Origin of the sequence: Micrococcus sp. IITD107 (assembly GCF_041927415.1) — a bacterium.
Lineage (GTDB): Bacteria > Actinomycetota > Actinomycetes > Actinomycetales > Micrococcaceae > Citricoccus > Citricoccus terreus.
The window spans coordinates 281,517-396,348 of record NZ_JBHFFN010000002.1 but is presented as its reverse complement, the minus strand read 5'-3'; the positions used below and the strand labels follow the sequence as shown (position 1 = coordinate 396,348).

At 68.3% G+C, this 114,832-nt stretch carries 97 protein-coding genes and 5 pseudogenes (2 of these 102 only partly in view); 38 read left to right on the top strand and 64 right to left on the bottom strand.

The window, feature by feature from the left end:
* Both ACEXHE_RS06190 and ACEXHE_RS06185 read right to left on the bottom strand, forming a co-directional pair.
* Positions 1–259: the 5' portion of a 4-hydroxy-3-methylbut-2-enyl diphosphate reductase gene (locus ACEXHE_RS06190; protein WP_374785256.1), read on the bottom strand. 800 nt of this gene lie to the left of the window's left edge; the window shows 259 of its 1,059 coding nt (coding positions 1–259); it begins with the start codon at positions 257–259; its stop codon lies beyond the left edge, outside the window.
* Positions 260–391: 132 nt separating this feature from the next.
* Positions 392–1,342 carry a hypothetical protein gene (locus ACEXHE_RS06185; RefSeq protein WP_374785100.1) on the bottom strand — a complete coding sequence of 317 codons (951 nt, stop codon included), beginning with the start codon at positions 1,340–1,342 and terminating at the stop codon, positions 392–394.
* Between the two features lie 94 nt (positions 1,343–1,436).
* On the opposite strand from ACEXHE_RS06185, the gene xseA reads away from it, so the two are divergent.
* From xseA to ACEXHE_RS06170, 3 genes are read left to right on the top strand one after another with little or no spacing between them, the layout of a single operon-like run.
* A complete protein-coding gene (gene xseA / locus ACEXHE_RS06180) occupies positions 1,437–2,717 on the top strand; it encodes an exodeoxyribonuclease VII large subunit (protein WP_374785099.1) in 1,281 nt (426 codons plus the stop codon).
* On the top strand, positions 2,714–3,004 hold the full coding sequence (locus tag ACEXHE_RS06175) for an exodeoxyribonuclease VII small subunit (protein WP_091693148.1): 291 nt from the start codon (positions 2,714–2,716) through the stop codon (positions 3,002–3,004). Before xseA ends, ACEXHE_RS06175 begins: the two co-directional genes overlap by 4 nt.
* Positions 3,005–3,019: 15 nt before the next feature.
* Positions 3,020–3,733: a VOC family protein gene (locus ACEXHE_RS06170; protein WP_374785098.1), complete on the top strand. Its 714-nt coding sequence runs from the start codon at positions 3,020–3,022 to the stop codon at positions 3,731–3,733.
* Positions 3,734–3,820: 87 nt separating this feature from the next.
* Here ACEXHE_RS06170 and ACEXHE_RS06165 read toward each other — a convergent pair whose 3' ends face one another.
* From ACEXHE_RS06165 to ACEXHE_RS06145, 5 genes are all read right to left on the bottom strand, one after another.
* A complete protein-coding gene (locus tag ACEXHE_RS06165) occupies positions 3,821–4,423 on the bottom strand; it encodes a type 1 glutamine amidotransferase domain-containing protein (protein ID WP_374785097.1) in 603 nt (200 codons plus the stop codon).
* Positions 4,424–4,513: 90 nt separating this feature from the next.
* Positions 4,514–5,374: a PPK2 family polyphosphate kinase gene (locus tag ACEXHE_RS06160; protein ID WP_091693139.1), complete on the bottom strand. Its 861-nt coding sequence runs from the start codon at positions 5,372–5,374 to the stop codon at positions 4,514–4,516.
* Between the two features lie 10 nt (positions 5,375–5,384).
* Positions 5,385–6,617 (bottom strand): pyridoxal phosphate-dependent aminotransferase, encoded by a 1,233-nt coding sequence (locus ACEXHE_RS06155; RefSeq protein WP_091693889.1) that lies wholly within the window; start codon positions 6,615–6,617, stop codon positions 5,385–5,387.
* A gap of 90 nt (positions 6,618–6,707) precedes the next feature.
* Positions 6,708–7,805 carry a glycine betaine ABC transporter substrate-binding protein gene (locus ACEXHE_RS06150; RefSeq protein WP_374785096.1) on the bottom strand — a complete coding sequence of 366 codons (1,098 nt, stop codon included), beginning with the start codon at positions 7,803–7,805 and terminating at the stop codon, positions 6,708–6,710.
* Positions 7,802–8,263 (bottom strand): NUDIX hydrolase, encoded by a 462-nt coding sequence (locus ACEXHE_RS06145; RefSeq protein ID WP_374785095.1) that lies wholly within the window; start codon positions 8,261–8,263, stop codon positions 7,802–7,804. The genes ACEXHE_RS06150 and ACEXHE_RS06145 overlap by 4 nt, the downstream gene beginning before the upstream one ends.
* Before the next feature lie 77 nt (positions 8,264–8,340).
* On the opposite strand from ACEXHE_RS06145, the gene ACEXHE_RS06140 reads away from it, so the two are divergent.
* The 4 genes from ACEXHE_RS06140 (at position 8,341) to ACEXHE_RS06125 (ending at position 13,247) form a co-directional block, all read left to right on the top strand.
* Positions 8,341–10,185: a tetratricopeptide repeat protein gene (locus tag ACEXHE_RS06140; RefSeq protein WP_374785094.1), complete on the top strand. Its 1,845-nt coding sequence runs from the start codon at positions 8,341–8,343 to the stop codon at positions 10,183–10,185.
* 73 nt (positions 10,186–10,258) lie between these two features.
* Positions 10,259–10,933 (top strand): hypothetical protein, encoded by a 675-nt coding sequence (locus ACEXHE_RS06135; RefSeq protein WP_374785093.1) that lies wholly within the window; start codon positions 10,259–10,261, stop codon positions 10,931–10,933.
* Positions 10,934–10,974: 41 nt separating this feature from the next.
* Positions 10,975–12,555: a cell wall metabolism sensor histidine kinase WalK gene (locus tag ACEXHE_RS06130; RefSeq protein WP_091693127.1), complete on the top strand. Its 1,581-nt coding sequence runs from the start codon at positions 10,975–10,977 to the stop codon at positions 12,553–12,555.
* The gene (locus tag ACEXHE_RS06125; RefSeq protein WP_091693122.1) at positions 12,552–13,247 is read left to right on the top strand and encodes a response regulator transcription factor; all 696 of its coding nucleotides are present in this window, start codon (positions 12,552–12,554) and stop codon (positions 13,245–13,247) included. Before ACEXHE_RS06130 ends, ACEXHE_RS06125 begins: the two co-directional genes overlap by 4 nt.
* 18 nt (positions 13,248–13,265) lie before the next feature.
* Here the strand turns inward: ACEXHE_RS06125 and ACEXHE_RS06120 are convergent, their stop codons facing one another.
* The 3 genes from ACEXHE_RS06120 to ACEXHE_RS06110 form a co-directional block, all read right to left on the bottom strand.
* Complete coding sequence (locus ACEXHE_RS06120; protein ID WP_374785092.1) at positions 13,266–14,486, bottom strand: phosphotransferase family protein; 1,221 nt, start codon at positions 14,484–14,486, stop codon at positions 13,266–13,268.
* A 45-nt stretch (positions 14,487–14,531) separates the two neighbouring features.
* Positions 14,532–15,320 carry a hypothetical protein gene (locus ACEXHE_RS06115; protein ID WP_374785091.1) on the bottom strand — a complete coding sequence of 263 codons (789 nt, stop codon included), beginning with the start codon at positions 15,318–15,320 and terminating at the stop codon, positions 14,532–14,534.
* Positions 15,321–15,554: 234 nt separating this feature from the next.
* Positions 15,555–16,184 carry a GNAT family N-acetyltransferase gene (locus tag ACEXHE_RS06110; protein ID WP_091693109.1) on the bottom strand — a complete coding sequence of 210 codons (630 nt, stop codon included), beginning with the start codon at positions 16,182–16,184 and terminating at the stop codon, positions 15,555–15,557.
* A 70-nt stretch (positions 16,185–16,254) separates the two neighbouring features.
* On the opposite strand from ACEXHE_RS06110, the gene ACEXHE_RS06105 reads away from it, so the two are divergent.
* From ACEXHE_RS06105 to ACEXHE_RS06095, 3 genes are all read left to right on the top strand, one after another.
* Positions 16,255–16,875, top strand: coding sequence for a 5-formyltetrahydrofolate cyclo-ligase (locus tag ACEXHE_RS06105; RefSeq protein ID WP_374785090.1), 621 nt, complete (start codon positions 16,255–16,257; stop codon positions 16,873–16,875).
* Between the two features lie 60 nt (positions 16,876–16,935).
* A complete protein-coding gene (locus ACEXHE_RS06100; RefSeq protein WP_277246138.1) occupies positions 16,936–17,271 on the top strand; it encodes an FmdB family zinc ribbon protein in 336 nt (111 codons plus the stop codon).
* Positions 17,272–17,531: 260 nt separating this feature from the next.
* On the top strand, positions 17,532–18,089 hold the full coding sequence (locus ACEXHE_RS06095) for a hypothetical protein (RefSeq protein WP_374785089.1): 558 nt from the start codon (positions 17,532–17,534) through the stop codon (positions 18,087–18,089).
* Positions 18,090–18,253: 164 nt separating this feature from the next.
* Here ACEXHE_RS06095 and ACEXHE_RS06090 read toward each other — a convergent pair whose 3' ends face one another.
* On the bottom strand, positions 18,254–22,261 hold the full coding sequence (locus tag ACEXHE_RS06090; RefSeq protein ID WP_374785088.1) for a DEAD/DEAH box helicase: 4,008 nt from the start codon (positions 22,259–22,261) through the stop codon (positions 18,254–18,256).
* Between the two features lie 88 nt (positions 22,262–22,349).
* The gene (guaA, locus tag ACEXHE_RS06085) at positions 22,350–23,930 is read right to left on the bottom strand and encodes a glutamine-hydrolyzing GMP synthase (protein WP_374785255.1); all 1,581 of its coding nucleotides are present in this window, start codon (positions 23,928–23,930) and stop codon (positions 22,350–22,352) included.
* A 105-nt stretch (positions 23,931–24,035) separates the two neighbouring features.
* Here guaA and ACEXHE_RS06080 point away from each other — a divergent pair, with 105 nt between their 5' ends.
* Entirely contained in the window at positions 24,036–25,394 is a 1,359-nt protein-coding gene (locus tag ACEXHE_RS06080) for an MFS transporter (RefSeq protein ID WP_374785087.1), read from the top strand.
* Here the strand turns inward: ACEXHE_RS06080 and ACEXHE_RS06075 are convergent.
* The 5 genes from ACEXHE_RS06075 to guaB form a co-directional block, all read right to left on the bottom strand.
* Positions 25,381–25,884, bottom strand: coding sequence for a DUF3817 domain-containing protein (locus ACEXHE_RS06075; RefSeq protein ID WP_374785254.1), 504 nt, complete (start codon positions 25,882–25,884; stop codon positions 25,381–25,383). The two genes, ACEXHE_RS06080 and ACEXHE_RS06075, sit on opposite strands and share 14 nt — an antisense overlap.
* Before the next feature lie 116 nt (positions 25,885–26,000).
* A complete protein-coding gene (locus tag ACEXHE_RS06070; RefSeq protein ID WP_374785086.1) occupies positions 26,001–27,071 on the bottom strand; it encodes an SURF1 family cytochrome oxidase biogenesis protein in 1,071 nt (356 codons plus the stop codon).
* 9 nt (positions 27,072–27,080) lie between these two features.
* Positions 27,081–29,093: a glycerol-3-phosphate dehydrogenase/oxidase gene (locus tag ACEXHE_RS06065; RefSeq protein ID WP_374785085.1), complete on the bottom strand. Its 2,013-nt coding sequence runs from the start codon at positions 29,091–29,093 to the stop codon at positions 27,081–27,083.
* Positions 29,094–29,118: 25 nt separating this feature from the next.
* A complete protein-coding gene (locus ACEXHE_RS06060) occupies positions 29,119–30,264 on the bottom strand; it encodes a GuaB3 family IMP dehydrogenase-related protein (RefSeq protein WP_374785084.1) in 1,146 nt (381 codons plus the stop codon).
* A 15-nt stretch (positions 30,265–30,279) separates the two neighbouring features.
* Positions 30,280–31,824, bottom strand: a complete 1,545-nt coding sequence (guaB, locus tag ACEXHE_RS06055; RefSeq protein WP_091693070.1) for an IMP dehydrogenase — start codon at positions 31,822–31,824, stop codon at positions 30,280–30,282.
* 280 nt (positions 31,825–32,104) lie between these two features.
* Between guaB and ACEXHE_RS06050 the strand changes: the two genes are divergently transcribed.
* The 3 genes from ACEXHE_RS06050 (at position 32,105) to ACEXHE_RS06040 (ending at position 36,118) form a co-directional block, all read left to right on the top strand.
* On the top strand, positions 32,105–33,553 hold the full coding sequence (locus tag ACEXHE_RS06050; RefSeq protein ID WP_374785253.1) for a dicarboxylate/amino acid:cation symporter: 1,449 nt from the start codon (positions 32,105–32,107) through the stop codon (positions 33,551–33,553).
* A 304-nt stretch (positions 33,554–33,857) separates the two neighbouring features.
* A complete protein-coding gene (locus ACEXHE_RS06045; RefSeq protein ID WP_374785083.1) occupies positions 33,858–35,855 on the top strand; it encodes a BCCT family transporter in 1,998 nt (665 codons plus the stop codon).
* A 47-nt stretch (positions 35,856–35,902) separates the two neighbouring features.
* Positions 35,903–36,118, top strand: coding sequence for a DUF1990 domain-containing protein (locus ACEXHE_RS06040; protein ID WP_260060811.1), 216 nt, complete (start codon positions 35,903–35,905; stop codon positions 36,116–36,118).
* 308 nt (positions 36,119–36,426) lie between these two features.
* Here ACEXHE_RS06040 and groL read toward each other — a convergent pair whose 3' ends face one another.
* On the bottom strand, positions 36,427–38,022 hold the full coding sequence (gene groL / locus ACEXHE_RS06035) for a chaperonin GroEL (RefSeq protein ID WP_374785082.1): 1,596 nt from the start codon (positions 38,020–38,022) through the stop codon (positions 36,427–36,429).
* 164 nt (positions 38,023–38,186) lie between these two features.
* Positions 38,187–38,483, bottom strand: coding sequence for a co-chaperone GroES (gene groES, locus ACEXHE_RS06030; protein WP_091693059.1), 297 nt, complete (start codon positions 38,481–38,483; stop codon positions 38,187–38,189).
* Positions 38,484–39,040: 557 nt separating this feature from the next.
* Between groES and ACEXHE_RS06025 the strand changes: the two genes are divergently transcribed.
* Genes ACEXHE_RS06025 through ACEXHE_RS06010 form a run of 4 tightly spaced genes read left to right on the top strand, consistent with a single transcriptional unit; the run spans position 39,041 to position 43,411 of the window.
* On the top strand, positions 39,041–40,159 hold the full coding sequence (locus ACEXHE_RS06025; RefSeq protein WP_374785081.1) for a siderophore ABC transporter substrate-binding protein: 1,119 nt from the start codon (positions 39,041–39,043) through the stop codon (positions 40,157–40,159).
* Positions 40,160–40,203: 44 nt separating this feature from the next.
* Positions 40,204–41,370 carry an ABC transporter permease gene (locus ACEXHE_RS06020; RefSeq protein ID WP_374785080.1) on the top strand — a complete coding sequence of 389 codons (1,167 nt, stop codon included), beginning with the start codon at positions 40,204–40,206 and terminating at the stop codon, positions 41,368–41,370.
* Positions 41,367–42,509, top strand: a complete 1,143-nt coding sequence (locus ACEXHE_RS06015; protein ID WP_374785079.1) for an iron chelate uptake ABC transporter family permease subunit — start codon at positions 41,367–41,369, stop codon at positions 42,507–42,509. Before ACEXHE_RS06020 ends, ACEXHE_RS06015 begins: the two co-directional genes overlap by 4 nt.
* Entirely contained in the window at positions 42,509–43,411 is a 903-nt protein-coding gene (locus ACEXHE_RS06010) for an ABC transporter ATP-binding protein (RefSeq protein ID WP_374785078.1), read from the top strand. The genes ACEXHE_RS06015 and ACEXHE_RS06010 overlap by 1 nt, the downstream gene beginning before the upstream one ends.
* Before the next feature lie 132 nt (positions 43,412–43,543).
* On the opposite strand, the gene ACEXHE_RS06005 is transcribed toward ACEXHE_RS06010, so the two are convergent.
* From ACEXHE_RS06005 to ACEXHE_RS05995, 3 genes are all read right to left on the bottom strand, one after another.
* Positions 43,544–44,632 (bottom strand): hypothetical protein, encoded by a 1,089-nt coding sequence (locus ACEXHE_RS06005; RefSeq protein ID WP_374785077.1) that lies wholly within the window; start codon positions 44,630–44,632, stop codon positions 43,544–43,546.
* A gap of 152 nt (positions 44,633–44,784) precedes the next feature.
* Entirely contained in the window at positions 44,785–46,191 is a 1,407-nt protein-coding gene (locus ACEXHE_RS06000) for a M28 family peptidase (protein ID WP_374785076.1), read from the bottom strand.
* A gap of 103 nt (positions 46,192–46,294) precedes the next feature.
* Positions 46,295–46,786: a hypothetical protein gene (locus ACEXHE_RS05995; protein WP_374785075.1), complete on the bottom strand. Its 492-nt coding sequence runs from the start codon at positions 46,784–46,786 to the stop codon at positions 46,295–46,297.
* Between the two features lie 42 nt (positions 46,787–46,828).
* Here ACEXHE_RS05995 and ACEXHE_RS05990 point away from each other — a divergent pair, with 42 nt between their 5' ends.
* The 4 genes from ACEXHE_RS05990 (at position 46,829) to ACEXHE_RS05975 (ending at position 51,462) form a co-directional block, all read left to right on the top strand.
* Positions 46,829–48,145, top strand: coding sequence for an SAM-dependent methyltransferase (locus ACEXHE_RS05990; RefSeq protein WP_374785074.1), 1,317 nt, complete (start codon positions 46,829–46,831; stop codon positions 48,143–48,145).
* 252 nt (positions 48,146–48,397) lie between these two features.
* Positions 48,398–48,628, top strand: a complete 231-nt coding sequence (locus ACEXHE_RS05985) for a heavy-metal-associated domain-containing protein (protein ID WP_091693048.1) — start codon at positions 48,398–48,400, stop codon at positions 48,626–48,628.
* An 85-nt stretch (positions 48,629–48,713) separates the two neighbouring features.
* The gene (locus ACEXHE_RS05980; RefSeq protein ID WP_374785073.1) at positions 48,714–50,714 is read left to right on the top strand and encodes a heavy metal translocating P-type ATPase; all 2,001 of its coding nucleotides are present in this window, start codon (positions 48,714–48,716) and stop codon (positions 50,712–50,714) included.
* A 46-nt stretch (positions 50,715–50,760) separates the two neighbouring features.
* Positions 50,761–51,462, top strand: a complete 702-nt coding sequence (locus tag ACEXHE_RS05975; RefSeq protein ID WP_374785072.1) for a Crp/Fnr family transcriptional regulator — start codon at positions 50,761–50,763, stop codon at positions 51,460–51,462.
* A 170-nt stretch (positions 51,463–51,632) separates the two neighbouring features.
* On the opposite strand, the gene ACEXHE_RS05970 is transcribed toward ACEXHE_RS05975, so the two are convergent.
* Positions 51,633–53,402 carry a glycoside hydrolase family 3 N-terminal domain-containing protein gene (locus tag ACEXHE_RS05970; RefSeq protein WP_374785071.1) on the bottom strand — a complete coding sequence of 590 codons (1,770 nt, stop codon included), beginning with the start codon at positions 53,400–53,402 and terminating at the stop codon, positions 51,633–51,635.
* A gap of 34 nt (positions 53,403–53,436) precedes the next feature.
* A complete protein-coding gene (locus ACEXHE_RS05965) occupies positions 53,437–55,095 on the bottom strand; it encodes an ABC1 kinase family protein (RefSeq protein ID WP_374785070.1) in 1,659 nt (552 codons plus the stop codon).
* Between the two features lie 196 nt (positions 55,096–55,291).
* Between ACEXHE_RS05965 and ACEXHE_RS05960 the strand changes: the two genes are divergently transcribed.
* Complete coding sequence (locus ACEXHE_RS05960; RefSeq protein WP_374785252.1) at positions 55,292–56,500, top strand: glutamate--cysteine ligase; 1,209 nt, start codon at positions 55,292–55,294, stop codon at positions 56,498–56,500.
* 107 nt (positions 56,501–56,607) lie between these two features.
* Here the strand turns inward: ACEXHE_RS05960 and ACEXHE_RS05955 are convergent, their stop codons facing one another.
* The 3 genes from ACEXHE_RS05955 to ACEXHE_RS05945 all read right to left on the bottom strand — a co-directional run bounded on the left by ACEXHE_RS05955 (position 56,608) and on the right by ACEXHE_RS05945 (position 59,751).
* Complete coding sequence (locus tag ACEXHE_RS05955) at positions 56,608–57,120, bottom strand: hypothetical protein (RefSeq protein WP_374785069.1); 513 nt, start codon at positions 57,118–57,120, stop codon at positions 56,608–56,610.
* 701 nt (positions 57,121–57,821) lie between these two features.
* Positions 57,822–59,243 (bottom strand): hypothetical protein, encoded by a 1,422-nt coding sequence (locus ACEXHE_RS05950; RefSeq protein WP_374785068.1) that lies wholly within the window; start codon positions 59,241–59,243, stop codon positions 57,822–57,824.
* Entirely contained in the window at positions 59,227–59,751 is a 525-nt protein-coding gene (locus ACEXHE_RS05945) for a hypothetical protein (RefSeq protein WP_374785067.1), read from the bottom strand. Before ACEXHE_RS05945 ends, ACEXHE_RS05950 begins: the two co-directional genes overlap by 17 nt.
* Positions 59,752–59,924: 173 nt before the next feature.
* On the opposite strand from ACEXHE_RS05945, the gene ACEXHE_RS05940 reads away from it, so the two are divergent.
* Positions 59,925–60,443 carry an AAA family ATPase gene (locus tag ACEXHE_RS05940; RefSeq protein ID WP_374785066.1) on the top strand — a complete coding sequence of 173 codons (519 nt, stop codon included), beginning with the start codon at positions 59,925–59,927 and terminating at the stop codon, positions 60,441–60,443.
* Positions 60,444–60,492: 49 nt separating this feature from the next.
* On the opposite strand, the pseudogene ACEXHE_RS05935 reads toward ACEXHE_RS05940, so the two are convergent.
* Together ACEXHE_RS05935 and ACEXHE_RS05930 are read right to left on the bottom strand one after the other, a co-directional pair.
* Positions 60,493–60,951, bottom strand: a pseudogene (locus ACEXHE_RS05935) (tRNA (adenosine(37)-N6)-threonylcarbamoyltransferase complex transferase subunit TsaD); the annotation flags it as partial.
* A gap of 15 nt (positions 60,952–60,966) precedes the next feature.
* A pseudogene (locus ACEXHE_RS05930) lies at positions 60,967–61,230 on the bottom strand (fatty acid desaturase family protein); the annotation flags it as partial.
* Here ACEXHE_RS05930 and ACEXHE_RS05925 point away from each other — a divergent pair.
* A pseudogene (locus ACEXHE_RS05925) lies at positions 61,217–61,873 on the top strand (glutamate-cysteine ligase family protein); the annotation flags it as partial. The pseudogenes ACEXHE_RS05930 and ACEXHE_RS05925 overlap by 14 nt on opposite strands.
* 59 nt (positions 61,874–61,932) lie before the next feature.
* Here the strand turns inward: ACEXHE_RS05925 and ACEXHE_RS05920 are convergent.
* The 7 genes from ACEXHE_RS05920 to ACEXHE_RS05890 all read right to left on the bottom strand — a co-directional run bounded on the left by ACEXHE_RS05920 (position 61,933) and on the right by ACEXHE_RS05890 (position 73,033).
* Positions 61,933–63,447, bottom strand: a complete 1,515-nt coding sequence (locus ACEXHE_RS05920) for a hypothetical protein (protein ID WP_374785065.1) — start codon at positions 63,445–63,447, stop codon at positions 61,933–61,935.
* Positions 63,448–63,456: 9 nt separating this feature from the next.
* Positions 63,457–64,833 carry a hypothetical protein gene (locus ACEXHE_RS05915; RefSeq protein WP_374785064.1) on the bottom strand — a complete coding sequence of 459 codons (1,377 nt, stop codon included), beginning with the start codon at positions 64,831–64,833 and terminating at the stop codon, positions 63,457–63,459.
* A gap of 3 nt (positions 64,834–64,836) precedes the next feature.
* Entirely contained in the window at positions 64,837–65,379 is a 543-nt protein-coding gene (locus tag ACEXHE_RS05910) for a hypothetical protein (protein WP_374785063.1), read from the bottom strand.
* A 124-nt stretch (positions 65,380–65,503) separates the two neighbouring features.
* Entirely contained in the window at positions 65,504–66,649 is a 1,146-nt protein-coding gene (tsaD, locus tag ACEXHE_RS05905) for a tRNA (adenosine(37)-N6)-threonylcarbamoyltransferase complex transferase subunit TsaD (RefSeq protein WP_374785062.1), read from the bottom strand.
* A gap of 381 nt (positions 66,650–67,030) precedes the next feature.
* Positions 67,031–69,712 (bottom strand): excinuclease ABC subunit A, encoded by a 2,682-nt coding sequence (locus tag ACEXHE_RS05900; RefSeq protein WP_374785061.1) that lies wholly within the window; start codon positions 69,710–69,712, stop codon positions 67,031–67,033.
* Positions 69,713–70,519: 807 nt separating this feature from the next.
* Entirely contained in the window at positions 70,520–71,872 is a 1,353-nt protein-coding gene (locus ACEXHE_RS05895; RefSeq protein ID WP_374785060.1) for a fatty acid desaturase, read from the bottom strand.
* A 99-nt stretch (positions 71,873–71,971) separates the two neighbouring features.
* Positions 71,972–73,033, bottom strand: a complete 1,062-nt coding sequence (locus ACEXHE_RS05890; protein ID WP_374785059.1) for a ferredoxin reductase — start codon at positions 73,031–73,033, stop codon at positions 71,972–71,974.
* A gap of 84 nt (positions 73,034–73,117) precedes the next feature.
* On the opposite strand from ACEXHE_RS05890, the gene ACEXHE_RS05885 reads away from it, so the two are divergent.
* Positions 73,118–74,329, top strand: a complete 1,212-nt coding sequence (locus ACEXHE_RS05885; protein WP_374785058.1) for a PucR family transcriptional regulator — start codon at positions 73,118–73,120, stop codon at positions 74,327–74,329.
* Between the two features lie 75 nt (positions 74,330–74,404).
* Here ACEXHE_RS05885 and ACEXHE_RS05880 read toward each other — a convergent pair whose 3' ends face one another.
* The 3 genes from ACEXHE_RS05880 to ACEXHE_RS05870 all read right to left on the bottom strand — a co-directional run bounded on the left by ACEXHE_RS05880 (position 74,405) and on the right by ACEXHE_RS05870 (position 77,541).
* Complete coding sequence (locus ACEXHE_RS05880) at positions 74,405–75,205, bottom strand: hypothetical protein (RefSeq protein WP_374785057.1); 801 nt, start codon at positions 75,203–75,205, stop codon at positions 74,405–74,407.
* A 300-nt stretch (positions 75,206–75,505) separates the two neighbouring features.
* On the bottom strand, positions 75,506–76,039 hold the full coding sequence (locus tag ACEXHE_RS05875) for a GNAT family N-acetyltransferase (protein WP_374785056.1): 534 nt from the start codon (positions 76,037–76,039) through the stop codon (positions 75,506–75,508).
* Positions 76,040–76,104: 65 nt separating this feature from the next.
* Positions 76,105–77,541 carry an AI-2E family transporter gene (locus ACEXHE_RS05870; protein ID WP_374785055.1) on the bottom strand — a complete coding sequence of 479 codons (1,437 nt, stop codon included), beginning with the start codon at positions 77,539–77,541 and terminating at the stop codon, positions 76,105–76,107.
* A 274-nt stretch (positions 77,542–77,815) separates the two neighbouring features.
* Between ACEXHE_RS05870 and ACEXHE_RS05865 the strand changes: the two genes are divergently transcribed.
* Genes ACEXHE_RS05865 through ACEXHE_RS05855 form a run of 3 tightly spaced genes read left to right on the top strand, consistent with a single transcriptional unit; the run spans position 77,816 to position 79,858 of the window.
* Positions 77,816–78,172 carry a GntR family transcriptional regulator gene (locus ACEXHE_RS05865; RefSeq protein WP_374785054.1) on the top strand — a complete coding sequence of 119 codons (357 nt, stop codon included), beginning with the start codon at positions 77,816–77,818 and terminating at the stop codon, positions 78,170–78,172.
* Positions 78,173–78,191: 19 nt separating this feature from the next.
* A complete protein-coding gene (locus ACEXHE_RS05860; RefSeq protein ID WP_374785053.1) occupies positions 78,192–79,097 on the top strand; it encodes an ABC transporter ATP-binding protein in 906 nt (301 codons plus the stop codon).
* Positions 79,094–79,858, top strand: a complete 765-nt coding sequence (locus tag ACEXHE_RS05855) for a hypothetical protein (RefSeq protein ID WP_374785052.1) — start codon at positions 79,094–79,096, stop codon at positions 79,856–79,858. Before ACEXHE_RS05860 ends, ACEXHE_RS05855 begins: the two co-directional genes overlap by 4 nt.
* A 13-nt stretch (positions 79,859–79,871) precedes the next feature.
* Here the strand turns inward: ACEXHE_RS05855 and tsaB are convergent, their stop codons facing one another.
* The 5 genes from tsaB to alr all read right to left on the bottom strand — a co-directional run bounded on the left by tsaB (position 79,872) and on the right by alr (position 84,122).
* Complete coding sequence (gene tsaB / locus ACEXHE_RS05850; RefSeq protein WP_374785251.1) at positions 79,872–80,543, bottom strand: tRNA (adenosine(37)-N6)-threonylcarbamoyltransferase complex dimerization subunit type 1 TsaB; 672 nt, start codon at positions 80,541–80,543, stop codon at positions 79,872–79,874.
* Between the two features lie 103 nt (positions 80,544–80,646).
* Positions 80,647–81,603, bottom strand: coding sequence for a hypothetical protein (locus ACEXHE_RS05845; protein ID WP_374785051.1), 957 nt, complete (start codon positions 81,601–81,603; stop codon positions 80,647–80,649).
* 98 nt (positions 81,604–81,701) lie between these two features.
* Positions 81,702–82,139, bottom strand: coding sequence for a hypothetical protein (locus ACEXHE_RS05840; protein ID WP_374785050.1), 438 nt, complete (start codon positions 82,137–82,139; stop codon positions 81,702–81,704).
* A gap of 100 nt (positions 82,140–82,239) precedes the next feature.
* Positions 82,240–82,857, bottom strand: a complete 618-nt coding sequence (gene tsaE, locus ACEXHE_RS05835) for a tRNA (adenosine(37)-N6)-threonylcarbamoyltransferase complex ATPase subunit type 1 TsaE (RefSeq protein WP_374785049.1) — start codon at positions 82,855–82,857, stop codon at positions 82,240–82,242.
* A complete protein-coding gene (alr, locus tag ACEXHE_RS05830) occupies positions 82,854–84,122 on the bottom strand; it encodes an alanine racemase (RefSeq protein WP_374785048.1) in 1,269 nt (422 codons plus the stop codon). The genes tsaE and alr overlap by 4 nt, the downstream gene beginning before the upstream one ends.
* Positions 84,123–84,232: 110 nt before the next feature.
* On the opposite strand from alr, the gene ACEXHE_RS05825 reads away from it, so the two are divergent.
* Positions 84,233–84,535, top strand: a complete 303-nt coding sequence (locus ACEXHE_RS05825; RefSeq protein WP_374785047.1) for a hypothetical protein — start codon at positions 84,233–84,235, stop codon at positions 84,533–84,535.
* Here ACEXHE_RS05825 and ACEXHE_RS05820 read toward each other — a convergent pair.
* The 10 genes from ACEXHE_RS05820 to ACEXHE_RS05775 form a co-directional block, all read right to left on the bottom strand.
* On the bottom strand, positions 84,489–85,994 hold the full coding sequence (locus ACEXHE_RS05820) for a bifunctional ADP-dependent NAD(P)H-hydrate dehydratase/NAD(P)H-hydrate epimerase (protein ID WP_374785046.1): 1,506 nt from the start codon (positions 85,992–85,994) through the stop codon (positions 84,489–84,491). The genes ACEXHE_RS05825 and ACEXHE_RS05820 overlap by 47 nt on opposite strands.
* Entirely contained in the window at positions 85,994–86,344 is a 351-nt protein-coding gene (locus ACEXHE_RS05815; RefSeq protein WP_374785045.1) for a holo-ACP synthase, read from the bottom strand. The genes ACEXHE_RS05820 and ACEXHE_RS05815 overlap by 1 nt, the downstream gene beginning before the upstream one ends.
* A 22-nt stretch (positions 86,345–86,366) precedes the next feature.
* On the bottom strand, positions 86,367–86,987 hold the full coding sequence (locus tag ACEXHE_RS05810) for a YdcF family protein (RefSeq protein ID WP_374785044.1): 621 nt from the start codon (positions 86,985–86,987) through the stop codon (positions 86,367–86,369).
* Positions 86,974–87,951, bottom strand: a complete 978-nt coding sequence (gene galE / locus ACEXHE_RS05805) for a UDP-glucose 4-epimerase GalE (protein ID WP_374785043.1) — start codon at positions 87,949–87,951, stop codon at positions 86,974–86,976. The genes ACEXHE_RS05810 and galE overlap by 14 nt, the downstream gene beginning before the upstream one ends.
* Positions 87,952–87,975: 24 nt before the next feature.
* On the bottom strand, positions 87,976–90,099 hold the full coding sequence (glgX, locus tag ACEXHE_RS05800) for a glycogen debranching protein GlgX (protein WP_374785042.1): 2,124 nt from the start codon (positions 90,097–90,099) through the stop codon (positions 87,976–87,978).
* A gap of 152 nt (positions 90,100–90,251) precedes the next feature.
* Positions 90,252–91,208, bottom strand: a complete 957-nt coding sequence (locus tag ACEXHE_RS05795; RefSeq protein WP_356968052.1) for a Gfo/Idh/MocA family oxidoreductase — start codon at positions 91,206–91,208, stop codon at positions 90,252–90,254.
* Positions 91,205–92,323 (bottom strand): DegT/DnrJ/EryC1/StrS family aminotransferase, encoded by a 1,119-nt coding sequence (locus ACEXHE_RS05790; RefSeq protein ID WP_374785041.1) that lies wholly within the window; start codon positions 92,321–92,323, stop codon positions 91,205–91,207. The genes ACEXHE_RS05795 and ACEXHE_RS05790 overlap by 4 nt, the downstream gene beginning before the upstream one ends.
* Positions 92,313–92,939, bottom strand: a complete 627-nt coding sequence (locus ACEXHE_RS05785) for an acyltransferase (protein ID WP_374785040.1) — start codon at positions 92,937–92,939, stop codon at positions 92,313–92,315. Before ACEXHE_RS05785 ends, ACEXHE_RS05790 begins: the two co-directional genes overlap by 11 nt.
* Positions 92,940–92,945: 6 nt before the next feature.
* Positions 92,946–94,247, bottom strand: coding sequence for a nucleotide sugar dehydrogenase (locus ACEXHE_RS05780; protein ID WP_374785039.1), 1,302 nt, complete (start codon positions 94,245–94,247; stop codon positions 92,946–92,948).
* Between the two features lie 151 nt (positions 94,248–94,398).
* Positions 94,399–95,592 (bottom strand): O-antigen ligase family protein, encoded by a 1,194-nt coding sequence (locus tag ACEXHE_RS05775; RefSeq protein ID WP_374785038.1) that lies wholly within the window; start codon positions 95,590–95,592, stop codon positions 94,399–94,401.
* A 435-nt stretch (positions 95,593–96,027) separates the two neighbouring features.
* Between ACEXHE_RS05775 and ACEXHE_RS05770 the strand changes: the two genes are divergently transcribed.
* From ACEXHE_RS05770 to ACEXHE_RS05760, 3 genes and pseudogenes are all read left to right on the top strand, one after another.
* Positions 96,028–97,275, top strand: a complete 1,248-nt coding sequence (locus ACEXHE_RS05770; RefSeq protein ID WP_374785037.1) for a lipopolysaccharide biosynthesis protein — start codon at positions 96,028–96,030, stop codon at positions 97,273–97,275.
* Between the two features lie 201 nt (positions 97,276–97,476).
* Positions 97,477–98,784 (top strand): annotated as a pseudogene (locus ACEXHE_RS05765) (ISL3 family transposase).
* Positions 98,785–98,791: 7 nt separating this feature from the next.
* Positions 98,792–99,418 (top strand): annotated as a pseudogene (locus ACEXHE_RS05760) (integrase core domain-containing protein); the annotation flags it as partial.
* Between the two features lie 70 nt (positions 99,419–99,488).
* On the opposite strand, the gene ACEXHE_RS05755 reads toward ACEXHE_RS05760, so the two are convergent.
* The 6 genes from ACEXHE_RS05755 to glmS all read right to left on the bottom strand — a co-directional run bounded on the left by ACEXHE_RS05755 (position 99,489) and on the right by glmS (position 107,013).
* Positions 99,489–100,697 (bottom strand): glycosyltransferase family 4 protein, encoded by a 1,209-nt coding sequence (locus tag ACEXHE_RS05755; protein WP_374785036.1) that lies wholly within the window; start codon positions 100,695–100,697, stop codon positions 99,489–99,491.
* 68 nt (positions 100,698–100,765) lie between these two features.
* Positions 100,766–101,431 carry an acetyltransferase gene (locus ACEXHE_RS05750; protein ID WP_374785035.1) on the bottom strand — a complete coding sequence of 222 codons (666 nt, stop codon included), beginning with the start codon at positions 101,429–101,431 and terminating at the stop codon, positions 100,766–100,768.
* Entirely contained in the window at positions 101,428–102,057 is a 630-nt protein-coding gene (locus tag ACEXHE_RS05745; RefSeq protein ID WP_374785034.1) for a sugar transferase, read from the bottom strand. The genes ACEXHE_RS05750 and ACEXHE_RS05745 overlap by 4 nt, the downstream gene beginning before the upstream one ends.
* The gene (locus ACEXHE_RS05740; protein ID WP_374785033.1) at positions 102,057–103,190 is read right to left on the bottom strand and encodes a DegT/DnrJ/EryC1/StrS family aminotransferase; all 1,134 of its coding nucleotides are present in this window, start codon (positions 103,188–103,190) and stop codon (positions 102,057–102,059) included. The genes ACEXHE_RS05745 and ACEXHE_RS05740 overlap by 1 nt, the downstream gene beginning before the upstream one ends.
* Positions 103,180–104,970 carry a polysaccharide biosynthesis protein gene (locus ACEXHE_RS05735; RefSeq protein ID WP_374785032.1) on the bottom strand — a complete coding sequence of 597 codons (1,791 nt, stop codon included), beginning with the start codon at positions 104,968–104,970 and terminating at the stop codon, positions 103,180–103,182. Before ACEXHE_RS05735 ends, ACEXHE_RS05740 begins: the two co-directional genes overlap by 11 nt.
* A 171-nt stretch (positions 104,971–105,141) precedes the next feature.
* Positions 105,142–107,013 carry a glutamine--fructose-6-phosphate transaminase (isomerizing) gene (glmS, locus tag ACEXHE_RS05730; RefSeq protein WP_374785031.1) on the bottom strand — a complete coding sequence of 624 codons (1,872 nt, stop codon included), beginning with the start codon at positions 107,011–107,013 and terminating at the stop codon, positions 105,142–105,144.
* A gap of 270 nt (positions 107,014–107,283) precedes the next feature.
* Between glmS and ACEXHE_RS05725 the strand changes: the two genes are divergently transcribed.
* The 3 genes from ACEXHE_RS05725 (at position 107,284) to ACEXHE_RS05715 (ending at position 110,188) form a co-directional block, all read left to right on the top strand.
* Positions 107,284–107,817, top strand: a complete 534-nt coding sequence (locus ACEXHE_RS05725) for a hypothetical protein (protein ID WP_374785030.1) — start codon at positions 107,284–107,286, stop codon at positions 107,815–107,817.
* A gap of 128 nt (positions 107,818–107,945) precedes the next feature.
* Positions 107,946–109,133, top strand: a complete 1,188-nt coding sequence (locus ACEXHE_RS05720; RefSeq protein ID WP_374785029.1) for a zinc-dependent alcohol dehydrogenase — start codon at positions 107,946–107,948, stop codon at positions 109,131–109,133.
* Between the two features lie 23 nt (positions 109,134–109,156).
* Positions 109,157–110,188, top strand: coding sequence for an NAD-dependent epimerase/dehydratase family protein (locus ACEXHE_RS05715; protein ID WP_374785250.1), 1,032 nt, complete (start codon positions 109,157–109,159; stop codon positions 110,186–110,188).
* A 36-nt stretch (positions 110,189–110,224) separates the two neighbouring features.
* Here the strand turns inward: ACEXHE_RS05715 and ACEXHE_RS05710 are convergent, their stop codons facing one another.
* The 3 genes from ACEXHE_RS05710 to ACEXHE_RS05700 form a co-directional block, all read right to left on the bottom strand.
* Positions 110,225–110,551: a hypothetical protein gene (locus tag ACEXHE_RS05710; protein ID WP_374785028.1), complete on the bottom strand. Its 327-nt coding sequence runs from the start codon at positions 110,549–110,551 to the stop codon at positions 110,225–110,227.
* A gap of 107 nt (positions 110,552–110,658) precedes the next feature.
* Positions 110,659–111,279, bottom strand: a complete 621-nt coding sequence (locus tag ACEXHE_RS05705) for a hypothetical protein (RefSeq protein WP_374785027.1) — start codon at positions 111,277–111,279, stop codon at positions 110,659–110,661.
* A gap of 58 nt (positions 111,280–111,337) precedes the next feature.
* Positions 111,338–111,757 carry a nuclear transport factor 2 family protein gene (locus ACEXHE_RS05700; protein WP_374785026.1) on the bottom strand — a complete coding sequence of 140 codons (420 nt, stop codon included), beginning with the start codon at positions 111,755–111,757 and terminating at the stop codon, positions 111,338–111,340.
* Between the two features lie 100 nt (positions 111,758–111,857).
* On the opposite strand from ACEXHE_RS05700, the gene ACEXHE_RS05695 reads away from it, so the two are divergent.
* Both ACEXHE_RS05695 and ACEXHE_RS05690 read left to right on the top strand, forming a co-directional pair.
* On the top strand, positions 111,858–112,268 hold the full coding sequence (locus ACEXHE_RS05695; protein ID WP_374785025.1) for a winged helix-turn-helix transcriptional regulator: 411 nt from the start codon (positions 111,858–111,860) through the stop codon (positions 112,266–112,268).
* An 86-nt stretch (positions 112,269–112,354) separates the two neighbouring features.
* Complete coding sequence (locus tag ACEXHE_RS05690) at positions 112,355–114,490, top strand: acyltransferase family protein (RefSeq protein ID WP_374785024.1); 2,136 nt, start codon at positions 112,355–112,357, stop codon at positions 114,488–114,490.
* On the opposite strand, the gene ACEXHE_RS05685 is transcribed toward ACEXHE_RS05690, so the two are convergent.
* On the bottom strand, positions 114,474–114,832 hold the 3' end of the coding sequence (locus ACEXHE_RS05685; RefSeq protein ID WP_374785023.1) for an O-methyltransferase. It continues 748 nt past the right edge of the window; only the last 359 of its 1,107 coding nucleotides appear in the window; its start codon lies beyond the right edge, outside the window — the gene reads right to left on this strand; the stop codon is at positions 114,474–114,476. The genes ACEXHE_RS05690 and ACEXHE_RS05685 overlap by 17 nt on opposite strands.

The following is a 114,832-nucleotide window of genomic DNA, read 5'->3' as shown; positions in this document are numbered from 1 at the left end:
GCACCTCGTCCAGCTCCTGCACGAAGATCACGCCGCGCTCCTCCAGCGTCTGCACCACGTGCCGGTTGTGCACGATCTCCTTGCGCACGTACACCGGGGCTCCGTGCACCTCAAGGGCCTTCTCCACGGCCACCACGGCGCGGTCCACACCGGCGCAGTAGCCGCGCGGTGCGGCCAGCAGCACGGACTTCTCCTTCGCCACGGGGGCGGCGGCCTCCACCTCCTCGCGGCTGCGGCGGGTGCGCGGCACCTGGGGCATCCCGACGGCGACCGGCCGGCCCGATCCTTGAGGTGCGGCTCCCACGGAGGGTCCCGCCGGCGCGGCGGCAGGTGCGGTGGTCACGGAGGCAAAGGGGGCGGCAGACATGTCCCCCATGCTACCGGCGGGACCTCAACGCGAGTTGGCCGCCCGGGCGGTTCCGCTCCGGGCCGAGCCGATCAGCATCCCGAGCACCGCGAGGGCCACGGCCACCCCTCCGCCCACGATGATCAGCGTGGTGTCCGGCAGGGCATACTCACGCACTCCGGCGATCAGACCCTCCGCCACGGCGTGGGCCACACCGGTGGTGCCCACCGCCTCCATGGACTCCAGTCCGTGCCGGCCGGCGATCCCGGCCGCAGCAGCCGAGATGCCGGCTGCGGCCAAGGCGGTGAACCGCTGACGTCCGGGCGCCAGCAGCAGGCTGAGCACCAGGGTCAGGACGGCTCCCCCGGCCAGCCAGGGCCAATGCCGGACGTTGTCCTCCAGCCACACCACCTGCTCTGGAGTGATGACCTCCGGGTCGGGCACGTTCAGGTCCAGGGCGATCCGGTAGTCCTGCTGGGTGTTCTCCTCTACCGCGTCTGCGGCCATCTCCCCGAACGGGATCTGCCGCAGCCCCTCCACGATCCGGTCCTGCCCCAGGTCGGCGATCGGTCCGATCTGCAACTCCACGGTGGCGGCGTCCGCGGGCAGAGCGGATCCGGTCTGGGTGCGGTCCGACCGGGCGGCGTCCAGCTTGACCAGCCAGTCCGTGCGGGTCTGTTCGAGCGTGTCTGACCAGGCTTCGGTGAAGCGGTCGTCGTTCAACAGGCCGGCCGCGGCACCCTCCACGAGCTGGACGATCCCCTCCTCGAACTGGGCCGGGAGCAGGTCCGGGATCTGGTCCCGCACCGCGCCGCTGACCGCCGGGGGCAGTCCCTGCTGCACCGAGTCCAGCTCCACCACCGGCCCGGCGATCTCCTGCAGCGGCTCCGGGGTGTGGACCAGGGCATCCAGTCGTGCTCCGGCCACGGACAGCGCGGCCAGCAGCCCCGCCGCGACGGCCAGCAGCAGGGACAGAAGCAGTCTCAGGGTGCGCACCGGGACCTCCAGGGGGAACGGGGTGTGCTGTGCAGGACAGAGCCGGGGTGTGGACCGACCCGTCCAGCGTAGTGGCCGCGAGTGGTAGGAATGAGTGGTGGACTCCTCCCCTGCCCCCAGTTCGCTGCCGGCCACCGCTGCCGGGACCAGCGCCGAGCAGCCCTGGCCGCTGCGTCTGCTCTCGGAGAACCTGAAGAAGTACATCGAGCGTGCCCCGCAGGCCTGGATCGAGGGGCAGCTGATCGAGTACAAGGTGATCCGCGGGAACGCCTGGATGACCCTGCGGGACCTGGATGAGGACTACTCCCTGCCGGTCACCGCCTGGAGGAACGTGGCCGCCACCCTGGAGGGCACCGTCCAGCAGGGTTCGCGCGTGGTGGCCTGCGTCAAGCCCAGCTTCTACACCAAGACCGGGCGACTGAGCATGATCGTCTCGGCCATGCGTCCGGTGGGGATCGGGGACCTGCTGGCCCGGGTGGAGAACCTGCGCCGGGCCTTGGACGCCGAAGGGCTGCTGGACCCCTCCCTGAAGCAGCCCCTGCCGCTGCTGCCGCAACGGATCGGGCTCATCACGGGCAAGGACTCCGACGCGCAGAAGGACGTCATCCGCAACACCCTGCTGCGCTGGCCCGCCGCCCAGTTCGAGATGCGCGAGGTCGCCGTCCAGGGTGCCCACGCACCGAGGGAGGTGATGGCGGCACTGGCCGATCTGGATGCCCACCCGGAGGTGGACGTGATCGTCATCGCCCGCGGCGGTGGTGCCCTGGAGGAGGTCATCCTGCCCTTCAGCGACGAGGCCCTGGTCCGCGCGGTGGCCGCCGCCCAGACCCCTGTGGTCTCGGCGATCGGCCACGAGGCCGACCGGCCCGTGCTGGACGATGTGGCCGACCTGCGCGCCTCCACGCCGACCGACGCGGCCAAGAGGATCGTCCCGGATGCCGCCCAGGAGCTGGCTGGCACCACCGACGCCCGACTGCGTTTGGCCGCCGGAGTGGAGCGGCTCGTCCGGCATGAGGCCCAGCGCCTGGAGGCACTGCGCACCCGTCCGGTGATGGCCCAGCCGGAGCGCCTGGTGAGCGATCGCGCCGAGGATGTCCAGCGCCTCGTGGACCGCTCTCGCACCGCCCTGGCGAGCGCACTGACCAGGGAGGCGGACGTCGTCGGGCATCTGCGGGCGCGCGTGCGCTCCCTGTCCCCCCAGCACACCCTGGACCGAGGCTATGCCGTGGTCCAGCACGCCGGTGAGGTGATCCGGCGTGCAGACCAGGTCAACGCCGGGGACGCCCTGGACATCCTGGTGGCCGCCGGACGGATCGGCGCCACCACCACCGACACCCACACCCCCGAGAGCACGAGCGCAGAGGACCACACATGAGCACCGCAGACCAGACCTCATCCGAACCGGCCGTGGAGGGCTTCTCCGGGGCGGACACCTCGGACATCGCCGCCATGAGCTACGAACAGGCCCGGAGCGAACTCGTGGAGACCGTGGGGCGGTTGGAGGCCGGCGGGGCGGGGCTGGAGGAGTCCCTGGCGCTGTGGGAGCGCGGGGAGGCACTGGCAGACCGCTGCGAGCAGTGGCTGGCCGGGGCCCGGCAGAAGCTCGATGAGGTCCGCGCCCGGGCCGGCGCTGGGGACGGTCCCTCCGCGCAGGGCGACTGAGACCGCGGATCGGCCATGCGCCTGGAGAACATCAATCTCGACTGCGTGGACTCCGCCGCGGCCGGGACGTTCTGGGCCGAGGTGCTGGGTGCCGAGATCATCACCCGGGAACCGACCCTGTGGGAGGCCCGCCTGCGCGTGGGCGAGTTCTGGATGGACCTGTGCTTCGAGACGGTCCCCGAGCCGGGGCCCGACCCGCGTGAGCACCGCCTGCACCTGGACCTGGCCGGAGGGCCGGATCACGCGGCGACCGTGGAGCGGCTGATCGCGCAGGGGGCGCGTCCCCTGGACACCGGTCAGGGTGAGGTGGCGTGGACGGTGCTGGCCGACCCGGAGGGCCGCCCGTTCTGCGTGCTGGAGGACCGGCCCGAGTATCAGGGCACCGGACCGATCGCCGCGCTGCCGTTGGACAGTGCCGAGCCGGCCCGGGACGTTAAGTTCTGGCAGGCGATGACCGGTTGGGACCGGGCCGACCACCGGGTGCCCGCGTTGAGGCACCCCTCCGGTCAGGGCCCGTTGCTGGAGCTGTGTCCGGAGCAGGGACCGAAGGGCGCACTCAAGAACCGCATGCACCTGGATGTGCGCCCCACGGACGGCCAGACCCAGGAGGAGCTCGTGGAGGTGGCCGTGCGGGGTGGGGCTGAGGTGATCACGCCTCCGGGCCGATTCCCGTGGATGATCCTGATGGACCCCAGCGGCAACGAGTTCTGCATCCTCGCCGCTGCATGACCCCCATCACGTGCGCGCCAACTCGGTCGACACGCCGGTCGGGACCCTAGTTGGCGTGCACGTGATCGGGTGGGGAGGTGTGCGGGGTCAGGCGGTCTGGCCCTCGTGCTTGCCCTCGGCGATCTCCTCGACCATCTTGGCGTTGAACGCATCCAGGTCGTCCGGGTTGCGGCTGGTGGTCAGGCCCTCGTCCACCACGACCTGCTCGTCCACCCAGTTGGCGCCGGCGTTCTTCAGGTCGGTGGAGAGCGAGGAATAGGAGGTCATCGTTCGGCCCTCCACCACCCCGGCGTTGATCAGGGTCCACGGGGCGTGGCAGATCGCGGCCACCGGCTTGTGCTGCTCGAAGAAGCCACGGACGAACCGCAGCACGTCCTCGTCCTCGCGCAGGGAGTCGGCGTTCAGGGTGCCGCCGGGCATGACCAGGGCGTCGAAGGCCGAGGGCTCCACCGAGCCCACGTGGTGATCCACCGGGAAGGACTCGCCGTGCTCCCAGTCGCCCTGCATGGCGGTGATGTCGCCCTGCTCGGTGGAGACCAGGGCTGGGGTCCCGCCAGCGGCGATGACCGCCTCCCACGGGCTGGTCAGCTCGACCTGCTCCACGCCGTTGGTGGCCAGGAAGGCCACCGACTTGCCGGAGAGGGGCTGCTGGGTCTGTGCGTTCTCGTTCGGGGTGTTGTTCTCGCTCATGTCACCACCCTAGCCAGGCACCCCGGGGCCTGAGAAGCACCCGGCGACCGGCCGTCGTCGGGACAGCCGGGTGACCGGTCAGCGGACCCGTCAGCTGGCGGCCAGGCGCCTCTTCTCGGCCTCGACGTCGAAGTCGGCCACCGGCCAGGACAGATCCATGGCGCTCAGCGCCTCGATCAGCAGCTCCTGCACCGCCATCCGCGAATACCACTTGCGGTTGGCCGGGACGATGTACCACGGGGCGTGGTCGGCGTCCGTCTCGGCGACGGCGATCCGGTAGGCCTCCATGTACTCATCCCACAGGGCACGCTCGTCCACGTCCCCGGGGTTGTACTTCCAGTGCTTGTCCGGCCGTTCCAGCCGCTCGGTCAGGCGCTCCTTCTGCTCGTCCTGGGAGATGTGGAGCATGACCTTGATGATCCGGGTGCCGGCATCGGCCAGCTCCTGCTCGAAGTCGCGGATGGCCTGGTAGCGCTGCTCGATCTCCGGCAGCGGGGTCAGCTCACGCACCCGGTGGACCAGCACGTCCTCATAGTGCGAGCGGTCGAACACCCCGACCATGCCCGGCTCGGGGACATGCTTGCGGATGCGCCAGAGGAAATCGTGCTCCAGCTCCTCCGCCGTGGGCTTCTTGAAGGCGACATCCCGCACGCCCTGCGGGTCCATGGCCCCGGCCACGTGGCGCAGGATCCCGCCCTTGCCGGCGGTGTCCATGGCCTGCACCACCAGCAGCAGCGAGTGGTCCTGGCCGGTCTCGGCACGGCCGTTGGCGTAGAGCAGCTCCTGCAGATCGGCCAGCTGAGTGGCCCGGGCCGCCAGGGTGGCCTGGCCTTCGGCCTTGCCGCCGCCGTATCCGGGCTTGGTGTCCGGGTCCACGTCCTGGGGGCCCAGCAGGGCACCGTCTGCGGTCCGGGCCCGCAGCAGGGCGGCCGCGTTCTGCGGCGGATCCATCACCAGTCTCTTAGCGCTCACGGTAGTCCTCCAGGAAGTCGGCGATCCGTCCGATGGCGATCTCCAGGTCGTGGACCGAAGGCAGGGTCACCAGGCGGAAATGGTCAGTGTCCGGCCAGTTGAAGGCCCGGCCGTGGGAGACCAGGATCTTCTGCTGGCGCAGCAGGTCGATGACGAAGCGCTCGTCATCCTCGATGGGGTAGACCTCGGGGTCCAGCCGCGGGAACAGGTACAGGGCGCCGTCGGCCGGCTGCACGCTGACCCCGGGGATCTCGGAGAGCAGCCGCTGGGCGGTGTTGCGCTGCTCCAGCAGCCGCCCGCCCGGCAGGATCAGGTCGTTGATCGACTGGTAACCGCCCAGGGCGGTCTGGATGGCGTGCTGGGCCGGGACATTGGCGCACATGCGCATGTTGGAGAGCAGGGTCAGGCCCTCGAGGAAGTCCTGCGCGCGGTGCTTGGGTCCGGAGACGGCCACCCAGCCGGAACGGTAGCCGGCCACCCGGTAGGCCTTGGACAGACCGGAGAAGGTCAGGGTCAGCACATCGTCCGAGAGGGAGGCGGCGTTGATGTGACGGGCGCCGTCGTAGAGGATCTTCTCGTAGATCTCATCGGCCATCAGCACCAGGTTGTTCTTCCGGGCGATCTCCACCACCCCCATCAGCACCTCGCGGGTGTAGACCGCGCCCGTGGGGTTGTTGGGGTTGATGATCACGATCCCCTTGGTCCGTTCGGTGACTTTGGAGGCGATGTCCTCCAGGTCCGGGGCCCACCCCTCCTCCTCCACGCAGCGGTAGTGCACGGCGTTGCCGCCGGAGAGGGTGGTCGCCCCGGTCCACAGCGGGTAGTCCGGGGAGGGGATCAGGATCTCGTCGCCGTCGTCGACCAGGGCCTGCAGCACCATGGAGATCAGCTCGGAGACGCCGTTGCCGATGAACACGTCATCCACGTCGATGTCCATGATCCCGCGGGACTGGTAGTACTGGCTGACCGCGGTGCGCGCCGAGTAGATGCCCTTGGAGTCCGAGTAACCCTGCGCGTTCGGCAGGTTGGAGACCATGTCCTTGAGGATCGCGGTGGGCGCCTCGAAGCCGAACGGTGCCGGATTGCCGATGTTCAGCTTCATGATCCGGTGGCCCGCCGCCTCCATGCGCTGGGCCTCCTCCAGGATGGGGCCGCGCACGTCATAGCGCACATTGAGCAGCTTCGTGGACTGCCTGATCTGTCCGGTCCGAGGTGATGACATGGCCTCCATCATTCCACCCGACGACGGCCACGCCCCCTCATGACACCGGTGACAGGTCAGATGGTGGTCCAGGAGCGGATCAGCGGTGGATCAGAACCAGCCCTCGGGCCGGGTCTCCAGGCCGTTCTGCACCAGCCAGTACTGAGCCGCCTCCTCCGGGGTCAGCGGGTCAGGTCCTTCCAGCAGGCTCTGCAGCTCCGCCAGCTGCGCACCGTCCAGCCGCTGCATCACCTCAGAGACCGCGCCCCGTGCTTCAGGGGGAAGCCCGTCCGGATCCGCTACCACCGCCAGTCGCCCCTCCGGGAGGATCCGATCTGGGTCCTCCAACGGGACCAGCGCGTGATGACTGATCGCCGGGTCGGTGCCGTACAGCAGCGCCACCTGCGCCTCGTCGGCCACCAGGGCCAGGGCTGGCTGACGGTCCCCCGTGTCCACCCACTCCTGGGGGGCACATCCGGCCAGGACGCTGAGGCGCTCGGCCTCGACCTCACCCCAGGCCAGCGGTGCCAGGGCAAGATCCTCACACTGTCCGTTCAGGTCCACCAGGCTGTCCAGCTCATGGAGCCGGGCGAGGGTCGCGGTGGTGACCGCCTGCAGACGCAGTGTGGCCGAGGACTCGGCCAGCAGCTCGACACCCTCGGGCAGCTGCTCGCGGGCCCACCGCGCCACTGCCCCGGCGTCCGGCGCGGCCTCCCCGCCGGGCACGGGCTTCGGTGCCACCGACGCCGTGGCCTCTGCATCTGCGGTGGGACCGGCCGCATCCGGTGATGCGGTCGGCTCGTCCGCCGAGGGCGAGGCGTCCGGCTCGGGCGAGGGGTCCGCCGTCGGGCTCGGGGCCGGTCCTGCCGCCTCGTCCGGTGCCAGGCGGGCCATCATCCCCAGGGTGTCCACGACGGCGGCGCCCTCACCGGTGACCCGCTGCCACGGCTCGGCCGTAGCCTCGCCGACCTCGGCGGGCGCACCCCGGTGGGTGAGATGCCGGGCCAGCACGTGGGCGACGATCGTCTCCTGTGCGGAGCTGCCCGGATGCAGGGTCAGCGCCGTCTCCACGGGCTGGGTGGATGCCGTGCCGGTGGGATTGGGCGGCGGAGTGGCCGGCCCCTGGGTGCAGCCGGTCACCAGCGTCAGACCGGCGAGCAGACCGAGACAGCCCAGGGTGATCGGTCGGTGGCGGCGGGGATCGCTCATGCCGCGGCCTCCGGAAGGTCGATCCCGGCCAGCTCGAGGGCGGCGAGCACCACGGGCGAGACCCTGTGGGGCTCGGCCGTGCGCAGCCGGGCCAGCTCCGAGAGCGGCAGCCATGCCGCGTCGATCGAGGAGCCGCCCACCTCTGCCCGCAGTGTCCCGGAGACGGTCTGGGTGCGGAAGATCACCTGCACGGCCAGGAGCGGGCGTGGCTGACCGTGCAGTCTCCTCTCGGCGGGGATGGTCCGGCTGGTCACGCCCAGCAGCCCCTGCAGGACGGAGTGGTACCCGGTCTCCTCCTCGATCTCGCGGATGCAGGACTGCTCAGGGGTCTCGCCGACCTCCATGCCGCCGCCGGGCAGGGTCCACACCGGATGGTTCGGACCGTCCCACAGGCTCAGCAGCAGCTGGTCCTCCTGCAGCACCACGCCATATGCCCCCACGCGGGTGTCGAAGTCCATGGTCGTCAGTCTAGGAGCAGGGAGCAGGTCTGGAATAATGGGCGGGCCTGCCACCGCCGACCTGAAGGGAGGAGCCGATGAGCGAGGACACCTCACCGGAGGACTCCCCGGGACCAGGGCAGGACCAGAGCCCGGCGCTGCCGGAGGATCTGGCACCGCGGCTGCAGGCCGTGCTCACTCGAGCGGCTGCGCTGGAGACGGTCGATCAGCCGCACACGGCTCGCGGCTGGCTGGACCAGGCCTACGAGGCCGCCTATGCCGAAGACCCTGTCCGGGCCGCTGAGGCCGCCAGAGCCGGACTCGACGCCCCGGGTGGTCAGGAGCCGACCACGCGGCTGAGTCTGCTGCGCGCCCTGGCCTCCATCGCCGAGATGTCCGGACGGACGGCCGAGGTCAGCGAGCACATCGAGTCCAGGGCCGCCCTGCTGGAGGATCGGGGCCAGCCCCACCGGGCCAGGATGGAACGTGAGCTCGGCGCCATGCTCCTGCGCGAGCCGGAACCCTTCGAGGCCACGGTGCTGGAGGGCGTGCTGGACCAGGAACGACGCCGGTCCCAGACCACGGCGGACTCCATCCTCGGAGACGCCCTGGTGGCCCTGGCCGTGCGCCGCGTCGAGGACGGTCGGTTCGAGGAGGCCCACGAGCTGCTCACCGAGTGCCTGTCCTGGTACGAACGGCGTGAGTCCCTGGACAGTCCGGTCCCCGAGGAGACCTGGGCCGCCACCCGCATGTTCCTGGCCCACGTCCACCTGATGTCCCACGAGTCCCTGCAGGCCGACGCGATCGCCAACCTGGTGCTCTCCGCTCCGGCCAACCGGGCCGTGCGCGCGGCCATGTGGATGCTCAAGGCCGTGGTGGAACAGGAGGCCGAGCATGGCTTCCTCGCCGCGGACCATGCCCTGCGTGCCGTGGAGCTGCACGCCGCCGCCGGCGTCCGCAAGGGCTCGGCCTCGGCGGCGGCCCTGCTGGCCGGGATCGCGGCGGACGCCGATGACCAGCAGACCTCCGTCCTGGCCTGGAAGGTCGCTGTGGCCCAGGCCGAACAGGGCGAGGTCCCGGAGGCCTCCGCCCTCACCCTGGCGCTGGGTCACCAGCTCCTGGAGGCCGACGAGCACGCTCTGGCCGAACGTGTCCTGGCCGGGCTGGTCCGCCGGGAGGAGGCAGCACACCGGCTCCCCGGTCTGGCCAGGGCCCTGGTGGACCTCGGACACGCCGCTCGGCATCAGGACCGACCCGAGGAGGCGTTGAAGCACTGGGACCGGGCCGCGCAGCTGTTCCTGGAGGCGGACTCCCCGGACGAGGCCGCCCGCATGCTCCTGGCCGCCGGCGCCCTGCTGAACCGCGAGGACCGCTCCGAGGAGGCGGCCGACCGCTTCCGCCGCGCCGTGGAACTCTCCCGGGAGGTCGTGGACCAGGACCCCGCCGTGCTCCCCCAGGCTCTGCACGCCCTGGGCCATGTGCTGGCCGAGCTGGGCGACGAGAGCGGCGTGGCCCTGCTGGACGAGGCCATCGCCCTGGCCAAGGACTCCTCGGCGGCCTGGCACGAGGCCGACTTCACGGACACCCGGGCCCGGGCGCTGTGGGCGTTGCGGAAGGGACCGGCCGCCGTCTCCTCCGCGCTGACCGCCGCAGACCTGTTCACCGCCACCCAGGACTCCACGTCCGCCTCCAACGCGGAGCTGTTCGCCGCCTACGTCCTGCTCGAGCAGGAACGCGCCGAAGAGGCCTCCACTCTGTTCCGCATCATCGCGGACCAGCAGGACGGCGCCCAGCACGTCCAGATGGCCGCCTGGCTGGGATTGGCCCAGTCCCTGGACCTGCTGGGGGACGACGACGGCGCCCTCCAGGCACGTCAGCGCGCCGACGAGGTCGCCCACCTGCCGGACGAGGAGCCCGACTCCGCAGACCCCCACCAGGACTGACTCTCACCGCTTCCTCATCTGCGCCGCCGCTGTTCTCATCATCGGCTCATCGGGCTCCGGCACCATGGAGGGCATGAAGGACACCGGAACAGGACTCAAAGCCGCCGTGGCGCTGATGATCGTGGCTGTGCTCGCCGCCGTCGGCGTGGCCATGGCCTCAGCGCGCCCAGGAGCAGTGGATCTGGGTCCGCTGCTGGCGGTGAGCTCAGAGTCCGCCACTCCGGGAGCCCGCAACGCCCCGTCGGCCGGTGACGGGACCTCTGAGTCCCCCGCGTCGGCCACTGCCTCCGCCTCCCCCAGCGCCTCGGCGTCAGCCTCCCCCTCACCCACGAAGGCCGCTCAGGCGGCCCCTGAGGACCGGCTCAAGCGACCCGAGATCTCCTCACGGCCTGCACCCACCACCGAAGCTCCTCCCCGCGCCGCCTCCCGAGGGACCACCTCCGGGTCCGGCACCGGCGGAGCCGGCACGAGCGGATCGGGCACCTCCTCCGGGTCTGGCACGAGCGGAGCAGGCACCTCCACCGGGTCCGGCACCTCCACCCGGTCCGGCACGTCCTCAGGGTCCGGATCCTCCACCGGCACCGCCCCCCGCCGGTCACAGGCACCGGCTCCCGTCCCGGTTCCCGCACCCGCCCCGTACGTGGGAGATGACGACGATGACGACTGGGACGACGATGACTGGGATGATGATGACGATGACGATGACGACTGGGATGATGACGAGGACGACGACGATGACGATGACTGAGCCGCAGCCGGGCCGCCTGGCCCCCGCGCTCTGATCCCGTCATGAGCCCCTCATCCCGCTCCGGACGCACGACCCCGGAGAGAGCCTCTCGTTCCCTGCAGCGGTGGCGCGGGCTGCCCGTCCGCACCCGCCTGATGTCCCTGCTGGTGCTGCTGACCACCCTGACCCTGGTGGTCTCCGGCGGCACCGCCTACGGCCTGCAACGCACCGCCATCAACCAGAGGATCGACGACTCCCTGGAACGCTCCGTGGAGGAGTACCGGATCCTGGCCCAGGAAGGCGTGGACCCTGCCACCGGCCAGCCCTTCACCGAGGCCGACCAGCTGGTCTTCGTGGCCATGCAGCGCACCATGCCCGCCCGCAACGAGGGCATGCTCGGCTTCCAGGGCGGCCGGATCACCTGGACGGCCAATGACGCCGTGGAGCTGCGCCTGGAGAACGACCCGGAACTGGTGCAGTGGGCTCTGGACAACTCTGACCGCTCCTCCACGATCATCGAATCGGTCCGCACCACGGTCACCGACTACCGCGGGGTGCTGGTGGTGGTCCAGCTCTCCGGGGACGACACCCCGGCCATGCTCCTGCTCGCCTACGACCATGATGCAGAGCTGGACGAGCTGGAGAACACCTTCCTGACCTACTCCCTGGTGGGGCTGGGCGTGGTGCTGCTGGTCTGCCTGATCGGCTGGGTCCTGATGGGCCGGCTCCTGCGCCCTCTGCGGGACCTGCAGGACACCGCCTCGGAGATCTCCGCCACGGACCTGCGCCGGCGCGTCCCGGTCAGCGGCTCCGATGACGTGGCTGAGCTGGCCTCCACCTTCAACCAGATGCTGGACCGGGTGGAGGGTGCCGTGGACTCCCAGCGGCAGCTGCTGGACGATGTCGGCCACGAGCTGCGCACTCCCATCACGATCGTGCAGGGCAACCTGGAGATCCAGGACGTCACCGATCCGGAGGACGTGGCCGAGTCCCGGGACACCGCCCTGGACGAACTGGACCGGATGCGCCGCCTGGTGGACGACCTCGTCACCCTGGCCAAGGCAGGCCGGCCCGACTTCGTGGACCGCGAGCCGACCGATGTCCAGGAGCTGACCCGCGCCGTGGTGGCCAAGGCCTCCCAGCTGGGCACGCGCGTCTGGACCATGGACCACGCCGCGGACGTCGTCGTGCCCCTGGATGCCCAGCGCATCACCCAGGCGTGGCTCCAACTGGCCTCCAACGCCGTACGCTATTCGGAGGAGGGGACGAAGGTCTCCATCGGGTCGCAGGTGCTGAACGGGACACTGCGGCTCTGGGTCCGTGACCAGGGCATCGGGATCGCCCCCGAGGACCAGGAGCGGATCTTCGAGCGGTTCGGACGCGGTGCCAACAGCACGCGCTCCGAAGGCTCGGGGCTGGGTCTGAACATCGTCACCGCGATCGTCCGTGCCCACGGCGGGACCGTGGACGTCCAGTCCGCTCCCGGGGTGGGGTCCACCTTCTATTTGGACCTTCCCGCGGAGGGCGATCTGGACGCCCCCGACGACGGCCAGCTCCATCCAGACACGGCACCGGAGACGCTCGGTGCCAGCAGCACCCGGGGCTTCGGGCCCCGGCAGGACCAGAGGGACGAGAGAGCATGAACCAGATCCTGATGATCGAGGACGAACCGCGCATCAGCGCCTTCGTGTCCAAGGGGCTCAAGGCCGAAGGGTTCGCCACCACGGTGGCCACCACGGGGCGTGAAGGGCTGGTGCTGGCGCTGACCGGCGGATTCGAACTGGTCATCCTGGACCTGGGACTGCCGGACATCGACGGCTTCGAGGTGCTCCAGCGCATCCGCGCCCAGGACCAGGAGCTGCCGGTCATCATCCTCACCGCCCGCACCTCGGCAGACGACACCGTCACGGGTCTGACCTCCGGGGCGGACGACTACATGCCCAAGCCGTTCCGGTTCGCCGAACTGGTGGCCCGCGTGCGCCTGCGGCTGCGCCCGGACCCCCAGACCCCGGGGCCGGCCCAGGACACGGTGCTGCGCCATGCGGACCTGGAGATGGACCCGGTGCGCCACACCGTGACCATCGGCGGCTCCGAAGTCGATCTCTCCGCCCGGGAGTTCTCCCTGGCCGAGACCTTCCTGCGCCACCCCGGGCAGGCACTGAGCCGCGAGCAGCTGCTCTCCCGGGTGTGGGGCTATGACTTCGATCCCGGGTCCAATGTGGTGGACGTCTATGTGCGCTACCTGCGCAACAAGCTCGGGGCCTCACGCATCGTCACGGTCCGCGGTGTGGGCTACCGGCTGGTGGACGAGAAGGACTACGCCCCCGAGGACTGAGACGCGGCACGCAGCCGCTCAGCGGGGCAGGTGCAGCAGCGCCTCAGCGGCGTCGAGCCGGCTGCGCGCGGCGTGCTCCCAGCTGGCTCGGCCCGCGTCCCGTGCCCCGGCCACCAGGGACAGCGCCACCGCCGCCGCCCGGCAGGCCAGGCCCGCCGCGTCCACGGTCTGGACGAAGCACCGGTGGAACCGCTCCAGGGCACGCTGGGTGTGGATGTAGCGCCGGTCCACGGCCGGCAGGACCGCCAGATGCCCCAGGAAGCAGGCCAGGTCGTCCACCCGGTGTCCCGGACCGGCACCGTCCACGTCCAGCAGACAGCTCACCCGGTCCCCCTCCACCAGCAGGTTCGCCTCGTAGAAGTCCCCGTGGGCCGGCACCACCGGCCCCCGGTCGGTGATCTGCAGCCGCCGTTCGATCTCTTTCACCAGAGCCAGGATCCGCCGTTCCTGGGCAGGCAGCGCCACGGCGGCCGCTCGTCCGTAGGCCGCCGTGCGATCCGCCCAGGCCGCCCGATGGGGCAGGGCGGTGATCTCCGGGGGCATCCGGTCCAGGATCTCGATCAGGTGTTCCGGGTCCAGGCCGGCGGCACCGTCCTGCATCAGGTCCTGGGCCAGGGGTCTGCCCTGCCCCGCGCCCAAGGCGAGCACCTCGGCCACCGGCGGGCCGATCACCGGAGCCACCGGCACGCCGGCGTCGGCCAGGACCACGTGACGCCGGTGCAACGGGACGGCCATCCCCTGCCGCAGCACCTTGAGGTAGACCGTCCGGGGCTGGGGCGTCCGGCCAGGCTCGGACGCGGTGGCGAAGGTGGCGCGCAGCACCGCCCGGCGCAGGGGACGGTAGCTGACGGTGCGCAGAGCGGTCAAACGATCCCCCGCAGACCAGAGCGACCGCACCGAATCAGGATCCGCGGCCAGGGCCAGACCGGGCAGCAGCGGATCATGGGGATGGAACCAGGCCCGCCAGGATGCTCCGGCCGCCTCCCCCACGGGCAGTGCCGCATCCTCGGGGAGGATCTCGGCGGTCAGTCCGATGAACAGCTCCTGCTCGGGCCCGTGGAGACCGCGGGCATGGACCTCGAACACGCCGGTGGCGCCGGCCCCGGGACGGTGCTGGAGGTCGCGCAGGTGGTACCGGTCCAGGGTCATCCCGTGGCGGTCCAACAGGACCTGCAGATGGCTGTCCGCGGAGGAGGAGCCCAGGTGGGAGACCTGGCGCCGTTCGGCGTCACGGGCCATGTCAGGCCCCGTGGGGATTCACGACGACGGCCGGTTCAGCAGGTCTCAGACGGCCCGGCGCCGCTCCAGCACCTTGTCCAGATCCAGGGTGCGGTTCGCGCTGGCCTGCACCCGGGCGGTGTACTCGGCCGAGACGCCGTCCTTCAGACGGGTGCCGGGCTGGGCGGTCTTGACCTCGGGCAGCTCCAGCGGCTGCGGCTCGGGGCGCACGGCCTCCGGGGCGTCCAGGTAGGTGGGGCGGGGCACCGAGAGCTGGGTGGGAGCAGTGGCGCGTGCGGCGGAGGGAACGGTCTGCTCGGCGGCGGACTCGTTCGCGGGAGCCGGCGTGGAGGCCGAGACGTCCGGGGCCGTGTCCGGCTCCTCCACCGAGGCGGAATCCTTCTCGGCGGCAGCGGCGGTGCGCACTGCCCAGGGTGCGGAGGCGGCGGCATCGAACACGGTGCCGACGGAGGCGGGGGCTGCGGCCTCCTCGAAGGCCGCCTCGATCTGACGGTCGGTGCGGCGCTTGCGGTCCCGCAGCGCCAGCAGGCGCAGTCCAGCCACGCCGAGGGCCGCCACGAGCAGGCTGATGCCGGCCACGGCGCCGGTGGGTGCCCCGAAGAGGGCGGCCAGGCCGGTGATCACGGCGGTGAGCAGTCCGAGCACCACCAGGAGGGCGATCGCGGTGCGGTCCCAACGGATGGTGAACGAGCGGGGGGTGACGGCGGTGGACCCGAGCGAGGGGCGGGCCGCACGTGCCAGGGAGACCAGGGAGCGGTGGGGTCCCGAGGACGGCGCGGAGCCCGCGGCAGCGCCTGCGGCGGTGGCGGAACCGGTCTGCTGGGTGCTCTGCATGATCTTCCTCCGGATACGGCGGGGCGGCGTCTGCGCGTCTGCCCTCCGATGGATGGCCACCATCCAGCCGAGAACCAGTGCGCACAGCACCAGTGAGGCGTGGATATGGATGTCCGGAAGCAGACTCAGTGCCTCACTGAGCGACCTGACCAGACTACCGGCGCCTCCATCCACACGTCACACGGTACAGGGACAAAACTACACCGTTGTGATTCGCCACGCAGTATCGGATGCTCAACCCCGTTCCAGCAGGCGAGAGAGCAGTCCCTCCGGCACCTCCGGAGCGGTGATGGCATAGGCGTCATGGTCACGCCACTGGCCGTCGATGTGCAGGAAGTCCCGGCGCAGGCCCTCCAGCCGGAAGCCCAGCTTCTCGGCCACACGGCGGCTCGGACCGTTCTCCGGGCGCAGGTTGATCTCCATCCGGTGCAGCCCCATGACCTGGAAGCAGTAGTCGGTGGCCAGGGCCACGGCGGTGGGCATCAGCCCCTGGCCGGCACGGTCACGGTCGATCCAGTACCCCACGGCGGCCGAACGGGCCGAGCCGTAGACGATGCTCGAGACGCTGAGCTGCCCGGCGATCACCGGCGCCGACCCCACGGAGGTCCGCACGCAGATCAGCCAGGGCAGTCCGACTCCCTGCCGCCCCTGTCGGTTGAGCTTGCGGACCATCTGGCCGAAGGTCATCGGCGCGGTGTGCGGCAGCGGACTGGTGGCGTCCCAGGGGCCGAGCCACTCACGGTTGCGGTGCCGCACCGACTCCCACTCGATCTGGTCTGCTCGGCGGAGGGGACGCAGCACGAGGTCCCCGTGCTCCAGCACCACCGGCCAGCGGTGCGGGTGCAGGGTGTCGAGGCGGGTCATGAGACCAGCGTATCGGCGCCGTCTCCCGGACCGGCGCTGCCGCGTCCGCGCCGGCTGGCACCATGGGACCATGACCACACCCGCAGAGAAGGCGCGCTTCCGCGAGGACTGGCGTGGCCGTCGTCGTGACCTCCCGCTCCCGGTGCGCGCGGCACAGTCGGCCGCACTCACCGAGGCCCTGCTGCAGTGGTATCTGCCGCGAGCCGAGCACCGCAGGGTGGCTTCGGTGATGTCCTACGGGACCGAGCCGGACACCGCGCGGCTGCATGCCCGGCTGCATCGCGAGGGCGTGGAGGTGCTGGTCCCGGTGATCGAGCCCGAGCGGCAGATGTCCTGGGTGCGCTGGTTCCCGGATGCGCCGATGGGCCGCAGCTCGGTGGCGCCGATCCAGGAGCCGCTCGGCGACCGGTTGACCGCCCGGACCATGCAGACGGTGGACCTGGTGGTGGTGCCGGCCCTGGTGGTGGACGCCCACGGCTACCGGATGGGGCAGGGAGGCGGGTACTACGACCGCTTCCTGGACGGCCTCCGAGCAGAGCGTGAGCGCACCGGACGCGGCCCCCTGACCGTGGCGGCGGTGTTCGAGCACGAGCTGGTCCGCCCCGGCGTGCTGCCGGTGGAGTCGTTCGATCAGCCAGTCGATGCGGTGGTCACCGCCCGGGGTGTCAGCTGGACGGATCCAGAGGCGTAGAATTGGCACTCGAAACTTGAGAGTGCCAGCCGTTCCCGGCTCTGCGAAAGGACTCCGCTCGTGCCCACCTACGCCTACGCCTGCAAGGACTGCGGTCACCAGTTCGACGCCGTCCAGTCCTTCTCGGACGACGCCCTGACCGAGTGCCCCCAGTGCCAGGGCACCCTGCGCAAACTGTTCAACTCCGTGGGCGTGGTGTTCAAGGGATCGGGCTTCTACCGCACCGATTCCCGGTCCGGCGGCGCGGACACCTCGAGCGCTGCGAGCGGATCGGGCGCCTCCGGGTCCCCGAAGACCTCTGAGGGAGCTGCGTCCACGGCCGGGTCCACCAGCGGGGCCTCCTCTTCGAGCTCCTCCTCGTCCACGGCGGGTGGCTCCTCCTCGAGCTCGTCCTGACCTCTCCTGCACAGCGGACGGACCGGCCCCGGCGCTGCACAGCCACCCCTGCGGGCCTGATGTGGTGAGCACGGCGGTGCTGAGATCAGCACATGCGTTCCTTCCGCTTTCCGCACCGCCGCGACCCGGCTCCGACCTCCAGCGCACGGCGTGCCGCACGGCGCCGTCTGCGCGCACGCCTGGACGCGACCCGGCTCGGTGCCCAGGATCCTGCGCTCCCTCCCGACGACGGCCCGTCACCACCGCCACGCAGGCGGCGGATGGCCTGGGCGGCAGTGGCCGCCCTGCCGTTGATCGCGGCCATCGCCCTGGGGCTCAGCCCCGCCCCACAGAGTCCCGCGTCCTCGCCCAGTGTCCCGTCGGCGCTCGGAGCGGCCGGGCCCTCGGCCTCTCCGAGCGCGTCCGGTGCGGCCGTGCCGTGGACGGCCGATCCACCAGCGGCTCGGTCTCCGCAGGCACAGGCTGAACCCGGCGCCGCCGCATCTGGGTCTCCGAATCGGATGCCGGTCCCGGCGGCCCCGTTCGGTCACCGTCTGGTCCCCGTGCGCGTGATGGACCCTGCGGCGGTGGAGCTGCTGGACGTGGGCGACCGGATGGACGTGGTGGGGATCGACGGCCAGGTCATCACCAGTGCGGTCAGCGTGCTGCAGATCCGGGACAGGGCGATGCCGCCGGTGGTGGTGATCGCCGTCCCCGAGCAGGACAGCGCCTCGGTGGCCGCTGCCGTGGCGGCGACCGAGGTGACCGTGGTGCTCAGCCCGAGGACGGACCCCAGTGCGGAGGACGCTGCTCCAGCAGCCACCGGTCCCGCTCGGTGAGCGGGGACCGGTCCGCTGCAGCACCGGCGGACCCGGCCCTGCTCTGGGCGGTCAGCTCACGCGGCGGCTCCGGCGCATCGGCCGTGGCCGGACCAGTGCCGGGGACGTCAGCTCGGCGGTGGCCCCGACGGCGCCCGCGGCCCGTTCCCGGTCCCGGTGTGGGCTCAGCGCTCGTCACGGTCCTGCCCGTCGAACAGCTCGTCCGCGTGCATCTGCTCCTCAGCCTGATCTCCCGGGTGATCAGGTTCGGCCTGGGCGTCATCGTCCAGGCCGCTGATCGAGGAGCGCTCCAGTCCAGCGGTGTCCACGGGGGTGACCTCGTCCTCGTCGGGACCGAAGGCCGCGGCATCCCCGCCAGGCCCCTCACCGGCGGCCGGCAGCCCCAGGTAGGAGGCGACCGTGCTGGCACAGCCGGCCGGATCCGAGAACACGTCGATCGTCCACATCGGCAGGTACCGCCAGCCGTTGCGCTCCAGCTGGTCCGGACGCTGACGCGAGCGCTCACGCACGCTCATCGAGCGGTACTGGTCCGATCCGTCCGAGAGCAGTGCCACCGGAACCGCGGGTTCACCGGCACTCTGGCCGTCCCAGGACGGCATGCCCAGGGGGTTCCAGGCCGCCAGGTCCACCGATCCGGCGAAGTCCGGGATGACGGTCCCGTGACGCTGGGCAAGTCGGTGGGCCAGGTCGGCCACGAGCGGATCGCGTGCGGAGTCGGCGCCCTGCGGGCGAGCGTCCTTGAGGTAGGTGTGCAGCAGCCCGTAGAAGTCCAGCGCTCCCCCGCCCAGGCGCTGCGGATCGATGTCCTCCGGGTGGATGCAGCTGAGCACGTGCAGCCGATGCCGGGCCCGGGTCATGGCCGTGGCGTACAGCTCACGGCCGCCCGGCTCGGAGAGCGGACCGAAGTGGTGCACCACCCGCCCGTGCGGGGTGCGGCCGTAGCCGAGGGTGAAGATCACCTGGTCACGCACCAGTCCGCGGGCCCGGGCCATGGGAGCCACCACGAAGGGCTCCTGGGCACGGGAGAAGAACGGGGTGGCCCAGGGGTTATTGGGCAGGTTCAGCCGGATGGCCTCGGCGACCCGGCGTGCGTGGAGCGGGCTGGCAGTGATGACCGCCAGGGACTCCTGCGGACGGCGCTGGATGTGCTCGAACACCAGGTCGACGGTCTTGTTGACCTCGGTGGTGGTGCTCTCCACTCCTTCGTCGCCCGCCCCGGGCATGCCGGTTCCGCCGGGCAGGAACTCCACCCGGACTGGACGGTCTGAGCCGGTCAGCTCGCTGGCCAGCGGCAGCATGTCCAGCCGCCCCTCGTAGAGCTGTCCGGCCAGCAGCCGAGTCAGACGGCGATCCAGGCCACGGTGCATGACGGTCTGGCCGAGGGCCGGGAGCACCTCAGAGAGCGCCGCGTAGACGGACTCGACCTCGCGCGGTCCCTCGATGGTGGCGGTGGGATCCACCGAGACGTGGAAGGGCTGGGGCGATCCGGAGACGTCGTCGCCGAAGGCCACGACCTGGTCGGCCCGGCTGATCGCGCCCAGGGCGGTGACCAGGGCCAGCGACTCGGCGTCCAGCAGCAGCACGGTGTCGAAGCGCAGCTCTCCGGAGAACTCGGCCAGGGCCAACGGCGAGGTGGTCCAGACCGGCACGAGCGACTGCAGCAGCTCGTGGTCCAGACGCGCCAGGGAGTCCGCATCCGGGCTGCCGTCCTTCAGCAGCGACTTCAGCGCACGGGCGGAGGCACGGAACTGGCTGGTGCCCTGGTTCCAGCGCTCGGCCAAGGTCCACCGCAGGCGGGCTCCACCGGTCTCCAGGTGGGCGGCGTCCGCGAGTCGGTACTCGGACTCGAGCCGCCGCAGGGCCTCACCGTCCACCATCGCCAGGTAGTCGTCCCCGGAGATCATCGCCTCCAGCGCGGACTGCCACCAGGCCAGCTCCAGCTCGGAGGTCAGCCTCTCGGTGGGGACCTCTCGGCGCCGCAGGTCCGTCATCAGATCGGCCAGACCGTGCTCGCGCAGCTGATCGTTGACCAGGGTCCGTTCGGGCAGGGTCGCCAGGGTCTCCCGGTCCTGGACCAGACGGTCCAGGGTGGCCCGCAGCTGGTCGGCAGGCAGGTTCTCCAGCTTCTGGTCCGGATCCTGCGGCTCGGCGAGCATGCCCTGGAGTCGGTGCATGGCAGCGGCGACCTCAGCGCCCTGGGAGGCCAGGGCCTCCAGCCCGGAGGGCACGGCAGGATGACGCTGAGAGGTGGCCCACTGGGACCACTGGGCACGCTGGTCCTGCACGGCCACCAGAGACTCATGCAGGTCCGGGATCGTCACGCCCGGACGGATGTACTCCTTGGCGACCCGGCGCAGACGGGAGCGGGTCATGGAGGACATCTCCACCCCGTGCTGCTTGCGCCAGGCCCCGGACGCCGTGGCCGAGATCAGGTCGGTCACCGGCCGATCGAAGATGTCCGGGGTGAAGCGGTCCAGACTGGTGCGCACATCGGTGAGCAGCCGGATCTGACGCACCCACTGGCTGAAGGTGGTTCCGGTGGAGATCTGGGCCTGGGCCGTGGCCTGATCCAGCTTGGCCTGGAGGGCCGGCACGGATGCAGCCAGGTCCTCAGCCAGACCGTAGGCCTCCTCCGTCTCCTGCACATTGCGCAGCCGGGCGCCGTACCAGGGGCTCTCCGTGGAGGAGCGTGAGAAGGACCCCAGCTCACCGGCACGGACCAGCTTGGAAGCGGTCTGCTCCCGATTCACGGTGGAGTCCAGCACCGATCGCTTCAGCCGCACGGTGGTGGAGGGCGGGGTGGGCAGAGCGGTCAGGGCGGCCAGGGACTGCATGGCCTGGAACGGGGAGCATCCCCACCGTTCCCGGACGGAGTGCAGGCTGCGGACATGGTCGGTCAGCCGGTGGCGGCGCTCCACCACCGTGGACTGCACACGGCTCACGGCCGGCTCTGTGGCACGCTCGGTGCGCAGCAGGGCCTCGACGAGCTGACGCCGGACGTTCTCCGGACCGCCGCCGGCCGGCAGGTCCAGGACCATGGAGTCCAGGCCCACCGAGCCCAGCCGGGCCTTGAAGTCATCCAGGGTGGCGGTGCGCTCGGCGACCACCAGCACCCGCTTGCCCGCGGAGGCCAGCTGCGCCGCGGCGTTGGCCGCCGTCTGCGTCTGACCGGTGCCTGGAGGGGTGTTCACCACCAGGGACTGGCCGGTGCCGATCTGGTCCAGCACCCGCTGCTGGGAGGCATCGGCATCCAGCACCAAGGTCTCGTCCCGCGGATGGCGCTCGTCCAGGGGCGGCAGGCCGGTCTCGACCAGCTCCTCCCGGCGCGGCACCATCCCGGTGTGGGCGTCATACAGCGCCGAGACCACCGGGTGCGTGGAGTCCACCACATCCACCGAGGCGGTGTCCGCCAGGTCGGCGAAGGTGGAGACCAGCAGCCGGTTCTCCACGACGAGTCCGCGGATCTCCTGGCCCTGGTGGCGCAGCAGCTCCAGGGCCGGCATCGGCTCGAACTTGGCCGTGGCGTAGGCGGCGTTGCGGTAGTCCACGGTATCCAAGGCGATCCCGAACCGGTCCCGGAAGAAGCGGACCAGCGCGGGATTGAGCCGGGCGCGCTCGCTCATCTGGAGTTCGTAGTCGTCCTGTTCCTGGCGCAGGGTCAAGGAGATCCGAGCCAGCAGGACCGGTGCCGAGAACTGGGTGGAGCGCCCCTCCTCGACGATCCGCCAGGTGGCCAGACCGGCCGCCACGTAGCCCACGTCCACGCCACGGTCCTCAGCCAGCTCCTGGATCTTGCCGCGCAGCTGGCGGGCGGTGCCCCGGGAGGCGGCGAACCCCTCAGGGGTCCGCAGAAGGGTGGACAGGCGGGTGCGCCGACCGGCCATGAACTGCACCAGACCGGAGGGATGCGCGTGGCTGATGTCCACGCTGTTGGCCACCGACGGGGCGAACCGCAGCATCGTGTCGTTCTCCGAGCCCGAACCCAGCGAACCCAGCCACGCAGAGAAGCTGGGACGGTGCAGGGTGGAGGCGCCATCGTCGGGACCCTGGGGGTCGCTCAGATCGGTCAGGAAATCCGCCGAGGTGCTCTGCGGCCGACCCGCCTGCCGTCCTCGGTCCGGCTCACGGCCCTCAGCTCGCTCGTCCGCCGAGGTGCGCTCCTGATCGGTCACAGCTGTCCTTTCCTCTGCGGCTGACGCCGCCCACACGTGGTCATCACGCTACCCAAGGCCAGGCCAGGGGCACACGAACACCGTGGAGTCACTCCCACTCGATGGTTCCCGGGGGCTTGCTGGTCACGTCCAGCACCACCCGGTTGATCCCGTCCACCTCATTGGTGATCCGGTTGGAGATGCGCGAGAGCACGTCATAGGGCACCTTGGCCCAGTCGGCGGTCATGGCATCCTCACTGGTCACGGGCCGCAGCACCACGGGGTGGCCATAGGTGCGACCATCGCCCTGGACGCCCACCGAGCGGACATCGGCGAGCAGCACCACGGGGCACTGCCAGATCTCCTGGTCCAGTCCGGCCGAGGTGAGCTCGGCGCGCACGATGGCGTCGGCCTGGCGCAGCAGGTCCAGGCGCTCCTTGGTCACCTCGCCGATGATGCGGATGCCCAGACCGGGGCCGGGGAAGGGCTGGCGCTGGACGATCTCCTCCGGCAGGCCCAGCTGGGCGCCCACCGCACGGACCTCGTCCTTGAACAGGGCACGCAGGGGCTCGCAGAGCTCGAACTCGATGTCCTCCGGGAGCCCGCCCACATTGTGGTGGCTCTTGATGTTCGCGGTGCCCTCGCCCCCGCCGGACTCCACGACGTCCGGGTAGAGGGTGCCCTGCACCAGGAACTTCACATCCTGGGCGTTCGGGTCATTGCGGGACTCGGCGACGATGTCCGCCTGGGCCTTCTCGAAGGTGCGGATGAACTTCTCGCCGATGATCTTGCGCTTGGTCTCCGGGTCGGTCACCCCGGCCAGCGCCTCCAGGAACACGTCCTCGGCGTCCACCATGACCAGCCGGGCGCCGCCGGTGGCCTTGCCGAAGGCCTTCTCGATCTCCTCGGACTCGTCCTGACGCATCAGTCCGTGGTTGACGTACACACAGGTCAGCTGGTCCCCGACGGCCCGCTGGACCAGCGCCGCGGCCACCGCGGAGTCCACGCCGCCGGAGAGGCCGCAGATGGCCCGGTGCTGGCCGATCTGCTCGCGGATCAGTGCCACCTGCTCCTCGATCACATTGGCGGTGGTCCAGCTGCGGTCCAGCCCTGCGCCCTCGCGCAGGAACCGCTCAATCACGCGCTGGCCGTACTGGGAGTGGCCCACCTCCGGGTGCCACTGCACGCCGAAGATCCGGCGCTCAGGGTCCTCGAAGGCGGCGACGGGAGCACCCGGGGTGCTGGCGGTGACGGCGAAGCCTTCCGGGGCGTCGGTCACGGCGTCCCCGTGGCTCATCCACACCACCTGGTCCACGTCCTGACCGGCGAACAGGGTGCAGGTGGAGTCGATGGCCTCCAGCCGAGTGGAGCCGTACTCGCGGGAACCGGTGCGGGCCACCGTGCCGCCCAGTGCCTGGGCGATCGACTGGAAGCCGTAGCACAGGCCCAGCACGGGCACGCCGGCCTCCAGCAGTGCCGGGTCCAGTCGAGGCGCGTCCTCGGAGTACACCGAGGACGGGCCGCCGGAGAGGATCAGCGCGGCCGGGTTGCGAGCCAGGATCTCCTCCGCGGAGAGGGTGTGCGGGACCACTTCGGAGTACACGTCCGCCTCGCGGACCCGGCGGGCGATCAGCTGGGCGTACTGCGCCCCGAAGTCCACCACCAGCACGGTGGGGAAGTCAGCGGCGATCTGCGGGTTGTCGGCGGTCTCAGCGGCCTGCTCAGGGGAGGTGGAAGTCACCTGCCAAGAATAGTCCAGATCGCCCAGCGGCCCGACGACGGTACGATCCCGAGCATGGCCTCTCCCCCTCCCCGTGACCTCACCTCCCGCCAGGTCCAGTCCCGCGCGGTGCGAGTGCTCGGGACGGCGCAGGTGTTCTCCGGGCTGGGCAACGGCGCGACGCTCTCCCTCGGGTCGATCCTGGCGGTGGACCTCTCCGGGACCGAGGCCACGGCCGGACTGGTGAACACCGCGATGACCCTGGGCTCGGCCCTGATCTCCATCCCCCTGGCCCAGCTGGCCCTGGACCGGGGGCGGCGGGTCTCCCTCTCGGCGGGCCTCGCCGCCGGACTGGTCGGCCAGGCGGTGATGGTGGCCGCTGTCTTCACCCGGGTCTTCCCCCTGCTGCTGGTGGGGGCGTTCCTGGTGGGCTTCGGCGCGGCCGTGAACCTGCAGGCGCGCTTCGCCGTGACCGATCTGGCCGAGCCCGAGCGTCGCGGGCGGGCCCTGTCCGTGGTGGTCTGGGCGGTCACCGTGGGCGCGGTGCTGGGACCGAACCTGGTGGGACCGGGAGCGGTCCTGTCCACTGCCCTGGGCATTCCCTCCCACGCAGGACCGTTCCTGATCTCGGCGGCCGGCATGCTGGTGGGCTGGCTGATCATCCTGATCGGCCTGCGTCCGGATCCGCTGCTGGTGCGCCGGGACCTGGACCGTGAGTCCGGGATGGATCATCCGGTGGGCGGTGCACCACGGCGCCGGCTCCCCTTCGGGATCGACCGGTGGGGAGAGGGTTGGGCCGCCGTGCGTCCGCATCCCCGGGCGGTGGCCGCCGTGCTCAGCGTGGTGGCCGCCCACGGCGTGATGGTGGGGCTGATGTCCATGACCCCGCTGCACATCCAGCACGAGGCTGGGCTGACCAGTCAGCAGCTGCACGCCCACCCTGATGTGGTGGTGCTGATCGGGTTCACCCTGTCCCTGCACGTGGCTGGGATGTACGCCCTCTCCCCCGTGATGGGAACCCTGGCGGACCGATGGGGCGCGGTGAGGACCGTCGTCGGGGGGCTGTCCCTGCTGCTGGCGGCGACCGGGCTGACCGCGCTGCTCCCTCAGTTCCACGCCGCTGTGGTGGCGGGGCTGATCCTGCTCGGGCTGGGCTGGTCCGCGGTGACCGTGGCCGGCTCCACCCTCCTGGTGGCGGCCCTGGAACCACAGGACCGCGTTCCGGCCCAGGGATTCTCGGACGCGGTGATGTCCCTGTCCGGTGCCCTGACCTCGGTGCTGGCCGGGGTCATCATGGGGTCCCTGGGCTATGCCGGGCTCTCGGTGCTGCTGGCCGCCGTGGTGATCGTGGCGCTGCTGGCCGCACTGCGGCTGGGCCGTCAGCGGATCCCGGATCGCCCGGGGCCGCCGGAGTCCTCGGTCAGTACCGTCTGACGGCCTCCGGATGCTCAGCCAGCTCCTGCAGGGTCTGGCGGTGCACGCGGTGCTCCACGATGAAGGACAGGAACGGGACCACTCCGCCCAGGGCGATCACGAACAGATTCATGGCCGGCCAGCGCATCAGGGTCCAGAGACGGAACGCGGCCACCAGGTACACCACATACATCCAGCCGTGGGCGATCAGCACGGCGATCGAGAGGTTGAAGCCGTCCAGCACGGAGTCCTCCGGCTGGAAGGACAGGGTGTTCTCCGCGCCGGTGGCCGTGGTGCCGCCAGCGTAGAGCTCATTGCCGAAGCCGTACTTGGCGATCATCTCGATCACCAGCAGCAGCAGCATGATGCCGGTGACCCACGCGGCCACCTTGAAGAAGCCCAGGGCCCCGCGGATCTGGGCGTGGGTTCCGGCGAAACGACGCTTCTCCCGGCCCGGCCGCGGTGGAGGCGCCGGCAGGTCCGCCTCGGTGATGTCCTCCGGGTCCGGCAGGGTCTCCGGGTCCACGGGCGGGCGCGTGCTGCCAGCCTCGGCGGGGATGTCCTCACCGTTCAGGGTGATCCGCTGCTCGGAGCCGTCGGACTGATGGGGCTGATGGGGCTGCTGGGTCACGCGTCCTCCTCGGGGGCGGGCGGGGTGGTCGGTCCGGCTGAACCGCTGCCGGTGCTGGTCTGGGTGTCTCTGGTCTCGGCCACATGGGCCCGCCGAGCGGCGACGACGGCCTCTCGTTCACGGCGCCGGTGGAACCGCTCGAACTCGGCGAGTGCCCGCTCCTTCTCCTGCCGGGCCTGCTCGCGGCGGCGCGCCAGCTCCTCGTCGCGCCACCGTTCGGCCCACTCACGGTCCAGTTCCCGTTCGCGCTGCTCGCGCAGGAAGTCATCTCGGACGAACCGCCACCACAGGTAGAGGGCGAAGGCGGCGAAGACCACCCACTCGATCGCGTAGAAGATGTTCATCCACACGACCTCGGTCTCCTGAGGCTGCGGTCCCACCCAGACCGGCTCCAGCTGGGCCCCGTCCGCATGGGCGCCGATGTCCTGCGCCTGACGGGCCTCGGCGATCTGCTCCGCCGGAGTCCCGGCCGCCACCTGCTCGAGGGTGGAGAACTGTGCGGCGGGCACCACGGTGAAGGCCGAGACGAAGCCGGAGTAGGCCGGGGCGTCCCAGAGATTGATCAGTTCGGAGGTCGCCACGGTGGTGGTGACGGTGCGCCCGTCCTGGGTGTGCGTTCCTCCGGCGAAGGGCCCCTCGGCCGGCAGCAGGCGCCCGGTGACCTCCACGGTCCCCTCCGGCGCGGGATCGCTGCGGCCCAGGTCCTGGGTCCAGCCGCGCACCACCGGGATGACCTCCCCGCCCGGTGCGCCGTCCACGGTGAGGGCGGTGACCACCCAGTAGCCGTTCGCGCCCTCCCGCAGCCGGTCCTGCACAAACACCTCACGGTCGGCCAGGAACTGCCCCGTGGCCACCACCACCTGGTCAGCCTCGGTGCCCATCATGGGGCGTTCGGGCGCGAAGTGCTCGGTGAGTGCGACGGGGGTCTCGGTCTGGGTCAGGGGTGGAGGCGCGGTGGACTCGGCGGCGTCGAACTGCCATTTGCTCAGCCCCACGAACACCGCAGAGACAGCCAGCGCGAACAGCAGCGCCAGCAGCCACACGGGTTTCAGAGCGGTACGAAGCACCGGTCCAGCCTACGTGGTTTCTCTACGGGGCGTAGAACTGGCCTCGGTGGGCAGTCCGCCTCGCTGCACGTCCCGCACGGAGGTCTCGGCGGCCTCGACGAGCAGTCGGTGGGCCTGGGCATCGGTGACGGCGTCCAGGGTGCGGCGCTGGGCCTGGGAGTACCGCTGGAACCGACGCACCTCAGCGGCTTCGCGTTCGTCGTCCCATCCCAGCAGAGGCGCCATCAGGCGGGCGACGTGCGGGGCGGCGGCCTCACCGGAGTCGTCGGCCTCGAACACCGCGCGGATCCGACGGGCCAGCACGTCCTGCACGGTCCGAGCACCCTCCCGGGACACGGCATGGACCACTTCGGCTCCCAGGTGACCGTCCAGCCCCGGCAGTCCAGCACGCAGAGCATCATCCGCCGCGGCCAGCGCCATCACCTCGGGTGCCTCGGAGCCGTACCGATGCAGCAGCGCGTCCACCGTGTCCAGACCAAGTCCGTGCTCGGCGGCCAGCACACGGCGCCGATGGCGTGTGGGGGTCCATCCCTGGGCGCCGTGCAGCGGCAGCTCGGCCGTGCAGGACTCGGGGATCCCGGACTCCGCACCGGACTGCTCCTGACCGGTGAGCACGCCCATGCCAGGGGCCGTCCGATGCCCCACCGCACCGTCCACCGCATCAGCGGCCATCACCCGGTAAGTGGTGAGCTTGCCGCCGGCCACCATCGTCAGCCCCGGCAGCGGATGGGCGACCACGTGCTCACGGGAGACCTTGGCGGTGGCGGTGGCAGGCTGTTCGCCGCGGTCCTCGGCATCTCCGGACTCGCTCTCCCCCTCTCCCTCGTCCTCCGTCGTCGGTGCCGCCGCCGCGGACGGCGCGTGGCCGTCGTCGGGACGGTCCTTCTGAGTGGACTGGGAAGGAGTGACCAGAGGACGCAGGCCGGCGTACACGCCCACGATGTCCTCGCGACGCAGGGGCGCGCGCAGCACGGTGTTGACGCGTTCGAGCAGGTAGTCGATGTCTTCGGAGGTGGCCGCCGGGCGGTCCGGCCCGTACTGCCACGGCGTGTCCGTGGTGCCCACGATCCAGTGCCGGCCCCACGGGATGACGAAGAGCACCGATTTCTCCGTGCGCAGGATCAGACCGGCCTCCGAGGCGAACCGCTCGCGGCGGACCACCACGTGGATGCCCTTGGCGGCGGTGACATGCGGCATGCCCTCGGTCAGCGGGGCGTCATCTCCGTGGGGTCCGCGCAGCGGGATCCTGCCGGTCCACGCCCCGGTGGCGTTGATGACCTGCCGCGCGTGGACGGTGATCAGCTCCCCCGTCTCACGGTCCCTGACCTCCACTCCGGTCACACCGTCCCGGCCGCCCGCGCCGGTGCCCAGGTACGCGGTCACCTCTGCCCGCGAGGCGCACCAGGCTCCGTGGGAGGCGGCGGTGCGGACCAGTTCGATCACCAGGCGGGCGTCGTCCACCTGGGCGTCGAAGTAGCGGACGGCGCCGAGGAAGGCGTCCGGCTTCAGGCCCGGCGCGATCCTGGCCACGGCTCCGCGGCCCAGGTGCTTGTGCAGGGGCAGATGTCCGGTGCGGCCCACGGCCAGGGAGTCGTACAGCGCGACGCCGGCCCCCACGTAAGGACGCTCCCACGCCTTGGTGAGCGGGTACAGGAAGGGGACGGCGCCGACCAGGTGCGGGGCGATGACCTCGATGAGTCGGCCGCGCTCCTGCAGGGCCTCGTGGACCAGGGGGAAGTCCAGCATCTCCAGGTAGCGCAGGCCGCCATGGACCAGCTTGGAGGACCGGGAGGAGGTGCCCCAGCCGTAGTCGGTGGCCTCCACCAGCGCAGTGGAGAGCCCCCGTGTGGTGGCGTCCAGGGCCGCTCCGGCCCCGACCACTCCTCCACCGATCACCAGCACGTCCAGGGGATGCTCCTGGGTGGTGGCGCGCAGTCGCTCCAGGGCGCGGCGGCGGGAGGCCGGGCTCGGCGACCCCGGCGCCTCGAGGTGATGCGTGGTGCTGGGGTGAGGCTGGCTCATGGGGCGGTGCTGCTCCGGTTCGGGGTCAGGCTCGGTGGGACCGTGAGTCAGGGGCCACCAGGACCTCGACCTTCTGGAAGTCCTTGACGTCGGTGTAGCCGGTGGTGGCCATGGCCCGCTTCAGTGCACCCATCAGGTTGGAAGCGCCGTTGGTGTGGTGGCCAGGGCCCCACATGACCTCCTGCATGCTGCCGACGGTGCCCACGTAGGTGCGGTCGCCGCGGGGCATCTCCGGGTGTGCTGCCTCGCCACCCCAGTGCCAGCCCCTGCCCGGGGCCTCTTCCGCGCGGGCCAGGGCGGCGCCGAGCATGACGGCGTCGGCACCCATGGCCAGGGCCTTGATGATGTCCCCCGAGGTGCCCAGACCGCCGTCGGCGATCACGTGCACATAGCGTCCGCCGGACTCATCCATGTAGTCCCGCCGGGCCTCGGCGATGTCCGAGATGGCCGTGGCCATGGGGACGCGGATGCCCAGGGCTCGGCGCGTGGTGGAGGAGGCACCGCCGCCGAAGCCGACCAGCACGCCGGCTGCACCGGTGCGCATCAGGTGCAGCGCCGGGGTGTAGCCTGCCGCGCCGCCCACGATCACCGGGACGTCCAGCTCGTAGATGAACTTCTTCAGGTCCAGGGGCTCCTGGGTCTCCGAGACGTGCTCGGCGGAGACGGTGGTGCCGCGGATGACGAACATGTCCACGCCGGCGGCCAGAACGGTCTTGTAGAACTGTTGGGTGTGCTGCGGGGTCAGGGCACCGGCCACCACCACGCCGGCCTCCCGGATCTGTGCCAGGCGCTCGGTGATCAGCTCGGCCTGCACCGGGGCGGAGTAGATCTCCTGCAGCCGCCGGGTGTTCTCCGGGGAGTAGTTGGCCGACTCCAGATGAGCGATCTCCTCCAGCAGGGGTGAGGGATCCTCATACCGGGTCCACAGGCCCTCGAGGTTCAGCACGCCCATGCCGCCCATCCGGCCCAACACGATGGCCGTGTCCGGGCTCATCACCGAGTCCATGGGCGCCCCGATCACGGGGGCGTCGAAGGTGAAGGCGTCGATCTGCCAGGACAGGGACACGTCTTCCGGGTCGCGGGTGCGCCGGGTGGGGACCACGGCGATGTCGTCCAAGGCGTACGCCTGCCGTGCCCGCTTGCCGCGGCCGATCTCGATCTGCATGCTCACTGTTCCAGCCTAGTCTCAGCGGCTCCGGTAGTTCGGAGCCTCCACGGTCATCATGATGTCGTGCGGGTGGGACTCCTTCAGCCCGGCCGGGGTGATGCGCACGAAACGGCCGTTCTGCTTGAGGTCCGCGATGGTCGGCGCTCCCGTGTAGAACATGGTCTGGCGCAGTCCGCCCACCAGCTGGTGCACCACCGAGGCCACCGGTCCGCGGTAGGGCACCTGACCCTCAATGCCCTCCGGGATCAGCTTGTCCTCGCTGGGCACATCGGCCTGGAAGTAGCGGTCCTTGGAGAAGGAGCGCTGTCCGTTACGGGTCTGCATGGCGCCCAGGGAGCCCATGCCGCGGTAGGCCTTGAACTGCTTGCCCTGGTAGAACACCAGATCGCCCGGGGACTCGGCGGTGCCGGCCAGCAGGGACCCGAGCATCACGGAGTCGGCACCGGCCACCAGCGCCTTGCCGATGTCGCCGGAGTGCTGCAGGCCGCCGTCGGCGATCAGCGGGATGCCGGCCGGAATGGTGGCCTTGGCCGACTCGTAGATCGCGGTGATCTGCGGGACGCCCACACCGGCCACCACCCGGGTGGTGCAGATCGAGCCCGGTCCCACGCCCACCTTCACGGCGTCGGCGCCGGCATCCACGATCGCCTTGGCCCCGGCATAGGTCGCGGCCTGGCCGCCGATCACATCCACGTGCTTGGCCAGCTTCTCCTTCTTCAGCCGGGCGATCATGTCCAGCACGCCGTGCGTGTGCCCGTTGGCGGTGTCCACCACCAGCACGTCCACGCCGGCCTCGACCAGCTGCATGGCCCGCTCCCAGCCGTCGCCGAAGAAGCCCACCGCACCGCCCACGCGCAGGCGACCCTCCTCGTCCTTGGCCGCCTCAGGGTACTTCTCCGCCTTGTCGAAGTCCTTGACCGTGATCAGGCCCTTGAGCCGGTTCTTGCGGTCCACCAGGGGCAGCTTCTCGATCCGGTGCTTGGAGAACAGCTCCACGGTCTCCTCACGGGAGATCCCCTCGCGTCCGGTGATCAGCGGCATGGGGGTCATGGCCGAGTGCACGGTGCGGGTGGCCCACTCCTCGTGCGGGATGAAGCGGGTGTCGCGGTTGGTGATGATGCCCAGCAGGGTCATCTGCTCGTCCACCACGGGCAGTCCGGAGACCCGGTAGGTGGCGCACAGCTCGTCCAGCTCGGCCAGGGTGGCGTCCGGGCTGATGGTCACCGGGTCGGAGATCATGCCGGACTCGGAGCGCTTGACCCGGTCCACCTCCGCCGCCTGGTCCTCGATCGAGAGGTTGCGGTGGATGATGCCCATGCCGCCCTGACGGGCCAGGGCGATCGCCAGCGGGGCCTCCGTCACGGTGTCCATGGCCGCCGAGACCACGGGGATGTTCAGCCGGATCCGGCGGGTGAACTGGGTGGCGGTGTCCGCGTCGGCGGGGATCACGTCCGTGGCGTTGGGCAGCAGCAGGACGTCGTCATAGGTCAGGCCGGTGAAGCCGAAGGGATCATGGGAGGTGGCCACAGGCTCGGTGGAGGGGCCGTTGTTCGGAGCGCTCACAGGCGGAGACCTTTCAGTGCGTCACAGTGCACCGCAGTGCGACATCAGTGCATCGGGGGTGCAGACAGTCTACGTCCGGGCCCTCTCCCCCACGACGACCCACATCACATGCCCCACGTCACAGCCGCGTCACACTGCGAAACCTGATTCCGTCGTCGTGGTAGTGCACTCCTACAGTCTCCGGGTGACTTCTACCAACCGCACCTCAGGTGCCTCCCCGGCTCCCTCCAGCCCGACGACGGCCCCCTCCTCCCGCTCCGAGCGGCGCCTCCCAGCGTGGATGACGAACTTCGGCGTGCAGATCCTGATCGCCCTGGTGCTCGGCGTGATCCTGGGCCTGGTGGCCCGGAACACCGGGCACACCTCGGAGACCCCGAACGGCCTGGGCACCACGCTGCAGATCATCGGCTCCTCCTACGTCTCCCTGCTGCGCGCCGCGGTGATCCCGCTGGTGTTCTTCGCGGTGGTGGCCTCGATCGCGAACCTGGCGCAGGTGACCAACGCTGCCCGTCTGGCGTGGAAGACCCTGCTGTGGTTCGCCATCACCTCGCTGATCGCAGTGCTGATCGGCATCGGACTGGGCGCGGTGTTCCAGCCCGGCGTGGGCACCGGACAGGAGGCCCCGGGCGCCTATGAGGGACGCACCGGCGACTGGCTGGCGTTCATCCAGGGCCTGGTCCCCTCCAACTTCCTGGGCCTGTCCGCCTCCACCACCCTGGAGGACGGCTCGGCCTCCACCTCGGTCTCGTTCAACGTGCTGCAGGTCCTGGTCATCTCGATCGCCGTCGGCGTCGCCGCTCTGAAGGTGGGCGCCAAGGCCGAGCCGTTCCTGAGCTTCTCCCGCTCGGCGCTGGAGATCATCCAGAAGGTGCTGTGGTGGATCATCCGGATCGCCCCGATCGGCACCGTGGGTCTGCTGGGCAACGCCGTGGCCTCCTACGGCTGGACCACCATGGGTTCGCTGGCCAAGTTCGTGGTGGCCATCTACGTGGGCCTGGCCCTGGTGTTCCTGGTGGTCTACCCGCTGCTGGCCCGCCTGCACGGCCTGTCCGTCCGCAAGTTCTTCTCCGGCATCTGGCCGGCGTTCCAGCTCGGCTTCGTCTCCCGCTCGTCGATCGGCACCCTGCCGGTCACCCAGCGTGTGACCGAGTACAGCTTCGGTGTGCCCCGCGGCTACGCGGCCTTCGCCGTCCCGCTGGGCGCCACCACCAAGATGGACGGCTGCGCGGCGATCTACCCGGCCATCGCGGCGATGTTCGTGGCCCAGTTCTTCGGGATCGACCTCTCGATCGGCGACTACCTGCTGATCATCATGGTCTCGGTGCTCGGCTCGGCCGCCACCGCGGGCACCACCGGCGCCACCGTGATGCTCACCCTGACCCTGTCCACCCTGGGTCTGCCCCTGGAGGGCGTGGGCCTGCTGCTGGCGGTGGACCCGATCGTGGACATGGGCCGCACCGCCGTGAACGTGGCCGGCCAGGCACTGGTCCCCACACTGGTGTCCAAGCAGGAGGGCATCCTGGACGTGGACCGGTACCACGCCGAGCGCACCGAGGACCTGATGGCGATCTCCCCGGAGGAGATGGACGAGCGGCTGGGCACCGTGGAGTCCTCCACCCCGGACCAGGCCTACGACGACGCCTCCCGCACCGCCGCGGACACGGTCGCCTCGGCCACGGGTCCGGGCGCCGGCGCCGACCGCGAGTCGGTGGACTCCACCCGGCGCTGACCCCGAGGCCGGCTCGTCCGGCCGACTCGGCGCAGTCGCCCTGCGCATCGACCCCCGTCTCGGGACACTCTCCCGCTCTCCGGAGCCGTGAGCTGTCCCGGGAAGGGGGTCGTGGCATCTGCGGGCGCTCCACCCCTCGCCGGGAGGCCGGTCCCCCTTCGTGTGACAGCCGGGATCTCTCGTCCCTGTTCGTGTGACCGCATCAGTCCCGCACGCCCGTGGATCTGTCACACGAACGGTGTCGGAGCCGGCGCAGCTCCCGTCCGGTTCAAGTGGCGCATCCTCCCAGGTCGGTTCATAGTGGATGAGCATGAGCACCCCACCGCCGTCCTCATCAGAGTCCACCTCGCCCGCCGGATCAGGATCCACCCGCACTCCGGGTCAGACCCGGCTGCGCAGGTTCATCCGCGAGGTCAACTACCCGCATGACATCCACCCCGCACTGGTTCCGGGCGTCTCCATCGAGGACCAGAAGGTCAGGTACCGCATCGACGTGCCGATCGTGGCCGTCGTCGGGCTGCTGATCATCGGCTTCGTGATCTGGGGTGTCACCCAGCCGGACACCGTGCTCGAGGTCTCCTCAGCAGCGCTGACCTGGGTGATGACCAACCTCGGGTGGATCTTCACGTCCATGGCGGCGGGGCTGATCGTGCTGCTGCTGATCCTGGCGTTCTCGCGCTACGGGCGGATCCCGCTGGGACTGGACGATGAGAAGCCGGAGTACTCCACCGCTTCGTGGGCGGCCATGCTGTTCGCGGCGGGGATCGGCATCGGCATCATCTTCTTCGGCCCGTTCGAGCCGCTCACCTACTATCTCTCCCCGCGGCCGGGTGCGTATGAGCCGGCGTCCATGGAGGCGATCACGGGCGCGATGGCCCAGGCCGCCATGCACTGGGGCTTCAACGCGTGGGCGTTCTACGCGATCGTCGGGCTGGCGGTGGCGTACGTGTCCTACCGCCGCGGCCGGGTGCCGCTGATGAGCTCGATCCTGGCACCGCTGTTCGGCGGCAAGTCCACCTCGCTGGGCGCGCGCACCATCGACGGCCTGGCCATCATCGCCACCCTGTTCGGCACGGCCTCCTCGCTGGGGATCGGCGCGCTGCAGATCGGACGCGGCGTGGAGATCGTCTCCGGCTGGACGCCCACGGGCAACACCGTGGCGATCGTGATCATCGTGGTGCTGACCATCGGCACCATCATCTCGGCGGTCTCCGGGGTGGCCAAGGGCATCCGCAAGCTCTCCAACATCAACATGGTGCTCTCGGTGGGCCTGGCCGTGTTCTTCTTCGTGGTCGGCCCCACGGCGTTCCTGATGAACGTGGTGCCGGGCGTGATCATGGACTACGTCAGCTCCATGCCGGAGATGCTCAGCGCCAACATGGCCCAGGGCGAGGAGATGCAGGCGTTCCTCTCCTCCTGGACGACCTTCTATTGGGCGTGGTGGGTGAGCTGGGCGCCGTTCGTGGGCGTGTTCGTGGCCAAGATCTCGCGCGGACGCACCATCAAGCAGTTCGTGCTCGGCGTGCTGTTCATCCCCTCGACCATCATCATCCTGGCCTTCACCATGCTCGGCGGCACCGCCATCTGGCTGCAGCAGCAGACCGGCCAGCTCGCCCCGGACGGCACGGCGGACTCCCTGCCGGCCCCGGCCGAGATCTTCTACGCGGTGCTGGACCTGCTGCCCGGCGCGAACATCATCGCCCCGCTGGTGATCGGGATCCTGGCCATCTTTTTCATCACCACCGCCGACTCCGCCTCACTGGTCAACTCCCAGCTCTCCCAGGGCGGCAACCCGAACCCCAACCGTCTGGTCACCGCGTTCTGGGCGATCTGCATGGCCGGTATCGCCGTGGTGATGCTGCTGACCGGAGGTGACTCCTCCCTGCAGGGCCTGCAGAACCTGATCACGGTGACCGCACTGCCGTTCGCGGTGATCATCCTGCTGATGTGCATCGCCCTGGTGAAGGAGCTGCGCAACGACCCCCTGGCCATCCGCGACCAGTACGAGAAGTGGGCGCTGGAGAAGGCGGTGAAGCGTGGCGTGGCCCAGGAGGGCGACAACTTCGCCCTGGCGATCGTCCCCACGCACGAGAACAGCGAGTTCGCCACGGGTGCGGACTTCGACTCCACCGCGGAGGATGTCACCGAGTGGTACGCCCGCACGGATGAGGACGGCAACCCGGTGGAGTACGACTACGCCACGGGTGAGTACGTGGAGGACGGCCGGAGCGAGGCTAAGGGAGACACCAGCCTTCCCGGCGACGGCCCCTCCCCCGAGCCTGACGCCTCGCCCCGGGCCTGAGGCCGGGTTTCTCGTTGAACCAGAAGCAGCGGTGACCGTCAGCCACGATGGCCACCACTGCTTCTGGCTCGCCATGGGGGCAACCCGAGCGTGCGGGAGTTGGGCCGGGGCGAGGATGGCTGGAGCTGCACCCGGACGGCACCGTGGAGCTGTCCATCACGGCGTTCTCCCGTCCGGCCACCTGGTGGTCCCGGCTCGGCTCTCCCGTAGCGCGGCTGGCCCAACGTCGGATCACTGAGACGTACCTCAGCGCCCTGGCCTGATCCGGACTGAGTCGCACCATTCGTCGGATCTACAGTCTCTGTGGCATCACCTGTCGCTCCCGAGCCGTCTGTACGCCAATTCGTGCAACCTAGTTCCAATGCTCGACGACTCCTGCAACCCATTCCCGGCCACGCCGTCGTCAGCCAGAAGCAGTGGCGGGCATCAGCTCTGATGCTCACCACTGTTTCTGGATCAACATCAGGACAGTCCCAACAGGACGAAGGCCCCGGTCCCCTGCACAGTCGCAGGGGCCGGGGCCTTCGGACGGTCTCAGCTCAGCTCAGCCGAGCTCAACCGATCAGACTCGTCAGTCCTCGTCCTCGTCGTCCTTCTTGTCCGCCACCAGGGTCTCGGTGGTCAGGACCAGGGCGGCGATCGAGGCGGCGTTGGCCAGCGCGGAGCGGGTGACCTTGACGGGGTCGACCACGCCGTCGGCGAGCAGGTCGCCGTACACGCCGGTCTTGGCGTTGAAGCCGTGGTTGGCCTCCATGCCCTTGACCTTCTCGGCCACCACGTAGCCGTCCTCGCCGGCGTTCTGGGCAATCCAGCGCAGCGGCTGGACCAGGGCCTTGCGGACCACGCCCACGGCTGCTGCGGCATCGCCCTGGAGCGCCTGCACGTCGGAGTCCTCGTCCAGCACGGACAGGGCGTTGATCAGCGCGGTGCCACCACCGGCCACGATGCCCTCCTCCAGTGCGGCACGCGTGGAGGAGACGGCGTCCTCGATGCGGTGCTTGCGCTCCTTGAGCTCCACCTCGGTGGCGGCGCCGACCTTGATGACGCCCACGCCGCCGGCCAGCTTGGCCAGGCGCTCCTGCAGCTTCTCGCGGTCCCACTCGGAGTCGGTGGCCTCGGACTCGGCCTTGATCTGGGAGACGCGGGCGGCGACCTCGTCGGCCGAGCCGGCGCCCTCCACGATCGTGGTGGAGTCCTTGGTGATGGTCACGCGGCGTGCGGTGCCCAGGACCTCCAGGCCCACCTGGTCCAGCTTCATGCCCAGGTCCGGGGAGACCACCTGTGCACCGGTGAGCACGGCGATGTCCTGCATCATGGCCTTGCGGCGGTCGCCGAAGCCCGGTGCCTTCACGGCCACGGCGGACAGGGTGCCGCGGATCTTGTTGACCACCAGGGTGGACAGCGCCTCGCCCTCCACATCCTCAGCGATGATGAACAGCGGCTTGGACTCCTGCAGGACCTTCTCCAGCAGCGGCAGGAACTCCTGCACGGAGGAGATCTTGCCGGAGTTCAGCAGGATGTAGGGGTTCTCCAGCACAGCCTCCTGACGCTCGGCGTCGGTGACCATGTACGGGGAGAGGTAGCCCTTGTCGAACTGCATGCCCTCGGTGACCTCCAGCTCGGTGCTGGTGGTGGAGGACTCCTCGATGGTGATCACGCCGTCGGTGCCCACGGTGTCGAAGGCGCGGGCGAGCAGCTCTCCGACCTCGTCGGACTGGGCGGAGATGGCGGCCACGTGGGCGACCTGCTGGCCCTCGACGTCGCGGGCGTTCTCGCCCAGGCGGCGCTCAACGGCGGCCACGGCCACCTCGATGCCCTTCTTGACCTCGCTGGGGGCGGCACCGGCGGCCACCAGACGCATGCCCTCGTTGACCAGGGCCTGGGCCAGCACGGTGGCGGTGGTGGTGCCGTCGCCGGCCACGTCGTTGGTCTTGGTGGCCACTTCCTTGGCCAGCTGAGCGCCCATGTTCTCGTACGGGTCGTCCAGCTCGATGTCACGGGCGATGGTCACACCGTCGTTGGTGATGGTGGGTGCGCCCCAGGCCTTGTCCAGGACCACGTTACGGCCCTTGGGGCCCAGGGTGACCTTGACGGTGTCCGCCAGCTTGTCGATGCCGGCCTGCAGGGCTCGGCGTGCGTCGTCGTTGAATGCCAACTGCTTGGCCATAGTCTCGACGCTCCTCTCGGTGAGATGAAAAGTTCAGGTGTGGGGGCCGTCGTCGTGAACGCTGTTCAGCACAGGCGTCCCGACGACGGCGGGAGACGCGCGCAGGCCCGGCCAGTGAGATGGCCGGCCGGGCCTGGGGCGTCAGGTGCGGTCAGAGACCAGGGTCACTTGGTGACGATGGCCAGCACGTCGCGGGCGGAGAGGACCAGGTACTCCTCGCCGGAGACCTTCACCTCGGTGCCGCCGTACTTGGAGTAGAGGACCACGTCGCCCTCGGAGACATCCACGGGGACGCGGTTGCCGTTGTCGTCGACGCGGCCGGGGCCCACGGCCACGACCTGGCCCTCCTGGGGCTTCTCCTTCGCGGTGTCCGGGATGACCAGGCCGGAAGCGGTGGTCTGCTCGGCTTCCAGCGGACGGACAACAATGCGATCCTCGAGGGGCTTGATGGAGACAGACATGTCTGCGCTCTCCTTCGTATCTGATGGCCGGCCGCCCAGGCGTGCGGGGCGGGCCGGAGAACTGGGAATCTGTTGTGCGCCGGAGGCTGACCAACCGTCGTCGCGGGTGCCGGATGGCAGGTCCTTCAGGCTTGGCACCCGGTCGCCCGGAGTGCCAGAAATGACTCTAGGCGCGCGCTTAGCACTCGGTCAAGGTGAGTGCCAGAGGTGTGGCGGGACGGCCCTGGGTCGACCCTCGAGGCGTCATTCGTCTTTCTCGATCCTGGTGGCCATCTGGCCGCATCTGCCCCACTGACGGACGGCGACGGTGCCCGGCTCCTCATCAACGCGCGCCAAGCCGCACGTCATTAGCGCACGAAATATGTTCGTATTGAGCCCTTTCGCTTGCGGTTAGGTAAGGCTTACCTCTACGCTGAGACCTCGAGGCTTCAATAACGCAACATACTCGTTCGCTTATTCGGCCAGACCCCCAGCGGAGCACCGGTGCACTCGGTGCGCGGAGGACTGTGTCCGGTGAGCACACGGAGCATCTGCTCCCCGACTCGACTGGAGACCCCGTGTCCTTCACCCGCACCTCTGCCCCCGTGGGCCGCTTCGCCCGCTGGCGCATGATGCTGATGGCCTTCCTCGGTCTGACCGCGCTGGTCACCCTGTCCGCCTGCGGCGGAACCGCATCCAACGGTTCAGGCGGCGAGTCCACCAGCGCCGGCGCCTCGAGCAGCTCCTCTGCCCCCGCCGCCTCCGGCGAGAGCCGCCCCCCGGGCAAGGCCGCCACCGTGCAGGACAACGGCAACGGAACCTTCACCGTGGACCACGCCCAAGGCACCACCGAGGTCCCGGCCAACCCGGAGAAGGTCTTCGTCTTCGACCTGGGCGTGATGGACACCATGAACGCGATCGGCGTGAAGCCGGCCGGCGTTCCCGAGGCCCAGTACCCCGAGTCCCTGCAGGGGATCGCTGAGGGTGCAGAGAAGATCGGCGCCATGAAGGAGCCGGACTTCGAGACCATCGCCACCGCTGGCCCGGACCTGATCATCACCTCCGGCCGCACCGCTGAGGCCTACGGAGAGCTCTCCAAGATCGCCCCCACTGTGAACCTCGCCGTGGACATGACGAACCCGTTGGAGTCCTTCGAGGCCAATGCCAAGGTCATCGGCACCATCTTCGGCAAGACCGAGGCCGTGGAGGGCAAGCTCAAGGGCCTCGAGGGCAAGATCGAGGACGCCAAGGCCACCATCAAGGAGGCCGACCAGGGCAACGGACTGATCGTGCTCACCTCCGCCGGTGAGGTCACCGCCTACGGTGCCGGCTCCCGCTTCGGTCTGATCCACGACCTGCTGGGCGTCCCCACCGCCGCCGACGTCAAGGCCGAAGGCGCCCACGGTGAGTCCATCTCCTTCGAGTACATCGCCGAGACCAACCCCGACCTGCTGTTCGTGATCGACCGCGATGCCGCCACCGGCGAGGGCGGTCAGGCCGCCGACGCTGTCCTGGACAACGATCTGGTCAACGGCACCAACGCCGCCCGCAACGGGGACATCATCAAGCTGGATCCGACCAACTGGTACGTCGTCGGCTACGGACTGAACAGCCTGCCCCAGATGATCGATCAGGTCGTCAACGGCGTGGTCACCGAGTCCACCACCGGCGGCACCGACGCCACCTCGGACAGCTGACCCCAGACACCGCAGTCCACACACAAGGAACCGCTGATCCCCTGATGTCAGACACCACGGCCAAAGCGCCGTCTGCACCACCAGCCCGCCCGGGAGTGCCCCCGGGCGGGCTGGCCCGTGTCCGCACTCCCACCGCTCCACCGGTCACCGTCACCGACGCCCGCACCCTGGTGGACATCCGGGCCATGCGCGCGCACCCCGAGGACCACTGCATCACCTCGCGGCAGTTCACCCGGTTCCGGAACACCCGCACCGCCCTGTGGCTGGGCGTGGCCGCCATCCTGATCCTGGCCGTGGTGTCCATGTTCGTGGGCGTCACCAATGTGAGCCTGCCCGCCGTGCTCTCCGGCGACCCCGAGTCCTGGCACATCCTGACCGTCTCGCGCCTGCCCCGCACCGCCGCGGTGCTGCTCTCCGGCCTGGCCATGGCGGTGGCCGGACTGATCATGCAGCTGATGGTCCGCAACCGCTTCGTGGAGCCCTCCACCGCCGGCACCGTCGAGTCCGCCACGGCCGGCATCCTGGTGGCCACCGTCTTCCTTCCGTCGCTGCCGCTGATGGGCAAGATGGGGATCGCCGCGATCTTCGCCCTGGCCGGCACCGCGATCTTCCTGGCGATCATCCGCCGGGTCCCCTCCCGCTCCACCCTGCTGGTGCCCCTGGTGGGCATCATGCTCGGCGGGGTCATCGCCGCCATCACCACCTTCTTCGCCTACCGCGTGGACCTGCTCCAGACCCTGAACACCTGGATGATCGGCGACTTCTCCGGCGTGGTCTCCGGCCGCTACGAGCTGCTCTGGCTGGTCGGCGCCCTCACCCTGCTCGGCTTTCTGGCCGCGGACCGCTTCACCGTGGCCGGCATGGGCCAGGACGTGGCCACCAACCTGGGCCTGAAGTACCAGCAGGTGATGGCCCTGGGACTGGGACTGGTCTCGATCATCTCGGCCGTCGTGGTGGTCACCGTGGGCGCCCTGCCCTTCCTGGGACTGGTGGTGCCCAACCTGGTCTCCATGGTGTTCGGAGACAACGCCCGCACCTCCGTGCCCTGGACCGCGATCTTCGGCGCCGGCTTCGTGCTGCTGTGCGACATCGTCGGCCGCACCATCCGCTACCCCTATGAGATCCCGGTCGGCACCATCATCTCCGTGGTGGGCGCGGCCATCTTCCTGGTCCTGCTGCTGCAGACCCGCCGCCGGGGGGCCCGCTCATGACCACGGACCTCACCTCCTCCCCCACCCCGGAGTCCCGCCGGACCATGGAGTCCGGGCGCGGGTTGATCGGCCTGCTCACCGGATCCCGTGGGTCCGGTTCCAGCACAGACCTTTCCGACGACGCCGCCTCCTCCCAGCCTCCCGGCACCCCCGGTGCCGGGCCGGGAGAAGGTGCCGGCCGCCGTCGGGAATCCCGCCGGGCCTGGATCATCGTGGCCGTGCTGGGCGCACTGGCGCTGGCGAGCGTGCTGGCCTTCGTGTTCGTGGGGCTGACCGGCGCGGTGGAGTACATCCTGCCGCGGCGGCTGACCACCGTGGGCGCCATGGTGCTGGTGGCCTACGCCGTGGGCGTGTCCACCGTGCTGTTCCAGACGGTGACCGGGAACCGCATCCTGACCCCGTCCATCATGGGCTTCGACGCGCTGTACGTGCTGATCCAGACCGTGATGGTGTGGGTGTTCACGGCGCAGTCGTTCCTGGGGTTCCCGCCGGCCGTTCGGTTCTTGGCCGAGACCGTGGTGATGGTGGTGTTCGCGGTGGCGCTGTACCGGTGGCTGTTCACCGGGGCGCACCAGTCGCTGCACCTGGTGCTGCTGATCGGGATCGTGTTCGCCACCCTGTTCCGGGGCATCTCCGCTCTGCTGCAGAAGCTGATGGAGCCCTCGGAGTTCACCATCCTGCAGGACCTGTTCTTCGCCTCGTTCGGCATGGTGGATCCGCAGCTGCTGGGCCTGGCGGCGGTGATGCTGGCGCTGGCGAGCATCCCCGTGTGGCGGATGCGCCATGAGCTGGACGTGCTGGCCCTGGGTCGGCAGTCCGCCGTGTCCCTGGGCGTGGACCACCGTGCCCGGACCATGCAGATCCTGGTGATCGCCGCCGTGATGGTGGCTGTCTCCACCGCCCTGGTGGGACCGGTGACGTTCTTCGGCCTGCTGGTGGCCAACCTGGCCTACCAGGTGGGTGCGTTCCGGCACCGCTGGGTGCTGCCGGCGGCGGTGTTCCTGGGGATCGTGCTGCTGGCCGGCGGGCAGATGGTCCTGCAGCACGTGTTCGGCTTCAACACGGCGCTGAGCATCATCATCGAGTTCGCGGGCGGGATCGTGTTCCTGGCCATGCTGTTGAGAGGAAAGGTGCGCTGATGGCAGTGCAGACCGAGTTTGAGCTGACCGCCGGTACGCTGGACGGCATGGATTCGCCGCAGTCGGGACGTCAGACGCCGGATGCCCCAGCCGCGAACGGCAGCCACTCCATCCATGCCGATCCCCCGGTGCCCGGCGTTCCGGCGATCGACCTGCAGGGCGTGGTGAAGGCCTATGACCGCACCCGCGTGGTGGACGAGGTCACCGCCCAGATCCCCGCCGGCGGCGTCACCTCGATCATCGGGCCCAACGGCGCCGGCAAGTCCACGCTGCTCTCCATGATCGGACGCCTGCTGCAGGCCGACGGCGGGACGATCGCCGTGGGCGGCCAGGACGTGTTCGACTCCGACACCCGCGCGTTGGCCCGCAAGCTGGCCGTGCTGCGCCAGGAGAACACCACCACCGTGCGCCTGACCGTGTGGGACCTGGTCTCCTTCGGACGCTTCCCGCACCACGGCGGACGCCCCGGCCCGGATGATGAGCGTCTGGTCAGCCAGGCCCTGGGGTACATGGACCTGCACTCCTTCGCCGGGCGGTACCTGGACGAGCTCTCCGGCGGTCAGCGGCAGCGCGCGTACATCGCCATGGTGCTGGCCCAGGACACCGACGTGCTGCTGCTGGATGAGCCGCTGAACAACCTGGACATGAAGCACGCCGTGGAGATGATGCGCCTGATCCGGCGGATGGCCGACGAGCTGGGCAAGACCGTGGTGATCGTCATCCACGACATCAACTTCGCCTCCTGCTACTCGGACACCATCCTGGCGATGAAGTCCGGTCGGCTGGTGCACCAGGGCAGCCCGGACGAGCTGATGTGCTCGGAGACGCTGCAGGACATCTACGACGTGGACATCCTGGTCGAGGAGATCCGCGGCAAGAAGATCGGCATCTACTTCAGCTGAGTCGGGGGCTCGGCCGGCCGCGCAGTGCCGCCGACCTGACCTGGCCTGCTCCTACCCCCTTCCCGGGACATCTCTCGCCCCCTTCAGAGGATGTTCTGTCCCGAGAAGGGGGTGAATGCGAGTCGGCACCCCTCAACGAGCCCGCGGCACTCCGGCTTCGAGCAGCTGCGCCTCGAACGCCCGCTCGTTCATGAGGTCCTTCCACATCCAGCGGATCACCCTCCGGTCCGCACCGGCCAGCTTGAGCTCCCGGCGGCGTTCAGCCACCAGCACCTCCTCGGCCGTGCGACCGTTCCGTTCAACGGCACCGGTGTACTTGGTCATGCCGTCGAACTCACCGATCAGCTGGACCTGCTTCCACCAGAAGTCTGGACGCCCCAGGAACTCTCCGCTCGGCGAGCGTAACTCGACCTGCAGCTCCGGCAGCACGAACCCCAGCTCATGGATGATTACCCTGCTGAGGGACTCACCCACGGATTCGGACCGTCCATCCGCGAAGTCGACGGCACGGTCGAACCGACGCGTGGCGTTCTTCCGCGGCAGGATCTCGCGAGCCTGAGCCGCCAGCTGCTCGAACGAACGCCCCATCCGCCGGGCCAGGTCATCCGCCGGCGGCACCGCCTGGCACAGTGATTCGTGGGACATCACACTCGCGAGAACGGCGGGAAGCGGATCCGTCCGAACATCCAGCAGGTAGGTGCCGTCGCTGAGAATGACAGGGATCCGGACCGACTGGTCCCGGCCCGTGCCACATCCCAGGTGGTTGGCGTGCCGGCGGACGGGAGGCAGAGCCGGCAGAGTGTGGCGCAGGCGCCTGTGCCGCGGATCGGTGCTGAGGCGATCGGCCGCTGCCCGTACGGCCTCGGGATTGACGTAGGGCGAAGTGGGTTCAACAGTTCCTGACTTGCTCGGCGTGCTGGCCCGGACGTGCAGGTCCGTGGGGACCTCCAGCAGTGACATTCCGAACAGGTCCGCCCCGGTCAGATGACAGAAGACGGCCTGGCCTCGACGTGAGGCCGCGTGCGCGGCGATGGCCATCCGGTACCTGTCCCACGCTGGAGTGGTCAGCCAGCGGTCGGTCTCCGTGTAGACCCCACTGGCCAGTCGCACCAGATTGCCCCGCTGGGCCCCGCGGGAGAGCGCCCGTGCCGCGGCCGGACGATCATGATGGTCGACGATCAGCAGCGCGGGATCATGGATGTCGGTGACGAGCGAGGGCATGCGGCCAGTCTGGTGAAGTCACCGGCTTCTCGCTCGAGCCGCTCACCGACCTGTGGACAACATCCAGCCTCAGCGGACCCCTGGGACCCCCTTCGCGGGACAGTGTCGAGCCTTCCGGGCCCACTGGCTGTCCCGAGAAGGGGGTCAGCGCGTCAGGAACGAGCCAGGGCCAGGGCCGCCGCGCCCTGGAGCTCCATGGAGATGGTGAGCCGCTCCACGGAGATGTTCGCGGCGATCGTGTCATCGGCCGAGTGGTACTCCGGCTCCAGCAGGGCGGGGGTCTCCACGCCGCGCCAGGAGAAGTTCCCGCTGTGCACGCCCACCTCGGAGAAAGACTGGTGGTCACTGGACCCACGCGGAGTCACATCGCTCATCTGTGCGCGGTATCCCAGCCGCTCACCGGCAGCGAGCACCTGGGCATTGACCGGATTGGACTGGCCGAAGTAGTCCAGCACCCAGTACTTCTCGGCCGGGTCCCAGCTGGTGCCGACCATGTCGTTGTTGAACACGCCGGACAGCCGTGCCTTCTGCGCCGCGTCCAGCCCGCGAGCATAGAGGCGCGAGCCCACCAGACCGACCTCCTCCGAGCCCCAGAGCGAGAACGAGAGGTCGGAGGTGGTGGGCAGGTTGCGCATGGTCCGCGCCAGCTCCAGGCACAGCACGGTGCCGGAGCCGTCGTCGTTGGCGCCGCGTGCACCGATCACCGAGTCGTAGTGCGCGCACAGCATGACCTCCTGGCGCGCCCGGCTCGGCGACCCGCCCTGCTGGCCCGCACGCCGGGCCAGCACGTTCTGGCTGGTGGGGCTCAGGTACTGCACGGTGGTCAGGCTCAACGTCACCGGCCCCCGAGACAGGGCAGTCAGCAGCGCATGCTTCTGCACCTGCCCCACACCCACCACAGGAATCCCGACGTCGGCCGTCAGGGTGGGTGCGAAGGCGGAGGCCTGCCGAGGGTAGGCAGCATCGACACGGGTGGCGATCACGGCCTCGGCACCACGAGCGGCCGCGGCCACGGCCAGGGGCGTGATGTCCTCGGTGACGGTGACCACGCGCATCAGGATCTGCCCGCGCAGGTCCGGTGGCAGGTCGGCGAGAGAGCCGGACGGAGCCACGGTAAGCGTTCCGCGCACGGTGGTGTCCTGGGCGGCCCGGGCAGCCGAGCCCACGCCCCAGGCGATGCTGGTGTCCAGTGCAGGTCCACTGAGCTCGCCGACTCGACGGTCCGGGACGGTGAACTCCTGGAGTTCCACGTCGTACCCGTAAGAGTCCAGCACGCCGGCGAGGTAGTCGGCTGCGGCCTTCTCCTGGGGTGTCCCGCTGTAGCGCTGGCCGATCCCCTCGGTCAGGTGGGTCAGGTGCTCGATCGCGTTCTCGGGACGCAGCTGACTGATGATCTGGCGGTCCCCGGAGGTCAGACGCGGAGCACGGACCGCACCGGGGCGGGCACCGTCAGCAGCCCAGCTCGGCCAGGCGATGGTGCTGAGGGCACCGGCCCCTCCGAGGGCGAGCAGGGCGCGGCGGGAGAGCTGCGGCGAGGACTGGGGGCGTGAGTGAGACATGGGATCCCTTCCATGGTGACGCCACGGCGTTGTGACGATCCTCACATCCTGTCACGGCTCGGGGCATCTCGCACCGGCCCGCAGACGCACCCGGTGACGCCGGTCAGCGGGCGCGGCGGTAGCGGAAGATGGTCAGGCCGCCCACGCACAGTCCCACGAATGCCACACCCAACGCCACCAGCGGCAGGGTCACCGGACCCCACAGCAGTTCGCGGCGCAGCTCTGCGCTCTGAGGTGTGTCCGCGAAGAAGTCGGCACCGCCCACCGCCAGACTGCCGGAGACCAGCGACTGGATGACCACGGTGGCGATCAGCAGTCCGGCGGCCAGCAGTCCCAGCGCCATGGAGCCGTAGAGCAGCCACTTGGCCCAGCGCGGCGCACCGGCGGCCTGCTGCGAGGCCCAGGTCTGCTCCCCGTACTGGCCGTCCTGGTCCGACTCGTCGAACTCCCCGAACAGGTCGTAGTCCTGCCCCTCGCCCGCGGTGCGGCCGGAGCGCTCGGTGAGGGAGCCGTCGTCGGGACGGTCCTGGGAGGCCGGCTGGAATGACGGGTTCGTGTCCAGCGGCGCGATGCGCGGAGTGGGGCGGCGAGGCATGCCCCCAGCCTAGTTCGTCCGGGGCGGCGGTAGCGTGGAGTGGTGCCCGCCGAAACCTCTTCAGACCAGCCGTCCCTGGACCCCACCGACCTCTCCCCCGTCCTCTCGCCGGAGGGGTGGGCGCTGCTGAACCGGCTGAGCGCAGAGGGTTCCTACCGCGAGGCCGATGCGCTGTCCCTCTCCACGCGGCTGCGCAAGGACGGGCACGCGCCGGAGCTGGTCTCGGCGGTGCTGACCCAGCTGCGGCTGCGCGGGAAGGCGGAGGCGAAGTTCGGGCCGTTCGCACAGTCCATGGTGCTGACTCAGGCCGGGCTGGAGCAGGCCACGCGGCTGCAGGTGGCGGCACTGCACGCGGGCCGGTTCGCGGGGGCAGGCGTGCGGCATGTGGCCGATCTGGGCTGCGGCCTCGGGGCGGACTCCATGGCCCTGGCCGCCCTGGACCTGCAGGTCACCGCGGTGGAGCGGGATCCCACGGTGGCGGCGGCGGCCACGGTCAACCTGATGCCCTTCCCCACCGCGCAGGTGGTGTGCGCGGATGCGGTGGAGTGGGCGAGACAGCCTGAAGGGCCGGACGGGGCGGGCGGGCCGGACGGGTTCTGGCTGGATCCGGCGCGGCGGGTGCTCTCCTCCTCCGGGTCCTCGCGGGTGTTCGATCCGGAGGTGTTCTCTCCCCCGCTGTCCTTCGTGGAACAGCTGGCCGACTCCGGAGTGGCCGTGGGCGTGAAGATGGGCCCGGGCATCCCGCACGGCGCGGTCCCGGCGGGCTGTGAGGCGCAGTGGGTGTCCGTGGGCGGCGAGGTGACCGAGGCCGTGCTGTGGTTCAACGCGGTCGCACGGCCCAACGTGCGCCGGGCGGCCCTGGTGCTGGGCTCGGGACCGGATCCGGCCAGCCCCGCGGAGATCACCTCGCCCCAGGACTTCGGCGACTCGCACGCGGCGGAGGTGGCCGGCGTCGGGGGTGTGGGTGGCTGGCTCTATGAGCCGGACGGTGCCGTGATCCGTGCAGGGCTGGTGGCGGACCTGGTGGCGCGCGAGTTCGGCGGTGTGCGCGGGCGACTGCTGGATGAGCACATCGCCTACTTCTGTGCGGATGAGCAGGTGGAGACGCCGTTCGCGCGGGCGTACGAGGTGCTGACCGTGATGCCGTACCACGTGAAGAGTCTGCGGCGGTGGGTCAAGGACACCGGCGTGACGCGGCTGGACATCAAGAAGCGCGGCATGGCGGTGACGCCGGAAGAGGCGCGGCGGCTGCTGATGAGCGGGCAGAAGGGCAAGGGGGCAGGCGCAGGCCGGCACACCACCCTGGTGCTGACCCGCGTGGGCCAGGAGCGCCTGGCGATCGAGGTCCGCCCCGTCTGAGAGTGCCGGGCCTGTGGACACCGTTCCCAGGACATCTCGGGGGTCGTGGGGGCCGATTCCTGTCCTGGGAACGGTGTCGACGTGTTCCGGGTCCCGCGCCGGCCCCCGTCCGTGCCAGCGCCCGTCCTCGTGCGCCCGTCACGGGGCTTGACGCGCGTCAAGGTGCCGGCTGCGGTTCGTTCGTAGGTTGAGGACATCAGCAGGGAACTGCTGATGGACCATTGAAGAACCGCCACCGGAAGGGGTCTCACCATGACCGCCACCACCACCCACACCGTCCTGCGCGCCGAGGGCTTCTCCTGCCCCTCCTGCGTCCACAAGATCGAGAAGCAGGTCGGCCGGCTCCCCGGCGTGGAGGCCGTGAAGGTCCACTTCGCCTCGGCCCGGATCGAGATCGACCACGACGCCGAGCGCGTCTCCGTGGACGACCTCGTGGCCGCCGTGGCCAAGGCCGGCTACGCCGCGGCTCCGTCCACCTTCTGACCGGCGGCTGAGCCGCCCCGCGCGTCTCCCGCCCACCGCCCCTCTTCCCCTCCCCGTTCCTCATCTCTCGAAAGGTCGTACCGCCATGACCAGGCTCCGGACATGGGCTCGCGGCACCTGGGCCGTCCCCGTGGTGTCGGGAGTCCTCATCCTGCTCTCCTTCGCCCTCCAGCACCTGGCCGGCGGGGCGTGGAACGCCGCCGTCGGCCCCCAGTGGTGGATCGACGCCGGAGAGCACGCCCATACAGCAGCCAGCGCCTTCACCCTGGCCGACGTCGCCATGCTCGCCGCCGCCGCGGTGGCCGGATACCGGATCCTGCTCCAGGCCGCCCGGGCCCTGACCGCCCGGGTGGTCGGGATCGACCTGCTCGTCTCCGTGGCCGCCCTTGGCGCCGTGGTCATCGGCAACTTCTGGGAGTCGGCGGCCGTGACCTTCCTGTTCGCCGTGGGCCACGCCCTGGAGTCGGCCACCCTGACCAAGACCCGGTCGGCTCTGGCCGAGCTGGTGGCCGTGGCCCCGGACACCGCCGTGGTGCTGCGGGACGGAGCGCAGGTGCACGTCCCGGCCGGCCAGGTGCAGGTCGGAGAGACCGTGCTCGTCAAGAACGGCGCCAAGGTCCCCGTGGACGGGATCGTGCTGGACGGCACCGGCGCCCTGGATGAGGCCTCCATCACCGGAGAGTCCATCCCGGTGGAGAAGTCCGCACAGGACCAGGTCTTCGCCGGCACCGTCTCCCGGGGCGGCTTCCTGCAGGTGACGGCCACGGGCATCGGTGCCGACACCACCCTGGCCCGGATCATCCACCGTGTGGAGGAGGCCCAGGACGCCACGGCCCGCACGCAGGCGTTCATCGACCGCTTCTCGTCCTGGTACACCCCCGCGGTGATGGTGTTGGCCCTGGTGGCCGGGCTGGTCACCCAGGACGTGGTCCTGGCACTGACCCTGCTGGTCATCGGCTGCCCCGGCGCCCTGGTGATCTCCATCCCGGTGGCGATCGTGGCCGGCATCGGCCGGGCCGCCCGCAACGGCATCCTCATCAAGGGCGGCGAGTTCGTGGAGACCGCGGCCCGGATCAGCGCCGTCGCCGTGGACAAGACCGGCACTCTCACGGAGGGACGCCCGGAGCTGACCGACGTCGTCGTCCTCTCCCCCACCATGGACCGCGGAGACGTCCTGCGCTGGGCCGCCGCCGCAGAGGCGGGATCCGAGCACCCGCTCGCCCGGCCCATCCTGGACACCGCCCGCGCGGAGGGCGTGGGAGCCGTCGGCCTCCCGGGCTCCGTCACCCCGGTGCCGGGCAAGGGCATCGTCTCCGTGGTCGACGGGCAGCGGGTGCTCATCGGCAACGCGGCCCTGCTGGAGCAGTACGGGGTGGTGGACGAGGTCGGCGCCGGCCGCAAGGCGCATGAGCTCGCCGCGGCGGGCCGGACACCCATGATCATCGCGCTGGGCGGCACAGTGATCGGCGTGGTGGCGGTGGCCGACCAGGTCCGTGCTGACGCCGCCGCGATGGTCCGGGGTCTGCACGAGGCCGGCGTCCATAAGGTGGTCATGCTCACCGGGGACACCCGCCTGGTAGCCGAGGCCATGGGTGAGGTGACGGGCATCGAGGAGATCCACGCTTCCCTGCTCCCCGAGGACAAGCTCGAGACGGTGGCCCGGCTGCAGACCGAGGGCCACACGGTCGCCATGGTCGGCGACGGCGTGAACGACGCCCCGGCGCTGGCCACGGCGGACATCGGGGTGGCCATGGGCGCGGCGGGATCAGCCGTGGCCGTGGAGACGGCGGACATCGCCCTGATGGGCGACAACCTGCTCAAGCTCCCGGAGGCCATCAGTCTGGCCAGGCGGACCGCGGCGGTGATGCGTCAGAACATCACGATCGCCCTGGTGACGGTGGTGCTGCTGCTCGCCGGAGTGTTCGGCGGCGGGGTGACCATGTCGATCGGCATGCTGGTCCACGAGGCCTCGGTGCTGGTGGTCATCCTCAACGCCATGCGCCTGCTGCGCACCCGGCAGGGCACGACGAGGGCCCCTCGCTCCCAGCGGACGGCGCCTCAGGCGGTGGTCGCCGATGCGGTCTGAGGGTTCGGCGGCCCCGGCCGGACCCGGTGGGGCAGAATCAGGTGCCATGCGCACCCTGCCCCTCCGGGAGATCCGCCGGGACGAGGACAACTGCGTGGCTCGGGTGCCGATCTTCGCAGGACTCACCCCCGATCAGCAGCAGGCGGTGGCACGGCTGGCCCGGCCCCGCCTGCTGCAACGCGGTGAGCTGCTGTACGCCGATGGAGACGAGCCGGCCGGCATGAGCGTGGTGCACACCGGGCAGGTGGCGCTGACCCGGGGGTCTCCCCAGGGGCGCCGGCGACTGATCCGCGTGTCCGGTCCCGGGCAGACCATCGGCGAGCAGTCCTTCCTCACCGGGGCTCGGGCCACCGACCAGGCCGAGGCCCTGACGGACACGCGCATGTGCGTCTTCACCCACGCCGCCCTGGCGGGGCTGATGCACGAGCACCCCAGCATCGTCCTGCAGATGCTGCGCAGCGTGAGCGAGCGGATGGCCGAGGCCGAACGGCGGCTGGCGTTGAGCTCGGTGGACGTGGACGTCCGGCTGGCCGACTACCTGCTCGATCTCCCTCTGGAGTGCGGCAGCTCCAGCACAGTCCGGCTGCCGCTGGCCAAGAAGGACGTCGCCTCGCTGATCGGCACTACGCCGGAGTCCTTCAGCCGGGCCCTCACCCGGCTGAAGGACCAGGGCCTGGTCCGGGTCCAGGCCGATCGGGTGGTGCTGCTCGACCCGGACCGCCTGGATGCCCTGGTGGCGCAGGCCTGAGTCCGCTGCGGGACGCCCGGCCCCGGCACTCGTGCCCCATGAGGGTGTGCCGCCCGCGGGAGGATGCACCGGGACGGTGCATCACGGTTCGGATGGCTCCGCCGTCCAGCACGTCCCATCCCAGCACCGCACCGGCACCCGGCACCGCACGGTGTCAGCGCGGCGGCTCCTCAGCAGCCGGTGCCGGCAGGCCAGTCGCCGACCTGCACCGGCAGGGCTCCCGGCGCCTCAGCCTCGCCCGTCAGCACGTCCACCAGCGCGGCGAACGCTCCCGGAGTCCGTCCGTACAAGGCCACCAGGGCACCGTCCTCGGACGCACTCGATCCCTCCAGCCCGAACGGCGCATCCAAGGCCACCACCACATCGCCCTGTCCCGTCCCGCGGGCAGAGCCCACCAGGGTCACCACCGGGCCGGAGCCCACACTCAGTCCGGCCTCCTGTGCGGCGGCGGCCAGTCGCTCCCGGTCGGCGATCTCTCCCCCGCGGATCTGCAGGGAGTCGGTCACCATCGGCTCACCGCACACCCCGTCCACCACGGTGATCGCCGAGGCGGAGACCTGCTCGCTCACCCCAGCGGCATCGGCGCCCTGGTCCGCCCTGGCCGCCTCATCAGGTCCCGACGACGCCACCTCACCGGCCACGGCATCTCGCCACATCAGCATGGTCACCACGCGTTCGGCCGCCTGGGTGAGCCGTTCCTCGCGCACCTCTCCGTCCTGCACAGCGGACACCAGGGCGCCGTGCGCGCCGACCACGTTCGAGGGCATCAGCAGCAGGTCTGCGCCGGCGGCGAGCGCCCGCACCGGTGCCTCGTTCGGACCGAACCGCTCCACCAGGGCGCCCATGTTCAGCGCGTCGGTCACCACCACGCCGTCGTAGTCGGCGTCGCCCAGTCCGCGCAGTGCCTCGTACGCCGCCGAGGACACCGAACTGGGGACGCCCGGGTCCAGCTCCGGGACATCCAGGTGCCCCATCATCATCATCGGGGCGTACTGCTCCGCCCGGGCACTCGCGTCGATCAGCTCCTGGAACGGCGCCCAGTCCCGGCTCAGCAGCTCGTCCACGCTCTGGACCTGCTCCGGCATGGTCACGTGGGAGTCGTCCTCCACGGAGCCGTGCCCGGGGAAGTGCTTGGGCGAGGCGAGCACACCGGCCTGCAGCAGCCCCTGCTGTCCGGCGGCACCCAGCGCCGCCACCGCCTCCGGGTCGGAGGAGAAGGACCGGGCCCCGATCGCCGGATCCGCCGCCCCCACGGTCACGTCCACACTTGGGGCGAAGTCCACGGTGAACCCCAGCTCGGCCAGCTCGGCGCCCATCAGCCGGTGCCCGTCTCGCGTCAGCTCGGCGGTCGCACCAGGCTCCGCGTCGTCACCCGCACCGGCCAGCGCCGCCCCGTAGCTCATCGGGGTGGGCCACTCGGTCAGCGGGGCCTTCACCCGGGCCACGAGTCCACCCTCCTGGTCCACGGCCACCACGCCGGACCAGTCACGCCCGGCCTGCAGCGCCTCCTGAACAGCGGTCAGCTCGGCCGAGAGCGCCTCCAGATCAGCCTCTCCCCCAGAGGTGGGGACGGCGTCGCCCATCACGATCACCCCGCCCAGGTGCAGCCGCTCCAGCTCCTCCGGGCTCGTCCCGGCGGCGCCGAGCTGGCCCACCAGCACCTGGCCGGCCTTCTGGTCCAGGCTCATCTGCGCCACGGCCTCAGCGGCCCGCGAGCGCAGCTCCTCGTCCGGCCCGGCCGCCAGCAGACGCTCCAGCTCGGTCTGAGGCTCCTCCTCAAGGCTTCCCGACGACGGCCCCTCACCACTCTGCCCAGCGCTTCCGGTCCCCCCGGTCACCGAGGTGGACGGACTCTGCCCGCCCGGTGCGGTGCAGCCGGTGAGCAGCAGCAGGGTGGACAGGGAGAGGGCGGAGAGCACACGAGTGCGGGGCAGAGTCACGCCCCCATGCTAGGTCCGCTCGCTGGCAGCCGGCTCAGCGCGCGGCGCGGCGGCGTCGGTAGTCCAGCCAGCCCAGGTACCCGCTGTAGACCGTGGTGGCGGCCAAGCCGGTGCCCAGGGCTGGAAGGTGCCAGCGCCGCCGTCGTTCCGGCTCTGCTGTGGCCACCTGGGTCATGCCACGGACGATCGCCGCACCGATCAGAGCGGCGCCGAAGCGCTGTCCGGCCACGCCCACCCGGTCCACGAGCGGTTCGAACTCGTCGGCGCGGAGGTGGACCTCGGGGCCGCCGGTGTCCAGCATGGTCTGCAGGCGGCGGAACTGCTCGGGCAGGTCATCGGCCAGCTCCAGCAGCCCGGTGCCGGTCTCGGCCAGGCGGCGCATGACGGCGGTGGGGGCGTAGCGGTCCATCAGCATGGCGCGCACATAGGGGCTGAGCACGGTGCCGAGCTGGAAGTCCTGGTCCAGGGTGACGCCCATGCCCTCGGCCATCATGATCATGCGCAGCAGCAGGGCGATCTCGCGGGGCAGCTGCAGGTGGTGCCGGCGCAGCACGCCGAACACGCGCATCAGCAGCGGGCCCATCTTGAACTCGGCGAGCGTCTTGCCGGCGTACAGGTTCACGATCGGCCCGATGTCCCGGGTGAGCGCGGCCATGTCCACCGGCTGACGGCCCGGGGCCACTTCCACCAGGGCGTGGGCGATCCTCCGCGGACTCTTGCGCACCACGGCCCCCAGCAGGGTGCCCAGGTCCGTGCGCAGCTGGGCGTCCAGGGTGCCGACCATGCCGAAGTCGATCAGCGCGATCCGCCCGTCCTCCTCCACGAAGAGGTTGCCGGGGTGCGGGTCGGCGTGGAAGTAGCCGTCCTCGAAGATCATCTGGGCGATCATCTGCGTGGCACGGACGGCGAGCGCGGGACGGTCGATCCCCGCGGCGTCCAGGGCGGCCACGTCGTCGATCTTGATCCCGCCCACACGCTCCATGGCCAGCACGCGCGAAGTGGTGCTCTCCCAGTGCACGGCCGGGATGCGCAGGGCTGGGTTGCCGGCGAAGTTCTGGGCGAACTGCTCGGCGCTGCGTCCCTCTTTGAGGTAGTCCAGCTCGGAGCGCAGGGTGGTGGCGAACTCGTCGGTCAGGCCCACCAGGTCCACGGTGGCCAGGGTGCGTGAACTGCGCGAGGCCGTGGCGGCCAGGTTCTGCAGGATCTCCAGGTCCTGCTCCACCTGGTCCACCACGCCGGGGCGGCGGATCTTCAGGACCACTTCGCGGCCGTCCTGCAGCACGGCGGCGTGGGCCTGCCCCAGGGAGGCGCTGGCCAACGGGGTCCGGTCGAACCGGGCGAAGAGGGTGTCCACGCCGGCGCCGAGTTCGGACTCGACCACCTGCACGATCGTCTCCCCGTCCACGGGGGCGGTGCTGTCCTGCAGCTTGGCCAGTTCGCGGCGGTAGCTCTCCGGGGTCAGGTCCTCACGGGTGGCCAGGGTCTGCCCGAGCTTGACCGCCACCGGACCCATCTCCTCCAGGGCCAGGCGCAGGTGCTCCTGGGGGCTGTACTTCTCACGGTTGGCCTCGGCCTTGAGCGCCTCGAACGGCTTGAGCCGGGGCAGGGGCGCGTTGCCCACCAGATAGCCGAGTCCATGGCGCAGCAGGATCTCCACGATCTGCCGGTAGCGGACGGCGCGTTCCTGGAACATGGGGTGTGGGGCTCCTTCCGGGTCAGGTGCCGTTCTCCACACTACGTGCTGCCCCGGGGGCTGTGTCCGCTTCCGCCACGCCTCCTTCGTCCCGACGACGGCCTCTCACCTCCCGCATCACCTCGCCGCAGGCGGCGGCAGGGACCGTAGGATGAACGCGTCTCTGCCCCTCGTCCTTCTGGAGCCCCGCGTGACGCTGCACCTGCCCTTCGCCCCCTCTGAGCAGTCCACCCTGGGATTGGAATGGGAGCTGGCCCTGGTGGACGCCGGGACCGGGGCACTGCGCTCGGACGCGGACACGGTGCTCGGGGAGGTGGCCCGCAATGCCGGCCTGGCCCCGGGCACGGACCACCCGCGGATCACCCAGGAGCTGCTGCAGAACACGGTGGAGCTGGTCACGGGCGTCTGCCACCGGGTGGATGAGGGCGTGGAGCAGCTGCGCACGGTGGCCCGTGAGGTGCAGGCGGTGACGGACCCGCTGGGCCTGGAGCTGTACTCGCAGGGTTCGCATCCCTTCGCCCTGCCCACGGACGAGCCGGTCACCGAGAAGGACCGCTACGGCAAGATGATCGACCGCACCCAGTGGTGGGGCCGGCAGATGGTGATCTACGGGGTCCACGTGCACGTGGGTCTGGATGACGTCCGCAAGGCGATGCCCGTGGTGGACGGTCTGGTCAACTACTTCCCGCACGTCCTGGCGCTCTCGGCCTCCAGCCCGTTCTGGGCGGGTGCGGACACCGGTTATCAGTCCCAGCGCACCCTGATGTTCCAGCAGCTGCCCACGGCGGGGCTGCCGTTCCAGTTCCAGGACTGGTCCGGGTTCGAGTCCTGTGTGGCGGACCTGATGCACACCGGCGTGATCGATGACGTGACTGAGTGCCGGTGGGATGTGCGCGCGGTGCCGCGGCTGGGCACTGTGGAGATGCGCATGTGCGACGGCATGGCCACAGTGGAGGAGATCGGCTCCATCGCCGCCCTGACCCAGTGCCTGGTGCAGGACTTCAGCGACACCCTGGAGGCGGGCGGGAGCATCCCCACCATGCCGCCGTGGCATGTGCAGGAGAACAAATGGCGCGCGGCCCGCTATGGGCTGGAGGCGATCATCATCCTGGATGCGAACGGTGAGGAGCAGCTGGTCTCGGACCACCTGCGCGCCGAGCTGGAGCGTCTGGCACCGGTGGCCGAGCGGCTGGGCTGTTCGGCGGAGCTGGACGGGATCCACGCCATGCTGGAGTCCGGCGGTGCGGCGGCACGTCAGCGCCAGGTCGCGGCGCAGACGGTGCGCCAGGCCGCTCAGGCCGTCGGGGCAGGGATCGGTCTGCCTGCCCTGCCCGATCCCACGGCGCCGCTGCGTGCTGTGGTGCGTGACGCCGTCGGGCGCACCCGCGACTCCCTCTCCCGCTGACCACCCCCTCCGATCATGTGAACACTGCATGTTGAGACACGCCGGGCAGACCTGTCTCCGTCGTTGACGTGATCAGGATTGATGTCTGACGATCTCTCGGACTGTTTCTAGGGAAGGATCGTCAGCAGGTGCAGGTAGAGCTCCGATGACGGCACGGCTTCCAGGAGAAGGCCTGGGTGCCCCGAGGCGTGATCGGCTGCCCCGAGGCGGTACTGACCGTGGGTGACCGAACCGAGGTACTGCTCGGAGAGAACCGTCGGGTCACCGTCCTGCACAGTGATGATCCAGCGGTACAGCCGATCAGACCACACCGTCCGCAGCCCAGGGGGCGCTGTATTCGGCACCGCAGTCTGGGGATCCGACAGACGTGCCGTGAGGCGAGCGACGTCCACCCGGGTGTTGCCGACATCCGTGTTGACGGCGGGCCCGATACCCGCGAACCGAGAGATCAACTCGGCCGCCCGGGTACGGTGGAACGCACCCACCCAACGATGGGATGCGGTCGAGACGACCGCGGTGGCCGTCGGACCTGTCAACGCCAGGTCGAGCAGCACTCGACGTGAGCGGTCCATCTCCAGCCGGACGAGGACGCGATCGCGAGACAACACGATGTTGCGCATCAGCTGGCGGGCAACCGGTCCAATCCGTCCATCGGGCTCCAGTGCGTCAAAGGCATTCAGTCGCGCTGCACGCTCTGGGTCGGCTTGGGGCCCCGGACCGGTGCTGCCCGCCGCATCGAGCAGCCAAGCGTAATCATCTGCGGAGATCTCTGTGACTCCTGGCAGTGGGCCCGGGCCCGGATGAGGCGGTGAAATGGACGGTCTGCTGCGTGAGCGTTCGATCCCCTGGGCGTCAACGACCGCCGCATCGAAGAGGGGCTCGAAGCGTCGGATGCTTCGCGGCGAACACAATCCCCGGATCACGCAGAGCCCCTGAGGCGCACCAAAGACCCAGGAACGCTCGATGATCGACCGTTGAGCGCGCAGGCCGAGACGCCACGTCGACCATCCTCGGGCGTCAGGCCTCCTGTACGGTTCTGCAGCCAGCGCTGTCCACCCGCCGTCATTCTGGAACGGGCTGTCCCACTCACCGTTTGTGACCTTGCTCCAGGGAACCCGGTCCATGGTCAGCGTGGGGAGCACATCCCGGAGGGATTCGGCACCGGTGAAGATGAGTGTGTCTGCCCGGGATGGGTCTGCCAGCCGCGTCCACCCCCGTGGCCGTCCCAGCGGCCCATCGGCTGAAGTCGCAGGGACCTGCAGTTCGATCGGCTTCATCGGGCGCGGACCCGACTGGGGAGCACCATGATGCGGTCGATCACTCATCCGTCACCCTGGGCGTGGGCGGCGCGCTCGTCGGCAAGGCCCTTGAGCCGTTCATACTCGTCCTCGTCGAATTCATCGGCTTTTTGTATGCGTGCCCCCTTCCGTTCCAGCTCCGCCTGCGTCCAGGTGTCGTCGTAGATCCCCTCGACGACTGCGGAGACGACCTCACCGGTGGCCTGGTCCACCGCGTAGACCACCACAAGCCCGGAGGGTCCGGTGACCGGAAGGACCACCAGGGCGGTAGCGGACGTGGTTCCCCAGCTGGCAAGAGAACTCAGAGTTGTCGAGAAGAAGGCCTGGTCACTGTGATGGTTGTAGACCTGCTGCAGATCCTCGGTAGACATGAGAACTCCGTTGACCTGCGCATTGGTTCGCGCCATGTCGCCAGCCACAAACATGGTCGGAGCGAGCATGAGGATCTCGAACACTGTCAGACTGCGTGACGCCACCGGGCCGATTTTGTCCGCAGCCTCGCCACTGGCAAAGGTCACGATATCCGAAGCGCTCTGCACCACGACATTGCCTTCTCCGTCATAGCCGGTCGGGATCTGGATGTGTGAGGTCTCCGGGTCACTGCCGATGGCGACGATGATCTGGGCGTTCAGGTTCGGGTCCATCGCGCTGCCCACACGCACGCGGACACCTTCGGCATTGGTGATCCATTTGCGCCCCTCACTGTCCACGTAGTCATATGGCAGGGCATCCAAGTCGATCTCACCAGCGATGCGTTCGACCTGAGCCCAGGTGAGCTCGCCGCCGAACAGATCACTCTGCATCAGGGCCAGTTCCAGCTCCTGCTGAGAATCGGCACTGTCCAGCCCGCCCTCCATGACGGTGAAGCGCGGTGCTCCGAGTTCTTGGACGTCGACTCCGTTCAATGTGTCGGCCAGCGTCTGCCGCGCGCTCTGCAGCACTTCGAGCGCATTTTGGACCTTACCCTTTCGGATCTCGACCTCGTTCATGAGCTCGTTGAACTTGTCTTCCTTCTCCTCATCCGTTCCGGTCAGAGGATTGGTCAAGCTGTCGTAGGTTGTCCGCGCCCAGCGGTCGTGCTCCAGCTTGAAGGACATCGGCTCCGGCACCGACTCGTCGTAGACCGTCACGGCCCCGTCCAAGACCTCGGCGGCCTTCAACAGACCGTCAACTGTCACAGCCGCCCCATTCATGGCAGTCCGCACCTGTTCAGTCTCGGTCGTCACGTAGTAGCTCGGCAGCATCGACCAGAGCCGAATGACTTCCATGTACTGCTCATGCTCCTCGCGCATGTGCGCCAGGACGTTGTCGGAGAAACGTGGGCCATCCACTGTCCTGGGGTAGAACGGAACCCACGGGACCAGCCCGTCCCAGTACTTGCCAACACAGTGTGAATGGGCCTCGGTCCCTTCCCCGAGGAAGTCAGCTTCAACCCACGTCGCCATGGTCACCATCCTCATGGTGTTCGCGAGCCTCGACAAACGGCGTGGACTGATAGCCCCGTTCCAGTGAAGGGATGTCCGTGCCGTCCCAGACGGAGGGGATCGTCGTGCGCCCCTCGGGAGGTTCATTGCCGGAGGGCGAGATGATGTCCGGGAAGTTCTCCAAGTCATCTCCCCGCTGCGAGGTGTTCCACAGTGCCATCTCGGCGTCTCCCGAGGCGTAGTACGAGACCGCGTCCTGCATGGCGTTCACATTGTTCATGACTGTCTCATACAGTTCGCGGTAGGCGGGTTTGAACACCTGTTCCTCGAAGTCGAACAGTGCGGTGTGGAGGCGATCGGCGACATTCTTCGGTTCAAGCGCGCCCGACTCTTCGAAAGCGAAGCACGAGCTGTCGATCTGCTCGAAATCGTCTCTAGTGGGCGGCACGGCTCTGCGTCCGTCCATGATGTCCTTGATCGAATCCAGTATCCGCTGGCACTCATCGATATTGACCCAGTATTTGGTCATGACTCCTCGCCCCCTCAATGCGATCTCTGCCCCAGACTATCGGGGCGGCCAACCAGTGGCGATGGGGAGAACTGCCCATCGGGGGGTCACCGCCGCCACGCACGGATAGCATGATATGCATGCCGTTGCTCTGTGCAGACTCGCCGCTACCCCACACCCCGCGGCAGGTACTGGTGGCAGGGGTGACCGGGGTGGGCAAGTCCACGCTGTCCGCGCAGCTGAGTGAACGGTGGAACCTGCCCTACACCGGGATGGACGTGTTGCACTGGGGCCCATGCTGGACGCCCCGCCCTGACTTCCATGCCCAGGCCACAGCCCTGGCGCAGAGCACGCAGTGGGTCACCGAATGGCAGTACTGGAGCAAGGGTTTCAAGCACATCCTGGGCGACCGGGCGGACACCTGCATCTGGCTGAACTTCCCCCGCCGGCGAGCCCTGCCCCGGCTGCTCAAGCGCACGGTGACCCGCTCGCTGACCGGCCGTGAGGTGTTCGAGGGCTGCGTCGAACCCCCGCTGTGGCACGTGTTCTCAGACCCGGATCACATCCTGCGCTGGGAAGCCCGGACCCACAACAACTGGCGCGAGCGCATGCAGACGCTGCCGGAGGAGTTCCCCCACCTGACCATCATCGAGCTGCGCTCACCCAGTGAGGTCCGCCAGTGGCTGGCCGGCCCGGCCAGCCTCCTTCCCTGAATCACCCACACATTCCCGACGACGGCCGGTCACCTCATGCGGTCAGGGCTCACCCCACCAGGGACACGCGTTCCACGGGCTGGCCGGGGTCAGCGGCGAACGCCAGGCCCGAGGGCTCCACGCCGTCGGCCACCAGCTGCGCCCCCAACGCGGCCACCATGGCCCCGTTGTCCGTGCACAGCCGCACCGGGGGCACCGTCAGCTCGATCCCGGCCGCCGCGCATCGCTCGGCCAGCAGTCCGCGCAGTCGTGAGTTCGCCGCCACTCCCCCGCCCAGCAGCAGGTGGTCCAGACCGTGCTCCTGGCAGGCACGCACCGCCTTGGAGGTGATCACGTCCGCGACCGCCTCCTGGAAGGATGCGGCGATGTCCGCCGTCGGGATCTCCTCATCCGGCACCCCCGCGGCCTCGAACTGCTCCACACACCGGGCCACCGCGGTCTTCAGGCCGGAGAAGGACCAGTCATGCCGGTGCTTGCCGGGCTCCTCGGCCGTGCCCACGAACTTCGGGGGGCGTGATCGTGATCAGCGGGTGGGCAGGGCCAGGCGGAAGACCTTGGCCCAGGCGGAGCCGACCTGCTTCAGCAGCGGACCGGTGGTGTACGGCAGGCCGTAGCGGGCGCAGATCTCGCGGACCTTGGGCGCCACCTCGGCGTACCGGTTGGAGGGCAGGTCCGGGAAGAGGTGGTGCTCCACCTGGTGGGAGAGGTTGCCGGTCATGAAGTGCATCAGCTTCGAACCGGAGATGTTCGCCGAGCCGATCATCTGCCGCACGTACCAGTCCCAGCGGACCCTGATGTTCCAGCAGCTGCCCACCGCAGGGCTGCCCTTCCAGTTCGAGTCCTGGTCCGGTTTCGAGGGCTGCGTGGCGGACCTGACGAAGACCGGGGTGATCGACGACGTCACCGAGTGCCGCTGGGACGTCCGGGCCGTGCCCCGGCTGGGCACCGTGGAGATGCGGATCTGCGACGGGGTGGCCACCCTGGAGGAGATCGCGGCGATCGCGGCACTGACCCAGTGCCTGGTGCAGGACTTCTCCGACAGGCTGGAGTCCGGCGGCACGATCCCCACCATGCCACCGTGGCATGTGCAGGAGAACAAGTGGCGGGCGGCCCGCTACGGCCAGGACGCCATCATCATCCTGGACGCGGCCGGCGAGGAGACCCTGGTCTCCGATCACCTGCGCGCCGAGCTCGAACGCCTCGTCCCGGTGGCCGAGCGCCTGGGCTGCGCCGCGGAGCTCGCGGACGTGGAGACGATCCTCGCCGGGGGCGGGGCCGCGGCGCACCAGCGGCGGGTGGCGGCCGCGGAGGCCGGTGCTGATGCTGCCGGGGTCGGCCGGGAGCGGACCGAGGACCACGACGCCGAGGCCCCCCTGCGCGCGGTCGTCGCCGATGCGGTGGCCCGGACGCGCGTCTCGATCACCGGCTGAGCGGCGGTCCGGTCCGGGCTCGCGAGGAGGGAGGGCCGGGACGACCGCCCACACCGTGCCTACTGCCGGTCGGGGACCGTGGGGCCCGGGGACAGCATCTGCTGCAGGGTGATGAACAACCCCGAGGTCGAGGCCGGGACGAGCCGCACCCGGGCCCCGGCCGTTGCCGTGCTCGAGCCGCCTGTCCCGTCCGGCCGGGTCAGCACGTGGTTGCCCCAACGGCCGGCGTTTAGGGCCATCAGGGTCCGCCCGGCGGCGGTAGCCCCCGGTACCCGGGCCGCGCCGTCCTCCTCACCCTGGCCCTCGCCCTGGACCTCGCCCTCCCCCGCCGGATGGATATCCCGGGTCTCGAGGGTCCAGAGCAGGCAGCGCTCCGCCCAGATCTCCCGCCACCGCGGATCCGCGGCCAGGTCCTCCGGCAGGCCCCCAGACACACCCCCGGGCATGCCCTCCGGAGACGGCGTGTCCGGTGCCAGGACCCGGCGCAACAGCACCTCACGGTCCACGGTGTCCACCGTGAGCCGGCGCGAGTCCGAGGGACCCAGGCCGGCGCTGCGCAGCACCATCTCGGCCGAGCGCTCCGCCGGGTGCAGCCCCAGCAGGACCTCGTCCTGCAGGCCCGGGACGGGCAGGGCGTGGGCGACGACCGCCACGATCCCCCGGTACAGGTACAACTCCAGGGACCGGTGGCTGCCGTGCCGACTGTGGAGGGTCAGGGTCGAGACCTGCCGCGCGCCCTGGAGCACGATCGCGGCGAGCACCCCGCGCTCCGTCAGCTGCGGACCGGTGTCCCCGGCCAGCCCTGCCGCGGAGAGGCTGGACCAGGCCTCCACCGGGCTGGGACCGGTCCCACCGGGGACGGGGCCGGTCGGCGTCGTCAGGGCGGTGGTCTTCAGCGTCTCCAATGCGGCGGGGGTGATCTCGAGCAGGGCCGCGCCGGCCCATACGCCGGCCTCGCTGAGCGGCGGGGTGGCGTCGGGGTCCTTCTCCCGGTACTGGACGCCGACGAGGGACTGCGGGGAGGGATGCCCCGGGGACAGCGCCGGCGCCCAGTCGGCGGGGACGGCACCGGCCATGGAGTCCGCGATCATCTCCACCAGGACCAGGTCCGCGACGGCGCAGAGGAACGTCACGTCCAGGGAAGGCGTCGTGGTCATCTCGTCGAAGTCCGCCGGCAGGCCCCGTTCGGCCGACCAGAGCAGCCAACGGACCTCGGCCACAGGCCGGCCGGCCACGGAGGCCACCGTGCGCAGGAAGCGCAGGCCGAACCAGGCACCACCGGACCACCGGTCCATGCCGACCGGCACGCCCCGGACTGGGGCGGGACCGTCCGGTGCGCCGAAGCGCGGGGCACCGGGGGCGGAATCGGTGCGGGGGTCGTGGAGGGAGTGGCCCGCGGGCAGGTCGGTCTGGGTGTCCCAGTGACGGACGGTGAACACCGGGGTGACCCGGTCCCCACCGGCCAGGGGCATCATGAGCAGGTCAGCGCCCGGTAGGAACGCCGGGGTCCACCCGGCGGGCACGGGCAGTGTCGGGACGGGCCCGGACCGGGGCACACGGGTGGACCCGCTCACGGTGTCCACTCAGTCGACCTCGAACTCGCCGGTCTCCGGGTTGTACCGGTCCTGCATCTCGTCCAGGCTCCAGGACTCGTCCCCGGCCTCGTTGACGATGAACTCCGTGAGCCCCGTGGCCACGTAGGTCACGGCCACGCCGATGACGGTGCCGCCGGGACCGAGCACGGCCGTGAGCACCGCGGAACCGGCACCGGTCGCGATCTGCACGCCGCCCATGATGAGCTGCTCGTTGGAGTACTTCTGCACGATGTCCTGGTAGTCCTCCTCGGAGAGCAGGGGCGCCTGCATCGAGAGGTCCTCCCGGAACCGGTTGATCGTCACGCCCGTACCGACGACCGTGACGATCGCCGTCGCCCATCCGCCGATCACCCCCTTGCCGAGGGTGGAGTCGGTGAGCTTGCCCAGGGAGTTCAGTCCGAACTTGGAGGCCATCTGCGCCACGGTCTGGGTGGTCTCGCCGTCGAAGGACAGGTCCACCTGGCGCCACTCGGTGTTCTCGTTCATCACGGCCAGCACAGCGGCGTTGAGGTTCGGGTCCATCGGCGATCCGCTGCGGACCAGTTCGCCGTTGGGCCCGTAGGTCCAGCGCACGCCGTTGGCGTCCTCGTAGTCGAAAGGCAGGTCCTCGTACTGGGCGAAGACCTTTTCTGCGATCGCCAGCAGGTCCGCGTCCGAGAGGTTCGCGTCCTTGAACACGTGGCTGGCCGCGAGGGCCTCGGCCAGTTCCTCCGGCGTCTCGTACCGGGTGAGGGCCTCGTCCCGGTGGGAGAACTCCATCTCCCCCAGCTTCTTCATGTCGATGCCCTCGATGGCGGTGGCCAGGTCACGGCGGGCGATGTTGATGTGGTCGATCACCCAGATCGGCCCGTTGGCCTCCTTGCCGTCCCGGACCTCACGCATCGCGTTGGACTTGTCCGTGTAGGACATCCCGTACTTCGTGGTGAAGGCCTCCTCGGACAGGGAGTCGTGGTCACGCTCGACCCTGCGGTAGTCCTCCATCCACCCGGTGGCCCAGTCGTCGTACTCGACCTTCATGTCGTCGAAGTCCTGCAGGTTGGTCTTGTAGACCTGCACCGCGGCGGAGAACACCTCCCCGGCGCGCTTGAGGGCCTGCAGCTTCTCGGCGATCGGGGTCATGGCGGCGAAGACCGTGTCCTTGTCCGCACCGCCGTACACGTCACGGAACTCGCTCCACTTGGTCACCGCCGTCATCAGGTGGGTGGAGGTCTCCTGGCAGTTGTCCGCCAGGTTCTGGGCACCGGAGGCGGCCATGTGGACGTTCCCGGTGTCGATGGCCCAGGAGCAGATCCCGTCCCAGTACCGGGAGGTGTGGTTCTCCTGGGAGACCCCGGTGATCCATTCGACGTCAGCAAACTTGGTCATGGCTCACCCCTGACTTCCGTGGGCGAGTTCATAGGGGTTGGTGACGAAGTGCTGATCCCCGAGCGGGTCGTTCGGGTTCGGATAGCTCGGTGCCGGGGAGGACGGGGTCGGCTCGGAACTGGGCTCGCCGGAACCCTCGGAGCCGTCTGCGGCACCGGGGGACGGGATGTCGGCCGTGGAACTGCAGTCCGCGGAGCGGTACTCGGGGAAGCCGGAGGTGGCACCGGAGGACTCATATGCCATGGCGGCGTCGCCGGAGACGTAGTAGTCGACCGCCTCCTCCATCGCGTCGATGCAGTTGGTCAGGTCTCGGATCACGCCCTCGTAGGTAGGGTCGAGCTTGTTGTCCAGCAGGTCGTAGTACTGCTCGTCCAGCTTCTCGGCGTCACCCTTGGTCAGCGAGCTCTCCTGGGCGGCGTAGGAGTGACGGTCCACCATGCGCAGGTCGTCGTCCACCCACTGGTAGTCGTTGCTGGCCTCCACGATATCCCGCAGGTCTCGGATCACCCGCTGACAGCCTGCCACGTCGATCCAGTACTCGGTCATGGTCTTCCCCTCCGCTGCGGCCATGGCCCCACGGGGCCCGTCCACCTCAGTGTAGGCGCGGGACCGTCACCCCGCGATGGGGAGAACTGCCCATCCGGCGGCTGCCGGGCCCGCCGGATCCGCCTCAGCCCGCCAGTGAGATCCGTTCCACCGGCTGGCCGGGGTCGGCGGCGAAGTCCAGTCCCGAGGGTTCCACGCCGTCAGCCATCAGCTGCGCCCCCAACGCGGCCACCATGGCCCCGTTGTCCGTGCACAGCCGCACCGGGGGCACCGTCAACTCGATCCCGGCCGCCGCGCATCGCTCGGCCAGCAGTCCGCGCAGTCGTGAGTTCGCCGCCACTCCCCCGCCCAGCAGCAGGTGGTCCAGACCGTGCTCCTGGCAGGCACGCACCGCCTTGGAGGTGATCACGTCCGCGACCGCCTCCTGGAAGGATGCGGCGATGTCCGCCGTCGGGATCTCCTCATCCGGCACCCCCGCGGCCTCGAACTGCTCCACACACCGGGCCACCGCGGTCTTCAGGCCGGAGAAGGACCAGTCATGCCGGTGCTTGCCGGGCTCCTCGGCCGTGCCCACGAACTTCGGGGCGCTCAGTCCGCGTGGGAAGCGGAACGCGGTGGGGTCGCCGGTCTGGGCCAGCCGGTCGATCACGGGCCCGCCTGGGTAGCCGGCACCGAGCAGGCGGGCGACCTTGTCGTAGGCCTCCCCGGCGGCGTCGTCGATGGTGGACCCGAGCAGTTCTACATCCGAGGTCAGCCGGTTCACCCGCAGGATCTCGGTGTGGCCACCGGAGACGAGCAGGGCACCCAGGGATTCGGGCAGGTGTGCGCGGGAGTTCCCGACGACGGTCGCCTCACCTCCCAGCACCTCGTCCAGCACGCCGACTCCCACGTGGGCGACGAGGTGGTTGATGCCGTAGAGCGGCTTGCCGGTGGCCAGGGCGAGAGCCTTGGCTCCGGCCACGCCGACCATGAGTGCCCCGGCCAGTCCGGGGCCAGAGGTCACGGCGATCGCGTCGATCTCCTCCAGGGTGACGCCGGCGGTGACCAGGGCCTGCTGCAGGGTGGGGACGAACTCCTCCAGGTGGGCACGGGCGGCGATCTCCGGGATCACCCCGCCGAAGCGCACGTGCTCCTCCATGGAGGAGGCCACAGCGTTGGCCAGCAGCTCGGTTCCGCGGACGATCCCGAACCCGGTCTCATCGCACGAGGACTCGATGCCCAACACGAGCGGTGCGGTGGGCGTGGGAGCGGTGGAGCTGGATACGGACATGCCCCCATTCTAGGAACGGGGGTTGAGCAGCTCGTCCACAGCGTGGAACAGACCGAGCCCGTCCAGGGGCGTGAGCTTGACCATGGTTCCCTGTCCGCCGGGCCGGTCACCAGCCACTCGCCATGCATAGTGACCGAATCCCTTGACCCGAAGGACGCGGGTGACAGGGTCGATCTGGGAACCAACCGAGTCTTCCAGCGGCTTCTCGGTATACAACCTCCACCAGTCCCAGTCGGCCGTCCACCAGCGGTGGATGTCCTGGGGTGTCATCGTGGAGCTGGCGGTGGCCCCATCGGGAATCTGCTGCGGGAGCGGCTCGTTGTTGATGACTGCGCATAGAAGCGGATAGCTACCACGGGGCCCGCCGAAGCCTGCTGACTCTCACCCCAGGGAGGCGGCCTTCTGCAGCGCCGCCTCGAGGTACGGTGCCGACGCGCCGACTCCGGACGAGGCGACTTGCGCGGGCGTTCCTGAGGTGACCACCGTGCCGCCGTCGTCTCCCGCGCCGGGTCCGAGGTCGACGACGTGGTCGGCTGCGGCGACGACGCGCATGTCGAGCTCTACCGCGACGACGGTATTGCCTGCATCCACGAGGGTCTGAAGATGCGCCACGAGCCGGTCGGAGTCGGCGCAGTGCAGACCGGACGTCGGTTCGTCGAGTACGTAGAGAGTGTCCCCGCGCTGGGATCGTTGGAGCTCGGAGGCGAGCTTGACACGTTGTGCCTCACCTCCGGACAGCTCGGTAGCCGGCTGTCCGAGACGCAGGTACCCGAGACCTACGTCGATGAGTGCCGCGAGCGACCGCATGATGTCGAACTCTCCGTGGAAGAAATCGTGGGCCTCCTCGACGCTCATGGCGAGGATCTCCGCGATGTCGCGGCCGCGCCAGATGATCTCCAAAGTGCTGGACTGGTAGCGGGTGCCGTGGCAGTCGGGGCACTCGGTGTAGACCGAGGGGAGGAAGAGCAGCTCCACCATGACTGATCCCTCGCCCTTGCAGGTAGGGCAGCGACCGCCGGTGACGTTGAAGGAGAATCTGCCTGGCTTGTACCCCCGAGCGCGGGCCTCGGGCGTCTCCGCGAACCTCCGTCTCACGTGGTCGAACAGACCGGTGTAGGTGGCGACGTTTGAGCGCGGGGTGCGACCGATGGGCTTCTGGTCGATGCTGACGACGCGGCGCACCCCGGAGAGGTCTCCCCGGACCGTTCCCTCGAGCTCCTCGGGCTCGTCCGTCAGCAGGAGCTCGTCTTCTTCGGGGGCGGCAGCGTCCTCCGCTTGGACAGTTCGTGCCCGCCGCTCGCCGAGCAGCGCAGGTAATGCCTGGCTGACCAGGCTTGACTTGCCTGATCCCGAGACTCCGGTGACAGCGGTGAACACCCCGAGCGGAAGTGAGATCGACACGTCGCGCAGGTTGTTGCGAGTTACGTGCTCGAGCTGCAACCACCCCTGCGGCTCTCGGGGCGTCCGCCGGGGTAGGCCGCTGCCCCCGAAAACGTACCCGCGGGTGACGGACTCCTCCACCTCTGCGAGGCCATCGGTGGGCCCGCTGTAGATGACGCGTCCGCCGCGCTCGCCCGCGCCGGGGCCGATGTCGACCAGCCAGTCCGCGTGCCGCATCACGTCCACCGAATGCTCCACGACGAACAGGCTGTTGCCTCGGCGCTTGAGCCCATCGAGGATGCCGAGCAGCGCAGTGACGTCCTGCGGATGAAGCCCTGCGGAAGGCTCGTCGAGCACATAGACCACGCCGAACAGTTCGGAGGTCAGCTGGGTCGCGAGTCGCAGTCGTTGTAGCTCGCCGCCGGAAAGGGTGGGGGTGGTGCGGCCCAGGGAGAGATACCCCAGACCGAGATCGATGATCGGCCGCAGTCTGTTGACGAGTTCTGCGCCCAATCGCGCTGTCGCGGCCAGCTTCTCCACCGAGTGGTTCGGCGTCTTGCGCACGTCGGGGGCGGCCGCATGGGCTGAACCCCCGGCGTCGACGCGCTGCTGCACAGCGTCGCGCCGGGCTGTCTCACCCAGTGCCTGACCCGCCGTCTCGGTCCCGTCGAGATCGCCGGTGGCCCGCTCAACTGCCTCCTCGATCAACGTCGAAAGCTCCGCGAGCGGCAGCTCGGAGAGCTCTGCGACATCGAGGCCTTCGAACGTCACGGACAGAGCCTCCGGCTTCAGCCGCTTGCCGTGGCAGACAGTGCAGGGAGCGACCGTGAGGAACTGCGCCACGCGCCGCTTCATCGACCCGCTCTTGGTGTTCGCGAACGTGTCGAGCACGTACCGGCGAGCACCGACGAAGGTGCCGGAGTAGCTTGGCTCGACGCCAGCCTCGATCGCGGCCCGGGCCTCGGGGAGAGTCAGCCGCGAGTGGACCGGGACGTACGGCGTCTCCTCGGTGTAGAGGATCCAGTCCCGATCCTCCTTCGGCAGATCCTTCCAGGGGACGTCGACGTCGTAGCCGAGGGCGACGAGCACATCGCGCAGCTGATGACCGTGCCAGGCCGTGGGCCACGAGGCGATAGCCCGCTCGCGGATCGTCCGCGAAGGGTCGGGCACCATCTTGTCCTCGGTGACCTCGTACACGCGGCCGATGCCGTGACACTCAGGACATGCGCCCTGCACTGTGTTGGCGGAGAAGTCCTCGGCGTAAAGCATCGGCTGATCATCAGGGTAGTGGCCAGCCCGGGAATAGAGCATCCGCACCAGGGATGAGAGCGTGGTGATGCTGCCTACCGAAGACCGCGCGCTACGGCCTCCACGCTGCTGCTGAAGAGCAACGGCCGGCGGCATGCCCGTGATGGAGTCAACGTCCGGGACGCCGGCCTGGTCGATCAGGCGACGAGCGTACGGAGCGACGGACTCAAGGTAGCGGCGCTGAGACTCTGCGAACAGGGTTCCGAACGCCAGAGAGGACTTCCCCGAGCCGGAGACCCCCGTGAACACCACCAGCGCGTCGCGGGGCACCGTGAGGTCGATGTCCTGAAGGTTGTGCTCGCGCGCGCCGAGAACTCGCACGTCTGGCTGAACGGGCGAGGGATCCGGCGACGTGGGCGCGGGTGTTCTGACCATGCCTAGAAGATTAGCAACGGGGCCTATCGGTCGGGTCGGATCAGGCACCTGTCCTAGACAGTCCACCCGTCTGTGGCGCGCAGTGTGGGAGCGGTGGCCCGCACAGCTATGGAGGATGGACCCTTGCTGGCCTGAGCTCTGCGATAGCCGAGGTCAACGAAAGGAAACCCACTTCGGTCATCACCGTCACCAGCCGCTGGAAAGAACTCGCGAGCAAGGCGGGCCGGCGCTTCCACTGCCCGCGGACCTACCTACTTTCGGTTCGAAGGCCGGTCTCAGGCCCGAGCCGTCTGGGTGCGATTTCCGCGGCGGCTGGATTCCAACATCCCGGTCAATGAGCGCGCATCATAGCTGCCCACCATCTGACAACCATCGACGAAGAACGTCGGGGTCATCTTGGCGCCGCTGGGACTGCTGCATGAGTAAGTGACATCCTGATCCATAGGTCAGGTCATCCCAATCTGGCTTGCCCGGGAGGGCAGCCCGGAAGAAGGGTTCTGTCCCCAAGCCCTACCCGAGCGAGCTGGGTGACGGCCTGGTTCGTGTTGCTCGAGATCGCGAGACCGGCGTGACCATCGAGTAGATCGTTAAAGATGTGGGGCCCACCCGATGACGTTGCGCACGTGGTTGCCTCACGCCGACATCGAGGAGGGTGCCAAGCCGGGCCGGTCTCGGACTGCGGCCGCCGACTTGCGGCAGGCGCTCAAACGGATCCGGCTGCTGGCGCAGGAGAACGAGGTCCTTGACGGACAGAGGCAGCCCTCTCGCCAGCCCTACTACCACTGGTTGGCCAATCCCACCACCGCCTCACTTCCCGGGCAGGGCCAGGCGGAAGACCTTGGCCCAGGCGGAGCCGACCTGCTTCAGCAGCGGGCCGGTGGTGTACGGCAGTCCGTAGCGGGCACAGATCTCGCGGACCTTGGGCGCCACCTCGGCGTACCGGTTGGAGGGCAGGTCCGGGAACAGGTGATGCTCCACCTGGTGGGAGAGGTTGCCGGTCATGAAGTGCATGAACTTGGAGCCGTCGATGTTGGCCGAGCCGATCATCTGCCGCACGTACCAGTCGCCGCGGGTCTCCCCCTCCACCATCTCCTCGGTGAAGGTCTCCGCGCCCTCTGGGAAGTGGCCGCAGAAGATCACCGAGTGCGCCCAGATATTGCGCAGCCCGTTGGCCACCACGGTGCCGATCAGCGCGGCCTTGCCGGAGCCGGTCAGCAGCTCCGCGGCCACCGGGGTGGCGGCGTAGTCCTTGGCGAACTGCTTGGCGGCCTTCACACCCACCGAACGCAGATCTCGCATCAGTTCCTCACGGGACTTCTCTCCGGCCTTCACTCGGTCCAGTTCGAGGTCGTAGAGGGCGATCCCCCACTCGAACACCGGTGCCAGCCCGGCGTTGATCACCGGGTTGAGGATGTGGCGGGGCTGCCACTGCTCGTCCTCGTCCATGCGCAACACGTTGTAGCCCACATCCCGGTCCTTGCCGATCACGTTGGTCCAGCGGTGGTGCAGGTCGTTGTGGGTGTTCTGCCAGGCGGTGGACGGCGTGACGAAGTCCCATTCCCAGGTGGTGGAGTGGATGTCCGGATCGCGCATCCAGTCCCACTGCCCGTGGAGCACATTGTGCCCGATCTCCATGTTCTCGATGATCTTGGCGAAGGTCAGCATGGCAGTGCCGGCCACCCAGGCCACCTTGTTCTGGGCGTTGAGCAGGCAACCACGTCCGGCCAGTTCCAGCACACGTTGCAGGCGGATGACCCGGCGGATGTAGGCGGCGTCCGAGGCGCCACGGCGGGAGAGCACCTCGTCCCGGACGGCATCCAGCTCACGGGCCAGCTCGGCCACCTGCTCATCGGAGAGGTGGGCGGCGGCCGGTGGCCGCACAGCAGGGCTCCCGACGGCGGCCAGGGACCCTGGGCGCACCCGCGCGGCGGACGCTGGGGTCGAGTCAGGCGACGAGTCGGCAGCAGGGGCCGGGACAGTGGCCGTGGAGGCGGATGCGGCCGGGCTGCCCTCCTGCTGGTCCTCGCGCGGTGCCCAGCTGACGGTGTTCGGGCGGTCTGCCGGCAGGACACGGTCGCTGGAGCGGCGGATGGTGGTGCGGCGCTCCTCGGTGCTCGTCGCGGTTGTCTCGGTGGTGGTGGGATGCAGGGTCTGAGTCAAGGGTCCTCCTGAAGTGAGGGGATGGACGTCGGAAGTCTGGAAACGGGGAACGGGAGGCGAAGGCCCTCGGTGAGAGGCCGTCGTCGGGAAGGTGGAGGGCTAGAGGCCCAGGCTGACGGGCCCGGCGGCCGCGCTCACGCAGGTCTGGATCAGCTGGCCGGGGTCGCCGTGGACCTCGCCGGTGCGCAGATCGGTGACCTGGCCGGAACGCAGGGGCACCAGGCAGGCGTGACAGATGCCCATGCGGCAGCCGCTGGGGGCGGGCAGTCCGGCGTCCTCGGCGACCTCCAGCAGGGAGACGTCGCCCGGGGCCTGGACCTCGGTGTCGGACTGTTCGAAGATCACGAGTCCGCCGGCGCCGGCCTCTCCCCCGGTCAGGTCGGCCTGGAAGCGTTCCATCTGCAGGGCGCCGGGGCCGGTGGGCCCGTGGGTGGCCCAGAGGTGTTCGGCGTCGTCCAGGAACCCGGAGGGGCCGCAGGCGTAGGCCGCACGGTCACGCCAGTCGGGGCAGAGGGCATCCAGCGTGGCGGTGTTGGTGAGGTCCAGTCGGCCGGACTGGGAGGTGAAGTGGTGGTGGACCGTGAGTCCGGGGAACTGATCGGCCAGCTCCTCCAGCTCCTCGCGGAACAGGGCGGTCTGCGGGGTACGGGCGGAGTGGATCAGGACCACGTCAGCGTCCGGGCGGCGCGGGACCAGTGTGCGGATCATGGACATGACCGGGGTCAGACCGGATCCGGCGGTGAGCATCAGCAGCGGACGCGGCTCCTCGGGGAGCACGAAGTCCCCCTCGGGGCGGGCCAGGAACAGGACGTCGCCGACCTTGGTGGTGCGCACCAGGGTGCCGGAGACCTTCCCGATGTCCGTCACGGTGATCTCCGGATCGGCGCCGGCGGGGGCGGAGAGGGAGTAGGAACGCCACTGGCGCACGCCGTCCACATCCACGCCGATCCGGGCCCACTGACCGGCGTCATGCGCACGCCAGCCGGGGCCGGTGCGGAAGGAGATGGTCGCGCTGCCGGGCACGGGGCGGGTGACCTTGGTGACCACGCCGCGCAGCTGACGCGAGGAGTGGACTGGATCGAGCAGGGAGAGCACGTCCTGAGGGGTCATCGGGTGCAGCAGTGCCTCGGCCATGCGCTTGATCAGTGAAAGTCCTGCCATACCGTCAGCCTATGCGCTCGCCAGATCAACTTCTCCGCCTCGGGCGTACGATTGCGCCCAGGAACCTATCGCCGGGAGACAAGAATGACCATCATCCCCACCCCCACACCACCCTTGGACTGGAGTCCGCCGTGGGAGTCGCTGCCCTCGGACCTCTCGGAGGCGCTGGCCCCGGCCGTCCCGGGGATCGTGGAGAAGATCATCGAGACCGTCCCCCGGCAGATCCCCGCCTACGCCTCTGCTCGTGGTGACGGGCGGTACGGGGACAAGCTCACCCTCGGCGTGATCACCGCGCTGGACCAGCTGCTGGCCCTGCCCGGGACCTCCCGGCCGGCCCTGACCGCGGAGTCCCGTGCCCTGGTGGCCGACCTCGGTGCCGGTGAGTTCCGCCAGGGCCGTTCCATGGACGCGCTGCTGGCCGCCTACCGCACCAGTGCCCGGATCGCGTTCCGCGGGCTCTCCGAGGAGTGCGCCCGTCAGCAGATGGACCTGTCCGTGGTGGTGGATCTGGGCGAGTCGATCTGGGCGTACATCGACGAGCTCTCCTCCGTGAGCGCCCAGGCCTACGCCTTCGAGCAGTCCGCCCGCGCCGGCGTGCTGGAGCTGCGTCGCGCCGACCTGGTGGGGGCTCTGGTGCGCGGCGGTGTGGAGGAGGACGAGCTGGACCGTCTCTCCGGGGCCGCTGACTGGCGCCCGCCCCGGCGACTGGCCGTCGTCGTGATGCCCGTGGCCTCAGCTCCTGCAGTGCGTGCCGCGCTGGGGGTGAGCGGGCTGGTGGTGGAGCGCGAGTCCGAGGCCACGGCGCTGATCCCTGCCCCTGAGCGGCCGAGCCAGCGGACCCGGATGCTGCGGCTGCTGGCGGGATCGGGCGCGGTGATCGGGACGAGCGTGGACTGGCGTGGAGTGCCGCATTCGTACCGCATGGCGCGCACGGTGGCGTTGCAGCGCGGCTCCGCAGGGCCCGACGACGGACGCGCACCTCTGATGGCCGAGGATCACCTGGCGGCGGTGGTCCTGGGCGCGGAGCCACTGGTGATGGCCGAGCTGGCCGAACGGGCGCTGGCGCCGCTGAGGGAGCTGACCGAGGCCAAGCGCGAGGTGCTGGAGCAGACACTGCTGAGCTGGCTGAGCCATTGGGGGCAACGTGGGCCGGTGGCGCAGGAACTGGGCATCCACCCGCAGACCGTGGGGTACCGGCTGGGCCGGCTGCGCGAGCTGTTCGGAGACGCGCTGGAGGACCCTGCCGCGCGGTTCGACCTGGAGCTGGCCCTCCGCTGGCGGTCGCTCAGTCGCTGAGAGCCCCCATTCCGGATCACGTGAACAATCCAGACAGGGACACGCCGAGAAACTCCGCAGCCGTCGTACACGTGATCAGCGGTGGGGACCGAATCCTCGCTGTTCCTGCGCACGCATCGCCCGGCGCAGGCGGTCCAGGAAAGCCTGCTCTCCATAGGCGGTGTAGAGGTCACGCCCTGCCTTGACCGTGCGCCAGTCGTGCCGGTCAAAGTCGTCGTCACGCCAGATGTCTCGATTGACCTGTGCCTGCTCAGCATGGCCACCGCCGTCGTACTGCAGGGCCAGCTTCCACTCCAGCAGGGCCAGGTCGGGCTGGCGCCGTACACCTGACCCCAGCACGAGCACAGGATTCACCACCGGTTCCGGCAGTCCAGCACTCACCACCACCATGCGCATACGGGATTCCGGTGCAGAATCCACCCCCTCACGCAGCATCGGTCGGGCCTCACGGGCTGCCTGGATCCCCTTGACGCTGCGGCGGCGCCTCATCGCAGCATCGATCTCTGTGAGCGTCGCCAGCGGGTTGGCGCCCAACACCCCGTCTGGACGCGGCGGTCCATCGGAGCGCTGGAGCAGGGCGTCGCCTGCGGCCACCAGGTCCAGAGGGTCCTTCAGCAGCGGGGCCAGGTCCAGCCAGGTCCTTGCGGGCGTGGTCAGGCGCAGTCCGTCCACCTCCACTACATCCGACGTGTCCAGCTTCGCTCGGTGCCCCACCACGCCGGGGCGACGCATGGAACCGCTGAACCCCTTCTGGCCTGTGACATGGACCTGCTCACCGTCTTGCAGCCAGATCGGCAGCCAGATCCCCCACAGCTGCGCGGCCGTGACATGGCTCAGGTGTTGGCCTCCGCCCAGTCGGCACAGTGCCACAGCCATGTCCCGCCAGGACGGCTCCGCGTCGGCCCACATCCGCAAGCCGGGAGTCGGAGAGGTCAGATCCGGTCGCCGCAGTTGATGGCGGGTGACTCCGGCCCTGTGCGCGTCGCCAACGGAGAACACGGGGCCGAGGATGGGCGCGGGGGCAGCTGAGTGTTCCATTCCCCCAGCGTCGCGCACACCGCAGATGCCCGTCCGCGACTATCCACAACCTCATACTCCCGTCTGATCACGTGAACAATCCAGACAGGGACACGCCGAGAAACTCCGCATCTGTCGTACACGTGATCCGGGTTGGAGTCAGTCGGTGAGGGGCAGGCGCATGATCAGGGCGTCCACGGACTGGGTGCGCCCGTCGGCATCCCGCTCCCCGGGGTAGTACCCGCGGCGGGTGTGGATGTGCTCGAATCCGTGCTTGGCATAGAGCGCCTGAGCGCCGACGTTGTCTGCGCGGACCTCCAGCAGCAGCGCCTCGGCTCCACGCAGCCGGGCCTCATCGATCATCCACTGCAGCTGTACGCCGCCCAGCCCCAGGCCGCGAGCGCCGGGCACCACGCCGATCGTCTGGACATCGGCCACGTCGCCGACCACCATCAGGCCGCCGTAACCCACGATCTCCCCGTCGCGCTCGGCAGCCTCGCCAGCACCAGCACCCCCAGAGCTGTCTCGCACCACCACGCGGTAGTCCCGGGTGGCAGGCCGTCCCTGCACGTCCACTCCCCCGGCAGGCCCGGCCTGAGCCAGCTCCTCCAGGTAGAACTCCAGCGGCCAGGCCTCCAGGGGGAACAGCCGCTGCTCCAACTCCAGGACGTCCGGCAGGTCGAACGGGGTCATCGGGCGCAGCAGGAACCCGGCCGGCGCGCCTCCGCCCGGACCCTCACCAACCCCAGCCGTACCGATCACGCGTCGCGCCGGCCCGCCTCGGCACGCTCGTCAGCCCGCTCCTCAGCACGCCGCTCGCCCCGAGTGTCGTGCTCCACGGCACCGAGTTCGCCGCCGGTCTCTGCCTGTCCGCGCATCTGCCGGTAGCGCAGCCGCTGTCCGAGCGTGGCCTTGGACCGAGCGCGGTCCTTGGCGTCCAGCGGGTCGTCTCCGAGCACGGGGTCGTGTCCGGTCTGGTACCTGTCCGTCCAGACCTGGATGACGGCCCAGGCCACGGCGGTGTAGGGCACGGCGAGGATGGCTCCGAAGATGCCGCCCACCAGGGTGCCGATGGTCAGGGCGAGCAGCACGATCAGCGCGTGCAGGCTCAGCGTGCGTCCCATCACCACGGGCTGGAGCAGGTTGCCCTCGATCTGGTTTACGGCGATCACGATCGCCACCACGATCAGCGCCTCCACGAAGCCCACGGTCACCAGGGCCACCAGGGCGGCGAGGATGCCGGCCACGGTGGCGCCGACGATCGGGATGAACCCGCCCACGAACACGATCACGGCCAGCGGCAGGGCCAACGGCACGCCCACGATCATCAAGCCGATGCCGATCAGCACCGCATCCACCGCGGCCACCGTGGCGGTGCCTCGCACGTAGCCGCCGAGCACCTCGGAGGAGCGGTCGGCGGACTCGGCCACCTTGGCCCGGGTCTCACCCTGGAACCAGCGCAGGGCGAAGTTGGTGATCTTCCCGCCGTCCTTGAGGAAGAAGAACAGGATGACCACCATCAGCACCAGCCCGGTGATGAACTCGGTGGCCGCGGAGATCCCGGTCAACGTGTTGGAGGCCAGTCCGCTGGCGAAGGAGCCGCTGGTGACGAAGTCGGTCACCTGCTTCACGGCGTCGTCGATCATCTGGGTGTCCACCGGCAGCGGCCCGTTGGTCAGCCAGCCCTGCGCCTCCTGCCAGCCCTCTTCGGCGGAGGAGACCAGGGAGTCCCACTCCCCGCGGATGGCGAAGACCACGCCGGTGATGACACCGCCCACCAGGGCCACGATCCCCACGAACGCCGCGATGGTCGCCCACATCTGCGACCACCCCTTGCGCACCAGCCAGCGCACCAGGGGTGCCACGGCGGAGGCGAGGATCAGGGCCACCAGCAGGGCGATCAGCACCACCTTCACGCGCAGCAGCAGCCAGATCAGCACTGCGGCCACGGCGGCGATCAGCAGCAGCTGGGCCGCGCGCGCACCGGTCTTGCCCAGCGCATCGCGCCACGGACCCTGGTTTGGGTCCTTCGTTTCCGCAGATTCCCGACGACGGCCGGCACCTTCCGTGCCCGTCTCACCCGAGCCTGAGCTCGAGTGGTCGGCGTCCTGCTGGTCCACCAGCACACCGGCTTCGGACGCGGAGGGGTTCTCAGCGTCCTCGGGTGGCGGGATGTACTGCGCGGAATGGCTCATCTGGGGTGCTCCAAAGCTGGGTGTCGGAAAAGCTCATCCCACTGTAGACGCGCACCACCCCCACTCCGGATCACGTGCACGCCGCAGACAGGGACACGCCGAGGGAACCCACACCCATCGTTCACGTGATCCGAGATGGAGTGGCGGCCAGGACTTGCCCCTCAACCCAGTTCCATGGTTCATTAGTCGAGTAATGAACCACTGAGGTGGTGTTGTCGCTAGTCTGACGGACAGACAGAACCGGCAGAGCCAGGCCCCGGCAGGAGGTGACGCAGTGGAAGAAGGCAAGGCGCTGTTCGTGCAGATCGCCGAACAGATCGAGGGCTCCATCCTGGACGGGACCCTCGCCGAAGGTGAGCGGGCACCGTCCACCAATGAGCTGGCCGCCTTCCACCGCATCAACCCAGCCACGGCCGCCAAGGGCATCAACCTGCTCGTGGACCGCGGGATCCTGACCAAACGCCGCGGCCTGGGCATGTTCGTCGCCGAGGGAGCGCATCAGACCCTGCGCTCGGAACGTCGTCAGCGCTTCGCCAGCACCTACCTCGACCCCATGCTCTCGGAGGCCCACGCTGTGGGACTGGCCATCCCCGAGGTCATGGAGATGATCCGCACTCGCGGGCATCACTGACCTGAGAGGAGAGTGCCTGATGGCCACCGCGATCGATGTCCGTGGCGTCTCACGGCGCTACGGCAGCACCACGGCCCTGGACGATGTGTCCGTCGCCTTCGAGCAGGACGTCATCCACGGACTGCTGGGGCGCAACGGCGCTGGCAAGACCACCCTGATGTCCATCATCACCGCGCAGGACTGGCCCAGCGCCGGTCAGGTCGAGGTGTTCGGACAGACCCCGCATGAGAACGAGAAGGTCCTGCCCAGGATCTGCTTCGTGCGGGAGGAGCAGCGCTATATGGATGACGCCCTGGCCAAGCACGCCTTCCAGGCCGCCCGGGACGCCTTCTCCCACTGGGACCAGGAGTTCGCCGAGCAGCTCATCCGAGAGTTCCACGTCCCGGAGAAGACCCGCATCAAGAAGATGTCGCGTGGGCAGCGGTCCGCCGTCGGGGTGATCATCGGCCTGGCCTCCCGCGCTGAGGTGACCTTCTTCGATGAGCCCTATATGGGACTGGATGCGGTGGCCCGGCAGCTCTTCTACGACCGACTGCTGCAGGACTACGCCGAGCATCCGCGCACCATCGTGCTCTCCTCGCACCTGATCGACGAGATCGCCCATCTGATCGAGAACGTGGTGGTGATCGACCACGGCCGGATCATGCTGGACGAGTCCGTGGACGAGCTGCGCGGCAAGGCCGTCACCCTGGTGGGCCATGCCGACTCGGTGGCCGAGATCACCGCCGGCAAGGAGCTGCTGCACCGCGAGACCATGGGCCGAATGGCCCGGGCCACCGTGCTCGGGCCGCTCACCGAGGCCGAACGCCGCCGCGTGACCGAACTGGACCTGGACCTGGTCCCGGTCTCCCTCCAACAGCTGGTGGTCCACCTGACCTCCCGTGAGGACCAGCGCCAGAACCAGAACGAGGAGGCGGCACGATGACCACGCCCACCGCACCCACAGCCACACCAGCCGCAGCCCCAGCACCGGCTCACCGCTCCCGCATCCTCAGCGCATTCCGGCTGCAGTTCATCGTCCGGCAGATGGTCTGGGTCCCCCTGGTGGTCTTCGTCGTCTCGTGGCTCATCGCCCTGGGCATCGCCGTGTGGCTGCGCTCCATCCTGGACCAGGGCGTCAACGCCGGCAGCCCCATCTCCACCGGGGCATCCCAGGCGGCCATCTGGACGGTGGCGTTCATGGCGGCGTACGCGGCCAGTCACACCTTCCCGTTCGGCTTGGCCCTGAGCTACAGCCGCCGGGTGTACATGACCGGCACGGCGCTGGCCTTTCTGGCGGTCTCCGCGGGCTTCGGGCTGCTGTTCGGGATCGGCGCCGCCCTGGAGCAGGCCACGGACGGGTTCGGCATCCATGCCTACAACTTCGCCCTGCCCTACCTGATGCAGAACGGCGCGGTCGGTGCCGGCGTCTTCGCCACTCTGGTGTGCCTGGTGGTCATGCTCGTGGGGTTCGTCAGCGCCATGCTCTACAAGCGGGTCTCGGTGATGCAGCTCTGGCTGATCATCCTCGGCTTGGTGGTGGTGCTGGCGGCCATCCTGCTGCTGGTCATCCAGAACGACGCCCTGCCCACTCTCTGGCAGTGGATCGTGGAGCAGACTCCACTGACCCTGTCCGTCTGGCTGGTGGCAGCCGCAGCGGCCCTGACCGCCCTGGGCTACGGGCTGATCCGCCGCGCCACCCCCTGACGCTCATCCCACCTCAGCGGGACCCGGTCCCTGCTCTCTTGCGGGGGCCGGGGACCTTGGCGTCGGAGTCCCGCAGGTATAGGGGCACCACCGGCATCAGACCCCGCCCCCTGCGCAGGGCAAGCTCGCCCACCAGACCCAACTGGCCGGCGTCGGGAACTGCGTGGGAGAAGCCCTCCACCGCGTGCAGAACGTCCGCGTTCAGGCCCGCGCCGGCACCGTAGGCCGGCAGCGGGGTCACCTCCGCCGGGGCGGTGACGAACGGCCCGTGCAGGCGCTGGAACTGCCCGCCCACACTGGCGTAGTGCGCCCAGTAGACCTCCTTGCGGCGGGCGTCGGTGGCCACCACGAACTCCTCCACACCGGCCCGGAACGCCTCCTCAGCGGCCGGCAGCGCGATCGCATCCAGGCTCATCACCCCGTAGACCGGCAGGTTCCAGGCGAAGCCCAGGATTTGGGCGGTGACCAGCCCGGCGCGCAGCCCGGTGAAAGGACCCGGCCCGACGCCGGCCACCAGACCGGCCAGATCCCTCGCCTCGACGTCCGCTTCAGCCAGCACCTGCTGCACAGCGGGGGTGAGCACCTCAGCATGGGTGTTGGTCTCGGTGCTGGCGAATCGGGCAAGCACCTCACCCCGGTGGACCACGGCGGCGCTGGCGGTGGCGGAGGCGTCGATGGCCAGCAACGGGCCGTCCGGGCTGCCAGAGCCGGGGTCGGTCACAGAGGTGGTGTCAGGGGATGCATGAGGGGAGGTGGGCACGGCTCCAGTCTAGGGAGCGGTCCTGGGCTCATAGGTGCCGAGGCAGCACGGGAACAGCGCCCAACGGTCCGCGCTGTGGCTTCCCCTCCAGCACGGATCGGCCCGCGGCACCGTCCTCTCCCCCGCCGTGGGCGAGCAGCCAGAGCGTCTCCCACACGGACTGGGCGCTGACCGGGGCCACGCGCACCAGGGGCTCCCCGGCCCGTTCAGAGGCCACGCGGTCGCCGCCGAACACGTAGTTGCCGGCGCCGTGCGCGCTGATCAGCCCCAGGTTCACGCCCAGCCGTGCGGAGGTGACCTCCCAGACGAACCAGGGTTCGCTCCACCAGCCGGTCAGCACCTCCGGGTCGATCTCCAGGGTCGGCTGTGCTTCCGGGTCCTCGCTCGGGTCAACGCCGCCCCCGGTCCTCCCCGCAGCCACCCGAATCTGCGGCAACGGTGGCAGGGGCGTGCAGGAGTCGGACACCCGCTGGGTGAACACATCCTCCGGGATGAGAAGTTCCTGGCCCAATGCTGCCGGGAAGGTCCGCACCCCGGCCCAGGCGCAGGCGTGGGAGGCCAGGGAGCTGCGGTCCATGGTCAGGGCGGTGTAGCGGCGGCGGTCCAGGCCGTCCACGGAGGCCACCAGGTCCGGTCCGGGCGGTCCGCTGACCACGGAGGCTGTGCCCCCGGCCATCCAGCACTGCATGAGCGTGCGCTGCCCTCCACAGCGTCCGCGGACGGCCAGGACGTCGTGCGCGTCGGAGATAGGCCCCATGAACCCCTCGCCGGCGGTGTCCAGCACGCCGTCCAGGGTGAGCAGTCCCTCGCGGACCAGGCGGTTCACGGACCCGCGGTGCCGCAGGCTGGCGAACGGTCCCAGCGGCCCCAGGCCGTGGATGCGCTGGAGCAGTTCCAGGTCCTGGCTGTCCGCGTGCGCCGGGTCCTCCGGGCTGATCTCCTGGCGCCGGTCCTGCCCGGACACCAGCGCGGTCAGCTGGTCCACGTCCTGGACGGGCCGGCCGGGCAGGTTGCTCCCGTTGAGACTGCGTCTGGGGTCCCGGCCCTCGCCGCTCCCTCGTCCGGCTGCGCGTGCCGACCGCATCAGGCCGCAGCCCCGGCCGCCACCGTCCGTCCGCGCTGCCCGTGCAGACGCGCCCCGGCCACCACGGTGTTGAAGACGTGGGTGTAGTGCTGGTAGTCGCTGACCAGGCAGTGCGCGCTGATCTCCAGGGTGGCCCGTCCCTCCGGCATAGCCTGCTGGACCAGCCAGCGGCGGGTGAACACGGCGGCGTCTCCGTTCCACCGGGTCAGGTCCACACGGCGGGCGGGCAGTCCGGCCACCTCGGCCACGGTGTCCTCCACCACGTACATCCGGCCCAGCTGATCCACGTCAGCAGGGTTCCCGTGGTAGGTGGCGGCGATCAGCCGCGGGCTGCTCACGGCGTCTCCGGGCCCGGCCGCCACCAGGTGGAAGCCCTGCACCCGGTACCCGACCCACCCTCGGGGCAGGTCCAGGGTCAGGGCTGGCGGACGTGGCATCCGGTACTCCTCTGCAAGGGGAACTCTTCGTGAACACGCTACGGAACCGTGCAGACCGCCGCGATGGGGAGAACTCCCCATGGGCGCCTGCGGCGCGCCGTCACGCCGCCGGGAGGGTCTGTCTGTCCCAGCGGGGTCCGTACCCGGTGACCACCGCGGAGCGGACCTCGTCGGTGGCGTCCTCATCCTCGGAGAAGTCGGTGATGATGCCCGACGGCGGCCCCGCACCGACCGCAGGCACGGCGCCTGGCGTTGCGCCCACGGCGCGGACCAGCTCGATGTCCAGCCAAGACGCCTCCGGGTCCTCCGGCCATCCGGCGAGCACCTCGGCCATCCCGCGGCCCCATTCCACCACGGTCACGGAACGGTCCAGGGTGGCGTCCAGGTCCAGGTCCAGCAGCTCGCCGGCGGAGCCGAGCCGGTAGGCGTCCACGTGGACCAGGTCCACCGCGGCGGGGTCTGCTGCATCCTGCGCGGCACGCTCGGAGGGGTGGATGCGGGAGAGCACGAACGTCGGGGAGATGATGCCCTCGCGCACGCCGAGTCCTGCGCCGAGCCCTTGGGTGAAGGTGGTCTTGCCTGCCCCGAGCTCACCGGTGAGGATCAGCACGTCCCCGGCACGCAGCATCCCGGCCAGCCGCCGGGCCCAGGCCTGGGTGGCGGCGGCGCTCTCCAGCCGGACCTCAGCGCGCAGCACTGGCTCCGGCGCCCCGTTCACCGCCCCTCCCCGGTCAGCGAGCCCACGTCCTGCCCGGGACGGGTGTCCACGTGGATCTTGGGGATGCGTGCGCCCAGGCGGGTGACGATCTCATAGTTGATGGTCCGCGCGGCGCGAGCCCAGTCGTCGGCGGTGATCCCGGAGGCGGGTCCGAACAGCTCCACGGGCGAGCCCACCGGCGCCACGTTCTCCTCGGTGCCCAGATCCACCACGAACTGGTCCATGGCGATTCGGCCGGCCACCTCGGCACGCCGCCCACCGATCCACACCGGGGCCTCCACGGCTGTACGGGGGATGCCGTCCCCATACCCCACCGGCACCAGGGCCAGCCGCGTGGGCTGCGCCGTCCGGTAGAGGTAGCCGTAGGAGACACCTTGCCCCGCGGGCACGGTCTTGCTGCTGGCCACCGTGGTGGTCACACTCATCGCTGGCTGCAGCCCGAAGTCCGAGGCCGGGCGGCGGTCGAAGGGGCTGAGCCCGTAGATGCCCAGTCCCACGCGCACCAGGTCCAGGTGTGTCTCCGGCCGGGCCAGCGTGGCGGGGGTGTTGGCCAGGTGGCGCACGTCCACGTGCAGCCCGGCGGCCTTGGCGGTCTCCACGGCCTGGTGGAAGAGGGCGAGCTGCTCATCGTTCTCCTCGTCCCGGTCCGGGTCGTCGGCCACGGCCAGGTGGGAGAAGACGCCCACCACGCGGATCAGCCCCTGCTCCTGCAGTTCGGCGGCGCGGGCGGTCACGGTGGGCCAGTCCTGCAGGGTGGCCCCGTTGCGGCCCAGCCCGGTGTCCACCTTCAGGTGCACGCGGGCCGGCTGCTGCAGCCGTTGGGCGGCCTCGGCGATCGGCTCCAGCTCCCACCCGGAGACACCCAGGTCCACGTCCGCCTCGATCGCGCGGCCGAACGGTGTGGAGGTGGTGTGCAGCCAGGCGAGGGTGGGGGCGCTGACCCCGGCTGCGCGCAGCTGCAGCCCCTCGCTCACGTGGGCCACGCCCAGCCAGATGGCGCCGGCCTCCAGGGCGGCCTGGGCCACGGGGATCATGCCGTGCCCGTAGGCGTCGGCCTTCACCACGGCCATCAGGCCGGAGGGCTGCACCCAGGAGCGCAGGGTCGCCACATTGTGGCGGATGGCGGCCAGGTCCACGACGACGGCCCGCTCCGCCGGCCCGGTGGGTGCGGTCCCAGCGCGGTCGCCGCCGTCCCGGGCGCCAGGGTGTGCGGAGTCCTGCGGACCGTTGGTCCGTGCAGAGGTGGGGGGTGTGGTCTCAGGCATGGTCCGCCCATTCTCGCACTGACGCGCAGGGAATCCTGGATCTGGAGGGACAGTCGGCCCGCATCGTCTCACTGGATCGGGCCGCCAGGTACTGGGGGAGGTGGTGACCGGTGGCTGAGGCACCCGGAAGGCATCAGGAGCCCGTCGTCGAGTCGACGGCGGAGGCTGGACTGCGGGGCGACGCCGGTGCGCCCCCTGTCTCCTGGCAGCGCACTCTGGTGCGGCGGATCGCGCTGCTCGTCGCCGCGCCACCTGTCACCGTCGCTCTGGCGTCCGGGGGTGCAGAGAGCAGGGCGGCAGGAGTTCCGTTGGAGGCCTATCGGCCGGTGGCAGGTCTGCTGTGGGGCGCCGCCGGCGTCATCGGGCTCATCTTCGCCATCGGCTCCCTGCCGCAGTGGCGATCACGCTCCTGATCTGATCTGGCAGCACCGAGGCCCCGAACGGCCCGTCCTGCCCCGCCTGAGAGCCCGCCGTCCCGTGCAGGCGCACGGCCGCGGCCACCGCTACGGCCATCTCCCGTGGACTCCCGGTCTGCGCCCGCGCCAGGGCCGCCCCGATCAGCCCGGCCAGGCAGTCCCCGGTCCCGCCGGTGGCCAGCTCCGCCCCGCCCTCGGTCTGCACCCAGGCGGAACCCTCCGGCTCCGGGGGCACGATCAGCGTGGAGGGGCCCTTGGCCACCAGCACCACGTCCAGGGCTTGGGCCAGTTCGCGCACGGCACACACTGGGTCCGTGTCCAGCTCCGCCTCCCAGTGCTTCGCGTCCAGACCGGCGTCAGCACCCAGCCGCCGCGCCAGGGCCACCAGCTCCCCGCGGTGCGGGGTCATCACGACGACGGCACCTCCAGCACGCATCCGCCTCACCTGGCCCAGGCTCACCAGGGACAAGGCGGAGGCATCCAGCACCACGGGCAGGGCCTGCTTGGCGGCCAGGGCCACCACGGCGGCCAGCCGATCCCGGGCGGAGCCGTCCTCCCCCAGCCCGGGCCCGCACACCCAGGCGGTGGCCTTCCCGCCGACCTCGTCCTGGGCCACCACCTCCGGGGCAGCGGCCAGGACCAGCTGGCGCACGCCCTCGGGTGCCGCGAGACGGACCATGCCCAGTCCGCAGTTCAGCGCCGACCGGCACACCAGGACAGCCGCCCCGGGGTACTGCTCGGACCCGGCGGCCACGCCCAGCACGCCACGGGAGTACTTGTGGTCGTCCCACCTGGGCGGGGCGAACACCGCACGCAGTTCCGTCTCCTGCGCGGAGACCAGGTCCGGGGCGCCCAGGTGCGGCCCCAGCCCGATCTTCACCAGCTCCACGCGCCCGGCCGCCTGTGCCCCGGCGCCCAGGAGCAGCCCGGCCTTGACCGCCCCGAACGTCACCGTCACATCGGCAGGGATCACCTCGCCCAGCACCTGCCCGGTGTCCGCGTCCACACCGGAGGGGACATCGCAGGCCACCACAGTCACGCCCTCGGGCAGCACCAGTCCGTCCGGCAGCTCGAACGCACCGCGGGCGCCGGTGCCCAGGATCCCGTCGATCACCACGGCGGTGCCAGAGGGGACCTGTTCCCCCACCTGACCGCCGGCTGCCAGCAGTGCCGCGTGGCCGTCGTCGTGCAGGCGGTCCGCCACCGGAACCGCCACTGCGCGCATTCCGCGGCGGCGCAGGAAGCTCAGCGCCCACAGGGCGTCTCCCCCGTTGTTGCCGCTGCCCACCAGGGCGGCCACGGTGGATCCAGCCACCGGTCCGCGCCGGCGCAGCTCGGCGAGCACGTGCTGGGCCAGACCCCAAGCGGCACGGCGCATGAGAGCATCCCCTTGCCCGTCATCCAGCAGGGGCTGTTCGGCGGCGCGGACGGCGGTGCCGGTGTAGGCGGGAAGCATCAGCCCTCGGCCACCACCATGGCGGTGGCCACGTCACCGTCATGGCTCAGGGAGAGGTGCCAGCGTTTGACGCCGCGGGCCTTGGCCACCTCAGCGACGGTCTCGGTGGCGTTGACGTGCGGGGCGCCGGCCCCGTCCAGGTCGATCTGACAGTGCTGCCAGTTCATGCCTGCGGGGGCGCCGAGGGCCTTGGCCACGGCCTCCTTGGCGGCGAAACGTGCGGCCAGGGAGCGCATGTTCAGCGCCCGTTCGGCCGGGGTGAAGAGCCGCTCCCGCAGGGCCGGGGCCTTGTTGAGCTGCTGTTCGAACCGGGTCACCTGGACCACATCCACGCCGATGCCGATGATCATCTGTTCATCCTAGCCAGGGTGCTCAGCGGACCCGTTTGATCCATTCGATCGGCTCCTGCAGCCAGCCCGGCGGTTGCGTCTGGCACCCGGGGACCACGAAGGTCTTGCCGTAGGCGGCCATGGCGTAGACGAAGTCGTAGATGTGGTGCCGGGTCTGGCGGGGCGGCTGGAACTCATAGAGGTGCAGGTCCTGGTCCCAGCAGCGCTCGAACACCAGGCGGGAGCGTTCGATGTGGTGATCGAAGGTCAGCACGCCCAGGGTCTGTGCCCCGTGGTCCCGGGCCAGCTGGGTCCCGATGATCGCCTCTCCCTGCGTGGTGGTGGGCTCGGGCACGAAGCAGACGATCTCGGCGGGCAGGTCCTGCTCGGTGCACAGGTCGAACTCGTGGTCCGGCGGGTTCGAGACGATCAGCAGGTCCGTCACCCCGGCGTCGGCCAGGCGCAGGGCCTCCTGGTGCGCGCCGGGCTGGGTGGCCAGCACCACCAGGGCGTCCACGTGCTCGGCCGGGTTGGTCCGCGGGTTCAGCGTCAGCCAGGCCAGCACGGCCCCGACGACGGCCAGCACGGTGACGAGGATCCCCGCCACCCAGCGGAGCGGGTGACGGCGGCGTCGTCGTGATCCTGCCCGGTCAGGCCCGGCCACGGGCCTGCCACTGCTGCCGTGCGGTCCAGGCGGATCCCACCATCTGCTCCAGAGAGTGGCGCATCGTCCAGTCGATGTCCCTGGCGGCCAGGGAGCCGTCGGCCACGATCCTGGGCGGATCGCCGGGGCGGCGCGGGTGGACCTCGGGCTGGACGTCCTGTCCGGTGACGGCGGCCATGGCGTCCATGATCTGACGCACGGAGGTCCCGCTGCCCGAGCCGAGGTTGTAGATCGGAGCGAGCTCCTCCCCCGCCTCCAGTCGCCGGGCGGCGGCCACGTGGGAGACGGCCAGGTCGGCCACGTGGATGTAGTCCCGCACGCAGGTGCCGTCCTCGGTGGGGTAGTCCTCGCCGAAGATCTTCGGGGCGCGGCCCTCGATCAGTGCGTCGAACACGAGCGGGAAGAGGTTGTGCGGGCTGGTGTCCACCAGGTGCTGGTGCCCGGAGCCGACCACGTTGAAGTAGCGCAGGGAGGTGTGCCGCAGTCCGGTGGCCCGGGCCTCGTCGGCCAGCAGCCATTCGCCGATCAGCTTGGACTTCCCGTAGGGGGACTCCGGCCGGGTGGCGGTGTCCTCGGTGACCAGGTCCGTGGCAGGGGTGCCGTAGGTTGCGGCAGAGGAGGAGAACACCACGTTCTGCACACCGGCGTTCCGGCAGGCCTGCAGAACACTGAGCGTGCCGGAGACATTGTCCCGGTAGGTCTGCAGGGGCTGCTGGACGGAGACTCCGGCGTACTTGAACCCGGCCACGTGGACGATCCCGGTCACGTGGTGCTCACGCAGGGCCTGGGTCACCTGGGCGGTGTCGTTGAGGTCGGCCTGGATGAACGGCACCTGTTCGGGGACGAACTCCGGATGGCCGGTGGAGAGGTTGTCCAGGACCACCACGGGGATCCCTGCGTCCAGGAACGCATGGACCACGTGGGATCCGATGTATCCGGCTCCCCCGGTCACCATCCAGGTCATGATCGGCTCCCCTGCCTCAGCGTGTCAGCGGTCGGTGGACTGCAGGATCACGATGCCGCGCCCGGGAACGGTGACCTTGTCCCCGGCGGTGAAGGCCAGCACGTCGCTGGAGGCGCTGGCGGTGTCCACCACCAGGTTCCACTGGGACGGGAAGGGCTCACCGGGCAGGGTGTACTCCACCGGTTCCCAGTGAGCGTTGAGCAGGATGTAGAAGTCGTGGTCGTCGTCGGAGGCTCCGTGTTTGCCGGAGGCCGGCAGGTCATGGCCGTTGAGGAAGAACGCGATCGACTTGGCGTGGTAGGAGTCCCAGTCGGACTCGTCCTTGGCCGTGGCGTCCGGCTCGAGCCAGACGATGTCCGGCAGGTCCGTGCTGTCCTCGCGCGCCATGGGGCGGCCGTCGAAGTAGTCGCGGCGGCGGAACACCGGGTGCAGGTGGCGCAGCCCGATCATCTTGGCGGTGAACTCGATCAGCTTCTCGTCGGCCTGGTCCCAGTGGATCCAGGAGAGCTCGTTGTCCTGGCAGTAGACGTTGTTGTTGCCCTGTTGGGTGCGGCCGAGCTCGTCACCATGGCTGATCATGGGCACGCCCTGGCTGAAGAGCAGGGTGGCCAGGAAGTTTCGCTGCTGCTGGGCGCGCAGGCGGTTGACCTCGGGATCGTCCGTGGGGCCTTCAACACCGCAGTTCCAGGAGCGGTTGTGGCTCTCGCCGTCGTTGCTGTCCTCGCCGTTGGCCTCGTTGTGCTTCTCGTTGTAGGAGACGAGGTCGCGGAGGGTGAAGCCGTCATGGGCGGTGATGAAGTTGACCGAGGCGCGCGGGGTGCGGCCGTCCTCCTCGTAGAGGTCCGCGGAGCCGGTGATGCGGGTGGCGAACTCGGCCAGGGTGCCGGGCTCCCCGCGCCAGAAGTCGCGGACCACATCCCGGTACTTGCCGTTCCATTCGCTCCACAGGCCCGGGAAGTTGCCCACCTGGTATCCGGCCCAGCCCACGTCCCAGGGCTCGGCGATCAGCTTGACCTGGCGGATCACCGGGTCCTGGCGGATGACCTGGAAGAAGCTGGAGAGCATGTCCGGGCCCTGCTCCCCCTCGGCGCGGGTGAGGGTGGTGGCCAGGTCGAACCGGAACCCGTCCACGTGCATCTCTTCCACCCAGTAGCGCAGGGAGTCCATGACCATCTGCAGCACCATGGGGTTGGACAGGTCCAGGGAGTTCCCGGTCCCGGTGTAGTCCATGTAGTGGCGTTCGTCGCCCTCCACCAGGTGGTAGTACCCGGGGTTGTCGATCCCGCGGAAGGACAGGGTGGGGCCCATGTGGTTGCCCTCGGCGGTGTGGTTGTAGACCACGTCGAGGATGACCTCGAGGCCGGCGGCGTGCATGGCCTTGACCATCTCCTTGAACTCGCGGACCTGCTGGCCGCGGTCCCCGGAGGCGGAGTAGGTGTTCTGCGGGGCGAAGTAGCCCAGGGTGTTGTAACCCCAGTAGTTGGACAGGCCCTTGTCCTGCAGGTGGGAGTCGTTGGTGAACTGGTGCACCGGCATCAGTTCCACGGCGGTCACGCCGAGACGGTTGAAGTGCTCGAGCACCTTGGGGTGGGCCATGCCGGCGTAGGTGCCGCGCTGCTCCTCGGGGACGTCCGGGTGCAGCTGGGTGTGGCCCTTGAGGTGGGTCTCGTAGATGACGGTCTCGTTGAAGGGGATGTTGGGACGCTCGTCCTCGCCCCAGTCGAAGTCCTCGTCGTCGATCACCACGCCCACCATGGTGTGGCCCAGGGAGTCGGTGGAGTCGATCTCGTCCGGGTTGTCGAAGCTGTAGGAGAACTGGTGCTGGCCCCAGTTGAAGTCGCCCTCGATCGCCTTGGCGTAGGGGTCGATCAAGATCTTGGCAGGGTTGAAGCGCAGCCCGCGGGCCGGGTCCCAGGGTCCGTGGATCCGGTACCCGTACAGCTGACCTCCGCCCACACCCGCCACGTGCGCGTGCCAGGTGTTCCCGGACCGCTCCGTGAGCTCGAGGCATTCCTCAGCGCCCTCGGCGTCGATCAAACAGAGCACGACCTTCTCAGCGTCCTTGCCCACGGAGATGGCGAAGTTAGTGCCCTCATCATCCGGGGTGGCTCCCAACGGATAGGGCATACCGGTCGTCATCTCGAACATGGTTCTCCTCATCTAAGGACAGACTCAATGAGAAGACCCGGCTCCACCAGTGTGCTGGCAGTGCCGGGTCTTCTGGCCTCCCCGATTATCTCACGTCTCAAACATGTCAGCGGTATCGGGTGCTGATCTCAGAGTGCGGGAGTTTGGTGACATCAGTTGGCAGCAATGACGGCTTCTGCAGCCGCCAGGGTTCGGAGTCCTTCTTCCATCGTCACCACATCATGGCGAGTGCCCAGAATGGCGTCCCTGAAAGCCTCGTGTTCTGAGCGGAGCGGTTCCTGTTTGGTGAAGGCGAACCGGGTCATGTTCCCTTCGCTGACACCCCTGAAGTTCGCCACCGTGTCCCAGGACGTCTTGACCTTGCCGTTCTCGAAGAAGGTCAGATCAGCCGTCAGGGTGTCCGCTACGAATGCACCAGCTTCTCCGGTGACAACTGTGACCCGTTCTTTCATGGGCGAGAGGCGGTTGACGAGATGATTGGTGACCACCCCGTTCTCCAACCGGCCGGTGACAGATACGAGGTCCTCGTGACCGTCCCGAGCAACGACGACGTTCTCAGAGGAGATCCGCTCAAAGGTCGAGTCCCCGATCCACATGGTCAGGTCCAGGTCGTGCGTGGCCAAGTCCAACGCCACGCCCACGTCGGTGATGCGATCGGGGAAAGGTCCTTGGCGGCGGGTGGCGATCTGGTAGATCCTCCCTAGCTCGCCCGCATTCAACCGTCTCTTGAGCTCCTGAAGCGCGGGGTTGAAGCGCTCGATATGGCCCACTGCACCGACCAGCCGACGAGATGAAAAAGCCTCTGCCAGCCGACGTCCAGCCTCAGAAGTGGACGCGATGGGCTTCTCCACCAAGGCATGGATACCAGCTTCGGCGAGCTTCATCCCTACTTCCTCATGCATGCTCGTCGGCACTGCACAGACCGCAGCATCGATGCCATGACCAATGAGTTCCTCGACACTGGAGTAGACCGGCAAACCGCCAGCGGCACCATGGCTGTCACCGAACGCATCAGCAAGCGCAACGAGTTCGACTCCCTCGATGGTCCGTGCCACACGAGCATGGTGCCGTCCCATCATGCCCAGACCGACCAGTCCCAGACGGATCATGCTCCAGCTCCCGCTACGGCCGTGACCGCAGCAACGATCCGATCGAGGTCCTCCGCCTGCAGAGAAGGATGAACGGGGAGCGAAACCACCTGCGTCGAGATCTCACGGGTGACCGGGAGATCAGCTTCGACACGGAACGATTCCAATTCGTTGACGGGCACCGGGTAGTAGACCCCGGAACCCACTCCGTACTCGTCCTTCAGCGCGCGGACGAACTCGTCACGGTCTGCACCGGACGCTCCCTGAAGCCGGATGGTGTACTGGTGGTAGACATGGCCAGCTCCCTCGGCCACATGCGGGGTATCGACATGGGAGATCGCGGCGAGTCCGTCGTTGAGCACGGCGGCGTTGCCCTGTCGCTGACTGGTCCATCTCATGACCTTGGTCAGCTGCACCCGGCCGATGGCCGCGTGAATGTCCGTCATCCGGTTGTTGAAGCCGATGACTTCGTTCCGGTACTGCTGCTCCATACCCTGATTGCGATACAGGCGCACAGACCGAGCGAGATCATCGCTCTGGGTGGTGACCATGCCACCCTCACCGGAGGTCATGTTCTTCGTCGGATAGAGACTGAAGGCCGCGAAGGTACCGAAGGTGCCGACAGGTTTCCCATTCCAACTGGAGGCATGCGCCTGCGCGGCATCCTCGAAGAGCAGCAACCCGTGTTCGTCCGCGATGCGCTGGAATGAGGTCATATCGGCGGCCTGCCCATAGAGATGGACGGGTATGATGCCTTTGGTCTTGTCCGTGATGACAGATTCTGCACTGGACGGATCCAGATTGAAGGTGCGTGGGTCGATGTCCGCGTACACCGGAGTTGCACCGGTGAGAGCGACAGAGTTCGCCGTGGCCGCGAACGTGAAAGCAGGCACGATGACCTCATCACCGGGCCCGATCCCCGCTGCGAGGAGTCCGAGGTGGAGCGCTGACGTCCCAGAATTGAGGGCTATGCTCCGCGTTCCGGGAGCAAGGATCTCACTGAACTCCTGTTCGAAGGCCGCTACTTCTGGCCCCTGAGCGACCATGCCGATGGAGAGCACCTTGTCGACCGCTGAGCGCTCTTCATCGCCAATGATCGGCTTTGCGACCGGGATGAGCTGTCCGTCAAATGCCACTGTCTTGTCCTACCTTCGTCAGTCGTCCGTCGTGCTCTTGATACTGATTCCCCGACACTGGGCATTCCCAGAGCTCATCTCTCCGTTCGAGCCGCCGTCCAGACTCCCCGACCCACCCGATCTGACGAGCCGGCACACCGACCATCAATGCGTAGTCTGGAACGTCTTTGGTCACTACCGTGCCAGCGGCGATCATGGCCCATGCCCCGATAGTTACGGGTGCCACGCAGACAGCCCGCGCGCCGATAGACGCACCCTGTCCGATGCGTACGCCCACTGGCGCCCAGTCGTCAGCGGACTTCAGCGAGCCGTCTGCATTGATGGACCGCGGATAGGTGTCGTTGGTCAGAACCGCAGCAGGACCAACGAACACTCCCTCGCCCAGATGAGCAGGCTCATAGACGAGCGCGTAGTTCTGAACTTTGCAGTTGTCGCCCATCTGGACGCCAATGCCCACGTAGGCGCCCCTGCCCACCACACATCCGGTACCGATCTGTGCTGACTCCCGAACTTGAGCCAGATGCCAGATCTTGGACCCGGCCCCTATAGACGCACTGTCTGCAACGTCAGCTCCTGGCGCGACCATGAAGTCGGATGTCGAATTGATGGCACTCATTTCCGCTCAGCCCTGAGACTCGGGCAGACCGATGACTCGGCGCCGAACGCCTTCCCAGCGGGACGGGTCGGTGATATTTCGGCCATCCACCAGGGAACGAACACCAGGCAGATTCGCCGGAGTCAGGTCACGGTACTCCGCATGGTCTGTCTGGATGATGGACGCGTCGACCGACTCACCAAGGTGATAGGGCGTGAACCCCAGTTTCGACAGTTCTTCGTCGTCATACAGGGGGTCGTGAACGCTCACCTGGGCACCGCGCTCAGCCAGCGCGGCGACGGTCGCGAAGACACCGGAGAAGGCGGTTTCCTTGACTCCTCCACGGTAGGCAGCACCAAGCACGGCCACTCGCTGCCCGGACAGGTCACCATGGACTCCTTCGAGCATTCCCACTGCATAGGTAGGCATGTCGGCATTGACTGCTCGTGCAGTTCGTACGATGTCGGCCTGAGGGTCATTCCACAGGTAGAGACGGGGGTAGACCGGAATACAGTGGCCACCGACGGCGATCCCGGGCCGGTGGATGTGGCTGTACGGCTGGGAGTTCGAGGCCTCGATCACCTGATAGATATCGATGCCATTGTCACCGGCGAACCGAGCGAACTCATTCGCTAGGCCGATGTTCACGTCGCGATAGGTCGTCTCGGCCAGTTTGGCCATCTCGGAAGCCTCAGCACTGCCAAGGTCCCAAACACCATTGGGGCGCTGCAAGTCGGGGCGGGCGTCGAAATCGAGAACGGCCTCATAGAACTCTTTAGCCAGTCGAGCTCCTTCTGCGCTCAGCCCGCCAATGAGCTTGGGGTACTTCCGCAGGTCTTCGAACACGCGGCCGGTAAGGACACGCTCCGGAGAGAACACCAAGTGGAAATCAGACCCCTCTTTGAGACCTGATCCTTCCTCCAGCATTGGCTTCCAGCGGGTTCGGGTTGTGCCAACTGGCAAAGTCGTCTCGTAGCTGACAAGGGTGTTGGGCGTCAGGTGGCGGGCGAGCTCTCGTGTAGCGGAGTCCATCCACCCAAAGTCAGGTCTGGCGTCGTCATCCACAAAGAGTGGAACAACCAGTACCACCGCGTCGGCCTCTGGAATCGCTTCCCCATAGTCCGTGGTTGCACTCAGACGGTCAGCATCGACACACTCTGCCAGCTTCTCCAGCAGATGGGCCTCGCCGGGAAAGGGTTCGTTACCGGCATTGACCGAGTCAACGACGGCTCCATTGACGTCCACGCCTACAACCTGGTGTCCCTTGGATGCGAACTGGACTGCCAAGGGCAGTCCGATTTTCCCCAGAGCGACGACTGCGATTCTCAATTTCAGCCCCTACTTCAGTTCGGCGATTTGCGACCCCCTATCGGGCCAATCCGATACTACTGGTACGTCACAGGACATACGAACGGACCCAGAAGAACCTCTGCAGTGCCCGATTCCGTACCGTATTTCTGGATTCTAGCCGGACTGACATTCACCTCAGTAGAGAGGCTTCGCTCAACTCCTCCGAATCACCCATACGCTCAGAGCTGTCGTGATGGATCGAAAGAGTTGCCAACCCAAAAAAGAACCAGATAAATCTGGAATCATAATAGTCGCCGGAAAAGAATGAAGTAGTAAAATAAAACACGCCCGCCAGCAGCAAGAACAGCGCACTCTGGGACACAGATGCCGACCGTATCGATGCACCCACAAGACTGCCCACCGCAACAAGCAGCAGCAGCCCGCCTACGATCCCCCCCTCGGCCAGGGTAGATAGAACCAGGTTGTGAGCGTAACCATAATCGTGACTACCAACCTGAAGCGCGCTAAACCCATCAAGCCCAACCCCAAACCAGGGGCTCGACTGAAACATCCCCCAGGCCTGCTCAGTGATGACGTCACGTCCGGAAGCATACTTCTCGATTAGAGTTTGTCGGATGAATCTCTCTTGAACAAAATCAATTATATAGCCGTCTCGCCAGCGGCTTGCGAGAATCAAAGCAAATCCAAGAATACCCCCTGCGGCGGCAATCTTCGCCGGACCCAACTTTACGGCAGCAATCGGCACAAGGACGACTGCAATTATTGCGGCAGCGAGAATGCCTCCACGTGAACCAGACAGGATGGCACCAATACTGAATACCGGCAAAGTTAGGAGTACTAAATTGACATTCTTAACAACTGCCAAGTAAAGGGCCGCGATGGACGCTATAATCATTATTCGGACGAATGTATTAGGACCACCACCGGGTGCCGAGTACCTACCCTGCAAGTCAGGTCCAGAAGCAATTGCCAAGATGAAGTAGATCAAACCTGTGACTACAGCCCACGTCCAGATGCTGTCTAGGAAATCCAAGTCGAGATAGGTTGCTACGAACCATGCCAAGGATACAAGCACTAAAAGAAAGAATATATCCTGGATGCCCGACACTACGTCGGCCCCGGATGGCGCCCACATGGCAGATAGCGCCATCCAAGCAGACCAAAGCGCGAACCCGGCCCAGCCAATCATTCTCGAGCGGCGGGCAGCGACTAAGTTGGAATCAGCAGACAAAGCGAAAACCAGTAGGACCCCACCGGAAGCCAGCAGATACCTTAGATCAAACGAGCTCGAATCTCCACCTTCGTTCAGGCGAGATATTGAGAATCTACCGGCGAGAAGACTTACATAGAGGTAGAGAAGCACCCACCGAGCATTTCGGAGCCCCTTATGCTCACCAGAACGTTGGTGCGAGTGAGCGGCTGTAACGTGTTTCAGGTGAACCTACCTGTCTTGATCGCGACCGCAGGCTTGGAAGGGTGAACGATCTCTACCTTCATAGCCTTAGACCGCTCTACCTTCATAGCCCTAGACCGGGTGGAGCATTCATACACAGCAAACCCCAGCCAGGTCGTCGGACTGCGTGTGTAGCGATGCAACCTCGGAGAACAAGTATAGCCTCATGGAGGCTGTTGCAGAATCAAATCTGTTGACGAACCGCTACTCACCAGCTTTGAGCCCTTTAGAAGATGATGCGAAGGTTTGTAGCTTGACAGCAACTGAGACGGACTCGCTACTCAACAGTCCTTGCTACTATTTTTTCAGAAGTCGATCAATCGGGAAGAGACTAGAGTGCGGCCTATGAATCTCCCCAGCATGCGGTCTCGCGCCAAAGGCCTGCTCTCTTCTGTGACGACGTGGCTGGTCTTGACCCAATTGGTTACCGCCGGAGCAGCTTTTCTTTTGAATCTTCTATCATCAGCTTCTTTGGACCCGGCTGATCGAGGCATACTAGCCCTGTTTTTGCAGATTGGGTATCTCCTAACTGTACTTTCAATGCTTGGAGCCGAAAAGCCATACATCGCCACCGCAGGTAAGCCGATTCGCTCAGCGCTCGGGGAATTGCAGCGACTCGCCGCCCCTGGTCTTGTCATGTGCTCAATGATTCTGTTGATTCTTGCGGGCATCCTTTGGATGAACGGCGTAGCAAACTGGGATTTAGTCGGTCTAGGCGCCGTGTTCGTTATTGGGAACTTGCATCTTCTCGTTCTCCGCTCCGGATCTATCGCTAGCACCACGTGGTGGACCTACGTTCTGACCGCGCTCGGTTGCCAAATCCTGCTAGTTTTCGGCGGTGTATGTCTATCGGTTGCCGGAGTGAACGACCTGACTTTGTGGGTACTCCTTTACGTTGGGTCAACCCTCATCGCGACCATCATCACACTGCCGAAGACGAACTGGTCTGCGTATCGAATATTCAGAGGCAGTAGTTCATACCGGACAAGCCGAGATCAGGGGCTTCGACTTCTCCCAGCGTCACTCGGAAGCGTCTCTATGCAGAGGGCCGATAGGTTCCTACTTCCGTTACTCGCTTCGCCTGCAGCTTTGGGCATCTATGTTATGGCTGCGACGGCTGTCTCCTTTTCAGCGTGGCCTATTCAGCAATGGAGCGATACGAAGCTCGAAGCGTGGGCTAGTTCCAAGGACCGACATCTTCGCCGCGTACTTGCGCCGATGGGGGTGGCATTCATTGTCACAATGGTTTTCGGATTAATTGTCTCAGGAGTTGTTTGGATCAGTATTGACAAATTTCTAGGCACGGCATATGAGCCGGCAAAAAGTCTACTGCCGGTTCTCGTAGCATCAGCCGTGATATACAGCCTCACCCGAGTTCAGCAGGGGATGATGATTGCCCTCGGGCAAGCAGGTCGTGTCAGTATCTCGGAGATCACAGGCCTGTCCATCTCGGTGTGCGCCTGCTTCTTGCTGATACCGCTATTCGGTGCTCTTGGGGCCGCACTCTCCGTTCTTGCTGGCAACCTGGGCTGCCTAATTGCCGCGACGTGTTACTGGGCGGCATCGAACCGAAAGTTTCAAACTGAACAGTAACGTTCACCAATGTTTCCGTTTGCCGCTGGCGGCGTCACATATTGGGCTGAGCCGGTCGGGCTGAACCGCCCCAGGTTTGATGGCTCATCACAAACGGGGGTGTAGACGGGGGCTCGGGGAAGTGGCGCGTCGATAGCTGGATATAGGTCGAGGCCTTCCCATGATGGAGGTTCCTACGCCAGCCATCTGAAAGACCTCGACGTGTCCAACGCTACCTTCGACGACTGTGACCTGACCAAGTTCTGCCGTCTGGACGAACTCGGCCTTCAAGCCACCGGGCAACGGGTGGAGCCCGGGCGGGCAGTGCTGGCCTGCCGGGTCGTGGATCCGGATGACTGGTGTCATCGCTGCGGATCCCAGGGCACCGCGCGCGGCACGGTGATCCGGCAACTGGCGCACGAGCCGCTGGGCTGGCGGCCTACCACGCTGCGGATCACGGTGCGCCGGTACCGGTGCGCGGACTGCGCCCACGTCTGGCGCCAGGACACCACGAAGGCGGCCGAGCCCAAGGCCAAGCTCTTCCGGCGTGCCCTGCGCTGGGCCCTGGAGGCGCTGGTGGTCCAGCACCTGACCGTGGCCCGGGTCGCCGAGGCGCTGGACGTGCGGTGGAACACCGCCAACGACGCCGTGCTCGCCGAGGGCCAGCGGCTGCTCATCGACGACCCGGCCCGGTTCGACGGGGTCACCGCGATCGGCGTGGACGAACACGTCTGGCGCCACACCCGGCGCGGGGACAAGTTCGTCACCGTGATCATCGACCTGACCCCGTTGCAGGCCGGCAACGGCCCGGCGAGGTTGCTGGACATGGTCGAGGGCCGCTCCAAGCAGGCCTTCAAAGCTTGGCTGGCCAAGCGCCGGTAATCCTGGCGGGACGGGATCGAGGTGGTGGCGATGGACGGGTTCACCGGGTTCAAGACCGCCACGGAGGAGGAGCTGCCCGGGGCCACCGCGGTGATGGACCCGTTCCACGTAGTCCGCCTGGCAGGAGATGCCGTGGAGAAGTGTCGACGGCGAGTCCAGCAGCAGGTCCACGGCCACCGCGGCCGTAAGGACGATCCGCTCTACAAGGCGAGAAGAACGTTACTGACCGGGGCTGACCTGCTCACCGAGAAGCAGTACTGCCGCATCCAGGACGTCTTCGAGCCTGATGAGCACGTCGAGGTTGAGGCCACCTGGGCGTTCTACCAGCATCTGGTCGCCGCCTACCGCGAGCCAGACAGGGCCAAGAGCAGGACGATGATGCAGAAGCTGATCACAAAGCTGGGCCGGGCCGTGCCGAAGACGCTCACCGAGCTGGCGGCATTGGGCAGGACGTTGAAGAAGCGGGCCGCGGACATCCTGGCCTACTTCGACCGACCCGGCACCTCCAACGGCCCCACAGAGGCGATCAATGGCCGGCTCGAGCACCTTCGCGGCTCCGCCCTGGGATTCCGGAACCTCACCAACTACATCGCCCGGTCGTTGCTGGAGTCCGGAGGATTCAGGCCCCGTCTACACCCAGGATTGTGATGAGCCTGAAAACCTGCGCCAACGACCGCAGAAGATCACCGCCCGGGCGCCGGGGCACATGGTGCACCTGGACGTGAAGAAAATCGGGCGCATCCCCGAGGGGGGAGGCTGGCGTGCCCACGGACGTGACAGCGAAGCCGGCCGTGCTTCCAAGCGCGGGTCTGGCCGGCGGGTCGGCTACACCTACCTGCACTCAGCGATCGACGGGCACACCCGCCTGGCGTACACCGAGGCGTTGGAGGACGAGAAGGCGGTGACCACGATCGGATTCTTCTGCCGGGCGAGGGCGTTCTTCGCCGCCCACGGCATCACCGTGGACCGGGTGGTCACTGACAACGGGAGCAACTACCGGGCCGCGGAGTTCACTCAGAAGGTGGTCTCGCTCGGGGGTCGGCACCACCGGATCCGCCCGTACACCCCGCGCCATAACGGGAAGGTGGAGAGGTACAACCGGCTGATGGTCGATGAGGTCCTCTACGCCCGCCCATACACCTCAGAGAACCAGCGGCGTGAGGCGTTGGCGGTGTGGGTGAACCACTACAACTACCATCGGCCTCATACCTCCTGCGGGGACGCCCCGCCGGCCTCGCTGGCCCCGGTACGTGTCAACAACGTCATGACCTCTTACATCTAAGCAGCACGCAAGCCTCCCCTGGGCAGGCGAATGCTGGAGTTATCGCCCTAGCACACTCCTCCAATAGGATCTAATCCAAATCAGTGAGATCGTCGATCATCTGGTGGAATCGTTGCGCGGAGTTTCTATATGTGTAGTTCCGCAAGACGTGCGTACGTCCGCTTTCTCCCATCTTTTGTCGTTGGCTTGCAGGCAGCTGTTGCATTCGCTTCATAGCAAGAGCAAGTTCGTCCACGTTGTCCCCAGGCACAGTAATACCCGCAAGAGCATCCTCCACCAAGTTATTCAACGCGGAAGCCCCGAAAACAACCGGCTTTGAGCAGAGAAGATAATCAAATAGCTTATTGAGTGCGATACCGTACTTGTACAGATCGAGCGCTCTCATATTTGCCACCAGAACGTCTGCACGCTGTGCGAAAGCAACCAGTTCGGCCCTAGGGATACGGTCCGTAAACACAGTGGTGCTACTTATGCCAAGCTCGCCCGCCAAGTCTTTAAGTTTCGACGAGAGTGGCCCGCTACCAACAAGCTCAAGTCTCGTTTCTGTCTCAGATTGAGCGACAAATATTGCATACGCCTTGAGAATTGTATCAACCGCATTAGCATTCCCCATGGACCCAAAGTACATGACAGTAAATGGATCATTAGGATTTTTATCATAGGTCGGTACTACATCCTGGTCATCTGAAACGCCGTTTGGTACCCAATAGAAAGGCTTGTCTTGAAACCCTGAATCTGCCAGGTACCTATCGAGCCCGGGGAGCGGAGACATGACGGCATCGGCCTGGGAGATCAGCCACCGCTCTAAGGAGCCGAGAATAACAGACGGCGGGCCCCATCTTCGGATCTTCCCCAGTTGGATAAAAGTTTCTGGCCATATGTCGGCAATCTCAAGAACAAAAGGGACACCAATCCCTCGTGCCAGGCGAGCGCAAAAAAAGGCAGCCAAAGGGTTAATGACCCTACCAACAATTATATCTGGCTTCGGCAACTTCCTGAGAAACTTCGGATCTCTAAATTTCCGGCCGAAGTCGAACATATTGAGCAGCCGATCGGGTCCATTTCCGAGGTACTCCCTTGCATGTACCCAATACGACCGAGTCCCTTCCCACATCACCGGCATCAGGTCACCATTGACTGCGTACTGCCGTCCGGCTGGGTGAGAGGTGCTCGCGCCAATTACGTGAACTTGTATTTCGGACTCTCTAAGCTCTCTGGCAATCTCCACATGCAGTCCAGACATTCCTTCTTTAGAAAGGAATGGTGCATAGTGATTCACAACCCAGACAGTCTTCAACTTTTTAGAACTCCCAGACTCTTTAGCACACTCATTCGTCTTTTGGATACTCATCTGGCGGGCACGCCCTTAACGACAGCGTCCGCGGGCACTGACTTCGTCACGCAAGATGAGGCGCCAATCGTACAATCTGCTCCGGCTACAAGTCCTTGGAGAATAAATGCCGCAGCGCCAACTACGACGCCGCTCTCAAGCAGTACATTTCCCGATATCGCGGCTTGAGGATTGACAGACACAAAGTCGCACAAAGTTGTGTCGTGGCCGACCGTGCAGTTCGGATTGAGATGCACATGACGCCCCAACTGGACATTGGTGGTGATGCGTGAACCTGGGCACATGATTGTCCCAGCGCCAATCCGACAGTCAGAGCCGATACTGGCTGTCGGATGGATCAAAGTAGCCGGCGACCACCCCGCCCATTCGAGACGGTCGGCAATCCTCCTTCGGACCCGAGCGTCATTGATTCCCACTACAAAGTGCGGGTTAGTGGGCCACACATGTGGTTCGACAGCACCGAGGATCTCTAGTCCTTGTCTATGTACACGCTCAACGTTGGCACTGGAAGGAGCATCGTCAAGGTATCCCAGGAGATTCCATGTCGGCACCTCACCTGATGCATTAATGTCCCTGACTACATCGGCGACTTCGCGACCGAAGCCTCCACTGCCAACTATCACGAGATCCTGGGGGGAAGACCTTCGGGTCAGGTCTCTCATGGCGTCAACCCGTCACGTGAGGGTAAATCACTACCCATGAACTCCGACATGGTGGCCTGCCCCTCAGCGCTGATGCCCGACCTTCGGATGACAGCGGAGACCGTCTTCCAAAGAATCGCCAAGTCCAGTTTCAAACTCAGTCTGTCGACATACTGCACGTCCAGTTCGAAGCGATCCTCCCACCTGAGGGCGTTTCGTCCACTGACCTGCGCAAGACCTGTGATTCCTGGTCGAATCTCGTGGCGACGAGCTTGGCGAGGCGAATACCGGTCCAAGTAGCGAACCAGAAGGGGGCGGGGCCCCACGAAGCTCATATCGCCTTTAAGGACATTTATCAGGGATGGAAGTTCATCAAGACTTGTTGACCTCAGGGTCCTACCGAACGGGGTCAGGCGTTGCTCGTCAGTGATGAGGCCTGCAGCTTCATCGACCTCTCGCATGCTTCGGAACTTGTATAGCTTGAATACTCGCCCGCCCATTCCGGGACGGTCCTGAGTGAAGAGCACAGGCCGACCGTGGTGCCGCGACACGAGGACGGCTGTCACTCCCATCACCGGTGCCGCAATAACGAGCAACGCACCCGCGCCGATGATATCGAGGCTCCGCTTGATCACTTTGTAATCCATCAGCGCACGCCCAGTGCGTCTGACAAGGCGGCAAGAACCCGGTTCATGGAATCCCGAGACATGGCTGAACCACTAGGAAGGGTCAGACCTCGGTCGAAGAGCATTTCCGAACTTCCATTGACGAGTGCTGGCTTGCCTTCGAATATGGGCTGAAGGTGCATCGGCTTCCAAAGTGGGCGAGTTTCGATATTTGCGACGTTCAACTGCTCGCGAAGCTTCTCGGCAGTCATAGGTGCCAGATCAGGATCGACAACGATTGAGGTCAGCCAGCAGTTGTCTTCCGCATCCTCGCCGCCGAAGATCTCGATTCCTGGAACCTGCCGGAAGAACTGGCGATACTCGTCACGCCACTGGCGACGCTGGGCGATCATCTCGTCCAGTCGTGTCAGCTGCGCCCTGCCCAGCGCGGCGAGGAGGTTGCTCAATCGGTAGTTGTAACCGACATCAACATGTTCGTAGTGCACCACAGGCTGACGGGCTTGCGTAGCCAGGTATCGGGCGTTGTCTGCCATGGCTCTGTCGTCCGTCAGCAGCATGCCGCCACCAGAGGTGGTCATGATCTTGTTGCCATTGAATGAGAACGCGGAGGCAACCCCGAAGGAACCGGCGGCCTGGCCTCCATGCGTCGCCCCGAGGGATTCGGCAGCATCGCACAGCAAGGTGGTCTCAAACTCAGCACAGATCTGCGAAATTGTGGTGTAGTCAACTGCCTTGCCCAGCAAGTCGACTGGCAATACCACCTTGGCCGGGGTCCCCGCGGCTTTGAGCTCCACAAGACCGCTCCTGAGAAGCCCTGGATCCATATTGCCGGTCTCAGGATCACAGTCAATAAAGTACGGTGTGGCACCTGTGTACATCACGGCATTCGCTGTCGCAGCGAACGTCATAGTCGATGTCACAACAATGTCCCCGGGTCCAACTCCCAAGCCGAGGAGCCCCAGGTGCAATGCCGCGGTGCCCGACGAGAGTGCCACGGCATGCTGCACGCCGATGCGGGCACTCATCTCCTGCTCGAATGCGTCTACGTCTGGACCGAGCGGGGCGATCCATCCAGAACGCATCGCTGCTACAACGTAGTCCTCCTCCACCTGACCCACATCCGGCGTGGACATCAACACCCGGTCACCGCTCATGGACAACCCCCTCTTCAACGTCCGACTTGCCACAACGCTCTAGCCATACCTTCTTGTCCATCATGTCCGGTGAGAGCGTCTGCACCATGGCGTGGGAAACCTTCGGGTGGTAGGGACGTTCGTCTCCCTCGCCCAGGCCGACCAGCTCTTCGTGCATCTTCTCGCCTTCCCGCAACCCCGTGAAGACGATGTCGATGTCCTTCCCCGACATCTCGATCATCCGCTCGGCGATGTCCATGATCCGCACAGGCTCACCCATGTCCAGGATCAGGACTTCACCGGCGGAACCGATGGCTCCGGCCTGGAGAACGAGCTGGCAGGCTTCAGGGATCGTCATGAAGTAGCGGGTGATGTCCGGATGGGTGACCGTCAGCGGCCCGCCCTTCTCGATCAGGGACCGGAACGTCGGCAGCATGGAGCCCCGGCTCCCGATGACGTTTCCGAAGCGCACCGACAGGTACGGCCTCCCGGTCTCTTCGCCCATCCAGGCCGTGAGCTTCTCCGCCACGCGCTTGGAATGGCCCAGCACACTGGTGGGGTTGGCTGCCTTGTCCGTGCTGATGTTGATGAACGTCTCCACGTCCACATCGCGGGCCGCCTCCAGAACGTTCAGCGTACCCAGGACGTTGGTCTTCCATGCCTCTTCCGGGTACTGCTCCAGCATCGGCAGGTGCTTCAACGCGGCCGCGTGGTACACCACCTGGGGCCGCCGCTCCCGGAAGACCCGCTTCATGGTCTCGGGCTCGCGGATGTCCGCCAAGACCACATCCTTGGTGTGCAGCAGGCCGTGGCCCACAGTCTCCAGCTGGGCCAGCTGCAGACCTGTCTCGTCGCGGTCCACCATGATCAGCTCCGCGGGAGCATGTTTCAGGACCTGCCTGCACAGCTCAGACCCGATGGACCCCCCAGCACCCGTGACCAGCACGCGTTTGCCGGCGATGTAGTGGGCGATGGACTCCACCTCGGTGTCCACCGGGTGGCGGCCGATGAGGTCTTCGATCGAGATCTGACGCAGGTCGGTCAGTTTGGTCTTGCCCTGCATGACCTCTTCCAGCAGAGGCAGGACGCTGACGGACAACCCGGCCTCCGTGGCTGCATCCGTGATGCGCCGGACGAGATCTGAGTCAGCCCAGCCGATGGCGATGACCAAGTCGGTGGCCCCGGTCTGCTCCGCGACGGTCCGCAGATCCTCGAAACCACCCATCACGCGGGTCCCGCGGATCTCGAGGTTGGACAGGTGCGGGTCGTCGTCCAAGAGAGCCACCGCGCGGAACGGTGACTGAGGGTCGGTCTTCATCCTGCGGATCATGGTCTCGCCGAGGTATCCGGCCCCGTAGACGATCGTGGGCTTGGCTCCACCCCCTGGGGTCATTCTCCGCTCACGTGAGAGTCGGAAGAGGTACCGGGCGGCCAGCATGCCGACCAGGGCCACGGGCGTGGCGATCAGGAACAGGCTGCGCGGGACATCCCATTCGGGCCCCCAGATCAGCCCCAGCAGTGAGGTCACCAGGCCGACGATCAAGGCAACGAGCGTGACAGTCTTGACCTCTTCGAAGGTCCCGTACACATGGCGACCGCGATAAAGGCCGATCAGGTACCCGATCCCGCTCTGGAGCACCACGGCCAGGGCTGCGAATCCCAGGGTCCCCAACCACGACGAGCCGGGGACGTCAAACTCGAAGCGCAGCCAGACGGCCAGCACCACGGCCACCAGCCAGGACAGCGCGTCCAGGCCCCAGAAGACCAAGCGGGCGGTCGTTGTACGGGTCCGGTGGTTCACCTGGGCGACTCCTTCTAGCGCATTCGGCTGTTCGAGAGCCCCTCAATCGAACAGTTCTCCTGCGCCAGCCATAGCCCCCTGCTGAGGTGACGCAACGACTCTCAGGTTATTCCAAGGTTAGTCGCCTACCAAATCCCAGGTGAACAGCAACTAACTACGCTGAAGCGGTGATTACTCGACCGTCACTGACTTGGCAAGATTGCGCGGCTGGTCCACGTCATAACCCTTCGCAGAAGCGAGCTCCAGCGCGAAGATCTGTAGCGGAACCGTGGTGAGAAGCGGCATCAGCATGGGCAGCGTCTCCGGCACGTAGAACGTCTGTTCTGCGTACTGCTGGACGTCCTCGTCGCCCTCCTCTGCCACCACGATGGTCTTGGCCCCACGGGCGCGGACCTCCTGGATGTTGGAGACTACCTTGGCGTGGAGGGAGTGACGGTCCAGCGGAGAGGGGACCACCACGAACACCGGCTGGCCCTCGTCGATCAGAGCGATCGGGCCGTGCTTGAGCTCGCCGGCGGCGAATCCTTCCGCGTGAATGTAGGCCAGCTCCTTGAGCTTGAGTGCACCCTCCAGAGCCACGGGATAACCAACGTTTCGTCCCAGGAAAAGCACCGAAGTGGTGTCCTTCATAAAACGGGCCAACTCCTTCACCTGATCGGCCTGGTCGAGGATCGTCTGGATCTTCGCCGGGATCTCCGCCAGCTGAGCAAGGATGTCCTTGATGGCCTGGCTGTAGAGCTTCTTGTTCAGCTGCGCCAGGTAGAGGCCCAGCAGGTAGGCAGCCGTGATCTGGGCCAGGAAGGCCTTGGTCGAGGCCACTGCGATCTCCGGACCGGCGTGGGTGTACAGCACTGCATCGGACTCGCGAGGAATCGTGGAGCCGTTCGTGTTGCAGATGGACACGGTGCGTGCACCCTGTTCCTTGGCGTACCGGACCGCCATGAGCGTGTCCATGGTCTCACCGGACTGGGAGATAGAGACCACCAGCGTGTGAGGATCGATGATCGGGTCCCGGTAGCGGAACTCGTGGGAGAGCTCGACCTCCACCGGGATGCGGCACCAGTGCTCGATGGCGTACTTGGCCACCATGCCGGCGTAGGCGGAGGTGCCGCAGGCCAGGACGATGATCTTGGTGATCGACTTCAGCTCGTCGGGGTCGATGCGCAACTCGTCCAGGATCAGCTGACCAGAGGTGTCCGTGCGGCCCAGGAGGGTATCGGCCACGGCGTGCGGCTGGTCGTTGATCTCCTTCTCCATGAAGGTCTCATAGCCGTCTTTTTCGGCGGCGGAGGCGTCCCAGTCCACCGTGAAGCGCTTGCCCTCGGCAGGGTTGCCGTGGAAGTCGGTGATCTCCACCGATTCCGGGGTGATGGTGACCACCTGGTCCTGGGCCAGCTCGATGGCCTCCTTGGTGAAGTCGATGAAGCCGGAGACATCCGAACCCAGGAAGTTCTCGCCCTCACCCAGTCCCACGACCAGCGGCGAATTGCGGCGCGATGCCACCACCATGCCCGGGTGATCGGCGTGGACTGCCAGGAGCGTGAACGCACCCTCCAGACGCTGAGAGGCCAGCTGCATGGAACGGGTCATGTCCTGGTTGCCGGTGGTGCGGTAGATCTTCGCCAGCAGGGCCGCAGCGACCTCGGTGTCGGTCTCTGACCGGAAGGTCACACCATCAGCCAGCAACTCCTGCTTGAGGCTGGCGTAGTTCTCGATGATGCCGTTGTGGATCAGCGAGAGCTGGTCGTCATCGGCCAGGTGGGGGTGGGCATTGACGTCGGTGGGACCGCCGTGGGTGGCCCAGCGGGTGTGGCCGATGCCGACGGAGGCGGCGTCCACCGGGTGCTGCTCGAGCTCGGCGGAGAGATTGGCCAGCTTTCCGGCCTTCTTGCGGTGCTGGACCTCACCGTCGGCGACGACGGCGATGCCGGCCGAGTCATAGCCGCGATATTCCAGACGCTTCAGGCCCTCCATCAGGACATCCAGAGCCGAATGCTCCTTGAGCTGAGAGGGCAGGCCAACATAGCCGACGATTCCACACATGAGGGACATCATATCCGCTGCCCATCGGCCCTCCCGGCACCTTCGCACGCAGCACCGGTGAGAAGCGCCTCACCGGCCACCTGCCTCGGTCACTGGTACTGGTTGCGACCGACCCCAGAATCTCAGGACTTCCGGACCTGCCCTGGTGGAGAATCGAGGCATGGGCCGTCGTCGTGCAGGTGTCCGCGTGGGGCTGGGATGTGCCCTGCTCGCGTTGCTGCTAACGAGCGTGACCGCCATAGGTCTGGTCCGCGCGGTCTTCTCCCCGCCGTGGACTCACCTCGCGCGGACTCCGATGCACTGGTGGTGCTGGGCCCCGCTGACACCAAGCTCGCCGAAGCGGCCCGGTTGATGGGCCACGGGCCGGCACACGTGCTGGTGGTCTCCGACCAGGACCGCCGCTCCCCCACCCCGGGCACCTGCCGGCCGCAGGTCGTGGCAGAGCTGGAACGGCTCGGCTGGGTTCCGCAGGAGCCGGAGCATCTGCTGCGCTTCCGCCCGGACTCCGTCACCACGCAGGGCGAGGCCATGGTCCCCCGGCAACTCGGGGCCGAACACGGCTGGGAGTCCGTGGACCTGCTCGCCTACCCCGAGCACATCAGCCGTGCCCGGATCCTGGTGGACCGTTGCTGGTCTGAGGAATCGGCCTACCTCGCCGCGCCTGACGGCACTGCTTCTCAGGGAGGCCGTGCAGCGTGGAATGCCTTCTGGTATCAGAGTGGAGCTCTCGGCAAGGCGGCCCTCACCCCAGGTTGCGATGACATGCTGCCGCCATGGCTGGAGCAGCTCAGCTGGCGACTCTGATTCGTCCCTCCCACTTCACAAGCCCCCTCCCTCGCTTCTAGCGTCAGTCCTATAGTGCGCGCCAGAAGTGCCGGCAGGTCCGGCCACCGCCAACACCCCACCCGGTGCGCACGGAGCGGAGGTACGCCATGAAGGCACTCACCTGGCAGGGCAAGCGCAACGTCAGCGTGGAGCAGGTCCCGGATCCTCGAATCCAGGAGCCCACCGATGCGATCATCAGGATCACGTCCACCGCCATCTGCGGCTCGGACCTGCACCTCTATGAGGTCCTCGGGCCGTTCATGGATGCCGGTGATGTGATCGGGCACGAGCCCATGGGGATCGTGGAGGAGGTGGGCTCCGAGGTCACCCACATCAAGCCCGGCGACCGCGTGGTCATCCCGTTCAACATCTCCTGCGGACACTGCTGGATGTGCCAACGCGGTCTGCAGTCCCAGTGTGAGACCACCCAGGTCCGCGAGCAGGGCTCCGGTGCCGCACTGCTGGGCTACTCCCGGCTCTACGGCTCCGTCCCCGGCGGGCAGGCCGAGTACCTGCGCGTCCCCCACGCCGACTACGGCCCCATCAAGATCCCCCACACCGGCCCGGACGAGCAGTGGCTCTACCTCTCGGACATCCTGCCCACCGCCTGGCAGGGCGTGAAGTTCGCTGAAGTCCCCGAGGGCGGCTCCCTCGCCGTGATGGGACTGGGCCCCGTGGGCCAGTTCGCCGCGAGGATCGGAGTCCACCTGGGGTACCAGGTGTTCGGCGTGGACTCGGTCCCGGAGCGCCGGGCCATGGCCGAGCGCCACGGAGTCACCGTGCTGGATGCCGACGGCCTGATCGGCAAGCACGTGGCCGAGAACCTGCGGGAGGCCACGGGTGGGCGCGGCGTGGACGGGGTGGTCGACGCCGTGGGCATGGAAGCCCATGGCTCGCCGGTGGCTGGGGCTGCGCATGCCGCCGTCGGGATGTTGCCAGATGCCGTGGGGCGCCTCGCCATGAAGAACGCTGGCGTGGACAAGCTCGCCGCACTGCACACCTCGATCGACGCGGTGCGCCGCGGCGGCACCGTCTCCATGAGCGGCGTCTACGGCGGCATGGCCGACCCGATGCCGATGATGACCATCTTCGACAAGCAGATCTCCCTGCGCGGCGGCCAGTGCAACGTCAAGCACTGGATCGACGACCTGATGCCGCTGGTGGACGACCCCTCCGACCCGCTGGGCGTGCTGGACCTCGCCACCCACCAGGTGCCATTGAATGAGGCCCCGCGCATGTACGAGCTGTTCCAGAAGAAGCAGGACGGCTGCATCAAGGTGGTGCTCAAGCCATGACCGACCTGACCGGCAGCACCGGGATGCGCGTGGTGGTGGTCGGGGCGACCGGGAACGTGGGCACGGCCCTGTTGTACAGGCTGCAGACCGCCGCTGAGGTGGACTCCATTGTGGGCATCTCCCGCAAAGGCCCGGACCGTGGTGGGCCGCCGTACGAGGACGTGGAGTGGCACCGGATCGACGTGTCCGATGAGTCCGCCGGGCCGGAGCTCGAGGAGGTCATGCGCGGTGCCGACGCGGTGATCGACCTGGTGTGGGTCATCCGACCCAACCGGGACCGCGAGCATCTGCGCGCGGTGAACGTGCGCGGGAACGAGCGGGTGTTCCAGGCCGCAGTGTCCGCCGGCGTGCCGCACCTGGTCTACGCCTCCTCCGTGGGGGCGTACGGGCCAGGCCCGAAGGACAGGGCTGTGTCAGAGGCGCACCCGACGACCGGAACGCCGACCTCCCACTACGCGGCTCAGAAGGCCGAGGTGGAGGACCTGCTGGATCAGCTGGAACGGGAGAACCCGGACATGCTGGTCACTCGCCTGCGCCCGGGGCTGATCTTCCAGGCCGGAGCGGCGCCGGAGATCAAGGACTACTTCCTGGGTGATCTGGTGCCACCAGGGCTGGTGGATGGACTGCGGGTGCCGGTGCTGCCGTTCCCGCGTGGGCTGCGGTTCCAGGCAGTCTCCGCGTTCGATGTGGCCGAGGCGTACTGGCAGGTGGTGCGTCAGAAGGTGGGCGGTGCGTTCAATGTGGCTGCCGAGCCGGTGCTCGACGCGCAGACCATGGGGCAGCTGCTGGGGGCCAAACGGTACCTCGAGCTGCCGATGACGGTGTTCCGCGCGGCTGCGGCGCTGACCTATGCCGCCCGCCTGCAGCCGACCGATCCCGGGTGGCTGGACATGGCCGCGAACGTGCCGGTCATGGACACCTCAGCCATCCGCCGAGCCGTGGGATGGACAGAGACGTCCACCTCTCAGGAGGCCGTACGGGAGCTGCTGGACCACATGGCAGACGCCGAAGGCCTGGGCAACGCGAAGCACCGGTCGACGTCGCCGGTGGAGTGAGGTGAGCTGGCGGCAGGACGTGCTGCCGCCACCGCCTCAGGTGTCCAGCCCGATGGCGTGGCGGACGCTCGCCGGAGGCTGTTCGCCGCGAGCCCGGTACGCCTGAGCCACCTTCTGCGCGCGTTCCCTGCGCAGCTGCTCGCGGGGATTGATGCCCGGTTGACGGCTGGCTGTGGAGTAGATGTCGAAGCCGATGTACTTCAGCCTCCACAGGAACCGATACCAGGGTGAGAGCCCGGTGTTGTCATGCACCAGGGGGTGGGTCCGCTCGGTCTCGTGCTCCGGGGCGTCTCCGTGGCTGGAGCCCGGGTGGGACGTGAACTGCGCGTGCTTCCGTGTCTGATCCTTGTCGACGTGGGCCATGACCGGGCTCTTGTCCAGAACCGCCACCGTCAGTTCGATGGCGTGCACGTCACGCTACGCCCGACCCACGGGTACCCGAAGAGCTGGAGCCCTGTCGGTCGCTCAGATCAGTCCGTGCCGCCCAGGAACCGCGTGGAGAGGGTCTCCTCACTGATCTTCTGCACCTCGGCCTGCTGGTCCTGGGCGACCGTGTAGAGCCGCTCCATCTCAGCCCGGTCCAACTCAGGGGTGTGGTCTGCCAGCTCCGCCAGCACGTCCCACATGGCCGCTTTGGCCTGGAGTGCACCCTGGAGCAGGTCCAGCTCCACCTGTGTCCAGCCGTTGCCCTTGGACCGTGTCAGGTTCACCGGGTTGAGCCGACCGGCCACCTCGGCCACCTGGCCCACGGCCTCCTGCAGCGCCGGCGTCTTCATGCCCAGCCGTGCGATCAGCTCCTCCAGGGACTGCTGATCGGCGGCGACATCCTCGGCCAGCTTGACCAGGCGGTGGGCGTACGGGGTCCCCTCCCAGGTGTCCGCTGCAGTGCGGAACATCTTCACCCCGGACCGGGATCCCAGCAGGTGCTGGTTCAGGTAGTCCTCGAGCGTCTCCCGGTCCAGGGCCGAGTCCGCCGCCGAGCGCTCCTCTCCGGAGACCGGGGTGGGATCGGCGCTGAGATCCGGATCCACGTTCACGTGCGGGTCCGGAATGGAGGCGGGGCGCGGGGTCTGGTTCTGTGGGGTGCTCATTACTCCATCCCACCAGCCCCTGCCCCGCTGGCACAAGGCCTCAGATCGTCCTGTGGCCTCAGTCCCGGCCCCAGAAACGGTCCTCGGCTGCTCCATCCTCTGAGAACAGGCGCACCTGGGTGATCAGCCCGTCCTGAACGGTCAGCAGGTCCATGCCGGCCACGTCCAGGCGATCCCCGGTCCGCTCCCCGGCGAACCGCACCGGACAGGCAACGAGGGGGCCGTTGACCATGGGGTCCCCGGCCAGCTCCAGCCTGAACGTCCCACCGCTGATCTGGTGCATCCCACCCACCACGGCGGCAACGGCTTCGGGGCCGCGGTGCACTCCGCTGAAGCGGTTCTGTCCAGGCTGATGCCACTGCACCTGCGGACTCAGACGGGTCATGGCCCCAGCCACGTCACCGGCGACCAGCGCCTGGACGTACTCGGTGGCGACCGTGAGTGCGCTGGGTGGCGCAGACGACTTCGGCGTATCCATGGGTCCTCCTAGAGTGATGTTCGGATCCGAGTGATCCAGCGACTCGAGGATCGTGTCAACACCGCACCGGTTACCTCAACGTCAGGAAGGGCAGGACGAGATGAGGACGGACCCAGGACTGAGCGACACCCAGTGGAACGTGCTCTCTGAACCCTGTCCGTCTCGCACGTCCTTGGCCCGGATCGCGAACAAGTGGACGGCCATGATCGTGATCGTCCTGACGGACGGCCCACAGCGTTTCGGCGCCATCCAGCAGATCGTCCAAGGCATCAGCGGCAAGGTCCTGACAGACACCCTCGGAGCGCTGGAACGGGACGGCATCCTGACCCGCCACTTCTACCCGGAGAACCCACCGCGCGTGGAGTACGAGCTCACCGCTCTGGGCCGGACCCTGACCGAACCGCTCACCGCGCTGGGGAGGTGGGCCGAGGAGCACTTCGACGAGGTCCTGGACGCCCGAGACCGATACGACGACGTGCACGATCCGCTCTCCGCATCTGGTGCGTGCTGAAGCACGGCGCCTACTCCACGGTACTCTCATAGGAGTTCCCGGGACCACTCCCGCCGTATGTTCTCCCCTCAGCCGACAGAGACCCTGTGACCAGTACGCCCTCCCCCACGGCCCTCCCTGCGCCTGCCCCCGCAGGCACGAAGCCCCACTTCCGCACCGACGTCCAAGGGCTGCGCGCGGTCGCCGTGATGCTCGTGGTCCTCTATCACGGAGGGCTGTCCCTGCTGCCCGGCGGCTATGTGGGCGTCGACGTCTTCTTCGTCATCTCCGGGTTCCTCATCACCGGTCTGCTCATCCGTGAGCTGTCCTCCACCGGGACCGTCTCCCTCGTGGACTTCTACGCCCGGCGAGCCCGGCGCATCCTGCCCGCAGCACTGACGGTGCTGGTGCTCACCGTGCTCGCCTGCGTGCTGTGGCTCTCGCAGACCCGGTGGAACGGTGTGGGCTGGGACGCCCTGGGGGCGGCGTTCAGCGTGGTCAACTGGCAGTTCGCCCTCGGCAGCACCGACTACCTCCAGCAGGATGCTCCCCCCAGCCCCCTGCAGCACTACTGGTCTCTGGCCGTGGAGGAGCAGTACTACCTGATCTGGCCGGTCCTGCTGATGGTCTGCGCTGTGGGCATCACCGCGCTCGCCGCCCAGTTCCGCCCCGGCCGTACCGGCTCCTGGCGCAGGCCTTCTCACCGAGTGATCTGCACGCGCATCCTGGTGGTGTCCCTCCTGGTGATCGTGGTCTCGCTGATGCACTCGATCTCCCTCACCGCGGACAACCCCGGTGCCGCCTACTTCGTCACCACCACCCGCATGTGGGAGCTGGCCGTCGGGGCTGCCCTAGCGGCCCTGCTCCCTCTCCTGCCTGCCCTCCCCGCCACGCTGCGAGGCGCGATCGGCTGGGGCGGACTGGCCGCCGTCGTGCTCTCCGCCCTCATCCTGCATTCCGGCACGCCCTTCCCCGGCGCCGCCGCCCTGCTGCCCGTGCTCGGTTCGGCCGCGGTGATCCTGGCCGGATCGGGGCACGAGCACGTCCCGTGGGCGCCCACCCGGTACCTGTCCGTGCGGCCGATGAGGTTCCTGGGTGACATCTCCTTCTCCCTGTACCTGGTCCACTGGCCGATCCTGGTGATCGTCAGCGCCTCCGTCTTCGACGACGGGATGCCCGCGATCGCCGGCATCCCGCTGGCACTGCTGACGATCATCCCGGCGTGGCTGTGCTACCGGTTCGTGGAGCGGCCGTTCATGCGGTGGAGGTTCGTGGCGCCTCGCCGGGTGGCCCTGTGGACCGGAGCTGCGGGCATGGCCACGGCGGGACTGACCGCCCTGGCCCTGGTGGTGGTCCCACCGCTGCTGCGCACCAGCACCGAGCTGGTGGCAGAGGGCGAGCGCGTGGGGGCCGAAGTGCTGCTGGACGACCCCGCAGCCGGTGTTCCTGCGGACCAGGTGGAGGCCATCCGCCCGGCCCCCGCCGACGCCGCGGAGGACCGGCCCCAGTCCTCGCTGGACGGGTGCCACCAGGGGTTCGAGGAGACCGAACCGCGGCACTGCACCTACGGCGTGCCCGAGGCCGAGACCACCCTGGTGCTGATCGGCGATTCGCACGCCGGGCACTGGCTGCCCGCCCTGCAGAATGCGGCGCAGGAGCATGGGTGGCGGATCCACACGATCACCAAGGCCGCCTGCACGCCCTTGGCCACACCGGTCCCCCGGCGAGTCAACGGAGTGGAGACGGACTACACCGAGTGCCGTGAGTGGGGCGCCAAGACCGTGGCGGCGGTCCAGGAGCTGGATCCGGACCTGGTGGTGGTGGGTGCCTCGAAGTACACCCCCGGAGACGAGCGTCCGGTGTCCCAGGGACTGGCCCAGGCGTGGACTGCCTTCACCGACGCCGGTCTGGACCTGGTGGTCCTCAACGACGTTCCGCGCCCCGGGATCGAGATCCCCGAGTGCATCGAGGAGAACCCCGGCGAACTCACGCGGTGTGCCGTCCCGCGGGAGGAGGCCGTGGCCAACAGCGGTGCGCCGAGCATCGCCGAGGCCGCGCGTCTGCACGGAGAGGTGGAGGTCCTCGACTTCACGGACTCGATCTGCCCGGCCGAGCAGTGCGCGGCGGTGATCGGCGGGGTGATGGTGTACTCCGACTCGCACCACCTGACCGCCACCTACTCAGCCACCCTGGGCCCTGAACTGGGCCGGGCCCTGGCCGAAAGGCTCAGCCGCGGCGGATGATCCCGCCGATCCGCAGCGTGTCCAGCTCGAACCGCTCGAACTCGGGGTACTGCTCCAGCCACCGGTCCAGGATCTGGTGCTCCTCCGGCCGGCCGAAGTCATCCATCAGGACCATGCAGCGCGGGGCCAGCCGGTCGATCAGCTGCGGCAGAGCCGGGTAGCGGGCGAACTCGCCCGTGGACTGCGGCGGGCCATCCACCACCAGCAGGTCGATGTCCCGCACCTCACCGAGCTCGGCGGTCGAGTACCAGGAGTACTCCTTGCCGTCCACCACGGTCGGAGTCAGCGGGGCCAGGATCACCTCGGCCGCGTCCTGCAGACCCAGCAGCTGCAGGTTCCGCC

Excerpts from the sequence above, each read along its gene's own strand:
- ACEXHE_RS06130 (WP_091693127.1), top strand. The coding sequence starts at position 10,975 with ATGAGCCCCTCATCCCGCTCCGGACGCACGACCCCGGAGAGAGCCTCT.
- alr (WP_374785048.1), bottom strand. The coding sequence starts at position 84,122 with ATGCCTGAGACCACACCCCCCACCTCTGCACGGACCAACGGTCCGCAG.
- ACEXHE_RS06135 (WP_374785093.1), top strand. The coding sequence starts at position 10,259 with ATGAAGGACACCGGAACAGGACTCAAAGCCGCCGTGGCGCTGATGATC.
- ACEXHE_RS05870 (WP_374785055.1), bottom strand. The coding sequence starts at position 77,541 with ATGAGCCATTCCGCGCAGTACATCCCGCCACCCGAGGACGCTGAGAAC.
- ACEXHE_RS05740 (WP_374785033.1), bottom strand. The coding sequence starts at position 103,190 with ATGAGCGGTGACCGGGTGTTGATGTCCACGCCGGATGTGGGTCAGGTG.
- ACEXHE_RS05985 (WP_091693048.1), top strand. The coding sequence starts at position 48,398 with ATGACCGCCACCACCACCCACACCGTCCTGCGCGCCGAGGGCTTCTCC.
- ACEXHE_RS05975 (WP_374785072.1), top strand. The coding sequence starts at position 50,761 with ATGCGCACCCTGCCCCTCCGGGAGATCCGCCGGGACGAGGACAACTGC.
- ACEXHE_RS05860 (WP_374785053.1), top strand. The coding sequence starts at position 78,192 with ATGGCCACCGCGATCGATGTCCGTGGCGTCTCACGGCGCTACGGCAGC.
- glmS (WP_374785031.1), bottom strand. The coding sequence starts at position 107,013 with ATGTGTGGAATCGTCGGCTATGTTGGCCTGCCCTCTCAGCTCAAGGAG.
- ACEXHE_RS05840 (WP_374785050.1), bottom strand. The coding sequence starts at position 82,139 with ATGCCACGTCCGCCAGCCCTGACCCTGGACCTGCCCCGAGGGTGGGTC.
- ACEXHE_RS06095 (WP_374785089.1), top strand. The coding sequence starts at position 17,532 with ATGGCCTGGGCGGCAGTGGCCGCCCTGCCGTTGATCGCGGCCATCGCC.
- ACEXHE_RS05950 (WP_374785068.1), bottom strand. The coding sequence starts at position 59,243 with ATGGCGACGTGGGTTGAAGCTGACTTCCTCGGGGAAGGGACCGAGGCC.
- ACEXHE_RS05955 (WP_374785069.1), bottom strand. The coding sequence starts at position 57,120 with ATGCGCAACATCGTGTTGTCTCGCGATCGCGTCCTCGTCCGGCTGGAG.
- ACEXHE_RS05710 (WP_374785028.1), bottom strand. The coding sequence starts at position 110,551 with ATGGCCCACGTCGACAAGGATCAGACACGGAAGCACGCGCAGTTCACG.
- ACEXHE_RS05745 (WP_374785034.1), bottom strand. The coding sequence starts at position 102,057 with ATGGATTACAAAGTGATCAAGCGGAGCCTCGATATCATCGGCGCGGGT.
- groES (WP_091693059.1), bottom strand. The coding sequence starts at position 38,483 with ATGTCTGTCTCCATCAAGCCCCTCGAGGATCGCATTGTTGTCCGTCCG.
- ACEXHE_RS06165 (WP_374785097.1), bottom strand. The coding sequence starts at position 4,423 with ATGAGCGAGAACAACACCCCGAACGAGAACGCACAGACCCAGCAGCCC.
- ACEXHE_RS05785 (WP_374785040.1), bottom strand. The coding sequence starts at position 92,939 with ATGAGTGCCATCAATTCGACATCCGACTTCATGGTCGCGCCAGGAGCT.
- ACEXHE_RS06140 (WP_374785094.1), top strand. The coding sequence starts at position 8,341 with ATGAGCGAGGACACCTCACCGGAGGACTCCCCGGGACCAGGGCAGGAC.
- ACEXHE_RS06005 (WP_374785077.1), bottom strand. The coding sequence starts at position 44,632 with ATGCCCTCGCTCGTCACCGACATCCATGATCCCGCGCTGCTGATCGTC.
- groL (WP_374785082.1), bottom strand. The coding sequence starts at position 38,022 with ATGGCCAAGCAGTTGGCATTCAACGACGACGCACGCCGAGCCCTGCAG.
- ACEXHE_RS06105 (WP_374785090.1), top strand. The coding sequence starts at position 16,255 with ATGACCACACCCGCAGAGAAGGCGCGCTTCCGCGAGGACTGGCGTGGC.
- ACEXHE_RS05700 (WP_374785026.1), bottom strand. The coding sequence starts at position 111,757 with ATGGATACGCCGAAGTCGTCTGCGCCACCCAGCGCACTCACGGTCGCC.
- ACEXHE_RS06015 (WP_374785079.1), top strand. The coding sequence starts at position 41,367 with ATGACCACGGACCTCACCTCCTCCCCCACCCCGGAGTCCCGCCGGACC.
- ACEXHE_RS06150 (WP_374785096.1), bottom strand. The coding sequence starts at position 7,805 with ATGAGCGATCCCCGCCGCCACCGACCGATCACCCTGGGCTGTCTCGGT.
- ACEXHE_RS06045 (WP_374785083.1), top strand. The coding sequence starts at position 33,858 with ATGAGCATGAGCACCCCACCGCCGTCCTCATCAGAGTCCACCTCGCCC.
- ACEXHE_RS06080 (WP_374785087.1), top strand. The coding sequence starts at position 24,036 with ATGGCCTCTCCCCCTCCCCGTGACCTCACCTCCCGCCAGGTCCAGTCC.
- ACEXHE_RS05980 (WP_374785073.1), top strand. The coding sequence starts at position 48,714 with ATGACCAGGCTCCGGACATGGGCTCGCGGCACCTGGGCCGTCCCCGTG.
- ACEXHE_RS06175 (WP_091693148.1), top strand. The coding sequence starts at position 2,714 with ATGAGCACCGCAGACCAGACCTCATCCGAACCGGCCGTGGAGGGCTTC.
- ACEXHE_RS05750 (WP_374785035.1), bottom strand. The coding sequence starts at position 101,431 with ATGAGAGACCTGACCCGAAGGTCTTCCCCCCAGGATCTCGTGATAGTT.
- ACEXHE_RS05695 (WP_374785025.1), top strand. The coding sequence starts at position 111,858 with ATGAGGACGGACCCAGGACTGAGCGACACCCAGTGGAACGTGCTCTCT.
- ACEXHE_RS05945 (WP_374785067.1), bottom strand. The coding sequence starts at position 59,751 with ATGACCAAATACTGGGTCAATATCGATGAGTGCCAGCGGATACTGGAT.
- ACEXHE_RS06000 (WP_374785076.1), bottom strand. The coding sequence starts at position 46,191 with ATGTCTCACTCACGCCCCCAGTCCTCGCCGCAGCTCTCCCGCCGCGCC.
- ACEXHE_RS05715 (WP_374785250.1), top strand. The coding sequence starts at position 109,157 with ATGCGCGTGGTGGTGGTCGGGGCGACCGGGAACGTGGGCACGGCCCTG.
- ACEXHE_RS06050 (WP_374785253.1), top strand. The coding sequence starts at position 32,105 with ATGACGAACTTCGGCGTGCAGATCCTGATCGCCCTGGTGCTCGGCGTG.
- ACEXHE_RS05855 (WP_374785052.1), top strand. The coding sequence starts at position 79,094 with ATGACCACGCCCACCGCACCCACAGCCACACCAGCCGCAGCCCCAGCA.
- tsaD (WP_374785062.1), bottom strand. The coding sequence starts at position 66,649 with ATGTCCGTATCCAGCTCCACCGCTCCCACGCCCACCGCACCGCTCGTG.
- ACEXHE_RS06155 (WP_091693889.1), bottom strand. The coding sequence starts at position 6,617 with ATGTCATCACCTCGGACCGGACAGATCAGGCAGTCCACGAAGCTGCTC.
- ACEXHE_RS05820 (WP_374785046.1), bottom strand. The coding sequence starts at position 85,994 with ATGCTTCCCGCCTACACCGGCACCGCCGTCCGCGCCGCCGAACAGCCC.
- ACEXHE_RS06170 (WP_374785098.1), top strand. The coding sequence starts at position 3,020 with ATGCGCCTGGAGAACATCAATCTCGACTGCGTGGACTCCGCCGCGGCC.
- ACEXHE_RS06160 (WP_091693139.1), bottom strand. The coding sequence starts at position 5,374 with ATGGATCCGCCGCAGAACGCGGCCGCCCTGCTGCGGGCCCGGACCGCA.
- galE (WP_374785043.1), bottom strand. The coding sequence starts at position 87,951 with ATGACCTGGATGGTGACCGGGGGAGCCGGATACATCGGATCCCACGTG.
- ACEXHE_RS05910 (WP_374785063.1), bottom strand. The coding sequence starts at position 65,379 with ATGACCGAGTACTGGATCGACGTGGCAGGCTGTCAGCGGGTGATCCGA.
- ACEXHE_RS05900 (WP_374785061.1), bottom strand. The coding sequence starts at position 69,712 with ATGGTCAGAACACCCGCGCCCACGTCGCCGGATCCCTCGCCCGTTCAG.
- ACEXHE_RS05995 (WP_374785075.1), bottom strand. The coding sequence starts at position 46,786 with ATGCCTCGCCGCCCCACTCCGCGCATCGCGCCGCTGGACACGAACCCG.
- ACEXHE_RS06145 (WP_374785095.1), bottom strand. The coding sequence starts at position 8,263 with ATGGACTTCGACACCCGCGTGGGGGCATATGGCGTGGTGCTGCAGGAG.
- ACEXHE_RS05875 (WP_374785056.1), bottom strand. The coding sequence starts at position 76,039 with ATGACCCCGTTCGACCTGCCGGACGTCCTGGAGTTGGAGCAGCGGCTG.
- ACEXHE_RS06125 (WP_091693122.1), top strand. The coding sequence starts at position 12,552 with ATGAACCAGATCCTGATGATCGAGGACGAACCGCGCATCAGCGCCTTC.
- ACEXHE_RS05705 (WP_374785027.1), bottom strand. The coding sequence starts at position 111,279 with ATGAGCACCCCACAGAACCAGACCCCGCGCCCCGCCTCCATTCCGGAC.
- ACEXHE_RS05720 (WP_374785029.1), top strand. The coding sequence starts at position 107,946 with ATGAAGGCACTCACCTGGCAGGGCAAGCGCAACGTCAGCGTGGAGCAG.
- ACEXHE_RS06020 (WP_374785080.1), top strand. The coding sequence starts at position 40,204 with ATGTCAGACACCACGGCCAAAGCGCCGTCTGCACCACCAGCCCGCCCG.
- ACEXHE_RS05915 (WP_374785064.1), bottom strand. The coding sequence starts at position 64,833 with ATGACCAAGTTTGCTGACGTCGAATGGATCACCGGGGTCTCCCAGGAG.
- ACEXHE_RS05770 (WP_374785037.1), top strand. The coding sequence starts at position 96,028 with ATGAATCTCCCCAGCATGCGGTCTCGCGCCAAAGGCCTGCTCTCTTCT.
- ACEXHE_RS06065 (WP_374785085.1), bottom strand. The coding sequence starts at position 29,093 with ATGAGCCAGCCTCACCCCAGCACCACGCATCACCTCGAGGCGCCGGGG.
- ACEXHE_RS05965 (WP_374785070.1), bottom strand. The coding sequence starts at position 55,095 with ATGTTCCAGGAACGCGCCGTCCGCTACCGGCAGATCGTGGAGATCCTG.
- ACEXHE_RS06040 (WP_260060811.1), top strand. The coding sequence starts at position 35,903 with ATGGCCACCACTGCTTCTGGCTCGCCATGGGGGCAACCCGAGCGTGCG.
- ACEXHE_RS05885 (WP_374785058.1), top strand. The coding sequence starts at position 73,118 with ATGACCATCATCCCCACCCCCACACCACCCTTGGACTGGAGTCCGCCG.
- ACEXHE_RS05815 (WP_374785045.1), bottom strand. The coding sequence starts at position 86,344 with ATGATCATCGGCATCGGCGTGGATGTGGTCCAGGTGACCCGGTTCGAA.
- ACEXHE_RS06115 (WP_374785091.1), bottom strand. The coding sequence starts at position 15,320 with ATGCAGAGCACCCAGCAGACCGGTTCCGCCACCGCCGCAGGCGCTGCC.
- ACEXHE_RS05890 (WP_374785059.1), bottom strand. The coding sequence starts at position 73,033 with ATGGCAGGACTTTCACTGATCAAGCGCATGGCCGAGGCACTGCTGCAC.
- ACEXHE_RS05795 (WP_356968052.1), bottom strand. The coding sequence starts at position 91,208 with ATGATCCGTCTGGGACTGGTCGGTCTGGGCATGATGGGACGGCACCAT.
- glgX (WP_374785042.1), bottom strand. The coding sequence starts at position 90,099 with ATGTTCGAGATGACGACCGGTATGCCCTATCCGTTGGGAGCCACCCCG.
- ACEXHE_RS06120 (WP_374785092.1), bottom strand. The coding sequence starts at position 14,486 with ATGGCCCGTGACGCCGAACGGCGCCAGGTCTCCCACCTGGGCTCCTCC.
- ACEXHE_RS06010 (WP_374785078.1), top strand. The coding sequence starts at position 42,509 with ATGGCAGTGCAGACCGAGTTTGAGCTGACCGCCGGTACGCTGGACGGC.
- ACEXHE_RS06110 (WP_091693109.1), bottom strand. The coding sequence starts at position 16,184 with ATGACCCGCCTCGACACCCTGCACCCGCACCGCTGGCCGGTGGTGCTG.
- ACEXHE_RS05880 (WP_374785057.1), bottom strand. The coding sequence starts at position 75,205 with ATGGCTGTGGCACTGTGCCGACTGGGCGGAGGCCAACACCTGAGCCAT.